This is a genomic window from Microbispora sp. NPDC004025 (assembly GCF_053604425.1).
This window is the reverse complement of the sequence record NZ_JBSGHN010000002.1, coordinates 574950-687496: the sequence shown is the minus strand read 5'-3', so window position 1 is coordinate 687496 and position 112547 is coordinate 574950. Positions and strand designations below refer to the sequence as shown.

The window sequence follows — 112547 nt, the reverse complement described above, 5'->3', positions numbered from 1 at the left end:
ACCTCTACATCAAGATGCCCGACCCTGCGCACGACTACCTGCCGGACGTCAACCGTCTCATCTCCTCGATCCGTGTGCTGTGACCCCGCGTCATCCGGCGAGTGGGGTCATCTCCCGGGCCTGGTGGTCTGCGGGGGAGCTCCACCCCGCGTGCAGGGCGCGGGCCCTGCGGATCAGCACGTTGGGGTCGTACTCATCTGTGTAGGCGCTCGCGCCGCGCGACAAGCACGAAGACGAAGAACAGCTCGGTGGAGATCAGCGGGATCCACGGCATCACCTGAGCGGGCCGGGCATGCCGCGGATGGGGAGCTTCGTGCGGTTCACGAACTCCTGGAACATCATCCCGTGATGACCCTCTTCGATCATCTCGTGGTAGACGTACCGGAACTCGGGGGAGCCGTTCGGCAGCCGGTAGGCGTAGTTGAGCAGCCCGCGCTTGAGCAGGTTCTCGAACTGCAACCCGATCTTCATGGCGGTGGCGACCCGCCAGAGCCCGATGCGCGCCCTGACCTCCGGCGGCTGCGCGAGGTACCAGGGGTGGCCGCCCAGCCTGTCGGCCGGCGGCAGTTCCCACCGCGGGTCGGTCCGGTCCACGTGGAACTCCGGGTCGTCCCAGGGGATGTCGACGTACGGCTCCCAGTGCTTGTCGACCGAGGCCTTCGACAGGCGTTCGACGACGGCCTCGTACGCGCTCCGGTCGGCGACGCTCGTGTCCTCGCTGGTCGCGGTGATCTTCGGCGCGGCGGACATGCGGCTCTCCCTTCCGGCGGTCGCAATTGTACGGCTCATCCAATAGCTGACGAAGGGGCCCGCGCGTCGCGACTCGGCGAATTTCCCGGCCGGCAAGATTCCCTCGCGGTACAGTTCGGCGAGGTCACCGGTGTGTGGCCTTCTTGAACGGCCCTCCCTCGCCTACTGTCGAAGCGAGGACGGCGAACTGGGAGCCCGCGTGCCTGAGACCTGCGACGTCGTGATCATCGGTGGTGGCGTGATCGGCTGCGCCATCGCGCATCGGCTGGCCGCGCGGGGCACGAGCGTGGTGCTCGTGGACGCCGGGCAGCGTCTCGGCCTCGGCGCTTCCGACGGCGCGATGGGCGGCATCCTGACCCAGACGGAACCCTCCTGCCTCGGCCCGCTCAGCGACGTGATCAAACACAGCCGCGACATGTATCCGGAGTGGCTGGAGGAGATCCACGCGGCCTCCGGCGTCGAGGTCCCGGTGCTGGACGGCGGCGACATCCAGGTCGCGCTGGACGAGGCCGAGATGGAGCGCCTGGAGACCAAGGTGCTGCCGCAGTGGAAGAACTCGCCGTTCGCCGTCGAGCGGCTGACGGCGGCCGACGCCAGGCGCCTCGAACCGCTGCTGAGCGAGCGCGTCGTCGGCGGCTTCCTGCTGCCGGAGGAGCTCGCGCTCGACCCGCGGGTGCTCATGTCCGCACTGTCGGGAGCCGTGCTGTCGGGCCGTACGCCGATCCGGGTGCTGAACGCGGTCTACGCCACCGATCTGCGGACCGGGCCCGCCGGCGTCGAGGTGGACCTGCACGACGGCCGCCGGGTGTCGGCGGCGACGGCGGTGGTCGCGGCCGGCCATCTGAGCGGGGTCTTCCTGCCCCGTCATCGCGCGCACCTGTTTCCCATCAAGGGCGTGGCGTTCGACGTCCGCCCGCCCGGGGCGGTCACCTACCCGCTGCGCCACCACGTCTTCGCGGAGATCAGGCAGGACGGCCGGGAGTACTTCCCCTATCTCGTCCCGCGGTACGACGGCAGGGTGGCGGTGGGCGTCACCTACGAGGAGAACGTGGGGGACGTGACGGTGACCGCCGCGGCGATCGAGGAGATCCGGCGGGGCGTCGCCGAGCTCATGCCCACGGCGGCCACCTGGCCGATCGGCCGGCGGTGGGCCGGACTGCGGCCGGGCAGCGCCGACCACATGCCCCTCCTCGGCCACGTGGACGACCACGGCCGCGTCGTGGCGGCCACCGGCCACAGCGGCCTCGGCGTCACGCTCGCCCCCATCACGGCCGAGCTGGTGGCGGCCCTGGTCACGGGGACCGCCGGTGCGAAGGAGCGGGAACTGCTCGCCGTCTGCCGTCCCGACCGACCCTTCCCTCCGGCGCCGCCGGTGCCCGGCACCGTTCTCTGAAGCGCCCGGCCCGTTTCCTCGGTCAGGCCGCGGGTGTCGCCGCGTCCCACAGTTCGCCGAACCGCTCGACCCGCTCCCGCACCCTCTCCTGGTCCCGTACGAGGATCGTGCTGTGGATCACCGGGGCGATGCCGTCGCCGACCTGAGGGGCGGGGTTGGACTCGTAGTAGACGACCCCGTCGAACAGGATGAAGTCCGACAGCGAGCCGCGCAGCAGGGGCGGCGCGTCGGCGAGGAGGAGCGTGCGCACCTCGATCCCGACCGTGGTCTGCCACTTCCAGACCCGGCGGAACGCCTCGGAGTCGAGCCGCTCGGAACGATCCACCACGAACAGCCGGCGCACCCGCACCCCGCGCTGGACGAGGTCGCGCTGGAGCCGGACGTAGCGCTGCCCGAGGTCGGTGTGCCAAAAACCGCTCCCGAACTCGGTGTCGCGGGCGTCCACGCTGGTCAGGCTGATCGCGTCGAGGCTGATCCGCGTGTTGCGCGCGAGCGCGAGCAGCCAGTCGCGGTCTTCGCCCTCGTACAACGCGTACCTGCCGTCGGACAGCTCGCCCAGGAACTTGGCCATGCGGGTGACCTCGTGGTGGACCAGGCTCTTGACGAGATCGGGCATGTCGTCGCGGATCTTGGCGGCGTTCTGCACCAGCTCGGCCACGCCCCTGGTCTGCAGCGCGGACATCTCCACGACGCCGAACAGCTTGCTCGCCTCGTTGATCTTGGAGAAGCTGTCGGCCACCAGATCGTGGGTCTTCGTGTGCTGCCTGCGCTGCTCCTGCAGCACGGTCTCGAGCTGGTCGTCCACGTCCGTCAGGAACTGCACGACGAAGACGACGCCGCTGATGAACGTCGCGAGCAGCAGGCTCCACAGGTCCTCGTTCGGCCCGTGGATGAGCGCGTTGCTCACGAGGTAGCTCACGCCGCCCACGAGCACCGTCACGAGGACCTTGCGTACGATCCTCGGGACCAGCGCGCGCGACGGCTCGGATACTTCTCCGGTCACGGTCACCTCCGTCCGGTTTCGGCGGACGCACTGAGCAGGGCCAGGGTGTTCATCGCGACCTGGTCGCGGACCCGGTCGACCAGGGAGCGCCACTGCCGGGTGAACCCCGGCCGCCGCTCCAGGCTGTCCCAGAACGGCGTCAGCCACTCCTCGACCCGGGCGGCGGGCATCCACAGGTGCAGCAGGTGGTCGATGGCGGGCGCCAGGCGGGCCACCGCCTGGGCCTCCGGCGTCGTCCCGATCCGCGCCCGCTCGACGATGACCAGCAGCGACGTCAGCAGCCAGTCGTGCGTCGCCAGGTCCTCGCACAGGTCGACCACGGCGGGGGTGAACGGGCCGGGGTGCGTCAGGCGCAGGGTCCGCTCATGCTCGGTGTGCAGGGTGAACCGGATCGACGGCTCGCCGGTCTCGGCCACCCACCGCAGGCTCGTACGCGGGATCTTGAAGGGGGCCCGCCGGTCCAGCAGCGGGGAGGCCTGGACGAGGTCGAGGAAGCGCCCGCTGACGGCTCCCAGGTCGAGGCAGCCGGGTGCGGGGTCGCCGGTGAACCCTTCGGCGAGGTCGGCCGCCTTCGCCTTCCCCAGGACCTCCACGACGCCGGGCCGGGCCAGGTAGTGCGACCAGGCCAGCCTGCGGTCGGTCTCCGAGCGCACCACCCTGACGTACGACGAGCCCTGGGCGACCCGGCCCCCGGTCACCGCGCAGCGGGACACGACCGTGCCCACCCCCCTGACCCGGGAACGGGAGGCGGCGGGCAGCGGGCAGTCCACCCCGGTCAGCCGCTCGGGCGACAGGGCGTGGACGATGGGACGGCGGGAGACCCGCACGGTCTCCCCGGCCGTGATCCCGAGCACCTGGCGGCACGTCGACTCGGAGATCTCCCCGGAGTTCTGCAGCAGCCCGGTGTGGACTTCCCCCATCACCAGCATCGGGCCCCTCAGACGAAGACGTAGGAGATGCGGTCGACGAGCTCCTCTTCGAGCCGGACTCCCTCGCCCTCGCTCCGGCCGGCGACCTGCCGCAGGACCTCGTCGTCCACCGCGACCTGGCTCAGGATCGTCCGTACGGCCAGCTCGACGGGCAGGAACCGGGGGGACAGGACGGACAGCGTGGTGTACGCGCTGAACGGCGCGGCCTGGGGATCGAGCCGGACGACCGCGGGCAGTTCGTCCCAGTCCCGGGGCCAGCCGCCGTCCAGGGGCACCGGGGGAAGCGGCACCCGGCCGTCGCTGCGCAGCAGCCCCAGCCGCAGGAGCTGCCAGACGGCGGCGAGAAAGGGGCACGACCAGGTGCGCCGCGGCCCCTTCTCGTCCCACAGCTCGACGTCCACGAAGATCGAGTGGCCGCGCTTGGCGTTCTGCGCGGGCGGTTCCCACGGCCGGGCCTTCCCCATCGCCTGCACCGGCGCGGTGCGGGGCGAGCGGGAGCCGTTGCACAGCCAGCCCGTCTCCTTCACCGGCGGGCGCGACCCGTCGGTGTCCGGCGGCGGGTCGTCGACGAGCCGGTCCTCCACCAGCCGGGCCAGCTCGACACCCTCTGATTGCGCGCAGGCGGACTCGCGGGCCAGATAGTCGATGGTCAGGTCGTGCTCGGCCGCCGCCTCGAGGATCATCGGCACCAGCTCGGCGGGAGTGCTGAAGCGACTGAAGTAGTCGTCCACGAGGAAGCAGGTGCTCACCCGGGCCCGGCCCCCGGGCACCCGCTCACGCCATAAGGAGCGGACCGTGGCGAGCCACGGCGCGACCCTGCGGAACTGCTCGCGCAGCCGGTCCGGGCCCGCCTCGAAGTCCTCCATGTAGAGGTGCCCGAGCTCGACGGACACGTGGGACAGGGGGACGGAGGCGATCCTGCGCTCGGCCGCCACCTCGCCGAACGTCGCGTGCACCGGCGTCACAAGCCCTCCCACGCGTTGTCGTCGACGATCTTCTTGGCGAGCTCGTCGAACGCGGCGGCGGTCTCCGCGTTCGCGATCTTGCTGGCGAGCACGTCCTCGTCGGTGATGAGCTGCTCGCGCCACTGGAGGACCGGGTCCAGCGGGATCTTGCCGAGCATGGCCGTACGGCCGACGCTGTGGCGGCCGGCCAGCTCGCGCAGCTCGCTGTCGCACGCGCTCAGCCAGGCCCGCTGCTCGTCGCGCAGTCCGACGAGCTCCGACGCGTCCGGCTCGAGCACGGCCGTGCGCACGAAGCGGATGCGGTCGCGCAGGTCGTCGGCGTCGTGGCCGAACCTGGTGCCGACGTCGAGCAGCCCGTCCGCGCCGGTGACGAGCCCGGCGGCCGCGATGATGTGCTGACGCGTCCAGCGGTGGAAGACCAGCCAGCGGAACGGGACGGCCGGCATCCGCACGGTCGCCGCCAGGACCAGCTCGGCGGTGAAGGACCGGCCGGCGCTGACGTCGATCATGCACAGGTCGAACTCCTCCTCCAGCCGCCCGAACAGCTGGACGCAGCGGCCGACGATCTCGTCGGTGAGGGCCGACAGCTCGCCGCCGCCCTCGCTGCCCGGAAGCAGCACGAGCCGTCCCGCGCCGGGCGGGCGCGTGCGCAGCCCCTCGCGGTCGGACTCGGCCCACACGTCCACCCGCCGCGGCTGCGGGCACTCGCCGCGCAGGTATTCGTGCAGGCCGTTGCGCCGGGTGCCGCGGGCCACCCCGCTCACGCTGAAGATGGCTCCGGCCGTAGGCGAGCCGAAGTCGAAGTCCAGGTAGCAGACGTCGTTGCCCTGCAGGGCGTGCCGGTACACGATGTTGGTGCCGGTGACCGAGCGCCCGGTCCCGCCCTTGTCCGAGATCGCGAAAACGAGCAATTCAGATCGCCTCCGACGCGCTGTCGCGGGCGGCGGCGAGCCGTTCGAGGTCGAGGAGCGCGCTGTTGATCAGGGCCTGCGCGGTCGCGGGGCGGTCGCTGACGATCGCCCTGGCCCGCTGCAGCGAGGCCTGGATCGTGCGGAGCTTCGGCTGGATCGTCTGCCCGGCCACCAGCGGCCGGGTGACCAGCTCCTGGTCCAGCAGGTGCTCGGCCTCCCCGAGCATCTGGTAGGCCAGCTCGACGAGCTGAGGGCTGCGCAGCGGCGGCTCTCCGCTGGACGTCGCGGCGGAGACGAGGAACTCGACGACGCGCTCGCTGAAGTACCACGACGGCTCCTCGTCGCGCGCCTCGATGTCGGCGAAGACGTTGCCGGGCTGGTCCCACAGGCCGGCGGCCGGGCCTTCGACGTGGCGGCGCAGCATGATGTGCCGCCAGATCTGGTCGGCGAGGGCGACCAGCCGCTCGCGCATCCGGGTGTTCTGGGCGATGGAGGCGGCCCAGATGGTGCGTTTGAGCAGCGTGATGGCGAAGTCGGAGACGACCCAGACCAGGTGGGGGCCGAGCGCGTCGCTGCCGTGAAGGTTGATCGGGACGCCGGGGGAGTGCATGAGCACGGGCGGGTCGCCCGGCACGGCCCTGCGGATGATCCTGGCCCGGATGGCCAGCTCCTCCAGCACGGCGGCGACCCGGCCGAGGTCCACGTCGGCCGCCCGGTTGTTGACCAGGCTCTGCACCACCATGGCGGTGACGCCGAGGCTGTAGTAGTCCGACTCCTTCTCGTCCACCGTCCGCCAGGGGATGTCCTCCAGCGGCCAGGTGCCCCGTCCGAACGTCGCGATCGTGCGCCAGTAGGACTGGGTGAGGTCCCAGCGGCGCTGGATGGCCTGGGCGAGGGTGATCTGGTCGTCGTCGAGCAGGCTCAGGACGCGGGTGCGGGAGGTGAACAGGTCGGCGATGCCGACGAGGGCGTTGACGGTGAAGTAGAGGAACGGCGTGTCGGCGGCCACGCCCTTGGGCTGGGGCCCGATGTCGAGCGGGGTGACGATGTCGGGGGCGTCCTTCACGATGCCCCACGTCCAGCCGCACTCGAACAGCAGGTTCTCGTTGTCCAGGTCGACCTGGCTGCCCGAGCCGATCGTCAGGTCGCGCAGACCGGCCCGTACGGGCCGCAGCTCGCGCCGCAGGTCGTCGAGCACCCGGCGGGTGGGCGCACCGGTCTGGTTGACGGTGCGCAGCAGCGCGGCGCCCGCCGTGGAGCCGGGGTCGAACGCGTTGACCGTGAAGCTGCGCAGCAGGCCCGCCATCGCGGCCGACAGCCGTTTGCTGGCCAGGTCCTCCAGCTCGCGGATCTCGCGGCGGATGGGCTCGCGCCGCACGCTCTGCCGGAAGACCTTCAGGAAGCCGAGTGTGCCGAGCATGAGCGTGACCGACATCGAGAAGGAGTCGACCACGTCGAGCTGGAGCTGCTCGGGGGTGACCTTCGCCTCGTCGTCGTCCACCGGACGGAAGTAGCTGCCGCCGGAGAACAGCGGACGGCCGTCGTCCGCCGTGTACGTGCGCAGGTACTGCCCGATGATCTTGAGTAGCAGCTTGGGGATCTCGACCGCGTCGCCGAGGACGGACAGCGCGGCCAGTACGTCGTCGGCCGTCTCGTCCGGCGTGTCCAGGCGGAAGCCGGGCAGCTCGGAGGCCGGATACATGAAGCACAGGAGCTGCTCGGCGTCGGAGATCGAGTTCGACCCGTCCCGCCCTCCCCACGCCCAGGCGCCGTCCCGGTAGGAGGCGCGTGCGGCCGCCTCCCACAGCTCCAGAAGCTGCTGTCGCGGCTGGAGTTTCATTCGTGGCCCTCTCTGCGCTGCGCCGTCCTTGCCGCGCCCTTTCCGCACCGCCCTGGACGCGGAAATGGACGCACGTGTGGCTGGGCGGGACCGAGGCCGGGGTCCCCCAGACCCTCCCTAGGGGTTTCCTTTTCCGACTCAGGTGGAGACGGAACCACCACAACCCTTATACCATTGGATTCCTGCTCCGTCGCCTGGACCATCCGTGGTATTTCGTACGCCGCCTGGTTGTTGTGATTGGAGAGATACCCCAGAGAAAAACAGACATATATGTCCCAAGTCTGAGAGATATTTGAAATGTCCCAAACCGTGGCTCCAAGGGATATAACGGACTGTCGTCCCGCGCGGCCGCGGCCTGCGGCCGGAGCGGAGTGCGAAGGCGGGACGGTCCTGGTCACGGGGACGGGCATCGACGCGGCGCTGCTGGAGCCGCTCGCCCGGCAGGGACTCACGGTACGGCGGCCCGCGTCGCCGCTGACCGAGGACCAGCTGGCGCGCGAGCTGGTGGGGGCGGTCGCCTACCTGCACGGCGGCGAGGAGCGGGCGACGGCGCCGGCGCTGCGCGAGGCGCGCGAGACGCTGAGGGTCGTGGCCTTCCTCGGGGTGGGCTACGAGAACTTCGTCGACGTCGCGGCGGCCGACCGGCTGGGCATCGCCGTCACGAACACGCCGGGGGCGGCGACGGACGCGGTCGCGACGTTCACGGTCGCGCAGATCGTCAACGCCAATCTGGGCATTCCCCGGCACCTGGGCGACCGGGTCCCCGGCTGGCACGGCTCCGAAGAACTCCCGCACGAGCTCGCCGCCCGCAGCGTCGGCATCATCGGGATGGGCGCGAACGGCCGGCGGATCGCGGAGATCCTGCGCCGGGGCTTCGGCGTCCGCGTGTCCTACTTCAGCCGCACCCGCAGGCCCGACGCCGAGCGCGACCTCGGCATCTCCTACCTGCCCCTGCTCGACCTGGCCGCCGCCAGCGACATCCTCGTGGTCATGGTGCCGGAGACCGGCGAGACCAGGTCGATGGTCGACTCGACGGTGATCGGCCGGATGCCGGAGGGCGCGATCCTCGTCAACACCGCCCGCCCGGCCATCGTCAGCCCCGGCGCCCTGTACGCCGGCCTGGAGAAGGGCCGTGTCGGGATGGCGGTCTTCGACGGCTTCTATGACCCGGAATGCGAAGAAGCCATCGAATTGCGGCGAGATTTCCCCAACCGCCTTCTGATCACCGGGCACATCGCCTCCCACACCGCCGAGGCGATGCACCGGATGGTGCGCCAGGCGGTGAAGTCCATCGCGAATGTGCTGACGTACGGATCGGACGAACACGAGGTGGGATCGCGTCCCCGGCCGCGTTTCCGATGACCCGAGGAAAAATCCGGCACGCGGAACGGTAGGGCGGCGCGCGAAAAGGGGAAACCGTCTGGGAAACCCAAGACAAACCCCTCCGCTCTTCCGGGAAGTGATACGTGGACGGCCATGACCCGATCCCCCCGGCGGGGACGATCACGACGCCCACGGGGGCGCGCGCCCTGGTCGAGGCGCTGCGGCTGCACGGCGTCGACACGATTTTCGGCATTCCGGGCACCCACAACCTCGCGATCTACGAGGAGCTCGACCGGGCGGGCGTGCGGTGCGTGACGCCGCGGCACGAGCAGGGCGCGGGATACGCCGCCGACGGGTACGCGAGGGTGACCGGCAGGCCGGGCGTCGTCGTCACCACCACCGGCCCCGGCGTGGTCAACGCGGCCACGGCCCTCGGCCAGGCGTACTCCGACTCCTCACCGATCCTGCTCGTCTCCCCGGGCGTCCCGACCGGCCATCCTCGCGACGGCCGCGGCTACCTGCACGAGAGCAGGGACCAGTCGCGGGCGATCGACGCGCTGTGCGCCTGGAGCCACCGCGTGACGACCGTGCGGGAGATCCCCGCCGCCGTCGCCCGCGCCTTCGGGCGCTTCGCCGAGGGCCGCCCCCGCCCGGTCCACGTCGAGATTCCCTTCGACCTGCTCGACCTGGAGGGGCAGGTCAAGATCGTCCCGCCGTACCTGATCACGCGCCGCGAGCCCGATCCGGGGGCCCTCGACGCGGCCGCGGGGCTGCTGCGGGCGGCACGCCACCCCGGTCTCGTGCTCGGCGGCGGAGCGCAGTGCCCGGGCCGGCGGAGCCCGGCCGGCGAGGCGCCGCCGGTGGGGAGTCTGGCGATGCGCCTGGCGGAACGGCTCGGCGCGCGGGTCGTGACCACGGTCAACGGCAAGGGCGCGGTGCCGGAGAGCCACCCGCTGGTGCTCGGCGCCACGCTGCACCTGGCGGCCGTCCGCCGATGGCTCGCCGCGTGCGACGTCGTGCTGGCCGTCGGCACCGAGCTGGGCCCGGCCGACCTGTGGGACGACGCCTTCACCCTGTCCGGCCGCCTCGTGCGCGTCGACATCGACCCCGGGCAGATGCACGGCGACCACGTGGCCGACGTGGCGATCGTCGCGGACGCGGAGCTCGCCATGCGCGGGCTGGCCGAGCGGCTCGACCGGCAGGGCGTCGTGCCGCGGCCGCGCCGGGAGCGGGACCCCGGCACGGGCCACACGGCGGAGCTCGAGGAGCTCACCCGCAGGTGGTCCGGCCAGCTCGCGGCGCTGCGCCGGGCCCTGCCGCCGGAGACCGTCGTGGTGGGCGACAACTCGATGGTCGTCTACCACGGGGCGCTCGTCGGCATGCCGATGGACCCGCCCGGGCGGTTCCTGTTCCCCACCGGGTTCGGCACGCTGGGCTTCGCACTGCCGGCCGCCATCGGCGCCAAGCTCGGGCGGCCCGACCTCCCCGTGGTGGCGCTGGCCGGCGACGGCGCCTTCCAGTTCAGCCTGCAGGAGCTGGCCACGGCGGTGCAGCTGGAGCTGAGCCTGCCGGTCGTCGTGTCCGCCAACGGCGGCTTCGGGGAGATCCGCGAGGAGATGCGCGAGCGCGGCATGCGGCCGGTCGCCGTGGACCTGCACGCGCCCGACTTCCCCGCTCTCGCCGCCGCGTACGGCGCGCGGGGCCGCGCCGTCAAGACGCCGGGGGAGCTGGAGGAGGCGGTCGCCGAGGCCCTGCGCGTTCCGGTGCCCACCGTGATCGTCGTGCCCGAGGAGGAGTAGCCGGGGCGGTTCAGCGGGCGGGCGCGAGCGGGAGCCGCAGCACGAAACGGGCGCCCCGGTCGCTGTCCTCGATCGTGAGCGTCCCCCCGTGCGCCTGGGCGATCTGGCGGGCGATGGACAGGCCGAGCCCGGTGCCCCCGGCGTCCTTCGACTGGGCGGCGTCGAGCCGGGTGAAGCGCTGGAAGACGACCTCCCGCTTGTCGGGCGGGATCCCCGCGCCGTCGTCGAGCACCTCCAGCACGCCCTTGCCGTCCTCGCGGCGCACTGTCACGGTCAGCGTGGAGGCGGCGTGCCGCTCGCCGTTGTCGAGGAGGTTGTTGAGCAGGCGCGCCAGGGCCATCCGATTGCCGACGACGACGACGCCGGGCGTCAGGTGCCGCACCATCTCCACCTTGCGCGGCCTGCGGTCGAGCTCACGGGCGGTGAGGCCGCCGAGGTCGGCGGGCTCGCGCCGCGGTGAGGCGCCGGAGTCGAGCCGGGCGAGCTGGAGCAGGTCGGTCACGAGCGCCTGCAGGCGGTCGCAGCTGCCCAGCAGGGCGCGCCCGGTGGCGGGCCAGTCGGCGTCCTCGCTGTGCAGCAGCGCCTCCTCGATCTCCGTGCGCATCGCGGTCAGCGGGCTGCGCAGGTCGTGGGAGGCGTCGGAGGCGAAGCGCCGCTGCCGCTCGACGGCCGTCTCCGCCCGGTCCAGGGTCTGGTTGGCGGTCTCGGCGAGCCGGCGTATCTCGTCGTGGTGCTTGGGCACCGGCACGCGCTGGCTGAGGTCGGTGGCGGTGATCCTGGCCAGCTTGCTCGTGATCGCCTCGACCGGGCCGAGCGCCCTGCGCACGGTCTGGTAGGTGCCGAGCGCGGTCACCGCGACCAGCAGGAGCGAGCCGCCGAGGAGCGCCGCGAGCAGCGGGCCGCTGACATACCACGGCACGGGGTCGTCGGCCGCGTAGATCGTCCACAGGCCGCCGGTGTTGTGGAAGCGGAAGGCGACGACGTCCACGCACCGGCCCGGGAAGGCCGGGGAGTCGCAGAGCTGCTTGCTCGTCTCCGGGCTCGTCAGCTCCGGCCGGAACGCGGCTATGCGCGGGCGCCCCACGAGGCTGTCGCTGACGGAGACGATCCGGCCGCTGTGGTCGATCACCTGCACGCCGGCCAGGTCCTGGTCCAGGAGCACCGGAGGCAGCCGGTCGCGCTTGGCCTGGTAGGCGAGGCGTACGGCGGTGGTGGTGATCTCGTCGGTCTTGTACCGCTCGGCGGTGCCGTGCAGGACGAGGAGAACGAGCAGCACGGCGACGGCGCACAGGAGCGCCGTCACCGCGCTCCCCAGCACCGTCAAGCGGATCCGCACCGGGGATCCCCGCCACCCGCTCATCTGATTCCCCCCGGTAATCAGATGACCAACAAGGACTCGTGGCCCGCCGCCGGGCCTCCCCACCCGGCTCTTCTGGCACGTTACCTCTGCCGGTGATCGCCGCAGTCGCCGGGGACGTCGCTGTCCGGTCCCTACCCGTTCCGGCCTCGTACGCGCCCGGCTCACTCCGTCGCGGGGGAGCGGGGTCCGACGACGTAGCGACCGCCGGCGAAGCCCGTCACCGGACGGCCCTCCGCCATGAGCCCGCCCAGCACGTCGCGTACGGCGTGCCGCCACGCCTTGGCCGTCTCCGGAGCGGTGCGGCGCAGGGACTCCACGTCCGCGGGCACGGAGACGAGCACCACCGGGGCGCCGGTGTCCAGGGCCACCGGCCGCCCGTCCCGCTCGGCGAGCGCGGCGACCGCGCCGTCCGCCCCGGCGGGCCGGTACGGCAGGCCGTCGCACGCCCGCGCCACCCGCGGGTCGTCCAGCCGCCACACGGCGAGGACGCGGTCGGACTCGTCGCCGGCGTTGACCGCGTCGCCCATCGGCCCGTAGAAGTCGGGCAGGTACTCCTCCGGCAGCGCGGCGAGCTTGGCCAGGTTGAAGTGGGCGTTGCGGCGCACCAGGGGGTCGAAGGTCCAGGTGATCCGGCTCAGGCCGCGCTCCAGGGCCCAGGCCCGCTGGTGCAGCTTGAGGGCGAATCCGGCGCCGGGCCGCACGGCCCCGGTCATGTGCGAGTGCAGCGCCCGCCCCGCGGGCGCCGCGAGGAAGGCGACCCCGGCGCCGACGAGTTCCGCACCGTCGAACGCCCCGGCGACGTACCCGCCCGCGTGGGTCAGCGCCCGCATCAGCTCCGCCGTGGCCGGCGGGTTCCACGGTTCCGGGTGCCAGATGCCGTCGAACAGCCGGACCACCCGCGCGAACTCGGCGATCGTGCGCAACTCGGCGATCCGCAGGCCGCGCTGTGCGGCGGCCGCGGCCGCCTGGTCCCGGGCGACGGCGGGATCCCCCGGGTCCCCGGCGCCCACGCGGTCCTCCCGGTTCACGTGCTCTTCCGGGTTCACGCGGTCTCCTGGGGGGCCCGCCTGGTGTCCCGTGCCATGGGGGCGGCGTCGTCGACGGGGCCGATCGGCCCGCCCGACAGCACGTACGCCGCCAGCGCCGCGACCAGGCGGGCGCGTACCGGCATCTCGGCGACCACGACGTGCTCCCCGGCGGCGTGCGCGCCGCCGCCCACCGCGCCCAGGCCGTCGAGTGTCGGGCAGCCGACGCCGGCTGTGAAGTTGCCGTCCGAGCCGCCGCCGACGGCCGCCCCGCGCAACGGCGCCATGCCCAGCTCGCGCGCGAGCCGTACGGCGACGTCGAAGAGCCCGGCGGAGGCGGCGGCGTCGAGGGGCGGGCGGTTCGGCCCGCCGCGCAGTTCCAGCCGGACACCCGGAGTGCGCGGGGTCAGCGCCCGCATCAGCTCGTCCACCCGCCGCTGCGCCGCCCGGTCGGGCACGCGTACGTCTACGGCCACCCGGGCCCGTGCCGGGACCGTGTTGGTGCTCGTCCCGGCGGTCAGCATGGTGGGCGTCACCGACGTCGCCCCCGCCCTGGACGACGACTCGACCTGGGCCGCGATGTCCGCGATGGCGAGCACCTGGTGAGCCAGCTCGACGCCGGCGTTGGCCCCCAGCTCGGGTTCGAGACCGGCGTGCGCGGCCCGGCCGTGCACGGTCAGCTCATACCGCGAGATGCCCTTGCGGGCCGTCTTCAGCGCGCCGCCGTCCGCGCTCGCCTCCAGCACGAACGCGGCGGCGCACCGCGACGCGATCGACTCGATCACCGGGCGGGAGGTCGGCGAGCCGAGCTCCTCGTCCCCGACGACGAGCACGGTCAGGCCCTCGGGGGACGGCAGCGAGGCGACCGCGTGGAAGAGCTGCACGAGACCGGCCTTCATGTCGAACACGCCGGGCCCCCGCGCCACCCCGTCCCGCACCGACCAGGGGTGCTCGCGCAGCGTGCCGACGGGCCAGACGGTGTCGTGGTGGCCCAGCAGCAGGACCCGCGGCGCGCCGAACGACCAGCGCAGGTGGGTGACCCCGTCGATCACCAGGGTCTCCGGCTCGGCGCCGAGCAGCCTGCGGCCCAGCGCCCCCACGACGCGGGCGCTGCGCGCCACCGCCTCGTGGTTCGTGGAGTACGACTCGCAGAGCACCAGCTCCTCGAGGTCGGCCAGCATGGCCTCCGGGTCCACCGTTACTGCCGTTCCCGTGCCGTGCGGCCCAGCTCGGCGCGGAACAGGCGCATCACGTTGGCGCCCAGGATCTTCTGGATCTCCTCGTCGGCGAACCCCCGCTTGAGGAGCGCGTCGGTCACCAGCGGAAGGCCGCGCGGGCCCTCCAGCCCGGGGATGGCGGCGTTCGCGTCGATCCCGGAGTAGCTGAAGCCCTCGCAGCACGGCGGGGTGAGATCGGCGTACACCTCGCGCACGAAGTCGGGGCCGAGACCCACGTGGTCGATGCCGGCGACACCGGCGATGTGCTCGATGTGGTCCACGAGATGGTCGACCGTGGCCGAGCGGGCGTCCTCGGTGAGGAAGGCGGCGAGGAAGTTCACGCAGACGACGCCACCGCCCGCGGCGACGCCCCTGAGCTGCTCGTCGGTGAGGTTCCTGTGGTGGTCGCGCAGGGCGCGCGCGGAGGAGTGCGTCGCGATGACGGGCCGGGTCGCGATCTCCAGCACGTGCGCGACGCCCGCGGCGCCCAGGTGCGAGATGTCGAAGAGCATGCCGAGCCGCTCCATCTCGCGCAGCGCCTCGACGCCGTGACTGGTGAGCCTGGAACCGGTGCCGTCCTGGCCGCTGCCGTCGGCGAGAGCCGTACGGCCCCAGTGGGCGATCGAGGCGACGCGGACCCCGAGGCGGTGCAGGGCCGGGATCAGCTCGACGCTCTCGTCGATCCCCGGCATGCTCTCCAGGGCCAGCACCAGGGCGATCCTGCCGAGGGCGAGGGCCTCGTCGATCTGCTGCCCGTCGTGGCACAGCGCCACCGTGTCGGGGTTGCCCTCGGCCAGCACGTGGGCGCACTCGATCATCCGCAGGGTCTGGCGCAGCGCGCCCTCCGGGCGGAACTGGCTCTCCACGAACACGGGCAGCACCTGCACGTCGACCCCGCCCTCGACGAGCTGGGGAAGCCACCGCTCGCGGAAGAACGAGGCCCATGCCGCGGGCGGCCGGGCGGAGACGGCCATGAGCAGGTCGTTGTGGGTGTCGGCGACCACGGAGCTGACGTGCAGGCTCTGCTGATCAACGGGCACGCTGGGGATCCTTCCTGGCGGCGGGGCGTCAAATGGGACGTTACTCTTCCCGGAACGTTCCGCCAGCAGGCTGTAGTGTGCGCGGGTGGAATCGATCTCCTGTACCCTCGCCGAGGTGGTCGAACGCCTGGAGGCGTTGTACGACCCCTCGTGGGCCGAGTCCTGGGACGCGGTGGGCCTCGTCTGCGGCGACCCGGAGCAGGCCGTACGGAAGATCCTCTTCGCGGTCGACCCGGTCGCCGTGGTGGTGGACGAGGCCCTCGGCTGGGGGGCCGACCTCGTCGTCACCCACCACCCGCTCTTCCTGCGCGGCACCACGAGCGTCGCCGCCACGACCTTCAAGGGCCGGGTCGTGCACCGGCTCATCCGCGGCGGCGCCGCGCTCTACGCCGCGCACACCAACGCCGACGTCGCCGACCCCGGGGTCTCCGACGCGCTCGCGCGAGCCGTCGGCCTGACCGGGGACCTGCGGCCCCTGCAGCCCTCCGCCGCCGACCCGCGCCGCGGGCTCGGCCGCGTCGGCGACCTGCCCGCCCCGATGCCGCTGCGGGAGTTCGCCGCGCTGGCCGCCTCCGGGCTGCCTCGCACGGCGGGCCCGCCGCGGGTCGCGGGCGACCTCGACCGGCCGGTGTGTACGGTCGCCGTCTGCGGCGGCGCGGGCGACTCGCTGCTGGGGACGGCGCGGGCCGCGGGCGTGGACGTCTTCCTGACGGCCGACCTGCGGCACCACCCGGCCAGCGAGCACCTGGAGGCGGACGGGCCCGCGCTCGTCGACGCCTCCCACTGGGCCACGGAATGGCCGTGGCTCGCGGACGCCGCCCGGCGTCTGACGTCAGCGTTGGCGGCCAGGGGCATTACTGTTGAGGCGCGCGTCTCGGACGCCGTCACGGACGCCTGGACGGCGACGACCACCGACTTGGACCCCCGAGCATCTTGAGGGATTTGGGATGAAGGCCGCACCGGAAGCACAGAAGCGTCTGCTCGATCTCGCGGAGCTCGACACCAGTCTCGACCGGTTGCGGCACCGTCGCCGCAGCCTGCCCGAGCTCGCCGAGATCGACGAGCTGTCCAAGAGGCTGGCCCGGGTCTCGACGCAGATCATCGCCGCCGAGACCGAGGCCGGCGACCTCGCCCGGGACCAGGCCAAGGCCGAGTCCGACGTCGACGCCGTACGCGTGCGGGTGGACCGGGACACCAAGCGCCTCGACTCCGGGCAGGTCTCCTCCCCGAAGGACCTGGCGAGCCTCCAATCCGAGATCGTCTCGCTGCGGCGCAGGCAGTCGGACCTGGAGGAGGTCGTGCTGGAGATCATGGAACGCCGGGAGGCGGCCGACGCCGGGGTCGCCACGCTCAAGTCGGAGCGGGACGAGGTGACCGGTACGCTGCGCGCCGCCGAGGACCGCCGCGACGCGGCCTTCGCGGAGATCGACAAGGAGCTCGGCGAGCTGACCGGTGGCCGGTCCGCGATCACCGCCGACGTCCCGGCCGACGTGCTCGCGCTGTACGAGAAGATGCGCGAGCAGAGCGGCGTCGGCGCCGCCATGCTGCACGGCGGCCGGTGCCTCGGCTGCCGCACGAGCCTGTCGATCGCCGACCTCAACCGCATCCGGGCCGCCGCGCACGACGAGGTGGTCCGCTGCGAGGAGTGCCGCCGGATCCTGGTGCGTACGGCCGAGTCGGGGCTGTGACGGCGGCGATGGGCGCGACGGGGGGTTACGTCGTCGAGGCCGACGGCGGGTCGCGGGGCAACCCCGGCCCGGCCGGGTACGGCGCGGTGGTCAAGGACGACGCCGGGCGGGTGCTCGCCGAGGCCGCCGAGTCGATCGGCACCGCGACCAACAACGTGGCCGAATACCGCGGGCTCATCGCCGGGCTCCGGGCACTGCTCGCACTCGGCGCCGAGGGCGGGCGGGTCGAGGTGCGGATGGATTCCAAGCTGGTCATCGAGCAGATGGCCGGCCGCTGGAAGGTCAAGCACGAGGGCCTGCGGCCGCTCGCCCTGGAGGCGGCGGGCCTGGCCCGGCGCTTCCGCGTCACCTGGACGTGGATTCCGCGCGAGCGCAACAGCCACGCCGACCGGCTCGCCAACGAGGCGATGGACGCCGCCGCCCGGGGGGAGACGTGGCAGGCGAGCGAGATCACCTCCGCACCGGCGGCCGCCCCGGCCGTCGAGCCCGGCGCCGAGCCGCCCAACACCGACGCGCCCACGCTGTTCGACGAGGCCGGCGGCATTCCCGCGTCCGGCGCCTCCGCTCCCGGCGTCCCGGCTCCGGCCGTCGCCGATGGGCGTACGGGGACGTCCGGCGCGACGGGCGTGAGGACCGCCGACGGACGTGCGGCGGCGAGTGCGCCGACCGACGGCGGACGCGCGGCGGCGGACGCGGGGACCGCCCGCAGGGCTGGGGACGAGGCGGCCGGGACCGCCACCTCCCATGACCGGCGCGGGCACGGATGGATGCCCCGGGCCACGCGCGTCGCCACGTCCCTGCTCCTGCTCCGGCACGGGCAGACGCCGCTGTCGGTGGAGAAGCGGTTCTCCGGGCTCGGCGACCCGTCGCTCACCGCCACCGGACTCGCCCAGGCCGAGGCCGCGGCCCTGCGCCTGTCGCGCCAGCCGTACGAGGTCGAGGTGATCGTCACCTCCCCGCTCACCCGCGCCCGGCAGACGGCGGAGGCGGTGGCCGCCGGGACCGGTCTCACGGTGCTGGTCGACGACGATCTCCGGGAGACCGACTTCGGCGCGTGGGAGGGGCACACGTTCGCCGAGATCCAGCAGCGCTGGCCCCGGGAGCTGGAGGCCTGGCTGGCCGACCCGGACGTCGCCCCGCCCGGCGGGGAGAGCTTCGCGGCGACCGCGCGGCGGGTCGAGCAGGCCAGGGAGCGCATCGTGAAGGCCCACGAGGGCCGCAGCGTCGTCGTGGTCTCCCACGTGACCCCGATCAAGATGCTCGTCCGCTTCGCGCTGGGCGCGCCGCCCGAGTCCCTCTACCGGATGCATCTCGACCTGGCCTGCCTGTCGGTGATCGACTACTACGCCGACGGGCCCGCCGTCGTGCGCGCGCTGAACGACACCGCGCACCTCTCCTGACGTCTCCCTCATCGGGGAGACGTGACGGCCGTGGCGGGGCGGCGTGCTGCCGCGCGCCCGGCTCTTCAGCCATGCCGTCCCGCCGTGTCGTCCCGCCGTGTCGTCCAGCCGTGCCGTGACGACGCGCGCCCGGCTCTTCACCCGTGCCGTTCAGCTGTGCCGTGATGCCGTGCCTCAGCCGGCCTTCCTGCGCCGGCAGGCATCCATGACAGCCCGGCGATCTCCGCCGGAGGCATCGCGCACCCCGGCGTCAGGCCGGCATGTCCCCGTACCCCAACCCGGTCCGTGCGCCTGCCGGCCCGCTTGAACTCGTGATTTGAGGGTTTCTCCCCCTGTCTCTGGCGACTTCGGGAATAAGTCTCCACCTGTAGGTTCAACGATACCGTTGAAGGTATGGCAACCGACATCAAGGACACCGTCCACGCCGTCGACGCCGCCTCCGTCACGAGGCTGCTCCCTGTTCGGCCGCGGGTGCTCGCCCTGGGCGAGCCCACCCACGGCGACAACGAGCTGCTGGACCTGCGCAACGAGCTGTTCCGGCAGCTCGTCGAACAGGAGGGCTACCGGACGATCGCGCTCGAGAGCGACTGCCTGATGGGCCTGGTCGTGGACGACTACGTCACCTCGGGCACGGGCACCCTCGACGAGGTCATGGAGCGCGGCGTCAGCCACGGGTGGGGCGCGTTCTCGGCCAACCGCGAGCTCGTGCGCTGGATGCGCGCGTACAACGAGGGCCGGCCCGCGGCCGAGCGGCTCCGCTTCGCCGGTCTCGACGGCCCGCTGGAGATCAGCCACGCCGCGAGCCCCCGGCAGGCCCTCACCGCTCTCCACGGCTACCTCGCGGCCCGGGTGGACGCGGACCTGCTCCCCTGCGATGCCGAGACGCTCGACCGCCTGCTCGGCGCCGACGACCGCTGGGCCGATCCCGCCACGATGATGGATCCTTCCCGGTCCGTGGGACGGTCGGCCGAGGCCGGAGAGCTGCGGCTGCTCGCCGACGATCTCGTGGCGCTGCTCGACGCGGAGACGCCGCGCCTGCTCGCGACGTCCGCACCGGACGAGTGGGACCGGGCGCGCCTGTACGGGCGCGCCGCCACCGGCCTGCTGCGCTACCACTACTGGATGGCCGACAGTTCACCGGGCCGCATGCCGCGGCTGCTGGGCCTGCGCAGCTCGATGATCGCCGCGAACCTCCTCGCCGTCGCCGAGCGGGGCCCGGCGCTGGTGTACGCCCACAACAGCCATCTCCAGCGGGACAAAAGCACGATGCGGATGGGCGACGTGCCTTTCGAGTGGTGGAGCTCCGGCGCGATCGCGGACGCGCACCTGGGCGAGGGATACGCCTTCCTGGCCATGGCCCTCGGCACGATTCGGCACCAGGGGGTGGACACCCCGCCGGCGGACACGCTCGAAGGGCTCCTGTACGCACTCCCGGAGGAGCGCTACGCCGTAGACGTCCGCCGGCTGGCGGCCGCCCTCGGTGACGCGCCGCCCGCCCCCCGCGTGTCCCCCTGGTTCGGCTACGCCCCGCTGGACCCGGCCCACCTGCCCGGCTACGACGCCATGGTGTTCGTGAAGGACGTCAGCCGCGGCTAGAGCGCCCGCCCGTACGGGTGACGGGATCCGGCGCGGCACCGCGCGGGACGGCACCGGGCGGGACGGCACCGCGCGGGACGGCACGGCGCGGGACGACGCCGGGCAGCACGACGCGGAAGGCCGCTCCGGCGCCGGGCCGTGTCCGCAGCTCCACCCGGCCCCCGTGCGCGGCGACGATCGACCGGACGATGGCCAGCCCCAGCCCCGCGCCTCCGGCGCCGGTGCGGCTGCGTGAGCCGTCCACCCGGTAGAAGCGGTCGAACACCCCGGCGGCCTCCTCCGCGGGCATCCCCGGCCCCTCGTCGGCGATCACGAGGACCCCGTCTCCGCCGGCCGTGCCGACGCCGATCCGCACCGGCGTGCCCGGCGGAGTGTGGGCGACGGCGTTGCCCACGAGGTTGGAGACCACCTGACGCAGCCGCGCCTCGTCGCCGTGAACCGGCGCCGCGCCCGGCGGCCCGCCGTCCGGTCCGGTGAGCGTCACCTCCCGTCCGGGGTCCAGCGCGCGCAGGTCGTGGTGGGCGTCGGCGGCGAGCGTTCGCAGGTCCATGGGCGCGAGATCCATGGGCAGGGCGTCCTCGCCTTCGTCGAGGCGGGCGAGCAGGAGCAGGTCCTCCACGAGCCGGACCAGGCGGGCCGCCTCGCTCTCGATACGGTCGAGGGTGAGGTCGGCGTCGGGCAGCCCGCCCATCCGGTGCAGTTCCGCGAACCCCTTGATGCCGAAAAGCGGGGTGCGCAGCTCGTGGCTGACATCGGCGACGAAGCGGCGCATCCGGGCCTGCGCCCGCTCCCGCTCGGCGAAGGCCGTCTCCAGCTGGCCGAGCATGGCGTTCAGGGCGGCCGCCAGCCGGCCGACCTCGGTCCGGGGCGCGGCCAGCACGGGGACGCGCCGGGACAGGTCGCCCCCGGCGATGGCCGCGGCGGTCTCCTCGATCCGCCGCAGCGGCCGCAACCCCCGCCCCACGGCGAACCACCCGATGACGGCGAGCGACGTCACCAGCGCCGCCGCGGTCACCGCGCAGACCGTCGTCAGGCGGCCGACGGTGGACCGCATCCCGCCGAGCGACGCCGCCACGACGACGCTGCCGGATGCCGCCGCCGGCGTCGTCGCGGTGGCGGGCCGCAGGACGGCCACGACACGCCACTTGCCGCCTTCTGGGCCGGTCACGTCGAACGGCCGCCCGCCCAGCCGCTCGACTTCGCCACTGTCGAGCCGGGGGAGCTCCGGGCCCCGAGCCGGCAGCCCGTCCCGCGGGCGGTCCTGCAGCCAGGGACCGCCCTCCTGCTCGACGGCGCCGTCCGCGCGCAGGTAGGCGACGTACACCTGGTCGATCAGGTCCATCCCGGACAGGGCGCCCGGCAGCTGTGCGCTCTGCGGCGCGGACGGTACGGCGGACGGCACGGCGGTCAGCCGGGCGGGAATCCGCGACAGCACCGTCGCCATCGGCGCGAGTTGCCGGTCCACGCGTTCGATGAGGTGGGCCCGCAGGGTGGCGACCGCGACCACGCCGCTGACGGCGAGGCCGGCCGTGAGCAGGGCCATGGTGGTGAGCAGCAGCCGCCCACGCAGCGACAGGCTCCGCAAGCGCGGCGACAGGCTCCCCGAGCGCGGCGACGTGTTCCGCAAGCGCGGCGACGGGTTCCGCCATGGCGACAGGCCACGCGAGCGCGGCGACGGACGCCTCGTGCGGGCCGTCACGGGCGTGGCCCACGCAGCACGTACCCGATGCCGTGCATCGTGTGGATCAGCTTGGGCCCGGTCCTGTCGATCTTGCGGCGCACATAGCTCACGTACGTGTCCACGATGCTGGAGTCTCCGGCGAAGTCGTACCGCCAGACGTGCTCCAGGATCTGCGCCTTGGACACCACCCTCCCGGCGTTGAGCACCAGGTAGTGCAGCAGGCGGAACTCGGTCGGCGACAACCGCACGGGGATGCCCGCCCGGATCACCTGATGGCCCTCCGGATCGAGTTCGAGGTCGGCGACCCGCAGCGTGCGGTCCTCGGGGGCGGCTCCGGCCCGCCTGAGCACGGCCTCGATCCGCGCCAGCAGTTCCTCCAGGTCGAAGGGCTTGGTCACGTAGTCGTCGCCACCCAGCCGCAGTCCGTTGATCTTGTCCTGTGTGGTGTCGCGCGCGGTCAGGAACAGCACGGGCACCTGACCCGGACTTGCGCCGGACAGCGGGCGGGGGAGCGTCCGGAGACGGCGCATGACCTCGAAGCCGTCCATGTCGGGCAGCATGACGTCGAGGAGCACGAGGTCGGGCGGCGTGCCCCGCGCGGTCTCCAGGGCCTGCGACCCGGTCGCGGCCGAGGTCACCTTGTAGCCCGCGAAGCGGAGCGTGGCCGCCAGCAGTTCCCGCACCACGGGCTCGTCGTCGACCACCAGCAGGTGCCGCCCGTCCACCTCCGGCCTCCCTTCGCCGACCAGCGGAAGAATAGGTACGCGGTGCTAAGCCGGGCGTACAAAGCCTGTCGCCTCAGGCGTCCCGCCGGTGGAAGACGGCGGCGGCGGCGCAGAGCAGGCCGAGCACGGTGGCGGCGAGCACGCCGGCGCCCGCGAGCGGCGCGAGTCCTTCCGTGCCGGGATGGACCGCGAAGAGCCGCGCGCCCGCCGCGCTCGGCCACCAGGTGACGATCCACCTGGCCACCGCCTCCGGGAACAGGCCCGCCATGCCGGGAAGGATCAGCAGGAACGTCCCCAGCGAGACGGCCCCCGCCGACCTGCGCAGCAGGAACCCGAGCGCCATGCCGTACAGGCCGACCAGGCCCGTGAACAGGCCCGCGCCCAGCAGCGCCCAGGGCACTCCGGGATCACCGGGCCCCACGCTCGGCACACCCCGCGCCGCGAGCGCCGCCTGGCTGAGCGTCAACGACAGGAGCGCCAGCGGCGGCCCGACGAGGAACGTGGCCAGCGCGACGACGGCCCCCTTGCCGGCGAGGAGGAGCCCGCGCCTGGGCACGGCGGTGACGCTGACCGGCATCGTCCCCGCGGCGTACTCGGAGGTCACGGTCAGCGCGCCGGCCGCGCTGACGAGCACTCCCACCAGCACGAGAGCGCGGAAGGCCGTCTCCGTGGGGTCGAAGGCCGCCCGATCCGCGGCCGGTGCGGCGAGGTAGTCGCGTGCGGCGGCCATGCCGAACAGGTAGCCGTACGCCCCGGCCGCGACCATGGCCCCGGCCAGGCAGCCGAGCATGGCCCGGATGCTGCGGAACTTCACCCACTCCGCGCGCAGCACGCCGTACGCGGTCATGAGACGGCTCCGGCGGGACTCGCGGCGAACTCGACGCTGTCGCCGGTGAGCTCCAGGTAGGCCTCCTCCAGGGAGGCCCGCCACGGCGTGAGTTCGTGCAGGACGATTCCGTGCGCGGCGGCGAGCCCACCGACCTCGGCGCCGGACAGCCCGGTCACCGTCAGGCCGCCCCCGGCGGCGGGCCGTACGACGGCGCCGGCCTCCTGGAGCAGGGTGGCGAGCCGCGGCGCGTCGGGAGTGCGCACGAGCACCGCCTGCCGCGCGGCCGAGCGGACGAAGGCCTCCAGCCCGGTGTCGGCGATCAGTCGCCCGCGGCCGATGACCACGAGGTGGTCGGCCGTGAGGGCCATCTCGCTCATCAGGTGGCTGGACAGCAGGACGGTCCGGCCCTCGGCGGCCAGGCTCCGCGTCAGCGTGCGGATCCATCGGATGCCCTCGGGGTCCAGCCCGTTGACGGGTTCGTCGAGCAGCACCACCGGCGGGTCGCCGAGCAGCGCCACCGCGATGCCGAGCCGCTGCTTCATGCCCAGGGAGAACCCGCCGGGGCGGCGGCCCGCCACGTCGGCCAGGCCGACGAGCCCGAGCACCTCCTCGACCCGGCGCCGTCCGATGCCGTTGCCGTACGCCAGGGAGAGCAGGTGGTCGATCGCGGTCCTGCGCGGGTGCACGGCGTGCGCGTCGAGCAGTGCCCCCACCTCCCGCAGGGGTACGCGCAGGTCGGCATAGCGCCGCCCCCCGATCGTCGCGCTCCCGCTCGCCGGTCTGTCGAGCCCGAGGATCATCCGCATGGTGCTCGTCTTGCCCGCGCCGTTCGGTCCGAGGAAGCCGGTGACGACGCCCGGCCGTACGTCGAAGCTGAGGCCGTCCACGACGGCGACCTCGCCGTACATCTTGGTCAGCTGCCGCAACTCAATCATGGGACGCAGACTCGCCCACCGGTCTGCGTGGCCGCTGAGAGGTTCTGTGCGAGTTCTGTGAGCGGCCCGCCCGCGACCTGCGCCGGTGCCGCCTCACGTCTCCGTTTCGCGGGCGAACTCAGAGAGTCTTCACATGACCGCCGGCCGGGCCGGGGAATGAATCGGGAGCCGCTAGGCTTACCCTCACGGTGGACGAGCCGGCCGGGCGGCCGCGTCAGGACTTCGGTCCTGCCGAGGAAGGTCCGGGCTCCACAGGGCAGGGTGGTCGGTAACGCCGACCCGGGGCGACCCGCGGGACAGTGCCACAGAAAACAGACCGCCCCTTCGCGGGGGTAAGGGTGAAACGGTGGTGTAAGAGACCACCAGCGCCCACGGTGACGTGGGCGGCTCGGTAAACCCCACCCGGAGCAAGGTCAAGAAGGGACGTTCTCCGGAACGTCCCGCGCGCGACGTTCGAGGGCTGCCCGCCCGAGCCGCGCGGGTGGACCGCTTGAGGCCGCCGGCAACGGCGGTCCTAGATGGATGGCCGCCGGTCAGCCCTCGTGGCTGGCCACAGAACCCGGCCTACAGGCCGACTCGTCCACCTTCCGCCCCTCTGAGCTGGGCCGACTTCCGGATCACTCCTGCTCGGGGCACATCGGGGGCACAGCGAGCGCGGAACGGAACGCCGAATCTAGCGCCGTACGAGCCCGCTCGGAGGCTTCCGGCACGAGATGCCCGTAGAGATCGACCGTCGTGGTGATCGACTCGTGGCCGAGCCATCGGGACACCTCGAAGATCGGAACGCCCTCGGCCAGGGCCGTGCTCGCGAAGGTGTGCCGCAGGTCGTGAAAGGTCGTGTCCGGCAGCAGACCAGCAGCCTTGATCGCTGGCTTCCAGATGCGAGCGTTGAAGTAGTCCCGCCGCATAGGTTGTCGCGCGAGGTCGAGAAGAGGAGATCGGCGGGGGAGTGGTCGGCGATGTGCTTCTCCAGCGCTTCGGCGAGGAACACCGGCATGGGCACCTCGCGCACCGACGCCAAGGCAGGGCTTGACCCTCCGTCCCCGACCCGCTGCCGCTTCGCGGTGGGACGATGGCACACGAGAGATCAGGACGAGGTCTGCCTGCGTGCACTGCAGGAACAGCGTGTCGAAGAGCAGGAAGTGCAGGAGAAGCATCTGCGATGCATGATGAGCAGCACCAGATTCCGGCCGGGGTCAGCGGGGACAGATCTGGGTGCAGTCATCCGGCCGTTGTCGCTCTGACCTCGGCCTTCTTATCGATCGTCGCGTTGTTTATGACGGGACTGAGCTACCTTTTCGATGTGTACGACTACGATCAGGTCGATCAGGACGCTGTCGCCGCTCTTCAGCTCTTGTGCGTGATCGGATTACTCTCAGCCGTCGGTCCTCTGCTGATCCTGCGAAGGCACAAGGTAGCCGTAGTAGGCTACTCGATCCTTATTCTGTTGGCTGGCTACAGGCTCTTCGTGCTTTCCTCCATTTCGTCGGTCTAAAGACGATCGCTCTCGCGCGTACGAGACCGAGATAACACCGCTGATCACCCAAGCTCACAAATCAGATCTACGACGAGTGCGCGCCGCGCGGTGAGCCAGCAGCCTAGCAAGGCTCACTGCGTGACCAAGTGCGTGACAACGCCGACGAACGGCCTTGGACACTGGCGGACAACGGTGGACAGCCACCGCAGCTAGAGAGCGCATCTGACGAGTTCGGGCGCCTGCCATCGTTACCTGATAAGGAAGCGGTCAGGAGCCAAGAGCTCGCGTGATACGAGCCATCGTTTCAGGTGACATGTCGGCTGCAAGCGCAGCGAACTCAGCTTTCTCGGGACCGGAAAGAGGAAACCCCTCCTCAGAGAGCCAGTCAGCCGCTGTCTCCAACGCCAACCCATATTCACCGGCCGCAAGGAACTCCTGCGCGTCCCCCAGGCTTTGCGCTGTCAGCCGGTCCTTCAACCCTTCCAGCAGGGACCGCAGACGATTCTCGAACGCGCGAAGATCGGCATAGTCATCATGACTACGATATAGGCCCGGCACGCCAGCCAATCTACCGCAGGCCGGCCAAGGCACTTTGGGGGCACATGGCACCGGAAAGCGCTGGCAAGCGATGACAACGAACGGAAGCGTTTTCGCAGGTCGCTGCTAGTTCAGAGCCAGTCGGTGCAGGTAGCGAGGATGCAGAATCAGAACCCGGCCTACAGGCCGACTCGTCCACCTATCACGCCTCTGAGCTGGGGTGCCTCTCCGATCACTCCTCCTCGGGGCACACCGAGCGCGGGGGCATACCCTCGCCCGGCCATGGTGGCGGCCTTCACTCCTCGTGGTCGTCGTCATCCCGGAGCAGGAGCGCATCCGTAGAGGGTTGCGGTTGTCGATCACGGCGTTCCGTGATCGCCATGGCGACGGCGGCGAGCATCCAGCCGGCTCCCGATACAGCCAGCGTGACAGGGATGCCGATGTCTCGGTGAACCTCGAGGGACGCGAGCATGCCCAAAAGGAGAGTGAATGTGCCAAGGGTCAAGAAGATTTGGCGGGCGCTCATTCGAGTGATGTTAGGGCAAGTGGGATCAGCTGGTGAAGGGGCGCTTTCGCCCTTGCCGGCTTGCCGGTACCGGAGAGAGCGATATAGCAGCCGGAACAGCAGCGTCACCAAAAGCAACGCGAAACAATGAGAACTGCAGCACTGAAAGGCCTGCTGAACGCGCGAGCGGAGCCACCACGCAGGTCAGCCGGCAGGACCGATCAGATCTACGCCGTGTGATCGCGTCACGTCCGGCAAGATGAGCCACGTGCCCTTCGATCCCAACTCTGACGCGGTCAAGACTCGAGACCGAGAAGCCGTCGAGCGAATTCTCGGCCGTCCCCTGAGCCAATCATGGCCGGCCGGTGCGTTGCCCCCTGGAAGCCGGGTCATGGTCCTACGCGACTCGGTCAGGGGCGGGCCGTGGCAGGAGGAGTTCCTGGGAACAATCGACGACATGGGCGCGCCCGAGCCGGTTCAGCATGCGCACGCTCACCCAGGTGAATTGGAATACTGGGTCATGTTCGATGAGCCGCAGGCAGATAGCGATGGGTGTGGCCCTTATCGCAAAGCCCGGATCTGGGGCCGCTATCTGAGACTTGAGCCACCCGCCGATCGTCTGTAGCGGTCCGGGGCACTGCGGGGCCACGTTACTGCGAAACGCCGCAAGCGAGACAACGGACGCAGGCGTTCTCTCAGGTAGCTTGATCCCGGTCGACTTGACCTCACCGCCGTACAGCGGCACGCGCGCCCCGGGTGCTCCCAGTGCGGCAGCGCCGGTCGTCTGGACTTCGGCAAGCCATGCGACTTGCTGAGAGGCGTTTTGCCGTCAGCGGGAACGGCCGGTGCGAGCATCGCGAGGGGTAGAAGCGATCACACAGCCGGGGGAAGGCATGTTCCGAAAACTGATCCTGATAGTGGGCGTGGCCGTAGCCGCGTCGCCGACCGCCATGGCCTGGGCGGACGAGGGGCCGGGAGTTCTCTCGGCGCGGGCGGTCATCGCCGTCACGCCGGCCGGGCAGGAGTCCGATGCGTGTAGTCCCGGATCGCCGTGTGCGGCGGTCGACTGCGGCCCGGGCCGCGTCTGTGTGCCCTCGCCCAAGCAGTGCTTCACCACGCCGTGCCCGCAGTACGACTGCGTGCCCGCGTCCTCGGCGCCCCGCTCCGATCGCCGGCCTCCCTACCCCGGCTCACATCCTGACCGGTGGCGGCCCGGGCATCCGGAGCAGCGACCGGCCTCCCCGCGCCACCGGCAGACGGCGGACCGCTCGCCCGGCACTCCTGGTGACCCGGCACGCTACGTCGGCCGGGTGAGCGACGTCCAGCCGTGAACGGGGACCGGGAACGCGTACGGGGCGAGAAACGCCCGGCTGAAAATGCTTCGCGCGGCGAGGGCAGGAGCGCCTAGCGTTGATCCTCTCTGCGGGCGCGGAGGGCGTGCCCTGCCGTTCAGATCGGAGGTGCGAAGCGGCATGACCTGTCACCCCGTCGCGCTCTGCTTCGACGCGCACGACCCGCTCGGTCTCGCGGGCTTCTGGGCCGGTGTCCTGGGCTGGGAGACGGCCGAGGACGACATCGCGCTCCTGCCGAACGACGACACCGGGTTCCGGATCCGATTCCTGCCGACAGCGGAGCCGAAGTCGGGCCAGAACCGCGCCCATTTCGACCTGACGAGCACGTCCCTCGAAGACCAGCAGCGGACGGTGGCGAGGGCGCTCGAACTCGGCGGCCGGCACATCGACGTCGGGCAGAGCCCGGAGGACGATCACGTCGTGCTCGCGGACCCCGAAGGCAACGAGTTCTGCGTCATCGGGCCGGACAACAAGTTCCTCGCCGACTGCGGATTCATCGGGGCGGTCTCCTGCGACGGTTCGCAGGAGGTCGGGTATTTCTGGAGCGAGGCGCTGGGCTGGCCGCTGGTCTGGGACCAGGACCAGGAGACCGCGATCCGCTCGCCGCACGGCGGTCCGAAGATCACCTGGGGTGGTCCGCCGCTGATGCCGAAGCCCGGGAAGAACCGGCTGCATTTCGACATCGCTCCACCCGCCGGCGGTGATCAGCAAGCGGAGGTCGACCGCCTCGTCTCCCTGGGCGCGAAGCGCGTCGACATCGGTCAGGGCGAGGCCGGCTGGGTGGTCATGGCCGACCCCGACGGTAACGAGTTCTGCGTTCTGCCCCCGCGATAGCGCGAACAGCCCGGCTGTCCGGCATCGGCACGAGAAGCCCACGACCGGATGTCTGTGGTCGGCGGTCAGGAGTGTCCGGAGCCGGCGTCGAGGCGTGACAGGGCGCTGTCGAGCAGCATGTCCAGAGCGGCGGGGTAGGCGCTGTCGTTCATGTCGGCGATCAGCAGAGGTGCGACCGCCGCGATGTTGGGGTGGGTGGCCGCGGGCAGGCGGGCGTAGGTCGCCTGCCAGATCTCCTCGTCCGCCCTGCGTGCCTGTTCCGGCAGTGCGAGGGAGGCCGCGTCCAGCGCGGCGAAGGCCAGCGTCATGTCGATGAAGGTGTGGTAGACGCGGACCGCCTCACGGTCGGGGAACCCGGCGCCCCGCAGTAGCCCGAGGATCGCCTCGTCGGCCGCGATCTCGTGGGACTTGCCGCTGATCCGGCTGGCGGTCAGCACCGCGGCCTGGGGATGTTCGAGGTAGGCGGCGTGGATGAGCAGGCCCAGTTCGCGTAGGTCGGCGCGCCAGTCGCCGGTGCCGCGCCAGCCGGCCATGGCACGCCCGATGAGCATGTCGCCGATGGCCAGGGTGAGGTCGTCGATTCCGGCGAAGTAGCGGTAGAGCGTGCTGGGGTCGGCGCCCAGGGCGATGCCGAGCCGCCGTACGGTCAATCCGGCGGAGCCGTGTTCGCGCAGCATGCGCAGGGCGGTCCGCACGATCAGGTCCTCCGAGAGGACCACCCCGTTCTTCGTGGGGCGGCGCCGTCTGCGCGCCGGTTCCGGGACCACGGGCTTGGGCACGCCTTCCTCCTCTCCGCCTCACGGCTTATGCCAACACCATTGACGTTATCAGTGACGGTGCCGTTGGATCGGGCATGCCAAGGCGTTTTGTCCTGGAAAGGGAGAGTTTTGTCATGCGTGTTCTGCTCGTCGGCGCCGGTGGGGTGGGTACGGCGATCACCCGGATCGCGGCCCGCCGGTCCTTCTTCGACCACATGGTCGTAACCGACTACGACCTGTCCCGTGCGGAGGCGGCGGTCGCCGCACTCGGGGAGGAGGGCGCGCGCTTCAGCGCCCGACGGGTGGACGCGAGCGACGAGGCCGCGGTGGCGGCGCTGCTGGCCGAGCACCGCTGCGACGTCCTGCTCAACGCCACCGACCCGCGGTTCGTGATGCCGCTGTTCCGGGCCGCGCTGTCGGCCGGAGCGCACTACCTGGACATGGCGATGTCCCTGTCGCGGCCCGATCCGGAGCGCCCGCACGAGGTGTGCGGGGTCAAACTGGGGGACGCCCAGTTCGAGATGGCCGCCGAGTGGGAGAAGGCGGGCAGGCTCGCACTGGTCGGCATGGGTGTGGAGCCGGGGCTGTCGGACGTCTTCGCCCGGTACGCCGCCGACGAGCTCTTCGACCACATCGAGGAGATCGGCATCCGCGACGGCGCCAACCTCACGGTCGACGGGTACGACTTCGCGCCGTCCTTCAGCATCTGGACCACGATCGAGGAGTGTCTCAACCCCCCGGTCGTGTACGAGGCGGGCCGGGGCTGGTTCACCACACCTCCCTTCAGCGAGCCGGAGGTGTTCGACTTCCCCGAGGGCATCGGCCGGGTCGAGTGCGTCAACGTGGAGCACGAGGAGGTCCTGCTCGTGCCGCGCTGGGTCGACGCCGAGCGGGTGACCTTCAAGTACGGGCTGGGCGCGGAGTTCATCGACACGCTGCGGACCCTGCACCTGCTGGGTCTTGACCGCACCGAACCGGTCCAGGTCGTCGCCGAGGGTGGCACCACCGTCAAGGTCTCCCCGCGTGACGTGGTCGCGGCGTGCCTGCCCGACCCGGCGACCCTCGGGGATCGCATGCGCGGCAAGACGTGCGCGGGCACTTGGGTCAAGGGCACCGGGAACGGCGGTCCGCGCGAGGTCTACCTGTATCACGTGGTCGACAACGAGTGGTCCATGCGCGAGTACGGCTCGCAGGCGGTGGTATGGCAGACCGCCGTCAACCCGGTCGTGGCCCTCGAACTGATGGCCACCGGCGTCTGGTCCGGCGCCGGCGTCCTGGGGCCGGAGGCCCTGCCGCCCCGGCCCTTCCTCGACCTGCTCACCGAGTACGGCTCTGCCTGGGGCATGCGCGAGCAGTGACCGTTCGGGCAGCGGGGCCGCGGTGGAGGCTCGGCCCGTCCACCGGCTTCACCTCGCCGGCGAGAGCCCACGGCCCTCGTACGACGAGCGTCCGGCGTGCGATTTTAAATTCTGCTGGGAATCGTCGCGGGTGGGGCAGGGAACTTCGCAGACGTGACATCCCTCCACCACCTACGTGACTGCCTCGGCGATCTCGATGAGCTGGAGCGCAGCGTGAAGCACGGCATCGACAGCATGTGCGGCAAGCTGTATCGGGCCATCGACTGGCAGCGGCGATTCGAGGCCGACGTGTCACACGAGCTGCGCACGCCGATCGCGGGGCTGCGGGCACAGCTGGAGGAGGCCCGGCTGCATCCCGCCGACATCGATGTGGACGACCTGCTCGAACGGGCGCTCAACGATGTGGAGCGGCTGCAGGCGCTGGTCGACGATCTGTACCTGCTGGCCCGGCTCCAGGCGGCCGCGCAGCCGGCTGAGCCGGCCCTGCTGGACCTCGGACAGCTCGTGCAGAGCGAGCTGGCCCAGCGTACCGACAGGCTCGACGTCAAGGTGCGGGCCGACCCCGGGGTCATGGTCCGCGGCCTGGAAGCCCGGCTGCGGCGGATGCTCTCCGAACTGCTCGACAACGCGCAGAGACACGCCAAGACCCGCGTGCTCGTCCAGGTCCAGCGTGTGGCCGGCACCGCGGAGCTCGTCGTCGCCGACGACGGAGACGGGATCGGGGAGGAGGACCGTGAGCGGATCTTCGACCGCTTCACCCGTCTCGACGCCGCCCGCTCCCGCGATCGCGGCGGAACCGGCCTCGGCCTGGCGATCGTGCGGAACATCGCGTACGGCCACGGGGGCCAGGTGCACGTCGAGCGGTCGCCGGCCGGCGGCGCGGCCTTCGTCGTCCGGCTGCCCCTGGCCTGACCGGCGGTTCTCGCCGAGCATCCGCACCCCGGAGGGAAGAAGACGTGGCCCGTACCCGGTGAGCACGAGCCGTCCGGCTCTGGGGCCTCAGCCCGGCGGAGCGTCCACCGAGCCGTCGGCATAGGTGATCCTCGGCCTCGGGGGCGGCGGCGCGCCGGTGAGTGCCGCGCAGGTGACCATACCGCCCCCGGGCGCCGCCAGGTCCTCGGTGGCCACGCAGGCCAGCCGGGACGTGGTGGGGGTCTCCGCGGAGGTGTCGACCGGCTTCGACACGCGCTCGGCGTCCATGGTCACGGTGCAGGTGCGCGATCTCGGCCCCTCGTCGCAGCCATACCAGTAAGGGGTCTTCATCGGCCGATAGTAGGGATTGTTCTCGGCCCGCAGCGGGTCGGGGTCCGGGCCCTGAATCGTTGCGGTGAGCCGGATCCGCTGCCCCTCGGCCAGCTTGAACCGGCACCGCTGTTTGTCCGTGGAGATCTCTTTGGTCTTCGCGGCGCAGCTCACCGGAGCGCCGGACACCTTCACACCCCACCCGGTGAGCATCAGGACGAAGAAGTCGTACTGCTTCTTCTCCTCGCTCGGTTCGGGGGCCGGAGTGTCACCCGGGACCGTCACGTGGCTGGCACCGTCGGGGCCGGGGACGGTCAGCTTGTGCAGCACCGCGGTGAGGTCCTCGGCCGACGTGGCGAACCGGGGTTCGGGCGCCCCCGCGGTGGCGGCGAGTTGCCGCAGGCCGTCCTGTCGGCCCTTCGGCACCTTGTAGCCGACGAACCGGAACTCCAGGGTCAGCCCGGCGGCGGCGATCCTGTCCCGGATGGTTTTCCGCAGCGCGGCCTGGTCCTGGGCGCAGGCGTCCTCGCCGTGGCCGGTCACCACGACGATCCGGTTGACCTTCTTGCCGCGGAAGGGATACAGCCCGGAGAAGTCGCCGATCGCCGCGAGGACGCCGTCCCCCAGAGTCGCCGCGCCGGACGGGGTGAGGGCGCGCGCCGCGGCGGCGATCCGCTCGCCCTGGCCCCGGCCGGCGGGCACGACCTCGGCGGTGGTGCCGGTGGCGCCGCAGGTGCCGCCGAACCGGCGCACCGAGAGCGCGTCGCCGTCTCCGGAGTTGCGGGCCGCGGAGCCCACGGCGGCGGCGATCGCGCCGAACCGGCCGGCCGGGCCCGCTGAGGCGTCCACCAGGAACGTTGTGCGGTAGTCGGGAACCAGCGCGATCCAGACGTAGGCGCCCGCGCCCGCGACCACAAGGGCGACGGCGAGCAGCGACGCCACCACGCGCCGGCCCCTCCTGCGCGGCCCGGTCACCGCGGGGCCTTCGGCAGGGTGAGCCGGAGCGCGGCGAGTGCCCTGTTCATGGCGTCCACCTCGTCGTTGTAGCGGTCGGCGATGGCGTTGTAGCGCGTGGCCGCGGCGGTCCTCGACCGGGCCGCGTCGAGCAGGTCCCTGGCGGCGGGGACGAGCTCCTTCTGCAGGTCACGCAGGCCGATGGCCCTGCGGTGGATATCCCGGGTGGCCGGGGTTCTCGCCCGGTCGGCGAGCACCTTGAGTTGCGCGTCGGCGTCGGCGTCGCCCGTCCCGGCCCGGTCGAGCTCGCGCTCGGCCACGTCGAGCCGGCCTGCGCCGATCGCCTTCACCGCGGCGTCGACCCGTTTCGCGGTGGGGTCGAGGACGCGGATCACCTCGTAGGCGTTCGCCCGCACCGGTTCGGTGTTGGTGAGCCAGTCCAGTGCCGCCCGCAGTTGCTCCGGGGTCTCGGTGAAGACGGGCTCCGGCGCGCCGGCGGCCGAGGCGATCCGGCTGAGCCGGCCCCGCTGGTCCTCCGGCACCTGATGCCCGACCAGCCGGAACTGGATCTTCAGGCCGGCCGAGGCGATGCGCTGCCGGATCTCGTCCTCGGCGTACTCGGCGTCGCAGGCGTCCGCGCCGTGACGTGTGACGACGATGACCCGGTTGACCCGGGTGGCGCGCAGCGGCCAGAACCCGGAGAAGTCGCCGGCCGCCTCGACGATGCCCTTCACCATCGTCGGCCTGCCGCCCGGGGACACCCGGCCCGCCGCGTCGGTGATCTGGCTCCCGTTGCCGGTGCCGAAGTCCACCAGCCGGGTGGTGTTGCCGTCCCGGCCGCACTCGCCGCCGAAGCCGCGCAGGCCCAGCGCGTCGTCGTCTGCGGAGTTGCCCACGGCGGCCCGCAGCGCCCCGGCGATGTCGGTGGCGTCCGCGCTGGTGTCGATGAGGAACTGGGTCTTGTACGCGGGGGACAGAGCGGGGATCAGCCAGTTCACCGTCGCCCAGCCCCCGCCGCCGATGAGAGCGGCCGCGGCGACGGCGAGGACCAGGGGCTTGAAGTCGACGGCCAGATGGATGATCAGGTCGCGGCCGGCCTGGAGGATCCAGCCCAGACCGAAGACACGCGCCTCCTGCCGCACCTCGTCAGGGCCGGTGTCGGTCTCCTGGCTCACTCCCGGCCGATCCGGATGTCGCGGCCCGCCTGGTTGACACGGCCGAACCCGGTGACCGTGGCGTTCTGGGTGACGGTGATCCGCCGTCCGTCCGGGGGCAGCAGCGGGGTGAGCTCGTCGTCGACGATCCGGCGCAGCTCCCGGGCGGCCTCGGGGTCGGCGGCCGCCAGCCGGTGCAGGCGTTGCCGCCACTCCACCACCAGGGCCTGTTCGGCCTGCTCGTCGCCCGCTTCCCGGGCGGCCAGCAGTTCCGTACGGGCCTCCGCGAGATCGGCCTCGACCGCCGGCGCCTGCTCCGGACGGGCGCGCCGCCACAGCGCGACGACGGCCCTGCGGCCGTCCTGCCATCCCTCGGTCGCCAGCACACTTACCAATGCGGTGGCGGCGGCCAGCGCAAGCGCATCCATTGCACTCCCCGGACGAGTCTGATCGACGGGCCTTTCGAACCCCGGCTCATGAGTCAGGATCGGCCGGGGTGGCGGCGAGGTCGAAGACGGCCTGCCTATGGGGCATAGGCGACGGCTATGCCCGCAGGTCGCCCAGTTCGCAGGAGGCGGGCACCACACCCGGGGCGGAGCGGGCCAGCCCGCGGACGGTCCGGGCCGCGAGCGAGCAGAACGCCTCGGCGAGTCCGCCCCGGTCCTCGCGCCGGCGGGCCGCGACGACCATCGCCGGCGGCAGGCCGGTGAGCTCGATCATCCGCAGGCCGGTCGGCAGCGCGGTGTCCCTGAAGTTGTACGGGCCCGGGCACACCACCCGGTTCAGGCGCACGCTGAGCAGCAGTTCCTCGGGGGTGGCGCCGGGCGCGCCGCGGTGCCGGGGCGGCTCGTCGTTGCGCTGCTCGTCCATCGTCCACCAGCGCACCATCCGGGTCGGGACGTCGGCGTGCACCAGGGCGAAGGACTGGCCGAGCACGTCCGTGAAGTGGACGGCGTCCACGTCCCACAGATCGTGCCCAGTGGACACGGCGAGCCCCCGCGGTTCGGTGAGCACCGGCTCCCAGGCGAGGTGTTCCGGGTCCACCGGCATGAACATCAGCGCCACGTCGATCTCGCTGTCGATCAGCGGCCGGTCGAAGTCGACCAGGCTGAGCTGCCGGGGGCTCACCTCCACCTCCGGATAGGCGTCGGCGAACGCGGTGAGCACGGTGAGGTGGATCCCACGCGGCATGGGCAGCGCCACGCCCACCCGCAGCGTGCCCTCCCGCAGGCCGCCCACGTATCGGGCGGTGGAGGCCGCCTCGTCCACGGCGTGCAGCACGCCGCGGATCCGCTCGTAGAAGACGGCCCCGGCCGGGGTGAGCCGGGTCCCGGACGGGCCCCGGACCAGCAGTGGGGTGCCCACGTGACGTTCCAGGTCCCGGATCTGCTGGCTGAGCGTCGGCTGCGACACGTGCAGGCGGACCGCGGCCCGGGTGAAGCCGCCGTATTCGGCGACTGCCACGAAATACCGGAAATGGCGAAGTTCCATGTGTCCGTCCCCGTGGCCGAGTCGGGAGGCACCCGACGTGGACGCTCATCCGGATGTCGTGGCGACGTGCCCTGACGTTACAGACAGTCGCCGGCCGATCGTGGAACGGAGTCGGGCGACGATCCGGCCGCGGTGTCGGCCGCGGTGCCGGCCGAAGTGCCTGCCGAGGTGCCGTACGGCCTGCGCGGTCAGGAGAAGCGCTCGACGGTCACGGGGACGGGGCCCGCGTGACGCATGACCGTCGTCAACCGCCGCAACAGCGGCCCGAGGGCCTCGCCGGACGCGGTTCCCAGATGGGCGGTGAGGTCGACGGAGCAGGCGGCGCCGGGCCCGATCCGGCGTACGTCCCAGGTGAAGACGTCCGAGGCGGTGCGCAGCGCACCCGTGCCGACGACCCGGGTCCGCGGGTCGCCGGCCTCCGCCGCGAGCGTCACCACCTCCGCGAGGCGGGGAAGGCTGGGCTCGCCGGCGAACAGCAGGCGGTAGACCCGGGTGTCGTGGAACCCCTCCGGCGCCTGCGGCGGACTGAGGCGCAGGGGAGGCGAGTCCGGCAGAGGCAGGCGGTCGTGGAACATCGCCCGCAGCCACGCCTCGCCGGGCAGCTCGCCCCCGCCGAGAGCGTGGTACGCCGCCTCGGCCTCGGTGCGGCTCACCGCCCGCGCGCGGGCGCGCAGGCCGGGATCCTCGCGCATCGCGCGCCCGAAGGCCGCCGAACTCCACCACACGCCGTCGGCCGCGGTCCACCCGGCGGTGTCCAGGCCGATGGTCCTGAAGTCGCCGGCCAGGGCGAACTCCTCGACGACGACTCCCTCCGCGTCCGTCCCGGCCGTGATCAGGTAGTAGTCGAGAACCGCCTCAGGTGCGGCGGCGGCGAGAGCCGATCGCCCACGCTCGTCCATGTCGCTGTTCATGGCCGCAGGCTACTGACCTTGCCGCCCGGCGGCACGGGCGTCCCGCCCCCACAGACACCGGGCGAGCCCGCGTCGCGAACGGGCCCGCCCGGCGCCCACGAGGGCGGGACGGGATCAGTGCGGCATGGTGCCCATGCCGGGACCGGGGGTCATCCCGCCCATGTCGTGGCCGGGAACGTCGCCGTTCTCGTCGGCCACCATGAACACCCCGGCCATCCCCATGTCGGAGTGGCTCTGGACATGGCAGTGGTACATCCACGCCCCCGGGCCGACGCGCTCCCCGGCGATCACCTGGAAGCCGAACGACTCGGCCGGGCCGGTGGTCTTGGTGTCGATGATCCGGCTCACGTCCTGAGGGCCTTCCAGCAGGCCGGTGCGGTTGTCGGCCCACCGGTGCCCGTGGATGTGGAAGGTGTGGAAGGCGCTCCCGTGGGTGATCACGATGAACTCCACCCGCTCGCCGATCTTGGCGAGGAAGTGCGGCCCTTCCCCCTTGCGGTTGTTGATCAGCACGTCGTTGAAGACGACGGTGAACGTCTTGTCCGGCAGCACGTCGCCCTTCCGCCGGACCACCAGCGGCCCGTAGAGGCCCTTCTTGATGCCTCCCGTGCCGTGGTCGGAGCCCACCACGTGGTCGTGGTAGTGCCAGTAGCCCGCGCTGCCGGGCTCGATGGTCCCGCCGGGGCGGCGGCCCTGCGCGTGGGTGCGCCAGACGTAGATGCGCCGGCCTCCCGGCTCCACCACGCTGTCGTTCATACGCGTGCCGTCGCTGGTCACCTCGTAGTCCACGCCGTGGACGTGGAGGCTCACGGTCACGTCGGCGTTGTTGACCAGTTCGACCTCGAGGGTCTCGCCCTCGACCATCTCGATGAGCGGTCCGGGGATCGTCGCCTTGCCCGGCTCCAGGCCGTAGCCCATCTCGCCGTTCGGCAGGTTCTCCGCGTAGAGGGTGATGCGGCGCGGGTTTCCGGCGCCGGTGGGTGCGGTCGCGGTCCTGTCCACCGGCGCCGCGCTCGCCTGGCCGGACATGACCAGCGGGGCGAACGCGGCAGCGGTCGCGGCCGTGGTGAAGGCGCGCCGGGAGAACAGGCTCCGCCTCGTGCCCCTGCCTACCTCGGTCATGGTTCCCCTATCGGTGATGACGTCCCGTTCGCGCCGAGGTGGCTGCGCCTCCGTGGGCGCGGCGACGAGCCGGCCGGGACGACGTGGCGTCTGCCGGGCGGAGACGCGGGGCGCTCAGTCCGGTGTGAAGGCAGCGGATCGGGACAGATGATGCTTTCTATGGCATCGCTGACACTTTCGATGGAATTAGGCGATAGTGGTGCCATCTGTGTCAAGAAGTCACTTAGCAACTGATAACACTTCGTCACATAGAGGGATGAAGTGCTACGGGACTGCTAAGGTCGCGGACGGTTCCCCGTGTGCTCCACCCGCTCGCCTCGCCGAGGCCATGAAGGTCCAGCCTGTGCCGCCGCCTGGTCGATCGGTCCTGTCAGTCGGTCCGGAAGGGGTCGTGCTCGGCCAGGAGTTTGTCGAGCCGGGCCTGGTCCACCCGGCTGACGACGGTCGACTCCTCCTGCCGGTCCCGTACGCATTTGGCCAGCGTGAACGTGGAGGTCACCACGTACATCAGCCCGAGGGCGAGGAAGGAGCGCACCCAGGACGTGACCGGAAGGTAGAGGATGCCGGCCGCCAGGCCCGCGAGGGAGATCGCGAATGAGATGACGGCCTGGGCATAGAAGGCCGTCGTTGTTGAGGGTCTCACCGGTTTCGTCATGGATGTCATGATCCGTGCGTACGCCTGCCGGGACATGAGCGTCCCTACTCAGTTACCGGTGAGTACGAATCCCCGGCTCAGTGGTCCGGATGCAGGGCGTTGCCGATGTACATGGCCGCCAGCATGGTGAACAGCAGCGCCTGCAGGAACTGGATGAATATCTCCAGGGCGGTCATCACGACGGCCATGGCCACGCTGAGCAGACCCACCGGGACCCCGGGCACCGTGGGGTGCTCGACGAGGAACCAGAATCCCACCGCGCTGAAGAACGCCAGCAGCAGGTGCCCCGCGAACATGTTCGCGAACAGCCGTATGGCGTGCGTGAACGGCGAGGTGACGAACGTGTAGAGCAGTTCGAGCGGCGCGTACAGGACCAGCGCGACCGGCTTCGGCAGGCCGGGCGGGAACATCAGGCTCTTGAGATATCCGCCCACCCCGTGGTGCCGGAAGCCGAGGTAGAGCTTGATCACGTACACGACCAGGGCGAACACCACCGGAAACGCGATGTGGGAGTTCACCGGGAACTGCACTCCCGGGATCACGCCCAACAGGTTCCACAGCAGGATCACCGAGAAGAGGCTGAGCAGGAACGGCATCCAGCGCTCGGCGTCCGCACCGAGGAAAGGCCGGGCCACCTGGTCGCGCACGAACAGGTAGCCGTACTCGCCGAAGTGCTGCAGGCCGCGGGGGACGAGCGACGGCCGCGCGAAGGCGCCCCAGGCGAGCGCGCACAGCAGAACCACGCCGACCACGGCCAGCACCACGGGCTTGGTCAGCCAGTACGGCGCGCCGGGCCAGAGCGGCGGAAAGTCGAACAGCTCGACGCCGGGAGCCGTGAAGTCGTCCATGGCGAGGATTGCGGGCATGGGGAGTCCCCTCGACGGGCGGCCGAAAACTGAGTACGACGTACTCACTTTTGTGGTGCGAGCCTACCCACCCGGTACGGTGTACGCAATAGCGCGACGACCTGGGGCGATGAAACATGACGGGCCACGAGAACCTGTGGATGCGACCCGAGCGCCCGGCGCGGGGGCCGCGGCCGAGCTTCAGCCGTGCCGCTCTCGCGGAGGCCGCGATCAGGATCGCCGACGCCGAGGGACTGGAGGCCATCTCCATGCGGCGGCTGGCCGCCGATCTCGGGGCGGGCACGATGTCCCTGTACCGCTACGTGACGGGCAAGGACGAGGTGCTCGACCTCATGCTCGACACCGTGGTGCGGGAGTACCTGCCGGAGGATCAGGATCCGCCGGACGACTGGGCCGAGGGGCTGCGCCTGCTCGCCTGGCAGGCCCGGCGCACCATGCTCCGCCACCCGTGGCTCGCGCCGCTGGCGGCCGGGCGTCCGCAGGTCGGCCCGAACAGCGCGCGCCTCACGGAGACCGCCCTCGGCATGCTCGACGGCCTCGGCCTGAGCGTCGACGAGATGCTGACCCTCGTGGGCGCGGTCTTCGCGTACGTGAACGGCTACATACAGAGCGAACTGGCCGAAGGCGAGGCGCTCCGGCGGTCGGGGCTCACGCTGGCGCAGCGGCTGGCGCAGCACCTGTCCTACATCCAGTCGCTCATCGCGACGGGGAACTACCCCATGCTGGAACGGATGACGAAGGAGGGCGGGCGGCGGTACACCGGCGCCGACGACCGCTTCGCCTACGGCCTGGACCGGCTGCTCGACGGAATCGCCGCGGGTCTGCCGCCGCGCGGCGACGCGGAAGGGCCCGCGTCACCGCGCTGACGGCACGCACCGGTGCAAACCGGGGTGGCACGGGGTGGGGTGGGGTCAGTTCGGGCTGATCTCGTGGAGGCGGCAGACCTGCCGCCAGACGCGCGCGTCGAGCGTGCCCGCCCTGTCCTGGAAGTCGGCGACGGGGACGCGGACCGGCCCGGTGAGGTCGAGGAAGCTGTTGTGGTCGGCGTCGGGATCCCAGGTACGGGTGGGTATCTCCACGTGGTCGTCGCGGTCGCTGCGGTCCTGGCTCGTGATCTTCAGGACCTCGGCGCCGCCCCGGTGGGTCCTGAGCACCACGCACGGGCGCACCTTGTGGCCCGGCCCGTCCTCGTAGGGCACGTCGGCCCACCAGATCTCACCGGGACGCGGTCCGGCCTGCGTGGCCGCACCCTCGCGTCCGCCCGCGTCGCCGCCCGTCGCCCGGCGGCCGCCGCCGGTCCCGGAGGCGTGGCCGGCGGAGCCGCGCCTCGTGCCGGGGCCGCTCCCGGACCCGGTGCCCGGCCGCGTGGTCCCGGCCGTGCCCTGTCCCGCGGGCCGTGTCTGCCCGCCGCCGCGGCCCCCAGAGCGGCGGTCCACGGTGCGGCGGTCCCCAGAGCGGCGGTCCACGGTGCGGCGGCCCCCCGAGGGGCGCGGCGTGGACCGCCGGGGCGGGATGCCCGGCAGGCGGCCGGCCACGCCGAGCGCCCCCAACACGACCAGTACGGCCACAGCCGATACCACCCAGATCATGACCGACAGCCTACGGCCCCGCGCGGTCGCGCTCCGCCGCGCGGGGAAGGCCGGTGGCGGTCAGGAGCGGGCGTCCCACGCGGCGAGGATGCGCGCCTCCTTCTCCGGGTCGATGCCGTGGCTCAGCCGGACGCCGCCGAAGCTGCGCCGCTCCTCGGGGATGTCCTTCAGCCACTCCCAGGTGTCGCGCACGGTCTCCCGTACCGGTCTGCAGGTGAGGCCCGCGGCGACGGCCTTCGCGGAGGAGTGGGTCCACACGCCCTCGCTCTCCCCGGCGGCCGACCACAGGGGAAGCTCGGTCCACTGCTGCACGCCCTGGTCGAGCAGGAACTCGTCGCCGGCCCAGACGAACTCCGCGTCGGAGCCCGTGACCTCGGCGCAGTCGTTCAGCCAGCCGCCGAAGGTGGCGTTCCCCCGCACCCCGCCGGTCATGTAGCGGCCGGTCGTCCCCCTCGCCACCTGGTCGAGGGTGAAGGCCGCGATGTCGCGGGCGTCGATGAGCTGCATCGGCCGGTCCGGGTCGCCGGGGGCGAGCACCCGTCCACCCCGGGAGATCCGGGTGAGCCACCAGGGCAGCCGGCCCACGTTCTCGTGTGGCCCGAGGATCAGGCCGGGCTGGATGACCAGTGCGCCGCCGTCGAAGTGCTGCTCGACCGCCCGCTCGCAGCCGGCCTTCAGCACGCCGTAGTCGCCGAACTCGGCGTCCGCGTCCGGCGGGCAGTCGAACAGGGGGAAGGTCTCGTCGACCCCCTGCTTCTCGGGCCAGTCCCGATAGGCGGAGATGCTGGAGATGAACGTGTAGTGCGAGGCGTGCCCCGACAGCGTGCGGACCGACTCCAGGACGACGCGGGGGACGAATCCGCACACGTCGACGACCGCGTCCCACTGCCTGCCGTCCGCGAGCCACTGCAGGTCGCCGGTGACCTCACGGTCGCCGCGGACCGCCTCCACGCCCGGCAGGTCGGTCCCGCTCCTGCCGCGGTTGAAGGTCGTGACCTCGTGCCCGCGCCGCAGCGCCTCCTCCACGATGGCGCGTCCGAGGAAGACCGAACCGCCGATGACCAGAATTTTCATACGGACATCCTTGGCCCGCCCGCGCCGGGCGTCTGCCCCCTTTCACGGTCGGCGGACATGATCCGCTCACAGCGGAAGGCGGCCCGCCGGACGGTCCCGGCGAGCCGCCGTACGGCCGTTCCCCGGCCGAGACCGAGACCCGTGACCGTGACCGGGCCGGGCTCAGCCGGTGCGCAGCTCGGGAACCGGCGTGAAGCGCTCCTGCTCCAGCACGTGCACCCGCGCCGCGCCGATGTCGAAGTACAGGCCCGTGAGCTCCAGCATGCCCGCCCGTACGAGGGTGTCCACGAACGGGTGGGTCCGCAGGTTGTCGAGTTGCTGGATCACGTTGACCCGGCAGAGCCGGTCGAGTGGGCCGGCGTCGTCCTCGGTCCGTTCCTCGGCCACGAACCGGGCCAGGCTCTGCCGCCCGTGCCGCAGCCAGCTGCGCAGCGCGGGCAGATCGGGCACCTCGCCGAGCAGGGCGGCCATCGCGCCGCAGCCGGAGTGCCCGCAGACCGTGATCATGCGCACCTCGAGCACCTTCACGGCGTACTCGATCGTGGCCGCGACCGAGTCGTCCGCGGGAACGGCGCCCGCGCGCGGCACGAGATTGCCGATGTTGCGCAGCGTGAACAGGTCGCCGGGGCCGCTCGCGGTGATGATGTTCGGCACGATGCGGGAGTCCGCGCAGGTGATGAACAGATGTGACGGCGACTGCTTACGGGCCATGCGGTGGAGCAGCGGGCGGACCATCGGCGCGGTCCGGCGCTGGAACTCCCGCGCCCCCTCCAGCAGGTCGGGCACGCCCTGCGGTCCGGGGATCGCGGTGACACCGTCGTGGTCGCCACCGCCCGCGCCGTTGGCGCCGGTCACCTCGCAGGAGGCGGCGTCCCCGGAGTAGGAGCCCATCGGGCGGGAGCGGCGCCGGTAGGCCCAGGGCAGCCACCAGCGGTCGTGCCGGGGCGGGATCCTGGCCGGGTACAGGCGGGCACCGCTGATCGCGGCGGAGTACCACTCGCCGTGCGGCTCGTCCACGTCGATGACGCCGCCGGCGCGTTCGTGCTCCAGCCGCCAGGCGTGCAGGGCCTCGAAGGCGGCGTTGTCCATGAAGTCCAGGTGCAGGTCCAGCTCGACCGCGGACCCCGCGGGGATGCCGCGCAGCGCCTCGGTCAGCCGGGGCACGCCGAGGAACGTCAGCGACCCGGTGACGACGACCCGCCATCGCCGCTCGCCCGCCTGCCGTACGTCGACCGAGACCCAGGCCAGGCGGCGCAGGGCCAGCAGGGCGGCCAGCCCGAGGCCGATCGCCACGCCCTCGGCGAGGCCGATCAGCACGACCCCGGCCATCGTCACGAAGTAGATCGGGATCTCGCGGTGGCTGCGCAGGTTGCGGACGTGCCCGAGGTTGACCATCTGCACCCCGATGAACAGCAGCAGCGCCGCGAGCGCCTCCAGCGGGATCAACGCGATCATCCAGGCGAAGACCGCGGTGAACAGCAGCACCCACACCCCGTGGAGCACGGTGGACCAGCGGCTGCGCGCGCCCGCCCGCGCGTTGGTCGTCGTGCGGACGACGACGCCCGCCACCGGGAGGCCGCCGAGGGCGCCGGACACGATGTTGGCCGCTCCCTGCGCGGTCAGCTCGCGGTCGAGGTCGGCGCGCGGACCGTCGTGCAGGCGGTTGGAGGCCACGCAGGTCAGCAGCGACTCCACCCCGGCGAGGAGGGCGACGAGCAGGACGGCTCCGGCGATCGCGTGCCAGTCGCCCTGCGGCATCAGCGGCGCCTCGACCGAGGAGAACCCGCCCTTCAGGTCCACCTTCGTCAGGTCCCAGCCCGTGAGCGCGGCCGTCAGCGCGGCGACCATCAGCGCGGCCAGCGGGGCGGGTACGGCGCGCAGCCGGGGGAGGCGCCCCCACACGAGCAGGACCCCGATCGTCAGCACGCCGATCACGACTGCGTGCGTGTGGTTGTCGAGGATCTGGGCGGGGAGCTCCACGACGTTCTCCAGCGCGGAGCGCTGCGGCGAGCCGCCGAGCACGATGTGCAGCTGGGACAGCGCGATCACCACGCCGACCCCGGCGAGCATGCCGTGGACGACGGCGGGGGAGACCCCGAGGGCCGCCCGCGCCACCTTCAGCCAGCCGAGCCCCAGCTGGAGGACGCCGGCCATGACGGTGATGGCGCAGGTGGCGCGCCAGCCGTAGGTGTGCACGAGCTCGGCGACGACCAGGGAGAGCCCGGCGGCCGGGCCGCTCACCTGGACGACGGACCCGCCGAGAGCGCCGGCCACCACGCCGCCGACCACGGCGGCGACGAGCCCCGCCGCCACCGGAGCGCCCGACGCGACCGCGATGCCGAGCGACAGCGGCACCGCCACCAGGAAGACCACCAGCGAAGCGGGCACGTCATGCCGGAGCACGGACTTCCAGTTACGGCATGAAGCGATGTCGTCACTGATTGTCATGGGCTGACGATATGTCAGCCATGCAGACCGTCACCAGGCAGTGAACGGGAAAATCACCGGTAGTAGTCGGGATAGTCGCTCTCCGGGTTGCGGTGGTTGCCCCGCCGCCCGCTCGCCGAGGTGGGGGTGTCGCCGTACAGCTCGTCGTAGGAGGGCCAGCTTCCGCCGGTGTTCTGCTCGGGCCACGACGGCTGCTGCGCGTCGCCGTATCCCTGCTGCGGCTGCTGCCGGTCGTAACCGTACTGACTCTGCCCCGACGGGGCGTCGTAGCCCGCCGACTCGTACGGCGAGGCGGTCCCCGGCGCGGAGCCCGTCACCGAGTCGGAGGCGTCGATCGTCGCCCAGCCCGCGCTCACCTCGTACGACGGGGTGGAGGGGGCGGCCGGCGGCGGCGTCGAGCCGGCCGCGTAGCCGCCCTCGGCGGGGTAGCCGGAGGCGTAGCCCTCGTAACCGGGCGCCTGGTAAGTCTCCGCGTTGGGCCAGGAGGACGCGCCGCGCGGCGGCTCGGGGTCGTCGAGCACGTCGCGGGCGGCCGCCCAGGAGGGGTCCGTCGTGGGAGCGGAGGCGGCGGAGACCGGCGGGTAGCTGCCCGCGACCGGCCAGCCGGGGTCGGTGGCGCCGCCCCTGTCGGCGCCGGCGCCCGTCGCGCTGGGCGGGTACGACGGGGTGTCGGCCGCGTGGAACGGGCCCGTCGCGACGCCGGACTGGTCGTAGGTGTCGGAACGCGGTGTCTCGTAGCCCGCCCACGCGTCGAAGGAGCCGCCGGTCGAGCGGGGCGCGGGGTCGGCGAGCGCGTCGCCCGGCGAGGCGGTGGACGCCGCGGCGTCGAACGCGCCGCTCGTGCGGGCCGCGTCGTACGAGCCCGCGACGAAGGACCCGCCGGCCGGGATGGCGGAGGACGGCGCCGTGTCGTAGCGGCCGTCGGGGGAGACGGCGGGGGAGCCCGTGCCGCCCTGGGCCGTGAACGGCCCGGTGCCCGCGGGCGCGTCGTACGCGGGGGCCCCGAAGGGTCCGGTGCTCGCCGAGATCCCCAGCGGGTCGGCGGGCGGCGTCCCGTACGAGCCGGCGCTCGCGGACGAGGGGAACGGGCCCGTGGCGCGCGGGCTGTCGTAGGAGCCCCCGGCCTCGGCGGCGGCAGCGGCGGCGGCGCGACGGGCGGCGCGCGACGACCGGCCGGACCTGCCCGACCTGCCGGACGCGCCCGGCGTGGACGGCGTGGACGGCGCGGCCTGCTGGGGCCCGGCGGCGGCCGCGAAGGGGTCACTCGCCGCGGGGGAGTCGAACGGGCCGGTCGAACGGTTCGCGTCGAAGGGACCGGTCGCGGGGGAGCCGGCCGCGGCGGCGGCGGCGTCGAGCAGGTCGGGCGTCGGCGCGGAGAACGTGACGGTCTTCTGGTCGGCGAGGGCCGAGGCGGGAACGGGGGCGGCGGGCGTCACGGGCTCGGAGCCGCCGGCGCGGGAGGAGCGAGACGAGCGGGAGGAGCGGGAGGGCAGGGGGGCCTGCACGGTCGCGGCGTCGGGGTCGGCCACCTGGGCCGGGGCGCCGGTCACGTCCGCGGTCTCGTCCACCGGACGGGGGGTCGCCATCTTCGCGGCGATCGTCCCCCCGAAGCCGCCGTCGTCGGCGCGTACGCGGGACCAGTAGTCGTCGTCGTAGTCGTCGGCCTCGCCCCACTCGTCCACGCCGCGCTTGCCGCGGGCGGCGGCGGGCTGTTTGCCGCCGCGCTGCGCGGGCCGCGCGGCCTGCCGACCGCCGGGGCGGGGGGCCGGGCGCGGCGCGGGCCGCTGCTTCTCCGGCTCCTCGAAGGCGTCGAACCCCTTGGGGAAGCTCTCGAAGAACGTCTCCTCGGCGGGCCGCCGGGGCTTGGGGCCCTTGTTCTCGGCCATCGCCTTGATGCGCTCGGCGGAGAGAGCGCTCTCCCTGCGGTTCATCGACCGCATGCCCAGCGCCACGACCAGCAGCACAAGAAGCACGACGGCGACAAGACCCACAATGACCGCAGTCATAGCACCACCCTCAAGGCCATGGCCTTTCTGCGGCGCCGGTGAGATCGCGCGGCCATCGACGCGATCTGCCCCCTTTGATCACCTGCGCTCAGCAATTGGATCCGATTCTGCTCGACCACAATGACCGTTGTCACACCCTAGGCGAAGATTGGTGTAGCACGACTACCTCCGGTGCTCAGCATGTCACTCGATCGTGTTCGCCGTGAGGCGCCCACGGGCGATGGTGTGACTCGCGATGCCCTCCAGGGTCCGCGCGAGGTCGGCCCCCTGCTGCAGGTCGAGCTTCGCGTTCAACGCGTAGACAGTGAAACGGTAGCTGCCGTCGGCCCGGCATGGGGGCGCATAGCCCACCTTCCCGCTCGTGGTCCTGCCCTGCCGGGCACCCCGGGGGACGTCGTTCATGCCCAGCTCCGTCGTCGCGGGGTCGATGTCGTACACCACCCAGTGCACCTCCGGGCCGCTGAGAGGACTGCTGTCGTCGACCACGAGGGCCACCGACTTGGCGCCCGACGTGCCCGACCAGCGGAGAGGCGGGTTGCCCTGCCCCCCCTTGCAGGAGTAGTCGTCCGGCAGGGGAGCGCCGTCGCGGAACTGCGGGCTCGACACGCTGATGACGTCGAGGTTCCTCGGCGATCCCCCGCCGAGGATTCCGCAGCCCGACGCGGCCAGCGTGAACGCCGTCACCGTGACGGCGGCTCGCACGACCGCTGATTTTCTCGGCGACCCCATGCCCGATGATGCTACGCGGATTGGACAGGTGCCCCGACCGGATCGCGGTGATCCGTACCGGTGATCGGACCCGTGCGGGCCGTTGACCTCGGTGTCTTCAGAATCCCTCGGTGTCCATGGAATCGATCCGCGCGCGCCGAGGACCGTTGTGCGGGGGTGTGAGGCCTCGCGCGCCCTTTTCCGCCACAATCGAGGCATGCGGGGGGACACGCCGGGAGCGGGCATGAGCTTCGCCGTCCTGGGCCCTCTCGACGTACGGATGGCCGTCCGGACACCGGCTGGGGGGCGCGCAGCGGCCGGCGGAGGCGCTGGTCCTGGCGGGCGGCGACGGCGACCCGACGCGGCTGGCGCTGGCCCACGCGGTGCACGAGGGCGGCCGTCAGCCGCTGACACATCGCTGACGGCTTGCCTAGGGTGGGAGGCGTGACAGGTCCGCTCCGCGATCCGGCACACCCGGTGTCGCGCCGCGCCATCGTGTTGTGGCTGGTGGAGGCACTGATCGGCTTCGTCCTGCTCGTCGGCGGGACGGCCGGGGCGGCCGCCTGGCTGAGCGGGGCGCGGTGGCCCCCGGACGTGCTGTCCGAGCACGCCTGGCTGCTCCCGGTCGCCGTCGGCGTGGTCATGGCGCCCTTCGTCGTCCTGGAACCCCTGCTGCGGTACGCCGTGCACCGCTGGGAGCTGTCCGGCGACGTCGTCTACGCCCGGGCGGGGTGGCTGAGCAGGCAGTGGGTGTTCGTCCCGGTGAGCAGGATCCAGACGGTCGACCGCGCGCAGGGCTGGCTCGAACGCCTGCTGGGGCTGGCGACCGTGGAGATCCGCACGGCCTCCTACGCCGGCTCGTCCACGATCTCCGGGCTCGACGACGACGTCGCGGCACGCCTCGCGGAGGATCTCGCCCGGCGGGCCGAGGAGCTCAGGGACGACGCCACGTGACCGGCTCGCCGTCTGCCGCCGTCCCACCATCCGTCCCGCCCGGCGGCCCCGGCGCGCCGGAGCCGGGAGGACAGTCGTACGCCGCCGCGCGGCTGAGCCCGCGGGTGCTGCTGATCGACCCGATCCGCATGCTGCCCTCGCTGGTCCTGCCGCTGGCGGGCGTGCTGCTCGCCGGGGGCTTCTCGCCCGCGTCGTTCGGCTGGGCGGCGGCCGGGCTGGCCGGTTCGGTGATCTACGCGGTGCTCCGCTGGGCGACGTTCACCTACCGGGTCGTGGGCGGCAGGCTGGAGCTGACCCGGGCGCTGGTCGGCCGTTCTGTGCGCACGATTCCGCTGGAACGGATCAGGGGCGTCGACGTCAGCGCCTCACCGCTCCACCGCGTGCTCGGCCTGGCCGTGCTCAGACTGGACACCGGTGCCGGAGGCGGCGAGCAGGAGGGCGTGCTGGACGCGCTCACGGCCGAGCGCGCCGAGGCGCTGCGCGCAGTGCTGCTCGCCCGCGGGCCCCTCCCGGCCGCCCCCGGACCGGCGCACGAGGGGACACAGGTCGAGCGCGGCCCCGGCCCGGCGGCGCGGGTCGCCCGGGGCGCCGCCGTCGCGGCCGCGGGAGCCGTTCCCGCCGCCGGAACCGTTTCCGCCGCGGGGGAGGGCGGCGGGGCCGTCGACCCGCCGCGGGTGCTCGCCCGGGTGCCGCGCGCCTGGCTGATGTACGGCCCGCTGTCCGGCGCCTATCTCCTCACGCCGTTCGCGCTGGTCGCCGGGACCTTCGGCCTCGCCTGGCAGTGGCGGCGCGAGCTGGGCCTCGGCGAACGCGCGGCCGTGCGCGCGCTCGAATGGGCGCTCGACCGGCCCGGGCTGCTGATCGCCGTCGCCCTGGTGCTCGTGGCGGCCATGCCCGTAGCGGGCGGAGTGACGTACGCGCTGTTCAACTGGGACTTCACGCTGCGCTCCCGTGAGGGGCATCTGGTCGCCGAGCGCGGCCTGTTCACCCGCAGGTCCGTGTCGCTGGAGCGGCGCAGGATCAGGGGGTACGAACTGGCCGACGGCCTGATCGAGCGGCGTGCCGGGGTCGTACGGCTGTGGGCCCTGGTCACCGGACTGGGGGACGCCCGGAGCAGGGGGCAACTGCTGCCCGTGACGCCCCGGCCGTTCGCCGCCGGGGTGGCCGCGGAGGCGGTGGGGCCGATCCGGGCGCCGCTGCGCCGTCATCCGCCCGCCGCCCGCCGCCGCAGGCTCGTGCGCGCGATCGTGCCGTGGCTCCTGGCCGCCGTGGCCGCCCTGCTCGCGGGCTGGAACCTCGCCGCGATCGTCGCGTCCGTGCTCGCCGTCGCGGGGGTGCCTCTGGCCTTCGACCGCTACCGCTCGCTCGGGCACGCCTACGACGGCGCCCGTCTGTCGGTCAGGTCGGGCTCCCTGCGCCGCGGTCAGGTCGTCGTGGAACGCCGCGCGGTGGTCGGGTGGACGGTGCGGCAGACGCTTCCGCAACGCATGGCGGGTCTGCTGACCGTGGTCGCCGGGGTCGGCGCGGGCAGCGGTGGCTACGCGGTGGTCGACGCGGGGGAGGAGCAGGGCGTCGCCTTCGCCGCCGAGGTCACCCCCGAGTGGCTCGCGCCGTTCCTCGCCCCCCGGCCCCCGGCCGGCTAGGACGCGTGGGCCCGGCGGGTGTGGTCGGCGCGCGTCCAGGCCGGGGCGGGCACGGGACGGAAAAGGAACGCCTGGTCGGGGCGCCCGGTGCAGGGCATCTGGGCGATCTCGGCGCCGGGGGCCACATCGGCCTCGCCGTACAGCGCGCCGAGGCACAGCCCGCTGTGCAGGGGCCGCACGGTGAACCCCGGCCCCGAGGGCGTCAGCAGGAAGCGCTGGTGCGCCGCCCCGGAGCAGTTCGCGGGAGCGAGCAGCGTCTCCGGGCCGGTCATCGCACCGTCGACCATGAGGCAGCCGACGCCCTCTTTGGGATGGTGCCATTGGATCTCGTAGGCGCCGTCGCCGGCCGCCCGCAGATAGGTGTCGGGGACGAGGTCCCGGCAGGGCCGCTGCGCGGCCAGCGGCCGGTCGGTCCGCTTGTTGCGCTCGCGTCCCTCCCCGACGCACAGGTCGCGTCCGGCGACGTGCGAGGGGATCATCCGGTACCACCCGTCACGCGGCGTACCGCCGCTGCCGGGGGTCGCGGCGGAGGACGGCGTACGGTCGCTCCCGGCCGCCGCGGCGCCGGGGAAGGCCGAGGACGATGTGCGGTCGCTCCCGGCCGTCGCGGCGGTGGGTGCGGGCGAGGGCTTCGCCCCGCCGCCGGTCAGGGACGCGCGCAGCTCCGGCAGGACCGCGCCTGTGGCGAGGAGCAGGACCACGATGCCCGCGCCCGCCAGAGTGAACCGCCGTAACGCCCGGGTTTCCGGCCGTACGGCGTCCCGGCGTGGTTCTTCCGTATCGTCCTGCGCGGCGGGGTCGTCGGGTACGGCAGGGGCCGCTGGATCGGCCTGCCCCGGCCGCTCGGGCCCACTGCCTGCGGCGCGATCGTCCTGGTGGGGGCGCTCGGGCCCACCGGCTGCGGCGCGGTCGGCGTGACCGGACCGGTCCGCCGGTCCGGCCTGTTCCGGCCGGACGGGTGGGCGGTCGGGGCCGTTGGTCTCAGGGCCGGCGGTAGGGCCGGTGGTCTCAGGGCCGTTGGTCTCAGGGCCGGTGGTCTCGTCCTGCGGGTCGGCCGGAAGCGTCATGCCCGCGGCGAGTCGCTTCCTGTGCGCCACCCAGCGCGCCGTCTCGGCCTCGCCGAGCCCGCAGGCGCGGACGAAGGCGGCCACGAACTCCTCCCTGGGGAGGGTCGTGCGTCCCAGGGCGCCTGCGATCGTGCTGGTGGGAAGCACGTCCCCCGCCGCCTTCGCGGCGGCCGTGAGCTGCCGGTAGGTCAGGCCGGACCACTGGCGGAGACGGCCCAGCGCGGCGACGAACTCGGCCGGGTTGGTCAGGCTCTCGGGTTGGGGAGGCACGCTGAAGGGCCCTGACACGACGATCCTCCCAAGCCCCGCTTTGCCGTCGATCCGGGCGAAACACTAACAAAGATCGGTGACGCGAGGCAGCCCCCCGGGTCAGCGGATTTCGCCGCCCGGAGGGCCTGGAGGTGACGGCCTGCTGCTATCCCTGGTCGCGCTTGGTCACGTAGACGTAATCGCCCAGGTTGAACCCCGCGTCGAGGCCGCGGTCGGCGTCCCAGCGGTAGTGGACGCCGAGCCAGAGCCGGCTGAGGGCGTCTTCCTCGGCGGCCTGCTCGAAGCTCGCGAAGGTCCTGGTCTTCGGGTTGGCGTTCGGATCGTCGGTGGACGCGGTGAAGGTCAGGTTGTGCCCGAACCACCTCTGCATGACGCCCGCCCAGGCCCCGGCGAACGTGGCATGCCCGGAGATGTACGCGGGGAAGGGCGGCGAGAAGTGCTGCCCGGCGGCGTTCACCGACAGCGGCTGCCAGGAGGGGTCGGGCGTGATGGCGGGGTTGAGGTTCGTGTCCGCCAGTTTGATCGCGCTCTCCGGCCGCCACAGGTCGACCGGCGAGTCGAACTTCGCTCCCCAGGCGACGATCGACGCGTCGGCCAGCGCCATGGAGACGAGGTTGAACAACTCCGCCGTCTCGTTCTGCTTCAGCCCCTTCTGCTTGGCCACCGTCTGGGTGATGGAGAACAGGTGCCCCACCGGCCGGTAGGTGCCCTTGCCGTCGTTCGCCCAGAAGAACGCCGCCTGCGTCTGGTCGGCGGACCGCGAGGTGGGTGTCCCCGCCCCGCCGTACGCCTTCACCTCGTTGACCTGCTGCGCGTACTGCGAACTGCGGACGAGCTGGTCGTAGGAGGTGAAGCCGCCGGGCGGCGACGGCCGGAACTGGGTGGGGGACGTCATGGCGAACGGCTTGAGCCTCCCCCAGTTGGGCGTCACGGCCGGTCCGGAGCCCGTCTGCCGCCACGCGCCGGGGACCGTGCCCTCCGTGTAGGAGAGGTCGAACGCCGGCCCGTCTCCCGACCGTTCGGCGATCATCAGATCGCCGATCCTCTCGCCGTCGGCGCGTCCGCCCTGGATGTAGCGGGACGGGACCGACGAGGGGATCTGCGCGAGCGCGTACGCGAGGTTCGCGTCGAAGTCGAGGTACGGATAGAGGTGTTCGAGCACGCGGTGTGCCGCCGCGTCCATGGTGGCCTCTATCGAGTCGTTCGGGTTCTGCTGGGTGATCTTCGGCAGGTACGTGACGGGCGCGGCCGGCCAGTTCGCGTCATGGAGTGCGATGTGCAGCATGGCGCCGGCCCGCGCGAGCCGGGTCGGGTCCCCGTCGTGGCTGTACTGAGGGTCGACGCCGTCCCGGGGAAGCGTGCGGATGGTGTCGATGAAGACGCTGTTCCAGTAGAGGACGTGGTCGAAGGCGGACGCCTGCGGCGGTGGCCCCGTGACCGCCGCGTGCGATGCCCGGGGGAGCGCGACCAGCGTGCCTGCGGTCACCAGAGCGGCCGCCGCGAGCACACGGACGCGCTCCCATAGTGATCGTCGATGCAAGGAGAACCTCCGTGGGGAGAGAGGGGAACACCACGGAAGATCGTCGAGGGACGAGACGCGGGACAAGGCTCATGATCGTCCGGAACTGTTCCGGACAGTCCGACCTGGGGCCGGCCGCGCGAAATGCCGGGAAACGGGCCGGGACGCCCTCGTGCGCAGGCTGGGATCCGTGCGGGCGTGCGCAGGGGTGCGCAGCCTGGGACCCGTGCGGGCGTGCGCAGGGGTGCGCAGCCTGGGACCCGTGCGGGCGTGCGCAGCCTGGGACCCGTGCGGGCGTGCGCAGGGGTGCGCAGCCTGGGAATCGTGCGGCATGCGCGGCCGGGCATCCGCGCGGACGTGCGAAAGGCCGGCGAGGAGTTCGCGAACTCCCCGCCGGCCTTTCCTCACCGGTTGCCACGGCCGATGCCGTCACAGGCTCCGCTCAGCGGGCCTCGAAGGCCCGGCGTCCCGCGGGGTCAGTCCTGCTTGCGGGCACCGAACATGATCTCGTCCCAGGTCGGCACCGAGGCCCGGCGTCCGCGCGACTTGCGGGGACGCGGGGGAGCCGGCTTCGGCACGGGCGGAGCGGGCGTCTCGGGCTTGGCGTCCTTCGGGGCGTCCTTCTGCGTCTCCTTCGCGCCGTCCTTGGGCCCGTCGCCCGCGCGCTTCCCGGAGTCACCCGTACGGGCAGCCGGGGCGGGAGCCGGAGACTGCCGCGCGGGTGGTGCCTCCGTGGGCGGCTGCGCCGGAGCCTGAGCGGCCGCCGGCTGGGCCTCCGCCGCCGGAGCGGCAGGGGCGGGAGTGGAAGGGGCCGCCGCGGGCTCCGCGGGCACGCTCGCCGCGGTGTCTGCCGCCGGCGGGGCAACGGGCTCCGCTGTGGACTCCGCGGGCACGTTCGTCGCGGTGTCTGCCGACGGCCGGACGGCGGGCTCCGCTACGGGCTCCGCGGGTGGAGCGGGTGCGGGGACGGCGGCGGCGACCGCGGCCGCCGGTGTCGCCGCGTCCGTGGCGCCGCCTCCGGCGGTGTCCGCGGTCGTGGCCGTGCCGGTGTCCGCGCCTGTGACGCTTCCTGTGCCGTTCTCCGTGCCCGCGTCGGGCGCGGCCGGGTGCTCCGCCTCGGCAGCCGCACGGGGGGCGTCGGTCGCGCCGGGCACGTCCGCGCCGAGGGGGGCGGCCGGGACCGCCGCGTCGGCTGCGCCGGCACCGCCTTCGGCTGCCACGACATCCGCGTCCCCGGAATCGGTCGCCCCGGAGTCCGTCGTCGCGGTGCCGGTCGCAACGGGGTCCAGTGCCGCCGCAGTGCCGACCGTCGTGGTGCCGACGGTCGTGGTGCCCGCGGTTGTGGTGCCCGTGGTGGTGGTGCCCGTGGTCGTCGCGGCGCCGGTGGGCGCCGAGGAGTTCTCGGCGGACGACGCGTCCGTTGGCGTGGCGAGGCGCGCGGCCTCCTGCGTGTCCGCCGGTGTGCCCGCGACAACGGATGGGGTCGTGGTTGCGCCGGCGTCCGGGGCCGCGTTCGCGGCGGGCTCCTGCGGGTGGGACCCCGGTCCGGCGGTGGTGGTCTCGTCGACGGCCGCCGCCGTGTTCGCGGCGGGCTCCTGCCGGCCCGACGCCGGTACGGCGACGGTGGCCTCAGCAGTGGCCTCAGCAGCGGCGGGTCGTGGCGTGCCGGGCTGGACGGGGGCGGCATCGGCCGGACCGGTCGCGGCGGAGGGCAGGCTCGGCACCCCGGCGTCCGCGGCGGGCACGGGCGTGGCATCGGCGACGGGCTGGGCCGCGGCCTGCCGTCCCACCGCGTCCTGACCGTCCTCGCGGCCCGCGCCGTCCCCGGCGGCCTCACGGCTCGGAACGGGCTGGGCGTCCGCGGCCTGCGGAACGGCCCGTGCGGGCTCGGCGGCCGGCTCCCCGGCGGTCGCCGCTGTGGTCTCCACCGTGATCTCCGCCGTGCGCTCCACCCTGGCGTCGGTGACCGGCGCGGGGTCGGGGGCGGCGGCGATGAGCGACTGCGGCAGCCGGAAGGGCACCGGAGTCAGTTCGGGCCGGTACGCCGCGGGCTCGTCCGCGTACGGCTCCGGCCGTCCGGACTCGGATCGCCCGGGCTCCGCACGCAGCGGCGGGCTCAGCCGCGGCGGCGGCACGGGCTCGGCCAGCGCGGCCGGCTCGGAGCGCACGGGCTCGGGACGTACGGCAGGCACGCCGAGACCGCGCTCGTCGCGGGCCGGATAGGCGGCCTCGTGGGGCAGCGGCGGCACCGGGGCGAGCTTGGACGCGAGGCGGGGCACGAAGGGCCGCACGGTGGCGTCGTCCCGCTCCGGCTCGACGTACTCGGTCGCCGACAGGCGCATGGCCTCGTCGTCGTTGGGGGTGATGTGGCGGCGGCGCGGGTCGAAGAGCCACTCGGCGTGCCGGGTGTGACCGTTCCAGACGAAGCCGAGCCGCACCCGCCACAGGTTGTCGTCGCGCTTGGCGGAGTCCCAGTCGATCTCGTCGGCGGGCACGCCGCGCCGGGTCAGCCGCTCGGCGACCAGCTCGCCGAGCGTGGGCCCGGGCGTCGTCTCGCCGGGCATCCGGACCGGGACCCGCTGGGCCTGCTGGGCCATGTACTCGCGCTCCTGGAGAACCGGCCCCTCGAACCAGCGGACTCTCTCCACCGGAATGCCGGCGGTGGCCGCGATCTCCTCAGCCGTCTCGCCGGCACGGATGCGCGCCTGGATCTCCTTGGGACGCAACGGGCTCTCCACTTCGATCTCGTACTGGCCGAGACGGGAGAAGTTGCCGCGGACGGCAGCGCGGAGCCGGTCGTCGACGGGCAGCGTGAAGCGCGTGCCCCGCCCGGCCGTCGCCAGGACGAGGTACGTTCCGTCCTCACTTACCGCGACGAGACGGAGCTCCTGCATGCGAGTCCCTTCGTCGTCGTGCTCTGTCTTCCCCCGGACCCTTGAGTCTCTCGCGTGAGCCGGTTGCCTTCCAGCACCGTACCCGGCATGTCCGAACATCGCCTCGCCAGGGGGCGAGGCAGATGTTGTGACCCCGGTCACATTTTTCGCGTTCACCTTTCCACAACCTGTCGGTCATGTGGGAGTGGCAGTCCACGGACGGCGGTCGCGCCGCCGGTCCGGCCCATCAGGCGAGAGCGAGGGTCGTGTCTCCTCAGGTGGTGCGCGCCCACCGCCCGTCCGTACGGCGCGGGCGTGGCGAACGGCCCCGTGACCGTGCCGTACGCCGTGCGGCCGGACCTGCGGGAGGGTCTCATTCCTGCTTGCTCCCTCGGGTTCGAGTGGCGCGCCGGGCTCTGGTGTGCCCGTGCTCCGCAATGTGCCTGCCCGAGGGCCGGCGCGGGCAACGCGACACGCGGAAGACGCCGGACCGTGGAGAGGGACTTTACGCGGCCATGGGGTCAGGCTTCCCGCGACGCGCCGAGCACGCGGTCGAGGTAATCGTTGGCGAACAGCCCGTCCGGGTCCATCTCGCGGCGCAGCGCGAGGAAGTCGCCGAACCTCGGATACACGGTACGCAGGTAGTCCGCGTCCCGGGTGTGCAGCTTGCCCCAGTGGGGCCGGCCCCCCAGCCTGACCATGATCTCCTCCACGCCCTCGAAGTACGCGGGATTGGGGGCGTGGCGGTAGACGTGGCAGGCGACGTACGCCGAGGGCCTGCCGTACGCGGTGGACAGCCAGGCGTCCGAGGGCGGCGTGACCCGCACCTCGACGGGGAAGGTGATCGGCCAGCCCGACCGCTCCACGAGGTCCCGCGTCTCGCGCAGGGCCTGGGCGAGGTGGTGGCGCGGAACGGCGTACTCCATCTCCAGGAAGCGGACCTCGCGCACCGAGGTGAAGACCCGGTAGGACGCGTCGACGGACTCCGACGCGCCGAGCATGCGCGCGGAGACCCCGTTGATCGTGGGCACCGCGCCGGGGAAGCGGGCCCCGAGGGCGCAGGCCGCGCCGAACAGCGTGTTCTCCAGGAAGACGTTGTCGAGCCACCGCTTGAACGCCGCGGGCGGCCGGGCCGGTCCGGCGTCGCGGTTGTTGCGCTTGACCAGGCAGGTGTCGGTGTGGGGGAGCCAGAAGAAGTCGAGGTGGTCGTCGGTCTCCGTCAGGTCGCCGAGCGTCTCGAGGATCCGGCTGAACGCCATCGGCTCGCGGCGGGCCCGCAGCAGGAACGCGGGCTCGACCCGGAAGGTGACCGCGGTCAGGACGCCCAGCGCGCCGAGGCCCACCCGGGCGGCGTCGAACAGGTCGCCCTCGCGCACGGTCGTCACGGAGCCGTCGGCGAGGACCATCTCCAGCTCGACGACCTGGTCGGCGAGGCCGCCGACGTGCCTGCCGGTGCCGTGGGTCCCGGTCTGGATCGCTCCGGCGGCGGTCTGGGCCGTGATGTCGCCCATGTTGGCCAGCGCCAGGCCGCGCCGGTGGAGCTCCTCGTTGAGCGCGTGGAGCGGGGTGCCCGCGGCGACCTTGACCCATCCGTCGCCCGCGTCGAGGACTCCGGTCAGCGCGCCGGGCCGCAGCAGGATGCCGTCGGTGAGCGCGACCCCGGTGAACGAGTGCCCCGTGCCGGTCATGCGGACCCGCCGCCCGGTCCTGGCGGCGTCCCGTACGGCGTCGGCGACCTCGCCCGCCGACGCGGGGGTGCGGATCTCCGCGGGGGTGACCGACTGGTTGCGCGCCCAGTTGACGAAGGCGTCCATGATCCTCCTCGCCCCGGCGCCTGCCCCGGGGTGAACATGAACACTACTCATGATCGGGCCGGCTGCCTATGGGCGCGGCCCGCCGCTCACCCGGTGTACTGACGCCTGCGGACCAGCGCGGAGCCGCCGAGGCCCGCCACCACCGCGAGCAGCGCGCAGGCGTAGGAGAAACCGTACGCGTTGGACGCGCCGAACAGGTCGGTCAGCCGCCCGCCCGCCCACGCGCCGGCGGCCACCCCGAGCCCGAGGGCCGTGGAGATCCACGCCATGCCCTCGGTGAGCTGCTCGGCCGGGACCATCCGCTCGACGAGGGAGAACCCCGTGATGAGCGTGGGGGAGATCGACAGGCCGGCGAGGAAGAGCGCGGGAGCCATCGCCCGGATGTCGTCCATCAGCAGCACGGGCGTGAGCCCGGCCGCGAACAGCGACAGGCCGCGGACGAACCGGCTGCGCAGGCTGATCTTCCACTGGCGGGAGCCGAACCACAGGCCGGAGACCATGCTGCCGGCCGCGATCGAGGCGAGCAGGAATCCGGATGCCGCCTTGCTGCCGTGCTCGTCGGCGAAGGCGACCGTGATGATGTCGATCGAGCCGAACACCGCCCCCATGGCGAGGAAGACGGCCGACAGCATCGCGACCCCGGGGATCGCGATCGGGGACCGGCCCGTGCTCCGGTGGCGTACGGCCGGCGGTTCCGTGCCGCGGAAGCAGGCGAAGGCGAGGGTGCCCGCCAGGGCCAAGGCGATGGTGGCGATCAGCCCGGCGTACGCGTTGACGCCCGTGGTGAGCGCGGTCACGAAGGCCGGCCCGCCGACGAAGATCACCTCGTCGGCCACCGACTCGAACGAGAACGCGGTGTGCAGCCGGCCGGAGTCCTTGAGTACGTGCGACCAGCGGGCCCGGACCATCGAGCCCAGCGACAGGCCGGTCGCCCCGGACGCCACGCCCGTCGCGTACAGCGTCCACTGCGGCGCCCCGGCGTGCGCGCACAGCATCAGAGCGGTGATCGAGACGGCGTGCAGGAGGATGAACGGGACGAGGACCTTCGCCTGGCCGAACCGGTCCACCAGCCGCCCCGACAGGGGCGCGGCGACGGCGAACGCGAGCGACACGGCCGCCGCGACCGCCCCGGCGGTCGCGTACGACCCGGTGACGGCGGAGATCAGCAGGATGACGCCGATGCCGAGCATCGACATGGGCGCGCGCCCGATGAACCCGGAGATGACGAAGCCCTTGACTCCGGGCGTGCCGAACAGCCCCCGATACGGCCCGACCATGGTGTGTTTCCCTTCCGCACGGTGGTGCGTGTGCGTCCGGGCCGGCCGTTCGACAGCGGCGGCGGTCCCGGGGCGACCCCGGGACACGCGGACGGCGTTTGTCTCCGGTTTGGTTATCGCCTACCCGCATATCATGAGGCAAGTGATTTTTCCGCGTCGGGGGTGCAGGGGCTGAGGTGAGGACACCCACTCATGCCGCCTCCGCGCGGCTCCGCCCGATCGTGACCGGCCTCGCCGTCGTGATCCTGAGCGTCATCACCGCAGGCACCGCCTTCCTGGTCACCTGGCCGGACAGGGGCGCGCTGGCGGCGGGCGGCGGCCGTCCGGGGCAGGACGCGGCACGGGCGGAGACCGATGGAGCGCGGGCGGGCGACCCGCCTCCGGCCGCGCGGGCGACGGCGGGAAGCCTCGTGCCCGACCGCACGCTGCCGTCGAGCGCGCCCGTCGTCGGCGGGCCCGGCGTGCAGGTCACGCCGCCGCACCTGCTGGCGATCGCCCCGAAGCGGGTGCCGGAGCGGACCCTGCTGAAGATCGCCAAGCTGCGGCACGTGCAGAAGGTGACGGTCACCGACGGCGGCGCGGTCCACGTGTCGGGCACGGCCCTGCGGCTGCTCGCGGTCGACCCGGCCAAGTTCCGGTCGTGGACGCCCAAGCGTGTGGCCGACCACCCGGAGGTGTGGAGCGCGCTCGCCCGTGGCGAGATGGTCGCCGACGTGGCCACGATCAAGCGTCTCGGCATGGTCCTCGGCGCGGAGTACCAGATCGACCGCGGCCCCACGCTGCGCGTCGCGGCCTCGGCCTCGCTCGGGCTGCCCGGGGTGGACGGCCTGGTCAGCCAGGACCTGGGACACAGGCTCGGCTTCCCCGGCGGCGTCGTGGTGCTGGTCCACGGCGACCCGGGCAAGGTGAGCGACACGGCGGTCAGACGCCTGCTCGGCAAGGGCGCGCAGGTCGTCAGGGTCGGGCAGGCCGCGGCCCGGCCGCATGCCACGTCAACACCGGGACAGGCCCTGGTGGGGCGGCCCGGGAGCTACCTGGACCTCTACCAGCGGGCCGCCACCGTCTGCCCCGGCCTCTCGTGGACCCTCCTCGCCGCCATCGGGCAGGTCGAGAGCAGCCACGGCCGCAACAACGGCCCTTCGTCGGCGGGGGCGCTCGGGCCGATGCAGTTCATGCCCGCCACCTGGAAGGCCTACGGCGTGGACGGCGACGGCGACGGCGAGGCGGACATCTGGAGCCCGTACGACGCGGTGCCGTCGGCCGCCAAATACCTGTGCGCCAACGGAGCCGGCGCCGGTGGTGACAAGCTCAGGAAGGCTGTCTGGTTCTACAACCACTCCTGGGACTACGTGAACAAGGTCCTGTCCCTCGCGGACGCCTACGCCCGCGCGTACGCCTCCTGATCCCGGGCACCTGACAAAGCACTGCTAGACCGGCGGGCGGGCGGGCCGCACGGGCGCGGGGCAGCAGGTCGCCGGGCACGGAGCGGGCTCGGGCTCGGCGAGCAGTTCGGCCACCATCGACACGAACCGCGGGTGGGTGCCCGCGGTCGAGGCCCTGGTGAGGGCCATGCCGAGCTTCTCGGCCGTGGCCGCCGCCTCGACGTCGAGGTCGTAGACGACCTCCATGTGGTCGGAGACGAACCCGATGGGCACCAGGACGGCCGACCGCACGCCCTCGGCGTGCAGCGCCTCCAGGTGGTCGCAGACGTCGGGCTCCAGCCAGGGCACCTGCGGCGGGCCGCTGCGGCTCTGCCAGACCAGGTCCCAGGCCCGCCCCTCACCGATTTGGGCGGTCACCAGCTCGGCGGCCCGCCTGAGCTGGGCCTCGTAAGCGCCGCCCGCCGGCCCCGCGGTACGGGCCATGGAGACGGGGATGCTGTGCGCGGTGAACACGAGCCGGGCCTGATCGCGGTCGCTCTCGGGCAGCCGGCCGAGGGCCTCGCGGGTGTGGTCGGCCATCGCCGCGACGAACCCGGGGTGCTCGTAGTAGTGACGGAGCTTGACGATCTCGGGGGCGCCGGGGACGGCGGCGCGGGCACGGGCGATGTCATCCAGGTACTGCCGGCAGGACGAGTAGGAGCTGTAGGCCGCGGTGACGAAGGCCGCCGCCCTGCGGACGCCGTCCTCCTTCATCCGCCGGACGGTCTCCTCCAGGAACGGGTGCCAGTTGCGGTTGCCCCAGTAGACCGGCAGGTCCACGTCGAGCGCGGCGATCAGGTCACGGCACTGCTGGTTGATCGGGCTGACCCCGCCGAACCCCTGGTAGTGCGCCTCGACCTCAAGCAGCCGCTCGCGCGGCACGCCCCGGCCGCGCACGACGTTCTCCAGGAACGGCATGACGTCCTCGGGCTTCTCCGGCCCGCCGAAGGAGACGACGAGCAGGGCGTCGTACCCGTTGGTGCTCCCCATGCGCCACACCTTACGCGGGCGGTACGACAGTCCGGCCCGCGCCTTCGGGGTTGGGCGGGCGGCGCGTCTGCGAGTAGGTTCGAGCGGTGAGCCAATTTCCGGACATCCGTGAATACATGGCCCTGCCGCGCGTGAATTCCCTGCGGCTGTCGCCCGACGGGACCCGGCTCGTGTCCGTGGTCCAGTCGCTCAACCCCGACGGCAAGTCGTACGGCACCGCGCTGTGGGAGCTCCCCCAGGACCCCGGAGGCGAGCCCCGCCGGCTGACCAGGTCGGCGAAGGGGGAGGCGGGGGCCGAGTTCGCCCCCGACGGGACCCTGTTCTTCGTCTCCCGCAGGCCCGACGAGACGGCCAAGGAGACCGGCGGCGACAGCGCCGCCCTGTGGGTGCTGCCCGAGCGCGGCGAGCCGGTGCGCGTCGCCACCCGCCCCGGCGGGGTCTCCGGCGTGCGGGCGGCCGGCGGCACGGTCGTCTACACCTCCGCGGTGCTGCCCGGCGACGCCGGCACCGAGGAGGAGCGCCGCAAGGCCCGCGAGGAGGCCGGCGTCAGCGCCATCCTGCACGAGGGCTACCCGGTGCGTTACTGGGACCACGACCTCGGCCCCGCGCAGACCCGGATCTTCGCCGGCCGCGCCGCGCGCGAGGACCTGAAGGACGTGCGCGACCTCACGCCCGAGCCCGGCGGCGCGCTGGACGAGCACATGTCGTTCGACGTCACCCCGGACGGGCGGACCGTGGTCACGACCTGGCGGGTGCCGCTCCCGAACGGCGACATCCGCTGGGACCTGGTCGCGATCGACGTCGCGGACGAGTCCCGGCGCACGCTCGCGACGTCCGGCGGGCACGATTTCGGCGGCCCGGTCGTGGTGTCTCCCGACGGGCGGCTGGTCGCCTGCGTGCGGGAGGGGCGCGGCACCGAGGAGGTGCCGGTCGCGCTCGACCTGTGGGTGGTCGACCTGGACACGGGCGAGGGACGCGTGGTCGCCGCGGAGATCTTCCCCGCGGCGGTCGCGTGGGCGCCCTCCTCCCGGGAGCTCTTCTTCGCCGCCGACCACCAGGGCCGCCGGCCGGTCTTCCGCGTCCCCCTCGACGGCGCCGTCACCAGGGTGACCCCGGACGACGGTGCGTACGCCGAGCTGTGCCCGGCCCCCGACGGCTCGGTCTACGCCCTGCGCGGCGCGGTCGACTCGCCGCCGCGGCCGGTGCGGATCGCCGCCGACGGCGCGGTGACGACGCTGTCCTCGCCCACGCCGCCGCTCGACCTGCCCGGCACGCTGACCGAGGTGACCGCGACGGGCGAGGACGGGACCGAGATCCGCGGCTGGCTGGTCGTCCCCGCGGAGGCGACCGCCGAGGACCCGGCGCCGTTCCTGCTGTGGATCCACGGCGGTCCGTTGGGAAGCTGGAACGACTGGAGCTGGCGGTGGAACCCCTGGCTCATGGCCCGGCACGGCTATGCCGTGCTGCTGCCCGACCCCTGCCTGTCCACCGGGTACGGCCAGGACATGATCCAGCGGGGCTGGGGCGACTGGGGACCGGTCACCCACGCCGACCTCATGGCGATCACGGACGAGTGTCTCAAGCGGCCGGAGATCGACGAGCAGCGGACGGCGGCGATGGGCGGCTCCTTCGGCGGCTACATGGCCAACTGGGTCGCCGGGCACACCGACCGGTTCCGGGCCATCGTGACGCACGCCTCGCTGTGGAACCTGGACCAGTTCGCGGGCACGACCGACAGCGCGAACTACTGGCAGCGGGAGTTGGGCGTCCTCGGGTCCGCCCGGTACGCCCGGCTGTCGCCCCACCGGTCGCTCGGGGATATCAGGACGCCGATGCTGGTGATCCACGGCGACAAGGACTACCGCGTGCCGATCGGCGAGGGCCTGCGGCTGTGGTGGGACCTCCAGCGCTCGGGGGTCGAGTCGAAGTTCCTCTACTTCCCGGACGAGAACCACTGGGTGCTCAAGCCCGGCAACGCGATCGCCTGGTACGAGACCGTCCTGGCCTTCCTGTCCCAGCACGTCCTGGACGAGGAGTGGAGCCGGCCGCCGTCCCTGAGCTGACCGTTGAGTGGCGGTACATCCTGGTTTGGGAGGATGTCATCCGCGCGGCCGACGCCCGAGCCGGGCGCCGGCCGCGCTTCGTTCTTGAGCACGTACGAGGAGGGGGCAGGCCAGGATGGACGAGCGGGAGTACCGGCATGACCGCGCACGGGTGGAGGAGCTGCTGGAGCTGGCGGCCGGCATAGCGGAGGAGGCCGGCCAGATGCTCCTCGCCAAGCGGCCCGCGCGGCCCGAGGTGCTCGCAACCAAGTCGAGCCCCACCGACGTCGTCACCGCCCTCGACCGGGCCGCGGAGGAACTGATCCGCGGCAGGATCGCCGAGGCCAGGCCGCACGACGCGATCCTCGGCGAGGAGGGCGGCGACACCCCCGGCGAGGGCGCGGTCCGGTGGGTCGTCGACCCCATCGACGGCACGGTCAACTTCCTGTACGGCCTGCCGGACTGGGCGGTGAGCATCGGCGTCGAGGTGGACGGCGAGATCGTCGCGGGCGCGGTGCACAACGTGCCGCGCGGCGAGCTGTTCACCGCGTCGAAGGGCGGGGGCGCCTGGCTGAAGGGGGAGCGGCTGCGCTGCAACACCGGCGTCCCGCTGCCCAAAGCCCTCGTCGCCACCGGGTTCGGCTACGAGGCCGGGCGTCGCCGGGTGCAGGCCGAGGTGCTGGCACAGGTCGTGCCCCAGGTCAGGGACATCCGGCGCGGCGGCTCGTGCGCCGTCGATCTCTGCTCCGTCGCGACGGGCCGCGTCGACGCCTACTACGAGCGCGGCACCAACTACTGGGACCACGCGGCGGCGGGCCTGATCGCCGTGGAGGCCGGGGCCCGGCTCGGCGGCCTGAACGGCAGGCCGGTCAGCCCCGACATGGCGCTGTGCGCGGCACCGGGGCTCTTCGAGGAACTGCACGACCTGCTCGTCCCCCTCGACCCCGAGCGCGACTGAGGGCCCGCGGCTCCGGCAGCGTCCGCGGCGCCGGCCGGATCGATCCGGCCGGCGCCGCGGTCCGTTCCAGCGGGCGGGGCTCCGCAGAGCGGAGCGAACCTCGCGTTCCCTCCGCGACCGGCCGGCCAGGCCACTGTCCGCCGGACCCGTCGCCGCCCCATCGCGTCCGGAGGCGTCGTGGTCGCCAACGCGCTGCTGAGTGCTTGTCGGCCGCGCTGCTCTGTGCTTGTCGGCCGCGCTGCTCTGTGCTTGTCGGCCGCGCTGCTCTGTGCTTGTCGGCCGCGCTGCTCTGTGCCGGTCAGTCGCTCTGCTGCCTGCCGCCGACGCCGAGCTCGCGTGCCACGTCCTCGACGTTGTCGAACGTCCGGTCCGGCAGGGACCGCAGGGCGGACAGCACCCCGTCCGGCGCCGACTCGGACGCGGCGCGGGCCAGCAGGTCCTCCCGGCCGGCCGGGAAGACGTGCGTCCCGCTGATCCACCGCGCGAGGTCGCTGCGGATGTCCACCGCCTGCTTCGTCATGCCCTCCGGCGAGCCCGGCTCGTGCTGCTGTTCCATACGCTCCACCTTCCGTCAACAGGGACCGGAGGCCCTACCCGTGTCCCTGACGGCAAACCTGAGGCCGCCGCGAGCGCCGGCTGGAGCGATTGCCCAGGTCCCGGCGGCATGCCCGGCCGTCTCGCGGGTACGCGGCGCAGGACGACGGCAGAAGGAGCAGGACATGACCGTTCCCGAAGAGAACGCCCCCAAGACCGATCAGAACGACCCGGCCCTGTCGCGGCAGGCCGCGCCCGCCCAGCAGGACGACTCGCGCGGATCACAGGACACCGAGATGGCGGCCAAGCTCAAGGAGGCCATGTCCGAGGCCGACGTGGACCGTGACGACTTCGCGTGACGCCGGCGGCGCCACACTCCGCGCCGGTTCAGGGCCGCGAGCCGGGGGTCGCCGCGCGCCTGATCAGGAGCCGCCGGGGATTCCCGCAGAGTTCACGAGGGGGCCGGGCAGGATTCGCGCAGGATTCGCGGTGAATTCGCGCACAGTGCCTCGGGCACAACGCCCAAAGTGCCCCGGGCAGCGCGGAGTCCGGCGGGCACAACGCGCACAGGTTCGACGGCACGACCGCACAGCGCCGGGTACAACGCGCGCGGAGTCCGGCGGGCACAACGTGCGTAGAGCGCCGGGCGTAACGCGTCTGGCGTCCGCCGGTACCGGCGCCCGGAGTTCGCCCGGGCACACAGGCGAGGGGGCCCGCCATCGGCGGGCCCCCTCGTCAGTGTTCCTGGCGGTCAGCGCGGGATGGAGATGCCGTGATCCTCGGCGAGGCGGTGCAGGTCCTCGATCTCGGCGGTGAGTGTGTCGGCGAGGAAGTCGTCCCCGCTCGTGGTGGCCTCTTCAAGACCCTTGTAGGCCTGGTCGAGCCTGGTTTCGATCGTGGTCGTGAACTCGCCCATCTCACCTTCTTTCTCAGGGGGCGAAACGCGTCACCGGGGGCTCCGGCGCGGCTCCTGCGGAGAGGCGCGCCCATCCCCGGCACACGACAATGGAGGGTGTCACGGGCCTTACCCATGTCCGGACCAACCGCAAACCTGTGAATTTCTGTGCTCTACGTCACGTAGAGCGCTGGAACCGCTTACCGGCGGCTTACGTCGAATGTGACCACAATGAGGGCGTCGTACCAGCTAGGAGGACTTGATGCGCGTGCTTGTGGTGGAGGACGAGCGGGTGCTCGCGGACGCGATCGCCACCGGCCTCCGCCGGGAGGCGATGGCCGTGGACGTCGCCTACGACGGCGCCGCCGCTCTGGAGAAGACCGGCTACATCGACTACGACGTGATCGTGCTCGACCGTGACCTGCCCAAGGTGCACGGTGACGAGGTGGCCCGTCGCCTGGTCGCCCAGCGGTCGGCTTCGCGGATCATCATGCTGACGGCCGCGGGCGACGTGGACGACAAGGTCGAGGGGCTGGAGATCGGCGCCGACGACTACCTGGCCAAGCCCTTCGTGTTCATGGAGCTCGTGGCCCGGGTGCGCGCGCTCGGCCGCAGGTCCGCGCCGCCGCTGCCGCCCGTTCTCGAACGCGCCGGCATCCGGCTCGACCCCGGCAGGCGTCAGGTGACCAGGGACGGGGTGGAGATCCACCTCACCAAGAAGGAGTTCGCGGTGCTGGAGGAGCTGATGCGGGCCGAGGGCGCCGTCGTCAGCCAGGAGGACCTGCTCGACAAGGCGTGGGACGAGAACATCGACCCGTTCACCAACGTGGTCAGAGTGACGATGATGACGCTGCGCAAGAAGCTGGGCGACCCGCCGGTCATCGAGACCGTGCCGGGCGTCGGGTACCGGCTGTGACGACCCACGCCGCCGTCTCCGCATGTTCATCGGGGGAGGGGGCCCTGTGACCGAACCGCGTGACGCCTCCGACAAGGGGACGCCGCAGATCGTGCCGCCGCCCGGCGACGCGGGCTCCGCCGCGACCCTGCCGGATTCCGCGACCGTGCCGGGTTCCGCGACCCCGCCGGGATCGCCGGCTGCGGCCGGAGCGCAGGCGGCGGGTCCGACCCGCAGGATGTCGAGCCCGATGGGCACCGGCCCCTATCGCAGCCAGGTGCCGCCGCCGCCCAGCGGCCCGCCCGCCTGGGACGGGCCGCCGCCCCTGGTCGCCCACCCGGTGCAGCGGGGCAACCTGCTCGACGAGATCAGGTCGCTGCAGAACCGCGTCAGCATCCGGTGGCGCCTGACCCTCACGTACGCCGCCCTGGTCTTCGTCGCGGGCGCGCTGCTCGTGATGGTCATGTACGTGCTGGTCGGCCAGGCGATCGACGTCGGCTGGCAGAACGTGCCGAAGATCTACATTCCGAGCGGGATCGTGCCGCAGGAGTGGGTCGACCAGGTCAACAGGCAGTTCGGCCAGTCGCAGGCGGCGGTGACCGCGGCGGCGCGCAGCGAACTGCTGAAGCGGGCGCTGCTGGCGCTGCTGGGCGTGGGGATCTTCGCCCTCATGCTCGGCTACGTCGTGGCCGACCGGGCCCTGCGGCCGGTCATGAAGATGACGGCGACCGCGCGGAAGCTGTCGGAGACCTCGCTCGCCCACGAGCGCATCGCCCTCCAGGGCCCCGACGACGAGCTGAAGGAGCTGGCCGACACCTTCGACGCCATGCTCACCCGGCTCAACACCGCCTTCGACGCCCAGCGGCGGTTCGTGGACAACGCCTCGCACGAGCTGCGCACGCCGCTGGCGATCAACCGCACGGTGCTGGAGGTGGCGCTGTCCGATCCCGAGGCCTCCGACGACCTGAAGGTGCTCGGGCGCACACTCCTGGGCACCACCGCCCGCAACGAGCGGCTCATCGAGGGCCTGCTCCTGCTCGCCCGCAGCGAGCGCGAGCTGTCGGTGCGCAAGCCCGTGGACGTCCAGGAGGTCGCCAGGACCGCGGTGGAGCAACTGGCCCCCTTCGCCGGGGAAGAGGGCGTCACGGTGGAGCACGACCTCCACCCGGCGGCCACGACCGGCGACCCCGTTCTCATAGAACGCTGCGTCTCCAACCTGGTTGAGAACGGCATCAAGCACAATCTTGGGGAATCCGGAAAAGTATGGGTCCGGACGGGAATTGTGGACGGGGGTGCGGTTGTTCAGGTCGCGAACACGGGACCGCACGTTCCCGCGTACGAGGTGGAGAGCCTGTTCGAGCCGTTCCGACGGCTGAATGCCGACCGGGTCCAGTCCGCCAAGGGCGCGGGTCTCGGCCTGTCCATCGTCCGCGCGATCGTCCGCGCGCACGGCGGTACGGTCGCCGCCGTTCCCCGAGACGGGGGCGGTCTCGTGGTGACGGTACGACTCTCCGGAACCGGGGGCTCTCCGGGGACGCCGCAGTCGGCGCGCTGATGGAGCGAGCGCGCCGTACATGTGGTTGGATGTGCCGTCGAACGCGGTAGGGATACCGCCGATACTGTGGTTTTCGCCATATTTGGCTAACCGCAGCCTCCGGCGGGATGCCCCTCGCGTGTCGGAAGGTTCAGTGTTCGTTCAAGCGGGTACCGATTGCACAATTTACCGGCCCCCGCGGGCACAACACCGGCCTTCCGAGCGTTATCCACGCGCGACACAGGCGCAGGCAGATAGATGAGGGGGATGGAGTAGCAGATGGCTACCGACTACGACAGCCCGCGTAAGACCGACGACGACCTCAACGAGGACAGCCTCCAGGAACTCCAGGCGCGCAGGAGCGACAAGTCGTCGGGCAGCATCGACATCGACGAGACCGATCTGGCCGAGTCGTTGGAGCTGCCGGGGGCGGATCTGTCGAACGAGGAGCTCTCGCTGCGGGTGATTCCTCGGCAGGCCGATGAATTCACCTGTTCGCGGTGCTTCCTGGTGCACCACCGCAGCCAGCTGGCCTCGGAGAAGAACGGCCAGCAGGTCTGCCGCGAGTGCGCCGCCTAGGAGACCCTTGGGAGGGTCCGTGACTTCAGCAGCGGATGATTCAAACAACGAGGTCGCCGACCTGGTCGGCAAGCTCGTCGCCTCTGAGGAGACGGACGGGGCCGAGCGGCGCCGGCTGCTCGGCCGCCTCAGCGGGGCCCTGGCACGGTCCGCGGGGAAGGCACGTCAACGGGGAGTCGGCCGGGGCCGATGGCTTGCCGACGTCTTCATGAACATCGCTCCGCGGTTACCGGTCAGGGACCTCGAGACCCTGCGGGAACACCACTACGGGCTCACCGGTGAGCAGCTCGCCGACGACCTCGTCCGCACCGCCGCCAAAGCGACGACGGCGGTCGGCGCGGTCGGCGGGGCGCTCGCCGCGGCCGAGTTCGCCGCGCCGCCGCTCCTGCTGTCCGCGCCCGCCCAGATCGTGGCCGAGACGCTGGTCGTCGCGGCCATCGAGGTGAAGCTCCTCGCCGAACTGCACGAGGTGTACGGCGTGCGGGTCCCCGGCAACGGCACCCAGAGGGCGGCCGCGTTCGCGCTGGCATGGTCGAAGCAGCGGGGCGTCAACCCCCTCGCCCCCGGCTCGGCCACGCTCGCGCTCGGGACCGCCGCCAAGACCGCGCTGCGCAACCGCCTGATGCGCACGCTCGGCCGGCATCTCACCACACTCGGCCCCTTCCTCACCGGCGCCGTGGCCGGCGGTGCGCTGAACAGGGCCGCCACCAAGAAGCTCGCCGGCGCCGTGCGCGCGGACCTGCGCCGCCAGCGCGCGCTGCCGCAATCCGATGCCCCCGCACTGCCTCCGAGCTGACGCCCCCGCCTCCAGATAGGCCCCGCGTCCGGCTGATCCCCCTGCCGATCCGGTTCCGTCCCCCGGGAAAACGGGCATCAGCCCAGGTGCCCGTCCCTATCGGCACTCTCGGACCGTCCTGATCTTTCAGGTAGGGAAGTGTCACCGAGTGGTCTAAACCACTTGCCGACCCCGTGTGAGCTGCGTGAGATCATTCTCACAACAACCGGTGGGAATTGTGCACGTTCTTACGGGTATGGGGGTCACTGGTGACTTTCCGTATGGTGGTCACAGGCGACCACCTGGAGGAGATGCATGCGTGGCACCAGCTCATTTCTGATCGTAGCGAACCGGCTACCGGTCGATCGCGTGGGCGAGAACGAGTGGCGACGCAGCCCGGGAGGGCTCGTCACCGCCATCGCGCCCGTCATGCAACGCCGTGACGGTGCCTGGCTCGGCTGGACCGGGGCGGCCGGGGAGGAGCTGAAGCCCTTCGACCACGACGGCATGCACCTCATCCCCATCCCGCTGTCCCAGCTCGAGGTCGAGCTGTACTACGAGGGCTTCTCCAACGCCACCCTGTGGCCGCTCTACCACGACGTGGTCGCCACGCCCGTCTACTCGCGCGTGCTCTGGGACGCCTACCGCGCGGTCAACGACAGGTTCGCCCGCGCGGCCGCGGACGCCGCCGCGCCGGGCGCGGTCGTGTGGGTGCAGGACTACCAGCTCCAGCTCGTGCCCGCGATGCTGCGCAAGCTGCGGCCCGACCTGAAGATCGGCTTCTTCCTGCACATCCCGTTCCCGCCGGGTGAGCTGTTCTACCAGCTGCCCTGGCGCAACGAGATCCTCGAGGGCCTGCTCGGGGCCGATCTCGTGGGCTTCCAGCGGCCGGGCGGCGCGGCCAACTTCCTGCGCCTGTGCCGCCGCCTGCTCGGGGTGCAGTACCTCCGCAACGAGATCCAGCTCGAAGACCGGACGGTGCGCGCGGAGTCGTTCCCGATCTCGGTCGACTACGGCGAGCTGGACCAGCTCGTCCGCGAGCCCCGCATCCAGCAGCGGGCCAAGGAGATCCGCGCCGAGCTGGGCGATCCGGAGCACGTGCTGCTCGGCGTCGACCGGCTCGACTACACCAAGGGGATCGGCCAGCGGCTCAAGGCGTTCGGCGAGCTGCTCGACGACGGCGCGATCAAGCCGGACGAGGCGGTCTTCGTCCAGGTCGCCACGCCCACGCGGGAGCGCGTCGCCGAGTACATCCGGCTGCGCAACGACATCGAGCTGAGAGTGGGCCGCATCAACGGCGAGCACGGCGTGCTCGGCCGGATGCCGATCTCCTACCTGCACCAGTCGTACGCCAAGGAGGAGCTGGCGGCCCTCTACCTGGCGGCCGACGTCATGGTCGTCACGCCGCTGCGCGACGGCATGAACCTCGTCGCCAAGGAGTACGTCGCCTGCCGCCACGACCTGCGCGGAGCGCTCGTGCTGAGCGAGTTCGCCGGTGCGGCCGACGAGATGCGCCAGGCCTACATGGTCAACCCGTACGACATCGACGGCATGAAGCGGACGATGCTGGCGGCGATGCGGGCGACCCCGCACGAGCTGGCGCGCAGGATGCGCTCGCTCAGGCGCAGGGTCGCCACCTACAACGTGGACAGATGGGCGAGCGACTTCCTCGCCGCCCTGGAGTCCGGGGAGCGGGCCGCTTCTACTGAGTGAGGTCCCGGGCGGCGTCCTTCCAGTTACGCCACTTCTTCGCCGCCGACCGGGTGACGACGATCCTGGTGATCTCCATGCCCAGGCCCATCACCACGGCGTACGCGATCGCCTCGCCGAGCCCGATGTCGGGGGAGTCGGCGCTGGCCGGCGGCTTCTTGCCGGTGGCCTTCTCCCACGCGAACGACAGCACCTTGCGTGAGCAGAAGCCCACCGCCAGGCCGAGCAGGCCGCCGACGATACGCCACTGCATATCGGGTTTGTCCATCGCGCCGAGTTCGCGCTTGGCCTCCCGAACCGTGTCCGCCATGATTCCTCCTCGATAACGACCTTAGTGTCTCCGCACGGGGTGGCGGTCCACGCCATACCATGTGGTGGCATGACCGAACAGCGACTCCCCGCAGCCATGCCCGAGAAACCCGCACTCGACGGCTTGGAAGCGGTATGGGTAGAGCGCTGGGAGGCCGAGGGCACCTACCGGTTCGACCGGTCCCGGGGGCGGGACGAGGTCTACTCCATCGACACCCCGCCGCCCACCGTGTCCGGGTCCCTCCATGTGGGGCACGTCTTCTCCTACACGCACACGGACACGATCGCCCGATACCAGCGGATGCGGGGGCGCGAGGTCTTCTACCCGATGGGGTGGGACGATAACGGCCTGCCCACCGAGCGCCGCGTGCAGAACCACTTCGGCGTGCGCTGCGATCCCTCCATGCCGTACGACCCGGGCTTCACCCCGCCGGAGAAGCCGGACGCCAAGCGGCAGGTGCCGATCTCGCGCCGGAACTTCATCGAGCTGTGCGAGCGGCTGACCGCCGAGGACGAGAAGGCCTTCGAGGAGCTGTGGCGCCGTCTCGGCCTGTCGGTGGACTGGTCGATGACGTACGCGACCATCGACGCGGGCGCCCGGGCGGCGTCCCAGCGCGCGTTCCTGCGCAATCTCGCCCGCGGCGAGGCGTACGTCGCCGAGGCCCCGACCCTGTGGGACGTGACGTTCCGCACGGCCGTGGCCCAGGCCGAGCTGGAGGACCGGGAGTGGCCCGGCGCCTTCCACCGGATCGGCTTCGAGCGGCCCGGCGAGGGCATGGTGTGGATCGAGACCACCCGCCCCGAGCTGATCCCGGCCTGCGTGGCGCTGGTCGCCCATCCCGACGACGAGCGGTACCGGCCGTTGTTCGGCACCACCGTCCGCACCCCGGTGTTCGGGGTCGAGGTGCCGGTCGTGGCCCATCACCTCGCCGAGCCCGACAAGGGCTCGGGCATCGCGATGATCTGCACGTTCGGCGACGTCACCGACGTCACCTGGTGGCGCGAGCTGGACCTGCCGACCCGGCCGGTGATCGGCTGGGACGGCCGCCTGCTCCCCGAGCCGCCGCAGGGCGTGCCCGCCGAGCCGTACGCCGAGCTGGCCGGCAAGACGGTGCACAGCGCGCGCGAGCGCATCGTGGAGATGCTGCGCGAGTCCGGCCACCTGGACGGCGAGCCGCGCAAGATCCAGCGGCCGGTGAAGTTCTACGAGAAGGGCGACCGCCCGCTCGAGATCGTCACCACCCGGCAGTGGTACATCCGCAACGGCGGCAGGGACGCGCGGCTGCGCGCCGAGCTGCTGGAGCGCGGCCGGGAGCTGGAGTGGCATCCGCCGCACATGCGGGTCAGGTACGACAACTGGGTCGAGGGCCTGGCGGGCGACTGGCTCATCTCCCGCCAGCGGTTCTTCGGCGTGCCGATCCCGGTCTGGTACCCGCTCAACGCCGAGGGCGAGCCGATCCACGAGGCGCCGATCGTCCCGCCCGAGTCGGCGCTGCCGGTCGACCCGTCCAGCGACGTGCCGCCCGGGTACACCGAGGACCAGCGGGGCAAGCCGTTCGGCTTCGTCGCCGATCCCGACGTCATGGACACGTGGGCGACCTCCTCGCTGAGCCCGCAGATCGCCGCCGGGTGGGAGCGCGACGACGACCTGTTCCGCCGCGTCTTCCCGATGGACCTGCGGCCCCAGGCCCACGAGATCATCCGTACCTGGCTGTTCTCGACGGTCGTGCGCTCGCACCTGGAGCACGGCGGGCTGCCCTGGCGGCACGCGGGGATCTCGGGATGGATCCTCGACCCCGACCGCAAGAAGATGTCGAAGTCCAAGGGCAACGTCGTCACGCCCATGGGCCTGCTGGAGGAGTACGGCTCCGACGCGGTCCGCTACTGGGCGGCGAACGGGCGTCCGGGCACCGACACGGCGTTCGACACCGGGCAGATCAAGATCGGTCGCCGGCTGGCCATCAAGATCCTGAACGCGTCGAAGTTCGTGCTCGGCTTCCGCTCCGAGGGCGGCGGCGAGGTCACCGAGCCGGTCGACCTGTCCATGCTGGCCGCGCTGGATGCGGTCGTCGCCGAGGCCACCGAGGCGTTCGAGGCGTACGACTACACCCGGGCGCTGGAGCGGACCGAGCGGTTCTTCTGGTCGTTCTGCGACGACTACGTGGAGCTGGTCAAGGCCCGCGCGTACGCCGGGGACGCCTCGGCCGTCGCCGCCCTGCGGCGGGCACTCGGCGTGCTGCTGCGGCTGTTCGCGCCGTTCCTGCCGTTCGTGACCGAGGAGGTCTGGTCGTGGTGGCGGGAGGGCTCGGTGCACCGCGCCGCCTGGCCGTCCGCCGGCGAGCTGCCCGAGGCGCGGCTCGGCGACCCCGCGGTGCTCGACGCCGTGGCGGAGGTGCTCCGCCGTGTACGGCGGGCGAAGTCCGAGGCGCGGCTGTCGATGCGGGCCGAGGTCTCCCGGCTGACCGTGTCGGGGGACCAGGCGGAGCTGGTCCGGCTGGCCCAGGACGACCTGTGCGCGGCCGGCAACGTCGAGGAGTTCGTCCTCGAACCCGGTGACGCCCCCCTCGACGCGGTCGCCGAGCTGACCGCCTGAGCGACGGCGCCGCCGGCCGCGGGGAGACCCGCGGCCGGCGGCCGGCGGCGGATCGCGCCGAATCGATCCCCAATCACGGGTAAAACGGCCGCGCACCGTGCCCGCCGACATGCCAGGCTGGATCCGTGATCCCGTCTAACCGCAGTACCCATGAGAGGGTTCCGCCGACCCTGGCCGCGATGGCCGCGTGGAGTTGGCGGCTGCTGCTGCTCGGCGCGATGGTCTACTTCCTGTGGCAGATCATCGGCAGGATCAGCTTCGTCGTCATGCCGGTGGTCGTGGCTTTGCTGCTCGCGGCCCTGCTGTATCCGCTGACGCGGCGGCTGCGCTCCGCCGGGCTCCGGCCGATCTACGCGACGTGGATCACGATGCTGCTGGGCCTCGCGTTGATAGTCGGCATCGGATTCCTGATCGGCGTGCGGGCCAACGAGGAGTTCCCCCGGCTGGTCCTGCAGATCCAGGTCACCGTGCGCAACGTGCAGGACTGGCTGCTGCACGGTCCCCTCCATCTGAAGGAGGCGCAGATCGCCGACTTCGTGGACCAGCTCAGCAGCCAGATCACCCAGTACCGCAGCCAGATCACCAGCACGGTGTTGAGCGGCGCCACCGCGGTCGTCGAGGTGCTCACCTCGATCGTGCTGATCCTCTTCGTGACCTTCTTCCTGCTGAAGGACGGCGAACGGATCTGGGGCTGGTTCCTGCGCGCCTTCGGCACCACCGCACCGCGGGTGGACCGGGCGGGCCGGGCGGCCTGGGCGACGATCTCGCACTACGTGCACGGCACGGTCGCGGTCGCGGCCATCCACGGGGTCGTGATCGGAGTGGTGCTCGCCGGGATGCGGGTGCCGCTGTGGGCGCCTCTCGCGGTGCTCGTCTTCCTGGCGAGCTTCGTGCCGGTCGTCGGCATCCTGCTGGCCGGCGGCATCGCGACGCTGGTGACCTTCGGCTCCCAGGGCTGGGTCTACGCGTTGATCTTCGTGGGCATCCTCGTGGTCGAGCAGCAGTTGGAAAACCACGTGCTCCAGCCGCTCATCGTCGGCCGGGCCCTGGAGTTCCACCCCTTGGCGATCATCCTCGTCCTCGCGGTGGGCGGCGTGCTCGGCGGGATCGCGGGCGCCGTGGTGGCCGTGCCGCTCACGGCGGTCATCTACCGCGCGCTGCCCGAGCTGCGCCGAGGTCAGCCCGCGATCGAGCCGCCGGCGGACAGCGGCTCGCACGGCGGCGAGGAGACCGGCCCCCCGGACGCGGAGCCCGGCGCGGCCGAGCCCGCACCCGCGCCCGCATCCGAGCCCGCACCCGGGCATGACTCCCCCGGGCAGGGCGGGCAGGAACCGGAAACGGCACGCCCGTCCTCCGGAGCGGGAGAGGCGGTGTCTCCCCAGCGCAACGGGTAGGGTCTTGCCTCATGAGCGATGTCGAGATCCTGATCCACCGGCTCGACCCCGGTCTTCCGCTCCCGTCGTACGCTCACCCCGGCGACGCCGGAGCCGACCTGTACGCGGCGGAGGACGTGGAGCTGCTGCCCGGTGAGCGGGCGGTCGTGCGGACGGGTGTCGCCATCGCGCTGCCGGACGGCTACGCCGCCTTCGTCCACCCGCGTTCGGGCCTGGCGGCCCGGCACGGCGTCACGCTGGTCAACGCGCCGGGCACGATCGACGCCGGCTACCGGGGCGAGATCAGGGTGACGATGATCAACACCGACGCCAAGGACGCGGTACGGCTCCGGCGCGGCGACCGCATCGCCCAGCTCGTCGTCCAGCGGGTGGAACGGGCGGCGTTCTATGAGGTCGACCGGTTGCCCGGCTCCGTACGGGGCACGAACGGGTTCGGCTCGACGGGGAGCTGACACCGCGGGGCCCGGGAAACGGGCCACGATGCGAGGAGAGTGAGACAAGTGTTGCGACGCCGGCGACGCGTGGAGGAGGAGACCGCACCAGCCGTCGGGCGGGAGGAGAGTCGCGCCCCGGCTCGGACGGCGGGCCCCTGGGACTCCGGCGACGACTACCCGGAGACCGAACGGGTGGACCTGGGGGGCCTGCGCCTGCCCGTCGGTCCCGGGTTCGAGATCCAGCTCAGCATGGCGGGCGACCAGGTCGACGGTGTGATCGTCCTGGTCAAGGAGAGCGCCCTGCAGGTGAACGCCTTCGCCGCGCCCAAGCGCAGCGGGATCTGGAGCGAGGTGCGGGCCGAGCTGGCCCGCGAGGTGGTGGCCGCGGGCGGAGCCGCCGAGGAGCGGGAAGGACCGTTCGGCCCGGAGATCGCGGCCGAGGTGCCCGCACAGGGCCAGGCGCAGGGACGGCAGCCGGTGCGCTACGTCGGCGTCGACGGGCCGCGCTGGTTCCTGCGGGCCGTGATCAGCGGCAGGGCGGCGGTCGACCCGGAGGCGGCGCGGATCCTGGAGGACGTCGTGCGCGACATCGTCGTCGTACGCGGCGACGAGCCGATGCCGCCCAGGGAGGCGATCCAGCTCCGCCTGCCGGCCGAGGCGCGGCAGGCCATGGAGGAGCAGGAGGGCCGCCGGGAGGAGTTCCGGCCCTTCGAACGCGGTCCCGAGATCAGCGAGATCCGCTGACCTCCGCCGGGGGGCGGCGCGCCGATTGACCGAATCGGGGAGCAAGCCCTGCCCTGACCGTCCTTCTGGCCCGTATGCGGCTCACGTATGCTGCGGTGGATGACGACGGGCCTAGGCTGGAAGCCGGGACGACGAATTCCCCGCAGGGGGAGGAAGCTGGGTGAGTGACCGATGGGCACGCCGGAGCCTGCCAGACGAGGCGGACTGCGGGGCTTCTTCCGACGGCTGACCACCAGCCAGGCCGAACTGGAGGCCGCCGAGCTTCAGGAGGACCTGGAGCAGCAGGGGGCCACACCCATCGCCCGGTGCGGTGAGCGTCAGCGGACCTGCGTCGCGGGCACGCTGCGCACCGTCACCCTCCGCCCGCGCGGCGGCGCGCCCGCCCTCGAGGCGGAGCTGTACGACGGGTCGGACGTGATCGACCTGGTCTGGCTCGGCCGCCGGAAGATCGCCGGCATCGAGCCGGGCCGGGTGGTGCGGGCCGAAGGACTGGTCAGCGTCCAGGACGGCCGCAAGGTCATGTTCAACCCCCGTTACGAGCTTCGCCCGGCCGGTGGCCCTTGATCTCTCAGGAGACCGTATGAGCACAGCGGACATGACGGCCCCCGCGGCGCACGCCACCGTTGAGGCGGCCGTTCGTGCCCAGATGAGCAAGGCGCTGGGCGGCAGGCGCGGGATCGTCGAGGCGGCCGTGCCCACGATCGCCTTCACCGGCACGTGGGTGGGCACCAGCCAGCTGAAGACCTCGCTGATCGTCGGTATCGCCTCGGCGGTGGTGCTCCTGCTGGTGCGGCTCGCGCAGCGCACGACGCCCCAGTTCGTGCTCAACAGCCTCATCGGCATCGGCATCGGCGCGTTCTTCGCGACCCGCACCGGCGACGCCAAGGACGTGTTCCTGCCGGGGATCCTCTACAACGGGGCCTACGCCGCCGGCATGCTGCTGTCGATCGTGGTCCGCTGGCCGGTCGTGGGGTTCCTGATCGGCTCGGTGACCGGCGACCCGACGGCCTGGCACAACGACTCCGCGCTGGTCCGGCTGTGCTCACGGCTGACGTGGCTGCTCATGCTGCCCTGCCTGCTGCGGGTGGTGATCCAGCTCCCGCTCTACTGGGCGGACCAGGTGACCGCCCTCGGCGTGGCCAAGATCGCCCTGGGCTGGCCGCTGCAGGTCGCCGCTCTGGCCGCGATGGTGTGGGTGCTCGCCCGGGGCCGCACCCCGATCGAGCCCGGTCTCCAGACGCCCACCCAGACACCCACCCAGCCGCCCGCGCAGCCGTCCGTCTGACGGAACGCGAAGGCCCCGGGCATGTGTCCCGGGGCCGAGTCGGTGGCGATCAGGGACGTCCGTGGGCCGACAGCAGTTCGGTGAGCTCGTGCTCGACCTCCTGGTTGGCCACGAACAGCAGTTCGTCGCCGGCCTCCAGCGGGTCGTCGGCCGAGGGGACCAGCACCCGGCCCTCGCGCAGGATCGCCACGAGAGCGGCGTCCACCGGCCACGGCACCGAGCCCGCCCGCTGGCCCACCACCGGCGCGTCCTCGGCCAGCGTGAGCTCCACCAGGTTGGCCTGACCCTGCCGGAAGGTCATCAGGCGCACTAGGTCGCCGACGCTGACCGCCTCCTCGACCAGGGCCGACAGCAGACGCGGGGTGGAGACGGCGACGTCCACGCCCCACGACTCGTTGAACAGCCACTCGTTCTTGGGGTGGTTGACCCGGGCGACCACCCGCGGCACGCCGTACTCGGTCTTGGCGAGCAGCGAGACCACGAGGTTGACCTTGTCGTCGCCGGAGGCGGCGATCACGACCTGGCAGCTGTTCAGCCCCGCCTCGTCCAGCGAGGAGATCTCGCAGGCGTCGGCCAGCAGCCATTCGGCCCGCGGCACGCTGTCGATCTTGATGGCGTGGGGGTCGATGTCGATGAGCAGGACCTGGTGGCCGTTCTCCAGGAGCTCCGCCGCGATGGAGCGGCCGACGGCTCCGGCGCCGGCGATGGTGACGCGCATCAGTGCTCCTCGTCGGACGGCGGGGCGGACAGCATCTTGTTGATGCGGTCCATGTCGTTCTCGGCGGCGACCAGGTGGAGGATGTCCCCTTCCTGGACGACGGTCGCGTCCTTCGGCACGACCGCCTCGCCCATGCGGTTGAGGAAGGCCACGCGCGCGCCCGTGACGTTCTCGATCTCCCTGGCCCGGGTGCCGATCCAGCCCTGGTGGAAGGCCACCTCGGCGAGGACGACCGTCCCGGTCGGGTCCCGCCAGAGGGGTTCCGCGCCCTCGGGCAGCACCCGGCGCAGGATCTGGTCGGCGGTCCAGCGGACCGTCGCCACGGTGGGGATGCCGAGCCGCTGGTAGACCTCGGCCCGGCGGGGGTCGTAGATGCGGGCGACCACGTTGTCCACGCCGAACATCTCCCGCGCGACCCGGGCGGAGATGATGTTGGAGTTGTCCCCGCTGCTGACGGCGACGAAGGAGGCGGCCGAGGCGATGCCGGCCTCCTCGAGGACGTCGCGGTCGAAACCGATGCCGGTCACCCTGCGGCCCCGGAAGCCTGCCCGCAGCCGGCGGAAGGCCTGCGGGTCACGGTCGATGACGGCGACCGAGTGCCCGTTGTCCTCAAGGATGTGCGCCAGGGTCGAGCCGACCCGTCCGCATCCCATGATCACAATATGCATGCTCCCCCGCCGTGGGTTGTGGCGGTCTCCTATTGCAGACAGTATGTCGCCCTCATGGCGCACCGCATGACCCGGGCATGGCACGGGGGGACTAGGCTCAACAGACGTGTCCAAGGTGCCAGATCTTGTCAAGCGGCTCCTCGTGGGGCGGGCTCTGCGAAGCACCGCGCTCCACCACCAGCTGCTGCCCAAGCGTGTGGCGCTGCCGGTCTTCGCCAGTGACGCGCTGTCCTCCGTGGCGTACGCGCCGCAGGAGATCCTGATCATCCTGTCGATCGCGGGGGTCGGGCTCTACAGCATCAGCCCCTGGGTCGCGGCGGGGGTCGTCCTCGTCATGCTCGTCGTGGTGGCGTCCTACCGGCAGAACGTGCACGCCTATCCCAGCGGCGGCGGCGACTACGAGGTGGCCACGACGAACCTGGGACCGACGGCGGGGCTGACCGTCGCGAGCGCCCTGCTCGTCGACTACGTGCTGACCGTGGCGGTGTCGGTCGCCAACGGCGCCGACTACGTGGGCGCGACGATTCCCTTCGTCGCCGAGCATCGCCCCCTGGTAGCGATAGCCATCGTCGTACTCCTGACCATCATGAACCTGCGCGGCATCCGGGAATCGGGTGTCGCTTTCGCTGTTCCGACCTACGCCTTCATGGCCGCGGTCATCGGCATGATCCTGTGGGGGCTGTTCCGCCTGGTCGTGCTGGGCCAGGAGCTGCGCGCCCCGACGGCGGACTACAAGCTCGTCGCCGAGCAGGCGGATCTGGCCGGGTTCGCGCTGGCGTTCCTGGTGCTGCGCGCCTTCTCCTCCGGCTGCGCGGCGCTGACCGGGGTCGAGGCGATCAGCAACGGCGTGCCGGCCTTCCGCAAGCCCAAGAGCAGGAACGCCGCGACGACGCTGCTGATGATGGGCCTCATCGCGGTCACGATGTTCAGCGGGATCATCTTCCTCGGCCTGAAGTCCGGGGTGACGGTGGCCGACCCCGCCACCGCGGCCAGGGACATCATCATCGACGGCCACCCGGCCGGGCCCGACTACTACCAGCAGCCGATCATCGCGCAGGTCGCGTCGGCCGTCTTCGGCCACGGCTCGGTCCTGTTCGTCGTGATCGCCGCGGTGACCGCCCTCATCCTGTTCCTGGCGGCCAACACCGCGTTCAACGGCTTCCCGGTGCTCGGGTCGATCCTCGCGCAGGACCGCTACCTGCCGCGTCAGCTCCACACCCGGGGCGACCGCCTCGCCTTCAGCAACGGCATCGTCATCCTCGCGGCCGGGGCCTGCCTGCTGATCTGGGCGTTCGACGCGGACGTGAGCAAGCTGCTCAACCTCTACATCGTCGGGGTGTTCGTCTCGTTCACCCTCAGCCAGATCGGCATGGTCCGGCACTGGACCCGTCACCTGAGGACCGAGAGCGACGCGAGGGCGCGCTTCCACATGATGCGCTCGCGGCTGATCAACGGCTTCGGCGCGATCATGACCGGGCTGGTGCTGGTCGTCGTGCTCGCCACCAAGTTCACGCACGGCGCGTACATCGTCTGCATCGCGATGCCGGTGCTCTTCCTGATGATGAAGGGCATCAGGCGGCACTACGACCGGGTCGCCGCGGAGCTCGCCGCGCCGGAGGAGAGCGAGATCGACGAGTCGATGCTGCCGGCCCGCAACCACGCGGTCGTGCTCGTCTCGAAGATCCACAAGCCCACGCTGCGCGCGCTCGCGTACGCCAGGGCGACCCGCCCGTCGAGCCTGGAGGCCGTGACCGTCATGGTGGACGCCGACGAGGCGAACAGGCTCAGGGAGGAGTGGGACCGGCGCGGCATCGACGTGCCGCTGAAGATCCTCGACTCGCCGTACCGGGAGATCACCGGCCCCGTGCTCGAGTACGTGAAGTCGCTGCGGCGGCGCTCGCCGCGCGACGTCGTGACCGTCTACATCCCGGAGTACGTGGTCGGCCGCTGGTGGGAGCACCTCCTGCACAACCAGAGCGCGCTGCGGCTCAAGGGCCGGCTGCTGTTCAAGCCTGGGGTCATGGTCACGAGCGTGCCGTTCCAGCTCGCCTCCTCCGACCGTCTCAAGGGCCGCAGGGAGCCGGCCGCGCCCGGCGCGTCCCGCCGCTCCTACCAGCCGCCGTCGAAGGACACGCAGGTCAAGACGTGACAACCCGTCCGCCTGCGACCGGTGCGGTGTGCCGCACCCCTCAAGACCGATGATCGACACGAGAGAGGCCGACCGGATGAACAAGGGACGGCTCGAGCTGACGGTGGACGCCGTCGCCAACGGCGGCTGGTGCGTGGCCAGGCACGAGGGCCGGGTGGTGTTCGTCCGGCACGCCCTGCCCGGCGAGCGGGTGGTGGCCGAGGTGACCGAGGAGACCGCGCGGTTCCTGCGGGCCGACGCCGTCGAGATCCTGGAACCCTCGCCCGACCGGGTCACGCCGCCCTGTCCGTTCGCCGGCCCCGGCCGGTGCGGCGGCTGCGACTGGCAGCACGCGTCGCTGGAGGCGCAGCGCCGGCTCAAGGCCGACGTGGTCGCCGAGCAGTTCCGGCGGCTCGCGGGCCTGGACCTCAAGGTCGTGGTCGAGGAGGTGCCGGGGTCGGAGGACGGCCTCGGGTGGCGCACCCGCGTCCGGTTCGCCGTGGACCGGGACGGCACGGCCGGGCTGCGCAAGCACCGGTCGCACGAGATCGAGCACGTCACCGAGTGCCTCATCGCGCATCCCGCCGTCGAGGGCGTCGGCGCGGAACGCCTCGCGTGGCCGGGTGCCGCCTCGGTCGAGGTGGTGGCGGCCTCGGGCGGAGAGCGCGCCGTGATCGTCGAACCCGAGCCGCGCCGCAGGGCGGTCGTCCCCGACGTGGACGCCGCGGTCCTGCTCGACGAGGGCAGGCGGGGCACGCGCGCGCTGCGCGGCCGGGCCTCGCTGACCGAGCGGGTGGGCGAACGGGACTTCCGGGTCACCGCCAGCGGGTTCTGGCAGGTCCACCCGGGCGCGGCGGCCACGTTGCTCGACGCGGTGCTCGACTTCGGCCGGCCCGAGCCGGGGGAGTGGGCGCTCGACCTGTACTGCGGCGCCGGCCTGTTCGCCGCCGCGCTGGCCGAGGCGGTCGGCCCGGAGGGGGCCGTGCTCGGCATCGAGTCCGAGCCGCAGGCGGCGCAGGACGCCCGGTTCAACCTGCGCGACCTGCCGCAGGCGCGAATCGAGCGGGGCAGGGTCGAGGAGGCGCTCGACCGGCTGCGGATCGACCGGGCCGACCTCGTGGTGGCCGACCCGCCCCGCGCGGGGCTCGGCCGCCCGGTGGTCGAGCGCGTCGCGGCCCTGGAGGCCTCGCGGGTGGTGTACGTCTCGTGCGACCCGGCGACGCTGGCCAGGGACGTCGCCTGGTTCGGTCAGCACGGCTACCGGCTGGAGGACCTGCGGGCCTTCGACCAGTATCCGATGACCCACCACGTGGAGTGCGTGGCCCTGCTCGTCAGGGACTGATCCCGGCGCCGCCTGGGCGGGACATGCCGCGACGGGCTCCGGAGCCGATCGCGGCCTGCGTCGCGAACCGATGCGCCCGGGCGGCCGCTCACGCGCGGACCGCACGGCCGGCAACAGCGATCACCAGGGGTGGACGCCGCGGTCGCCGGGCACGGCCTCGGGCCGGGCGACACCGGCGTCGTGGGGCGACGGCCGGGCCAGGATCCGTACGACGTCGTCGGCCGGTCTGGCGCCGCGCAGCGACAGCCAGGCCAGGCCGTTGCGGGCCCGGAAGGCCGCCAGCCGCACCGCGTCGCCCGGCCCCAGGTCACCGGAGCCGGCGAGGACGGGCACCAGTCCCATGCGCCGCCACGCCGCGTCGGGCGGGACGCCCAACGCCGCCGCGATCTGCGGGCGCGCCGCGCGGGCCGCCACGGCCAGGCCGTGGAGCGCGGTGGGGCCGGGGTCCATCGGCACGAGCAGGCCGACCGACTCGATCTCCACTCCCGCCTCCCGGGTGATCCGCAACGCCTCCCGGTCGGCCGGCCTCAGACCGTCCCGCGAGGCGGGAAGCGTGAAGGTCACCCGCAGCGAGCCGGCCTCGCCGGTCGATCTCTGCCTGGTCCGCGCCTCGTGCTGCAGGCGGGCGAGTACGGCGGCGCGGCGGCGGGCGGCCGCCTCCCCATCCGGGTCCGTCGTGCCGGTCCACTCCGCCTCCCCGGGCGAATTCGCCGGTTCCGCGGGCTCGAAGTCGACGCCGGGAGGGGCCAGCGCGGCGACCACCCGCCGGTAGGCCGCGAGCAGCCGCGCCGGGTCCTCGCACGTGACCGACAGCTCCTGCCCGTACGGCCCGCCGAACGCCGGCCACACCTCGCCGCCCTCGGCGCGCAGCCGTCCGATCCGCGCGGCCACGGGCTCCCCGCCGCGCGGCCGCACCCCTGCCCAGTGCGGAGCGCACCCGCCGGGACCGGCGACGACGTGGCCGATGGTGAAGGACCGCACGCCCGCCTCCAGCAGTTCCGGGTGCGGCCTGCCGGCGGCGTCGAGGAAGCCCCGGTAACGGGCCGCGGGCCCGCCGGCGGGGGGAGCGGCGGGCGGTGCGGGCGACGCCGTGACCGTCTGGCGCGCGGCGACCAGCGTCTCGGGCGTGGCGGAGGCCGGGGTCCGCGCATCGGTGGGCGGCCCGGTCCCGGCCGCGAGACCGGACGCGACGTTCCACCCGCCGGGCGGGGCCGGGGGCAGGGCCCACAGCGCCGCGCCGGTGCCCGCGACGAGCGCGGCCGACGCCAGGAGGACGAGGGATCGCGAGGGGCGGCCCGCTTCGCGGGAATGACGTGCGGAGTCCACGCTCACCACCCTGAGTTGCGATACGACCACGGAGCGCACAGGCGGCTCGCACTCTAGCAAGCCGCGGGCCCGGGGGAGGGGATAATGGACGGATGAAATTGAGGATCTTCACCGAACCCCAGCAAGGGGCGAGTTACGACGATCAGCTCAAGGTGGCGCAGGCCGCCGAGCGGCTCGGATTCGACGCGTTTTTCCGGTCTGACCACTATTTGCGGATGGGTGACGGCGATCCCGCCCCCGGCCCCACCGACGCGTGGATCACTCTGGCGGGCCTGGCGAGGGAGACCTCGGCCATCCGGCTCGGGACGCTGGTGAGCGCCGCGACGTTCCGGTTGCCCGGCCCGCTGGCGATCAGCGTCGCCCAGGTGGACCAGATGAGCGGCGGTCGTGTGGAGCTGGGCCTCGGCACCGGCTGGTTCGAGGAGGAGCACACGGCGTACGGGATTCCGTTCCCCTCCCTCGGGGAGCGGTTCGAGCGCCTGGAGGAGCAGCTCGAGATCGTGACCGGGCTGTGGGCGGCGGCCAAGCCGTTCTCGTTCGAGGGCGCGCACTACCGGCTGGCCGACTCCCCGGCGCTGCCCAAGCCGGCGCAGCGGCCCCGGCCGCCCGTCATCATCGGCGGCGGGGGCGCCAAGCGCACGCCGCGGCTCGTCGCGCGGTTCGCCGACGAGTACAACGTGCCGTTCCACCTGCCCGAGGACACCGCCGCGGCCTTCGACCGGGTCAGGCGGGCGTGCGACGACGCGGGGCGGGAGACCGTCCTGCTGTCGGCGGCGCAGGTCGTCTGCGCCGGGCGGGACGAGGCGGAGGTCGCCCGGCGGGCCGCCAACATCGGCCGCGAGGTAGACGAGCTGCGCGTCAACGGGCTGGCGGGCACGCCGCAGGAGATCGTGGACAAAATCGGCCGGTTCGCCGAGATGGGCGCCGAGCGGCTCTACCTCCAGGTCCTCGACATGCACGACCTGGAGCACCTGGAGCTGATCGCCGCCGAGGTGCTGCCGCACGTGTCGGCGGCGTGACCCACCGCCCGGCTCGCGACGCCACCCCGGATGGCGTCGCGAGCCGGGCCGGCATGGGCGTGCGCGGCCAAGCCGCCTGGCCGCTCGCCCGGCGTGCGGGCAGGTGCCGCCGGCGCCCGAAGCAGGCCGGTGAAGCGGGGCCGCAGGTCCGGGCCGGAGCGGTCCCGATCCCCGCACCGTTCGCCGCTGTATTTCGCTCGCTTCAGGAAAGGGGCATCCGGCACACTTTGCCGGGTGATCCTCACGATCTCGACGACTCTGCGGCCCGCCACGGACCTCGGCTTCCTCCTGCACAAGCACCCCGACCGGGTGCAGGAGTTCGAGCGGTCGTTCGGCACCGCCAGGGTGTTCTACCCGGAGGCGGGCGAGGACCGGTGCACCGCGGCGCTGCTGCTGGAGGTCGACCCCGTGCGGCTGGCCCGCTCGCGGGGCTCATCCTCGCCCGACTTCTCCCTCGGCCAGTACGTCAACGACCGGCCGTACGCCGCGTCCTCGCTGCTGGCGTCGGCGCTCGCGGACGTGTTCCGTACGGCGCGGACCGGGCGGTGCGCCTCCCGGCAGGACCTCGCGGACGGGCCGATCCCCCTGGAGATCGCCCTGCCCGCGCTGCCGTGCCGGGGAGGGGCCGATCTCGCGCACCGGCTGTTCGGGCCGCTGGGCTGGGAGGTCGACGCCGCGCCCGTGCCGCTCGATCCCGGCTTTCCCGAATGGGGCGAGTCCCGGTACGTACGGCTCGCGCTGCGCGGGAACGTGCGCCTGGCCGACGCGCTCAACCACCTGTACGTCCTGCTCCCCGTGCTGGACGACGCCAAGCACTACTGGCTGGCGGGCGACGAGGTCGACAAGCTCGTCCGCGCGGGGGAGGGATGGCTGGCCGGCCATCCGGACAAGGGGCTGATCACCCGCCGCTACCTCGGCCGGAGGTGGGCGCTCACCCGCACCGCGTTCGCCCGTCTCGCCGAGCTCGGCGACGACGTGGAGGAGAGCCTGGACCCGCCGGTGGAGGAGGAGCACGCCGCCGAGGGCGACACCGCGGAGGAGCACGTCCCGGTGGGCGGCGCCGAGGAGGAGCGCGCCGCCGTGGGCGACTCCGCGCCGCAGCTCGCCGTGGTGGACGGCGCCGTGCGAAAGAGCGTGCGGGAGACCGTGCGGGAGCCGGGCGCCCAGGCTCCCGGCGATGCCGTCCCACGTCCGGACGGCGGACCGACCGCGGGCGACGGACCGGATCCGGGCGACGGGGCCGGTGCCGCGCGGGTGCCGCTCAACACGCTGCGCCGCGAGGCCGTCGTGGCGGCGCTGGAGGAGCTCGGCGCCCGCACCGTCCTCGACCTCGGCTGCGGCTCGGGGCAGCTGCTGTCGGCGCTGCTGGACAGGCCGGCCTTCGCGAAGGTGGCCGGCATGGACGTGTCGGCCCGCGCGCTCGCGCTGGCCAAGCGGCGCCTGCGCGCCGAGCGGATGCCGGACGCCAAGCGGGCCAGGCTGGAGCTGTTCCAGGGCTCGCTGACGTACACCGACGCGCGCCTGGCCGGGTACGACGCCGCGGTGCTGATGGAGGTCGTCGAGCACGTGGACCCGCCGCGGCTGCCCGCGCTCGAGCGCGTGGTCTTCGGCACGGCGCGGCCCGCACACGTGATCGTGACCACGCCCAATGTGGAGCACAACGTCAGGTACGAGCTCCTCACGGGGGCGCGGCGCCACCCCGATCACCGGTTCGAGTGGAGCCGGGCGGAGTTCGCCCGGTGGGTGGCGGGCGTCTGCGAGACGTACGGCTACGCGGCCGATCTGCGGCCGGTCGGCGAGGACGACCCGGAGGTGGGCCCGCCCACCCAGATGGCGGTCCTCAGCAGAAGGGAGGGACGGCCGTGACCGAGATCAGTGTGCCCGAGCTGTCGCTGGTGGTGCTCGTCGGCATCTCCGGGAGCGGCAAGTCGACGTTCGCGGCCCGGCACTTCGCGCCCACCCAGGTCGTCTCGTCCGACTTCTGCCGTGGCCTGGTCGCCGACGACGAGAACGACCAGACGGCCACGCCCGAGGCGTTCGACCTGCTCCACCACATCGTGGGCATCCGTCTGCGCCGGGGCCTGCTGACGGTGGTGGACGCGACCAACGTGCAGTGGGAGGCCCGCAAGAAGCTCATCGAGCTGGCCAGGTCGCACGACGTGCTCGCCGACGCGATCGTGCTCGACGTGCCGGAGGAGGTGGCGCGCGCCCGCAACGCGGCCCGCCCCGACCGTGCTTTCGGTGCCCACGTGATCAGCCGGCAGCGCAAGGAGCTGCGCCGGTCGCTCGGCAAGATCGCCAAGGACGGCTTCCGCCGGGTCCACGTGCTGCGCGGCGACGAGATCGACGACGTGACCATCACGTACGAGAAGGCGTGGACCGACAGGACCCACCTCACCGGGCCGTTCGACATCATCGGCGACGTGCACGGCTGCCGGGCCGAGCTGGAGTCCCTGCTGGTGAAGCTCGGGTGGGAGGTCGGGCCGGACGGCGCCGCCCACCCGGAGGGGCGTACGGCGGTCTTCGTCGGCGACCTGGTCGACCGCGGTCCGGACACGCCGGGCGTGCTGCGGCTGGTCATGGGCATGGTCGAGGCCGGGACCGCGCTGTGCGTGTCCGGCAACCACGAGCAGAAGCTGGTCCGGGCGCTCGACGGCCGCAAGGTGCGCGTGGCCCACGGCCTGGAGCGGTCGCTGGAGCAGCTCGCGGCCGAGCCGGCGGAGTTCCGCGCGGCCGCCAGGACGTTCATGGACGGGCTGATCAGCCACTACCGCCTCGACGGCGGCCGGCTGGTGGTCGCGCACGCCGGGCTGAAGGAGGCCTACCACGGGCGCGCCTCCGGGCGGGTGCGGGCGTTCGCCCTGTACGGCGACACGACCGGGGAGACCGACGAGTACGGCCTGCCGGTGCGCTACCCCTGGGCGAACGACTACCGGGGGCGTGCCATGGTCGTCTACGGCCACACCCCGGTGCCCGAGCCGGAGTGGGTCAACAACACGATCTGCCTCGACACCGGCGCGGTCTTCGGCGGGCGGCTGACCGCCCTGCGCTACCCCGAGCGGGAGCTCGTCTCGGTCCCGGCGGAGAAGGTCTGGTACGAGCCCACGCGGCCCCTCGCCGCGCCGGCCCCCGCCCGCGATCCCGGCGTGCTGGACATCGGCGACGTGGACGGCACCCGCTTCGTCGAGTCGCGGTTCGGCGGCCGGATCAGGATCGCGGAGGAGAACTCCCGCGCGGCGCTGGAGATCATGAGCCGGTTCGCCGTGGACCCCCGCTGGCTGGTCTACCTGCCGCCGACCATGGCCCCGCCGGAGACCTCGGCGTTGGAGGGTTTCCTGGAGCACCCGGCCGAGGCGTTCGAGGAGTTCGCCCGGGCCGGGGTGACCCGGGTGGTGTGCGAGGAGAAGCACATGGGCTCGCGGGCCGTCGCCGTGCTGGCGCGGACCCCGGAGGCCGCGGCGCGCCGCTTCGGCATCGCCGACGGCACGGCGGGCAGCGTCTACACCCGCACCGGGCGGCCCTTCTTCGACGAGCGCATGCCGGAACTGGTCGACCGGCTGCGCGCGGCCGCGGCGCCGCTGTGGGAGGCGCTGGAGACCGACTGGGTGGTGCTCGACTGCGAGCTGCTGCCGTGGTCGGCCAAGGCGGAGGGGCTGATCCGCGACCAGTACGCCTCGGTGGGGGCGGCCGCCCGGGTGGCCCTGCCCGAGGCGGTCGCGGCGCTGGAGATGGCGGCGGGACGTGGCCTGGATGTAGGCCCTCTGCTCGACCGCACCCGCCGCCGTGCCCACAACGCTGCCCTTTTCCGCGACGCCTATGCCCGTTACTGCTGGCCGGTCTCGGGCCTCGACGGCGTACGGCTCGCGCCGTTCCAGATCCTCGCGTGCGAGGGCAGGGCGACGGCGGTGGAGGAGCCGCACGAGTGGCACCTGAAGACGCTCGCTCTGTTGGACTCGCCGCTCGTCACGCCGACCCGCCACGTCTTCGTCTCCCTCGACTCGCCGCAGGAGCGGGAGGCGGCGGTCGCGTGGTGGACGGCGCTGACCGAGGCCGGGGGCGAGGGCATGGTGGTGAAACCGGCCGCCCACCCGGAGGGGCGGGTGCAGCCGGGCGTCAAGGTGCGCGGCAGGGAGTATCTGCGCATCATCTACGGCGCCGACTACACCGAGTCGCTCGACGTGCTGCGGCACAGGTTCACCGGAAGGAAGCGCTCGCTCGCGCTGCGGGAGCACGCGCTCGGCCTCGAAGCGCTGGCGCGGCTGGCGGAGGGCGAGCCGCTCTGGCGGATCCACGAGGCGGTCTTCGCCGTCCTCGCGCTGGAGTCCGAGCCGGTCGACCCGCGTCTGTGACCGGACGCGCGTCCGTGTCCGGACGCCCGTGTCTGTGACCTGAGGGTCCGTGTCTGTGACCTGAGGGTCCGTGTCTCTGACCGGACGGCCCCGGCACGGCCGCCCGCCGGTGAGGCGGGAGCCGTGCCCGGGGGCCCGGGGTCGTACCTCGAGACGCGGCTCAGCGGGACTCGGCCGCCGCGGGCGCGTCCGCTCCGGGGGCGGCCGGCCCGGTAGCCGGCTCCGGCAGGTCCACACTGTCGCGCAGCCGCACCTGCGGGAGGAACAGCACGGCGAGGATGCCGACGACCGCGATGCAGGCCGAGATGAGGAAGATGTGGCCGGTGGCGTCGCCGTAGGCGGCGCGCACGATGCCGCGGATCGGCTCGGGGAGCGCCCCCATGTTGAGGCTGCCGCCGCCCGCGCTCTGCGACGCCGGCACCCGGATGCCCGCCTTGGCCAGGCCCGTGGTGATGTTCGCGGTGACCTGGTTGGCCAGCACCGCGCCCAGCACCGAGACACCGATGGTGCCGCCCAGCGAGCGGAAGAAGGTGATCGCGCCGCTGGCGGCGCCCAGCTCGCGCAGCGGGACGGTGTTCTGCACGGCCAGCACGAGGTTCTGCATGGACATGCCGACGCCTGCGCCGACCACGAGCATCCCTGCTCCGACGAGGACCAGCGAGGTGTCGTGGTCCATGGTGGACAGGACGAGGAACCCGAGCGTGAGCACGATCGAGCCGACGAGGATGTACGGCTTGACCCGGCCGCTGCGGGACACCATCCGCCCCGAGATCGTGGACGACACCAGCACGCCGAACATCATCGGGATCGTGAGCAGGCCCGACTCGGTGGGGGTGTAGCCGCGGCCGATCTGGAAGTACTGGCCGAGGAAGACCGCGCCGCCGAACATGGCCATGCCCACGGCCAGGCTGGCGAGGATCGCGAGGGCCGGCGTGCGCCGCCGGATGACGTGCAGCGGGACGACCGGCTCGCGGACCACGGACTCCACCCAGACGGCGATGCCGAGCAGCACCACCGACGCGCCGACCATGACGAAGGTCTGCCAGGAGATCCAGTCGAAGGAGTTGCGGACGAAGGTGACCCAGATGAGCAGGATGCTCACGCCGGCGGCGATGAGGATCGCGCCGGGGTAGTCCACCGAGGTGCCCGGACGGCGGACCGAGGCGATGTCGAGCGTGCGGTGCAGGATGATCAGCGCGATCGCGGTGAACGGGATCGGCAGGAAGAAGCACCACCGCCAGCCCAGCCAGGACGTGTCGGTGATCAGGCCGCCCAGCAGCGGCCCGCCGACCGTGGCCACGGCCATGACCGCGCCGAGGTAGCCGTTGTACTTGCCCCGGTCCTTCGGGCTGATCATGGCGGCGATGACCACCTGCACCAGGATCTGCAGCGCGCCCATGCCCAGGCCCTGCACCGCGCGGAAGGCGATCAGCATCGGCGTGTTCTGCGCGAAGCCGCAGGCGAGCGAGGCGACGAGGAAGATGCCGATCGCGATCTCGAGCAGCAGCTTCTTGCTGAACAGGTCGGCCAGCTTGCCCCAGATGGGGGTCGAGGCGGTCGTGGTGAGCAGGGCCGCGGTGACCACCCAGGTGTACTGAGACTGGGTGCCGTTCAGCGCGCCGATGATCTGCGGCAGCGCCACCGACACGATCGTGCTGCTGATCATCGCGAGGAACAGGACGAGGAGCAGGCCGCTCAGCGCTTCGAGTACCTGCCGGTGGCTCTTGGCCCCCGTCTCCGGCAGCGTGGGTGCGCTCACGCGCAGCCTCCAATGCGAGTTCGAAGGGGATTACCCGTCAACAATACATGCTCAGCAGGCAACTTTGCTCGGTGGGCAATGTTTCAGCGGCTAAGCTGAACGCACCATGGAACCGACGGCGGGGTTGCGCGAGCGTAAGAAGGCCGAGACGCGGCAGGCCATCCACAAGGCCACGCTGCGGCTCGCCGTGGAGCGTGGGCTCGACCACGTCACCGTCGACGACATCGTGGAGGCCGCCAACATCTCCCGCCGGACCTTCTCCAACTACTTCGGCAGCAAGGAGGACGCCCTCCTGTACGGCGAGGAGGAGCGGGTCCGATCCCTGGTCCGCGCGGTCCGCGAACGGCCGGCGGGGGAGTCGGGCTGGCAGGCGCTGCGCGGAGCCGCACGCGACATGCTGGAGGACATGGGCGAGCTCGACCGCGAGTGGGCGGTGCGCACCGCGCTCACCAAGCGCCACCCGTCCCTGCTCGCCCGGCAGCTCGCCAACCACGCCGCGCTGGAACGGGATTTGGTCCAGGCGATCGGCGAACGCGACCGGGCCGGGGATCCCGCCGCCGAGCTGAGGTCGCGGATCATGGCCGCCGCCTTCCTGGTCGCGCTGCGCATCGCCACCCACGTCTGGACCGAGGAGCAGGAGGCCCGCCCGCTCGCGCAGATCGTCGAGCAGGCTCTCGACCGGATGGCGCAGCCCTTCCGCTGAGCCCGGCGCCCGCCGGGGGGCCGGTTCAGCCCGTGAAGCGGGCCAGGAGCAGCCCGAGCCTGAGCTCGTGGTGCTCGCGCGGGAGCCGGCCGCCGCGCATGAGGGTCACCAGCCCGTGCAGGGCGGCCCAGAAGGTCTCGGTCAGCGCGCCCAGGTCGTCGCCGCCCGCGTGGGGGCGGACGGCCTCGGCCAGCTCGCCGAAGGCGGCCTGCAGGGCGGCCGGGGCCTCGGGGGTGGCGAACGGCAGCGGGACGGCCAGGCTGAAGATCACGTCGTAGAGGGCCGGGTGCCGGTCGGCGAAGGCCACGTAGGCCGCGCTGAGGTCGGCGATGGCGCGGCGGGTGTCCGGCGCCGCGGTCCTGGCCGCGCGCAGCTCCCGGGCCAGGTCGGCGCAGCTCTCCACGGCTACGGCCGCCATGATCGCGTCCTTGCCCTTGAAGTGGCTGTAGAGCACCGGCTGGCTGTACTCGACCCGCTCGGCCAGCCGCCGGGTCGTGACCGCCTCCCAGCCCTCGGCCTCGGCCAGCTCCCGGGCGGCCGTGATTATCAGCTTTTCCCGCTCGGCGCGCTCGCGCTCTCTGCGTGACTGGATCGACATGCTTCGAACTCTAGCAGCGCTAGCGTTTATGGCAATGCTCTGCTAGCTTCGTTCTCGTTCCTAGCGCTGCTAGATCTCGGAGAGAGACATGCTCACCCCCATCGCGTACGGTCTCGCCGTCGTCCTCAACCTGATGATCCTGTTCATCGGAGTCCGCTTCCTGCTCGTGCCGCGGGCCGCGGCCGCCGGCTACGGCGTCGCGGCGAAGAAGGACGGCGACGCCGCCTACCTGACGATCAAGGGCCTGCGTGACGGGACCTACGGTCTGCTGGGCCTGGCCCTGCTCGTCTTCGCCGGCGCCCGCGCCGAGGCCTGGTACATGCTGGTCGTCGCCCTGGTGCCGCTGGGCGACACCCTGATCGTGCTGCGCAACGGCGGCACCCGGGCGGTCGCGTTCGGCATCCACTTCGCGACCGCGGTGATCGTCCTGATCAGCGCCGCCCTGCTCTTCGCCGTCTGATCCCCGCCCGCCGCCACTCTCCACGAAAGGACCCGGCATGTCGCTGGTCGTCCCCGACTTCGCCGAATCCGTGATCGTGCGCTCCGCCGACGCCGAGGTCATCGGCCGGGCCCCCACCACCATGCGGCTGCTGGCCGACAGCAGCGCCACGGGCGGCGCCCTGTCCGCCCAGCGCGTCACGCTCACCGACGGCGCGGACGGCGCCGCGCCCCATCACCACGCCGGCTCCGCCGAGCTGTTCTATCTGCTCGACGGCTGCGCCCAGCTTCTGAGCGGGGACGAGGTCGTCACCGCGGAACGCGGCGACCTCGTCGTCGTCCCGCCCGGCCTCGCCCACGCGTTCGCCGCCGCCCCCGGCCACAGCGCCGACATCCTCATCGTCGTCACTCCCGGCGTGGAGCGATTCGAGTACTTCCGTCAGCTGGAGCGCATCGCCTACGGCAAGCAACCCCCGGAGTCGCTCCTGGAGGTTCAGGAGCTCTACGACAACCATCTGCGCACCAGCGCCGTCTGGAACGACGCCAGGCGCGGGCGGGCCGTCTAGCATCGCGGCATGACGCCCACCAAGGCCGACCTCGAGGCGGCCAGGAACGCGACGATCGAGGACGTGCTCGGTCCCGGGCTCGACGTGCTGTTCTGCGGGATCAACCCCAGCCTCTACTCGGCGGCCACCGGTCATCACTTCGCGCGGCCGGGCAACCGGTTCTGGCCCGCGCTGCACCTGTCCGGGCTCGTGCCGCGCAGGCTCGCGCCGGCCGAGCAGCACCTGCTCCCGACGTACGGCCTCGGCATCACCAACGTCGTGGCCCGGGCGACCGCCCGGGCCGACGAACTGGCCCCGGAGGAGTTCCGCGAGGGCGGCGCGCGGCTGGCGCGGCTGGTGGCGGAGGTCCACCCCCGCGTCCTGGCGGTCGCGGGGGTGTCGGCCTACCGTGTCGCCTTCGCCCGCCCCGCCGCCCGGATCGGCCCGCAGGAGGAGACGATCGGCGAGACGGCGCTGTGGGTGCTGCCCAACCCCAGCGGGCTGAACGCCCACTGGACGCTGGAGGCGATCGCGGCCGAGATGGGCCGTCTCCGTACGGCGCACCTGTGATCGCGGCCGCCGGCCGGAGCGGGGGCCGTCACGAGTGGCCGGGGCGGGACAGGATGCGCCCGGCGCCCGGCGGCGGCAGGTGCGCGATCTCGCGGTCGTGGAAGGCCACCATGTCCTCGGCGCGGGCGTACAGCTCGGCGACGGCCCGGGTGCAGCCCTCGACGAGCCGGGTGTCGGTGATCCGCCGTCCGCCCACGTGGGCGCCGATCTCGTCGTAGAGGACCTCGTACATCAGGCCGTGGTTCACGATCAGCAGCTCGGGCAGCGGCACGCGGCTCTCCAGCGGCCGTACGGACCGGGCGTGCAGCGCCCGCGCCCGCTCGCCCGCCCGGGTGCGCGCAGCGAGCAGGACGATCTCCCACTGCAGGTACGGCGTCGGCGGCATCTCGACGATCCGCAGCCGGCGCAGCTCCGCCCGGGGCGGCAGGTCGTCGGCGAAGCGCATCTCGTCCATCAGTGCCAGCGACCGGTCCCAGTCTCCGCTCGTCATCGCGACCCAGCTCGGGGTGTCGGGCTCGTGGAAGTGCTGGGCGCGCTCCAGCTTCCACACCACGCCCTCGGTCCCGCGCAGGTGATCGTAGAGCTCGGTCCGGTACTCCGCGGCGGGAAGCACCTCTCCCGCGGCCTGTCTGACGTGCTCGAACGCTTCTCCGGGCATGGGGCCTCCCTCGGCCGAAGCCGAATCGCTGGTAGGGGCACGCCCCGGCTCCGGCCCGGATCTGGATACGTGGCGCGCGTGGGTCTTCCGCGGACGTCCTGGTGGGTGTCAGTTACCCGTCGAGTTGCTGCACACGGCCGTCTCCACCGCGTCCAGCAGCCTGATCCTGATCTGCCTCGTCCCCGCAGTCTCGGTCTCCCGCACCACCTCGGGTTCTGGCTCGGCCGGCTTCAATTCACCCTCCGTTCGTCGGCGTGGCCGCAAACACTCCCCCGAGGGCGACATGACGATCGTTGGCCGCTCCCGATCCCGGGTCAAGGCCCAATTCCGGCCGAAGGGGGCGCGCCGGGCGGCGGCACGCCCCGCCGCTCACCGGTATCCCACGCCGTGTCTGTGGTGACGGCGCCGGATCAGCCCCACCACGGTCGCCACCAGCCAGGCGACCAGCAGCAGCCTGCCGATCACGAACAGTGGCCAGGCCCCGGTGAGCAGCCCGACGACCAGGATCGCCACGGCGGCGAGCGCGATCGGCGCGGGGCCGCCCCTCGTGCGCATCATGGCGCCGCCCGGCCCGGCCGGCCCCCAGGCCGGGCCGTGGCGGTGACGCCTCGCCCAGGGCGGCCCCGCGTGCGGGCCCCAGGCACCGGCCCACGTGGGGGCCCCCGTCCACGGCCCGCCGTACGGCCCGGACCGGGTGCCCGGCAGCCCGGGGAAGGCCGGGCCCCACGGGCCCCCGGCCCGCCCACCGCCGTCATGGGCGCCCTCCGGCCGCGAGTCGACCGGCCAGGCGCCGGGGAGGTCGGCGGTCACCCGCCGAAGGTCCTCGGCCGTGCGGGCCGAGAGCGTCGCGTCGAGGCGCTCGTCGAGTTCCTCGCGGGTGATGCGGCCCTGCGCGAACGCGTCGTGCAGGAGCCGCGTCACCTCGTCGCGCTCCCTGTCCCCGATGCGAAGGCCGCCGATCCGCGGCCCGCCGTACGCCGGACCGCCAGGCGGGGCGTGGCCCGCGGATGCGTTGCCGCCACGGGAGGTGTCCGCGCCGCCTCCGGCGGCGGGCCGGTAGGGGGAGCCCTCGGGGGAGACCATCGTCACTCCTCCGCCGGATCGCCGTCGGCGAGGATCTGGTAGAGCCGCCGCCTGGTCTCGGCCAGGACCTGCTTCGCCTGCCCGACCTGCCCCGCGGAGCCCGAGTGGGCGATCTGGAACAGCGCGGAGGCCGCCTGCCTGGACAGGTCGAACAGCTCGTGGACGTCGTCCCCGATGTCCGGCGTCATCTCCTCCCACGGCGCCCGGACCTCCTCCCCGTGCTCCTCCACGTAGGTGCGCCCGGCCTCGGTGAGCTGGAACGTCTTGCGCCCCTCGGTCTCCTCCGCGCGCACCAGGCCCTCGTCGGTGAGCTGCTGCAGCGCGGGGTAGACGGCGCCGGGACTCGGCTTCCACCCGCCCTGGCTGCGCTCGGCGATCTCCTGGATGATCTGGTAGCCGTTGCGCGGCTGCTCGGCGAGCAGGGCGAGGATCGCGGCCCGTACGTCACCGCGCTTGGCCTTCCTCGGCCGGCCGAAGCCCCGGGGGCCGAACGGGAAGTTGCCGCCCGCCCACGGCCCGAACGGGCCGCCGGGCCCGAAACCGCCCCATGGGCCGCGCCCCCGCATGCCGCCCCTGTGCCGGTGCTCGTGAGGGCCCCCGCCCTGTTCCTGATGCCACATCGCCGCCCCCTTGACGAACCTCTCGCGCATGGCGCGCCGCATCTCCTGCCTGAACTGCTGTCTCAAGTCCGGGCGGGCCCAGGGCGCGCCCATCGCGTGTGCCGAACTCATCGCAGTGCCCCCTTCTGGTCGCGATCTGTTCTCGATGGCTCAACGATATATCGCGACCGTTCCGACGACAATATCGAGGTAAGAGTGACGTAGCTCACGCGGAAGTTTTTCGAGTGCGGGGAACAGCCTCCGAGACCGTAGCGTTATCTCACACGAAGACGGGATCGTTCTGCTCTGAGAGGGCTGGGGGGTGCTCTTGGAGCGGGACGATCCCGTCTTTGTCGTTCCGGTGACCGCGTGTTCCGGTGGCCGCGCCGGACGGACGTGAGCGACACCAGCCCGGCTGGTGGGCGCTTCGCGGAATATGTCGGTGCTATGCCGTACAGTCTCAAAGCGTGATCTTGTCATGATGGGGCACTCGCACGCCCTCAGCGGGGCGGCGGTGTGGCTGGCGGTCGCGCCGGCCCTGATGGCGCTGCCGGACGCGGTGGGGCACCCGGAGCTGGCGACACTGACGGGGCCGATCCTGACCCCGCCCGAGCTCGTCGCGGGCGCCGTGGTCTGCGCCGGTGCGGCCATGCTGCCCGATCTCGACCACCCCAGCGCCACGATCGCCCAGACGTTCGGACCGGTGACCTGGCTGCTCAGCAAGGGCGTGAACTTCGTCAGCGGCGGGCATCGGCACGCCACCCACTCGCTGCTGTTCAGTGTCCTGGCCGGCGTGGGCGCGCACCTGCTCGGGGAGCGCTACGCGATCGGCCGCGACATCCTGGTCGTGCTGATGATCGGCCTGGCGATCCGTGCCGTGGGCATCGGCGTGCCCGGCAGGACGCTCACCTCCGCCATCGTGAACATGGGGCTCACGGCGGCGCTGTTCTTCACGTTCATGACACTCGGGGTCACCTATGCCTGGCTGGGCCTGGCGATCGGGGTCGGCTGCCTGGTGCACGTGATCGGCGACTGCCTGACCGAGCGCGGCTGTCCCGTCTTATGGCCGATCAAGGGGCGCTGGCTCCTGCCGTGGGACATCGGCATCAAGACCGGCAAGGCGTTCGAGAAGCAGTTCCTCGGCCCTGCCCTGTCGGTCGTGGTGATCGCGCTGTTCTGCCTGCGGCTGATGCCGGCCTGAGCGATCGTCTTAGCGAACCCGGAAAGATCCGGCTATTTGCCGGTGTCGGCAGCCTGGCGATCTTCCTACCCGAGAGTAACTTGATGTCGAGATATCTTGAGGGATATCTTGACGTCGAGACATCCGCCGAGCCGCACAGGTTAGGGCAACCTAATTGTCGGGAGTGTCCCGTGCGTGCGGGAGGATGCACACGAAACCTGTGACTAGCCCGGAACCCTGGGGAGGCGAACTTCGTGTCCGCGAACAGCTTCGGCAGCCGTGACACGCTGCGCGTCGGTGACGCGTCATACGAGATCTACCGGCTGGACGCCGTCGAGGGGTCGGCGCGCCTCCCGTACAGCCTGAAGATCCTGCTGGAGAACCTGCTCCGCACCGAGGACGGCGCGAACATCACCGCCGACCACATCCGCGCCATCGCGAGCTGGGACCCGAACGCCCAGCCGAGCGTGGAGATCCAGTTCACGCCCGCCCGCGTGATCATGCAGGACTTCACCGGTGTGCCCTGCGTGGTCGACCTCGCCACGATGCGCGAGGCCGTACGCGACCTGGGCGGCGACCCGGCGAAGATCAACCCGCTCGCGCCGGCCGAGATGGTCATCGACCACTCGGTCATCGTGGACTTCTTCGGTCACCCCGACTCCTTCCAGCGCAACGTCGAGCGGGAGTACGAGCGCAACCGCGAGCGCTACCAGTTCCTGCGCTGGGGCCAGACGGCGTTCGACGAGTTCAAGGTCGTCCCGCCCGGCACCGGCATCGTCCACCAGGTCAACATCGAGCACCTGGCCCGCGTGGTCATGACCCGCGACGGCAAGGCGTACCCGGACACCTGCGTGGGCACCGACTCCCACACCACGATGGAGAACGGCATCGGCGTCCTCGGCTGGGGCGTCGGCGGCATCGAGGCCGAGGCCGCGATGCTCGGCCAGCCGATCTCGATGCTGATCCCCCGGGTGGTCGGCTTCAAGCTGACCGGCAAGCTGCCGGCCGGCGCGACCGCGACCGACCTCGTGCTCACGATCACCGAGATGCTGCGCAAGCACGGCGTGGTCGGCAAGTTCGTGGAGTTCTACGGCGAGGGCGTCTCCAGCGTGCCGCTGGCCAACCGCGCCACGATCGGCAACATGAGCCCCGAGTTCGGCTCCACCTGCGCCATCTTCCCGATCGACGGCCAGACCATCGACTACCTCAAGCTCACCGGCCGCTCGCCGGAGCAGGTCGCGCTGGTCGAGGCGTACGCCAAGGAGCAGGGCCTGTGGCTCGACCCCTCGGCGCCCGAGCCCGTCTTCAGCGAGTACATCGAGCTCGACCTGTCGACCGTCGTCCCGTCGATCGCCGGGCCCAAGCGCCCGCAGGACCGCATCCCGCTGGCCGACGCCAAGTCGGCGTGGCGCGCGGCGGTGCGCACCTACGTCACCGACGACGGCATCGAGGGCCCGGCCGACGAGGCGTCCGCCGAGTCCTTCCCGGCCTCGGACTCTCCGGCGATCGCCCACAGCGGGGCGGGCGACGTTCCGCACGAGGTGCGGCGCAACGGCGAGCGTCCGCACCGGCCCACGCCGGTGACGCTGTCGGACGGCACGTCCTTCGAGATCGACCACGGCGTCGTCACGATCGCCGCGATCACCTCCTGCACGAACACCTCGAACCCGTACGTCATGCTCGGCGCGGCCCTGCTGGCGAAGAACGCGGTGGACAAGGGCCTGTCGCGCAAGCCGTGGGTGAAGACCTCGCTCGCCCCGGGCAGCCAGGTGGTCACCGGCTACTTCGAGCGGTCCGGTCTCCAGCCGTACCTCGACAAGCTGGGATTCAACCTCGTCGGCTACGGCTGCACCACCTGCATCGGCAACTCCGGCCCGCTGGAGCCGGAGATCTCCGCCGCCATCCAGGAGAGCGACCTCGCGGTCACCGCCGTGCTGTCGGGCAACCGCAACTTCGAGGGCCGGATCAACCCCGACGTCAAGATGAACTACCTGGCCTCGCCGCCGCTCGTGGTGGCCTACGCGCTGGCCGGGACCATGGACGTCGACCTCAACAACGAGCCGCTCGGCGTCGGCGCCGACGGGCAGCCGGTCTTCCTCAAGGACATCTGGCCGTCGCCCGAGGAGGTCGCGGCGGTGGTGTCGGAGTCGATCAGCCAGGACATGTTCAAGCGTGACTACGCGGACGTGTTCAAGGGCGACGAGCACTGGCGGTCGCTGCCGATCCCGACCGGCGACACCTTCGAGTGGGACCCGGAGTCGACGTACGTCCGCAAGGCGCCGTACTTCGACGGCATGCCCGCCAAGCCGGAGCCGGTGACGGACATCAGGGGCGCCCGCGTCCTGGCCAAGCTGGGCGACTCGGTCACGACCGACCACATCTCGCCCGCGGGTTCGATCAAGGCCGACACCCCGGCCGGTCGCTACCTGCGCGAGCACGGCGTCGAGGTCAGGGACTTCAACTCCTACGGCTCCCGCCGCGGCAACCACGAGGTGATGATCCGCGGCACGTTCGCCAACATCCGGCTGCGCAACCTGCTGCTCGACGGCGTGGAGGGCGGCTACACCCGCGACTTCACCAAGGGCGGGGAGCAGGCGTTCATCTACGACGCGTCGCAGAACTACCAGGCCGCCGGCATCCCGCTGGTGGTCCTGGCCGGCAAGGAGTACGGCTCCGGGTCGTCGCGCGACTGGGCGGCCAAGGGCACCGCGCTGCTCGGCGTGCGCGCCGTCATCGCCGAGTCGTACGAGCGCATCCACCGGTCGAACCTGATCGGCATGGGCGTGCTACCGCTGCAGTTCCCCGAGGGCGAGAGCGCCGACTCGCTGGGCCTGACCGGCGAGGAGACCTTCGACATCGCCGGTGTCGAGGAGCTCAACAGCGGCTCGACCCCCGCCACGGTCACCGTCCGCGCCGGGGACGTCGAGTTCCAGGCCGTCGTGCGCCTCGACACGCCCGGTGAGGCGGACTACTACCGCCACGGCGGCATCATGCAGTACGTCCTGCGCTCCCTGCTCGCCAAGAGCTGAACCGCATCCGCATCGGGCATGACGCTGTCCTGGACGGGATTTCAATCCCGTCCAGGACCGCTGGCCGTCCTACAACATGTCGGCGATCCAGTCGCCGATCTCCGACAGCACGTCGGGCGGAACGGCCCCGATTCTTGCGCCGAACCTTTCGGGTGACAGCGCGCGCACCTGTTCGACCATCGCCCAGCTCGTCTTCGGCAGCCCCGTCTCCTCGGGCGCTATCTCGACGTGCGTGTCCCAGCCGCGGAACCGCGTCGTCAGCGGAACGGCGAGCACGGGGTCCCGTACGAGCCTGTTGAAACTGTCGTTGCTGACGACGACGGCGGGCCGGCCGTACCCCTGCTCGCGGCCGATCGGCTCGCCGAGGTCGGCCCACCAGATGTCGCCTTGCCTAACCCTCATTCCTCTCCTTGGGCTCGCCGGGGAGATCCTCGGGTGGATCGATCAGGCCTTCCCACTCGGGGGCGACGCGGTTCGACGGGGAGCCGAGCCACAGGTCGCGCTCCGCGACGTACTCCGCCCAGCTTTCCGGGTCCTCCCTGCGGGTCCGCTCCATCTGCGCCGCGACGCGCTGCCAGCGGAGCTTCCTCCTGTGCTCCCTCACGGCGTCCTCGACCAATGCGGTCATGCTCTTGCCTTCCTGCTCCGAGAGTCGCGCTATCAGGTCTCTGGTCTCGACGCTGACCCGGATCGTCGTGTGGCGTTGCTCGCTGCCCATACCGCGAGGCTACGACCCTGTCTACAAAAAGCGCTATGGCGATGTCGCCACGTGGGAGTCTACGAAGGCTCCGATTACTCTCGCAACATATTTCAATTACTGACGGTGATTGTCCGAGTTCCTGAGCCCGGATAACCGGTTGCCCGGGCGCCGGGGGGCGCCGCTAGGGTCCGCGCATGGATCACGACGTGGTGCTGCTGCTCGTCGGGGGAGCGGCCGTCTTCATCGGGGCGGTCGTGCAGGGCGGGGTTGGGTTCGGGCTGGGCCTGGTGGCCGCACCGCTGATCGCACTGCTCGATCCCTCGGTGATGCCGGGGGCGGTCCAGGTCGTCAACCTCGCGATGCCGGTGTTCACGCTGGCCCGGGAGTGGCGCAGGACCGAGTGGCGGGGAGCGGGGTTCGCCCTGCTGGGCCGGCTGCCGGGCAGCGCGGTCGGCGCACTCGTGGTCGTCTACGTGAGCACGGCGGCGCTCGGCGTGCTGGTCGGGGTGATGGTGCTGGTCGCGGTGGCGCTGACGGCCCGCGCGGTCTCCGTGCCGCGCAACGGCGCGACGCTGACCGTCGCGGGCTTCCTCTCGGGGATCACCGGCACGGCCACCGGCATCGGCGGCCCGCCGATCGCCCTGGTCTACCAGAGCGCCCGCGGCCCGCAGATCCGCGCGACGCTGGCGACGTACTTCTGCCTGAGCGCCGCCCAGTCGCTCGTCATCCTCGCCGCCCTCGGCAGGCTCCCGGGGCGCGCACTGGCGGCGGGGGCGGCGCTGGTGCCCTTCGTCCTGCTCGGCTTCGCGGTGTCGGGACCGCTGCGCCGCCATCTCGACGGCGGACGGGTCCGCGCGGCCGTCCTGACGGTGGCGGCCGTCTCCGCCTGCGCGCTGCTGGGGCAGAGCCTCGCCCACTGAGCGCGGCTGTCCGGGATTCGAGGACTGGACAGTCCCTCCCCAAGATCGGCAGGCTTGTGTCCTCACACGTAGGGGGACCCATGATCAGCAGCGTCCTGGGGGTGCTCGTCTCGCTCGCCGTTTCGGCGACCGTGATGTTCCTCGTCATCTACTGGGCCGTGCGGCTCGCGGTGCGGCACGAGCGGATCGGGGCGCAGCACGCACAGGTCATCCAGCAGCCCGCGTACGGTCCGCCGCAGCCGCCGTACGGTCCGCCTCCCGGTTACGGCACAGCGCAGCCGGGACCGCCCGCGCAGCCCGTCCACCAGCCCGCGCAGTCCTTCCAGCCGCCGCCGCAGCCTTACGGGCCGCCGGGTCACGGCGGATAGCCGTGCGGCGGCGGGCCGCGGAACCGGGTCAGGCGGACGACTCGCGTGGCGCGTTCCTGGGCGCGTTCGCCGGAGTGGTCACCGCCGGAACACCGCCGCCCGCAGGTCGACCACCCGGTCGCACCGGCCGGCCACCTCCGGGTCGTGCGTGGCCACGACCAGTGCGGCGGGCGACGCGATGGGCGACCTCCACGTTCTCCGCGGCCGTCGGCAGCGACAGCAGGCCGTAGGACTGGAAGACCAGCGCGGTCTCCCGGCGCAGGTCCGGGCGCTCGGCGAGCGGCACTCCGCCGACCAGCACGCGACCGACGGCGGGCTTCGGCAGGCCGCCGAGTGTGGTCAGCAGGGTAGTCTTCCCCGAGCCCGAGGGACCGGTGAGGGCGACACGTTCGCCCGGCGCGACGTCCGGCGACAGGGGCGCACGATCTTACGGCCGTCGGCGCGGCAGCTCGGCGAAGGGCAGGACAGAACGGGCTCGGGCATCACCGGCCTCCGCATCGCCGCCACGCCGCCGTACGCGGGGCGTCGCTGCCGACAGTAGGAGCCCCGGGCTCGCCAACGTGTCACGATCGCCCGTCGCCTGCCGGGAAGTAACGACGCCCGATGTTGATCGTGCGTTTCTTCATTGTTACCGCGGACAACAAACGTTACCGTCCTGTGTCTTTCACCACCTGGGCTTTGGGCTTACGTTGTCTCAAACAACATTCCCTGGAGCGGTGAACGCCGGGACCCGGCTCCTGCCGTACCGGGTGGCCAGAGTGTCTTGACCGACAGCACTCGCCCAGACGGCGGGACGAGGCACTGGCTCGGCCGCACCCCCTCATAGACCCCCAGCCAAAGAAAGGACCCACGCATCATGCGCAAGGGGATCCTCAGCATCGGCGCCGCCGCCGCGGCGCTCACCCTCGGTCTCACCGCCTGCGGGGGCGAGAGCGGTGACACCTCGGCGGAGACCAGCAGCGCCCCCTCGGCCGCCGCCGGCGACGCCAAGCCCGGCAAGATCGGCGTCATCCTGCCGGACAGCAAGTCCTCCGCCCGGTGGGAGACCGCCGACCGCAAGTACCTCGAGGAGGCCTTCAAGACGGCGGGCGTCCAGTACGACATCCAGAACGCCCAGGGCGACAAGACCGCGTTCCAGACGATCGCCGACCAGATGATCACCAACGGCGCGACCGTCCTGATGATCGTCAACCTGGACAGCGGCACCGGCAAGGCCGTGCTGGACAAGGCCAAGTCGCAGGGCGTGGCGACGATCGACTACGACCGCCTCACGCTCGGCGGCAGCGCCTCCTACTACGTGTCCTTCGACAACACGGCGGTCGGCAAGCTGCAGGGCGAGGGCCTGGTCAAGTGCCTGACCGACAAGAAGGCCGACAAGCCCATCGTCGCCGAGCTGAACGGCTCGCCGACCGACAACAACGCCACGTTGTTCAAGCAGGGCTACGACGGCGTGCTGCAGCCGAAGTACGACTCCGGCGAGTACAAGAAGGGTCCGGACCAGTCGGTTCCCGACTGGGACAACACCCAGGCCGGCACGATCTTCGAGCAGATGCTGACCCAGGAGCCGAAGATCGCCGGTGTGCTCGCCGCCAACGACGGCCTCGGCAACGCCGCCATCTCCGTGCTGAAGAAGCAGAAGCTGAACGGCAAGGTCCCGGTCACCGGCCAGGACGCCACCGTGCAGGGCCTGCAGAACATCCTCGCCGGCGACCAGTGCATGACGGTCTACAAGGCCATCAAGAAGGAGGCCGACGCGGCCGCGCAGCTCGCGGTCTCGCTGGCCAAGGGCGAGCAGCCGCAGGCGAGCGGCACGGTCAAGGACACCGAGGGCAACCGTGACGTCCCCTCCGTGCTCCTGGAGCCCCAGGCCATCTTCTTCGACAACGTCAAGGACGTCGTGGCCGACGGCTTCGTGAGCAAGGACGAGCTGTGCACCGGCGAGTTCGCCGACAAGTGCACCGAGGCCGGCATCAGCTAAGCCCATCCATCCACCGGGTGCGTACGGCGACGCGGACCCCCCTTAGCGGGTGACGTGCTGAGCCGCGACGAGCACCGTGCGGGGCGTCCTGTCCCGGGATACGACACAGTCCCGGAAAGGGCACAGGGCGCCCCGCACCGCCCGGAGCGACGAGTGGCGGCCCGGAGAACGGCGCCGTACCGGCCCCATCGATCTACGGAGTAGCCCATCGTGTCCCAGGGACCGATCCTGGAACTGCGCGGCATCAACAAGAGCTTCGGCCCCGTGCAGGTCCTTCACGACGTCGCCTTCTCGGCCTATCCGGGTGAGGTGACAGCACTGGTCGGCGACAACGGCGCCGGCAAGTCGACGCTGGTCAAATGCATCGGCGGCATCCACCCGATCGACTCGGGCGAGTACTTCTTCGAGGGCGAGCGGGTCCAGGTGCACGGGCCCAGGGACGCGGCGGCGCTGGGCGTCGAGATCGTCTACCAGGACCTCGCCCTCTGCGACAACCTCGACATCGTGCAGAACATGTTCCTCGGCCGCGAGCGCCGCAGCGGGCTGGTCCTGGACGAGGACACGATGGAGGAGATGGCGGCCAAGACCCTGGCCGGCCTGTCGGTCCGCACCGTCAAGTCGCTGCGCCAGCACGTCTCCAGCCTGTCCGGCGGTCAGCGGCAGACCGTGGCGATCGCCAAGGCCGTGCTGTGGAACAGCAAGGTCGTCATTCTCGACGAGCCGACCGCCGCCCTCGGCGTGGCGCAGACCGCCCAGGTGCTCGAGCTGGTCCGCCGTCTGGCCGACAAGGGCCTCGCGGTGGTGCTCATCTCGCACAACATGAACGACGTCTTCGCCGTGTCCGACCGGATCGCGGCGCTGTACCTGGGACGGATGGCGGCTCAGGTCAAGGCCTCCGAGGTGACCCACTCGCAGGTCGTGGAACTCATCACTTCCGGGCGGAGCGGGGAGCTCGGGCTCAGGAACGGCAACGGAGCGGCATCATGACAACCGAAACGCTCCCCAAGCAGGAGAACGCCGACTCCTCGATCGGCGTGCACGTCAAGGGCTACATCGAGCGGGTCAAGGGCGGTGAGCTGGGGGCGCTGCCCGCGGTCTTCGGCCTGGTCATCCTCTGCGTGGTCTTCTCGGTCCTGCGCCCGGCCTTCCTGTCGGCGGTCAACTTCGCCAACCTGTTCACCCAGGGCGCGGCGGTCGCCGTCATCGCCATGGGCCTGATCTTCGTGCTCCTCCTCGGCGAGATCGACCTGTCCGCCGGCTTCGCGAGCGGCGTCTGCGCGGCGGTGCTCGCCGTGCTGCTGACCCTGCAGGGCTGGCCCTGGTATCTCGCGGTCCTGGCCGCGATGGTCACCGGCGCCGTCATCGGCATGGTCCTCGGCTCTCTGGTGGCCAAGCTCGGCATCCCGTCCTTCGTGGTCACGCTGGCGGCGTTCCTGGCCTTCCAGGGCGTCGTGCTGCTGCTGGTCAAGGACGGCACCAACATCTCGATCCGCGACGAGACGATCCTCGCGATCGCGAACAAGAACGTCCCCCCGATCGCCGGCTGGATCGCGCTGGTGGTGGGCGTCGCCGCGTACGCCGCCCTGCAGTTCGTGCAGGCGCGCCGCCGCGTGTCCCGCGGCCTGGTCGCCACCCCGATGGCGGTCATCGGCGCCCGGATCCTGACGCTCGCCGTGGTCGCCGGGTTCGCGGTGTACGTGCTCAACCTGGAGCGCAGCCGCAACGCGGCGATCGTGTCGCTCAAGGGCGTGCCGATCGTCGTCCCGCTGATCGTGATCCTGCTGATCGTCTGGACCTTCGTGCTGCGGCGCACGTCGTACGGCCGGCACATCTACGCGGTCGGCGGCAACGCCGAGGCCGCCCGCCGGGCCGGCATCAACGTGGACCGCATCCGCATCTCCGCGTTCGTCATCTGCTCCTTCATGGCCTCGATCGGCGGCATCATCGCGGCGTCGCGGGCCAACTCGGTCGACCCCAACACCGGCGGCAGCAACGTGCTGCTGTTCGCGGTGGGCGCGGCCGTCATCGGCGGCACCAGCCTCTTCGGCGGCAAGGGCCGGGCGCTCGACGCGGTGCTCGGCGGCGCGGTGGTCGCGGTCATCGAGAACGGCATGGGCCTCATGGGCTACAGCGCCGGCGTCAAGTTCGTCGTGACCGGATCGGTGCTCCTGCTCGCCGCGGGTGTGGACGCGCTGTCGAGGAAGCGTGCGGCGGCGACCGGCAGAAGATGACCTGATCGGGACCGCTAAGGTGATCTCCGCCCCCTGAGCTCTCTCACGTGAGCTCTCTCACGGCCCCCTGACCGCCCCCCCACGGAATCCGCGAGGCTGCCCCGATGATGCGCGCCGGTCCCTCACAAGAGGAGATCCGCAAGCACAATCTCGGGACGCTCCTGCGGCACGTCCACCTGGGCGGGCCGACGTCGCGGGCCGAGCTGACCGCGCTGATGGGGCTGAACCGCAGCACCATCATGGCGCTCACGGCGGACCTCACGGCGGCCGGTCTCGTCAGGGAGGAACTTCCCAAGGACACCGGCCGGGCGGGACGGCCGTCGCTGGTCGTCCGCCCGGAGACGGCCCGCGTCTACGTGCTGGCCTTCGAGGTGGGGGTGGACCGGCTGGCCGCCGCCCGCATCGGCCTCGGCGGCGTGATCCTCGACCGCCGCGAGACCGCACGGGCGCGCCAGCCGTTCGACATGGCGCAGGTCGTGGGGACGCTGGCCGGCTTCGCCCGGCAGATGCGGCGCAGGACGCGTGAGGACACGATCTGCGTCGGCGCGGCGGCGGCGGTCTCCGGCGTGGTCCGGGCCTCCGACGGCGTGGTGAGGATCGGGCCCAACATCGGGGCGTTCGAGGTGCCGCTGGGGGAGGAGCTCACGAAGCGGCTCGCGCTCGGGCTGCCGGTGGCGGTGGGCAACGAGGCCAACCTCGGCGCGCTCGCCGAGCACACCCGCGGCATCGGCGCCGGCTGCCGCGACCTGATCTACCTGCACGCGGACGTGGGCATCGGCGGCGGGATCATCGTGAACGGGCAGCTCCTCGGAGGGTACGGCGGGTACGGCGGCGAGGTGGGCCACATGGTGGTCAACCCGGACGGACGGCCCTGCGCCTGCGGCTCGCGCGGCTGCCTGGAGGCCGAGGTGGGGGAGCCCGCCCTCATGGAGCACGCCGGCCGGTACGGCGAGATCATCGGGCGGGACGGGGTCCGTGCCGTCGTCGACGCCGCCGACCGCGGCGACGTGAGGGCCCAGGAGGCCCTCGCCCGCGTGGGGAACTGGCTCGGGCTCGGCGTGGCCAGCCTGGTGAACATCTTCAATCCCGAGATGGTCGTCTTCGGCGGCATCCTGCGGGAGATCTACCTGGGCTCGGCCGCCCAGGTGCGCAGCCGGATCGCGACCGGCACCCTGCGCGCGACGCGGGAGCAGGTGCGGCTGCGCACCTCGGCCCTGGGCGACGACGCGACCCTGATGGGGGCCGCCGAGCTGGCCTTCGCCCAGGTGCTCGCCGACCCCCTCGAAGCGCTGTCCCGGGTCGCTCCCTAGGCCGTCTTCGACGCGGGGGCGGAGAAGGTGTTGCACACCTTCGGGCCGTTGCCGTACCAGCCGCGCTTGAGCCAGTAGCGGATGTTGGCCGCCTTGCCGTGCCACTTGTCGCCGATGATCCACTTGAGCTGGTCGTCCCAGTCGACCTGGTCACGGCCGAGCGAACGCCAGACGCTGCCGATGAAGGCGCCGGAGAAGCACTCGGCCTGCAGCTCGATGCGGCGGTTGAGGTCGCCGATGCGCTTCTTGCTCAGCCGGGGGTACTGGCGGGCGAACTCGAGCAGGATGCCGGCCCGGTCCTGCGCGTAGTGGCCGTACTCGTGGGCGATGACCGTGAAGAGGCTGAACTCGTTGGGGTCGGCCAGCTGTCCCTTGGACAGCAGGATCCACATCGTCCCGTTCCTCGGGCAGTACAGGCCCGCCGCGTAGCCCGCCGGGTACTTGCCGCAGCCCGTCGCCACGCTCTTGGTGATGTAACGCACCTTGGGCGGGGAGAACTTCAGCCCGGCCTGCCGGAATTCCTCGGTCCAGGTCCGGTTGAGGCAGTCGAGCAGGTTGTCCAGGTAGACCCGGTAGGTGTCGATGTCGCCGGGCCTGCGGCTCAGCTCGGTGCACGCGAAAAACTCGAACTCGCCGGTGGTGTAGAGCGGGTTCCTCGTCAGCGCCCCCGGACCCGTCGGCACGGGCCGGGCCGACGCCGTGGCCGACGCCGTGGCCGGTACCGAGGATGTGGCCGGTGCCGCCGTCGCGCCGGCCGCGCCCGCCGTACCGGTGAGGGACAGGACTCCGGCCACCGCGGTCGCCGCGACGGCCGCCGGGCGGAGGCTTATGCGAATCATGAGTGGGCATCCCAAGCGGACAGAGGGATAGTCAGGAATGTGGCGAGGAGCCCGAAGGCGCATTAATGCGGACTTTCCCCACGTGGATCATGAGGGTAGGGCAGGAGGCAGCGGCGGGTAAAGCGGAATCGATGTCAACACGGAAAAGGTCTTGTGGAGGTTCGGTGCCACCCCTGATACCTCCAGGCCTGCCTGGAACTAGACTCGATCCGTTCGATGGCGAGCGGAAGGATGCGCGGTGGGGATTCTGGAGACGATCAAGGACCCGCTCGACGTGAAGCGCCTTGAGGTGGGGGAGCTACCCGCGCTGGCGGCGGAGATCCGCGATCTGCTGGTCTCCACGGTCGCGAGGACCGCCGGACATCTCGGTCCCAACCTCGGCGTCGTCGAGCTGACCATCGCCCTCCACAGGGTCTTCGACTCGCCGCGCGACCCGATCCTGTTCGACACCGGCCACCAGTCGTACGTGCACAAGCTGCTGACCGGGCGGGCCGGGCAGTTCGGCACGCTGCGGCAGGAGGGCGGCCTGTCGGGGTATCCCAGCCGGGCCGAGTCGGAGCACGACTTCATCGAGAACTCGCACGCCTCCACCGTCCTGTCGTACGCCGACGGGCTGGCCAAGGCGCTCGTACTGCGCGGTGAGACGGACCGCACGGTGGTCGGGGTGATCGGCGACGGCGCGCTCACCGGCGGCATGGCCTGGGAGGCGCTGAACAACATCGCCGGGCGCAAGGACCTGCCGCTGATCATCGTGGTCAACGACAACGGCCGCTCCTACTCGCCGACGATCGGCGGTCTGGCCTCCCATCTGTCGTCCCTGCGGATGACCCAGGGCTACGAGCACGTGCTCGAACTGGTGAAGAACAACCTCGGCCGGGTGCCGGTGGTCGGGGCGCCGCTCTACGACACGCTGCACGGCATGAAGAAGGGCCTGAAGGACATCCTGACCCCGCAGGCGATGTTCGAGGACCTCGGGCTGAAGTACGTCGGCCCGATCGACGGGCACGACGAGGGGGCCGTCGAGGCCGCCCTGCGCCGCGCCCGGGCCTTCCGCGGCCCCGTCATCGTCCACGTGCTCACCCGCAAGGGCAACGGCTACGCGCACGCGGAGAACCACGACGAGGACTGCTTCCACTCGCCGCAGCCCTTCGACATCGAGACCGGCGAGGAGCGTCCCAAGCCGCACAGCTGGACCAACGTGTTCAGCGACGAGATGGTCAAGATCGGCGCCGAGCGGAAGGATGTCGTCGCGATCACGGCGGCGATGCTCCACCCCACCGGCCTGGCGGCGTTCGCCGACGCCTACCCGGACCGGATCTACGACGTGGGCATCGCCGAGCAGCACGCCCTGACCAGTGCGGCGGGGCTCGCGATGGGCGGTCTCCACCCGGTCGTGGCGGTCTACGCGACCTTCCTCAACCGTGCCTTCGACCAGCTCCTGATGGACGTGGCACTGCACCGGCAGCCGGTCACCGTCGTGCTCGACCGGGCCGGGGTCACCGGCGACGACGGGCCGAGCCACAACGGCATGTGGGACCTGTCGATCCTGCAGGTGATCCCCGGACTGTCGGTCGCCGCCCCCCGCGACGGCGCGCGGCTGCGCGAGCTGCTGGCCGAGGCCGTCCGCGTCGACGACGGCCCGTCGGTGGTCCGTTTCCCCAAGGGCGCCCTGCCGCAGGACGTGGAGGCCGTCGGCAAGCTCGGCGAGATGGACGTCCTGCGCGCCGGCGACGCCGACGTGCTGCTGGTCGCGGTCGGCCCGATGGCCGAGATCTGCCTGGAGGCCGCGAACCTCCTCGACGCGCAGGGCATCTCGGCCACCGTGGTGGACCCGCGCTGGGTGAAGCCGCTCGACCGGGCCCTGGTGCTGGCCGCGGCGGCGCACAAGCTGGTCGTCGTGGTGGAGGACAACGGCCGGGTCGGCGGCGTGGGCGACGCCGTGGCGCGCCTGTTGCGCGACGCCGACGTGGACGTGCCGGTGCGCACCTACGGCATCCCGCAGCGCTTCCTCGACCACGCCAAGCGGGCGAAGATCCTCTCCGAGATCGGCCTGACCGGGCAGGACCTCGCCCGTCAGATCACCGAGGCCGTGGCGCGCCGGTCGCCGGTGATGGAGAGCCACCCGGCGCGGCTGGTGCAGCCGACCGATTGACAACCAGGAGTAATACCGGTGTGACCGGGAAGTCTGCAGGTCGTCGACATGATGAGGAGCCTGCGGATGAGCGTGTTCCGGACGAAGCCGGTAGAACAGTCGATTGAGGATGCCGAAGGCGGCGAGCATCGGCTCAGGCGCAGCCTGAGCGCTCTCGATCTGACCGTCTTCGGCGTCGGTGTCATCGTGGGCACCGGGATCTTCGTGCTCACCGGCGTGGCGGCGCGCAACACGGCCGGCCCGGCCGTCGCGATCTCCTTCGTGGTCGCCGGGGTGGTGTGCGCGCTCGCGGCCCTGTGTTACGCCGAGTTCGCCGCCACGGTGCCGGTGGCCGGCTCGGCCTACACCTACGCGTACGCCACGATCGGCGAGTTCCCCGCCTGGATCATCGGCTGGGACCTGATGCTGGAGCTCGCCCTGGGCGCGGCGGTGGTCGCCTCGGGCTGGTCGGGCTACTTCGCGTCGCTGCTGAAGAACTTCGGCGTCTACCTGCCGCCGTCGATCGCCGGCGACGAGGCCGTCTTCAACATCCCGGCGGCGCTGATCGTTATCCTGCTGACCGGGGTGCTGGTGGCCGGGATCAAGATGTCGGCCCGGTTCAATGGCGCCATGGTGGCGGTCAAGATGGCCGTCGTGCTGCTCGTGATCATCGCCGGGCTGTTCTTCGTCAAGGGAGCCAACTACCGGCCGTTCATCCCGCCGGCCCAGGCGATGCCCGCGACCGAGGGCATGAAGGCGCCGCTCATCCAGGTGCTGTTCGGCGTGCAGCCGGTCGCGTACGGCGTCTTCGGCGTCTTCACGGCCGCCGCCCTGGTCTTCTTCGCCTACATCGGGTTCGACGTCGTGGCGACCGCGGCGGAGGAGACCCGCCGCCCCCAGCGCGACCTGCCGATCGGCATCATCGCCTCTCTCGTCGTCTGCACGATCCTCTACGTGGCGGTCTCGCTCGTGGTCGTCGGCATGCAGCACTACTCCGAGCTCAGCGCGTCGGCCCCGCTCGCCGACGCGTTCCGGGCGGTGGGCCAGCCCTGGATGGCGACGGTGATCAGCATCGGGGCCATCGCCGGGCTCACCACGGTCGTGATGATCCTCATGCTCGGCCAGAGCCGGGTGCTGTTCGCGATGTGCCGCGACAATCTGCTGCCCCGCTCCCTCGCCCGGGTCCACCCGGCGTTCCGCACGCCGTACCGGATCACGATCATCATCGGCGCGGTCACCGCGCTGCTCGCGGCGCTGATCCCGCTGAGCGCCATCGCGGAACTGGTGAACATCGGCACGCTGTTCGCGTTCGTGATCGTCGCGGTGGCGGTGGTGATCCTCCGCAGGACCCGCCCCGACCTGCCCCGCTCCTTCCGTACGCCGTTGGTGCCGCTGGTGC

101 protein-coding genes, 1 other RNA gene and 1 pseudogene (2 of these 103 cut by a window edge) are annotated in these 112547 nt (G+C 72.1%); 50 read left to right on the top strand and 53 right to left on the bottom strand.

Features of this window, described 5'->3' with window-relative positions:
• A protein-coding gene (locus ACWEQG_RS07485) for a hypothetical protein (protein ID WP_452282617.1) crosses the window boundary here: on the top strand, positions 1–83 show its 3' portion. It extends 916 nt beyond the left edge of the window; the window shows 83 of its 999 coding nt (coding positions 917–999); its start codon lies off the left edge, out of view; it ends in the stop codon at positions 81–83.
• Positions 84–273: 190 nt separating this feature from the next.
• Here ACWEQG_RS07485 and ACWEQG_RS07480 read toward each other — a convergent pair whose 3' ends face one another.
• Positions 274–750 carry an AurF N-oxygenase family protein gene (locus ACWEQG_RS07480; protein ID WP_452282615.1) on the bottom strand — a complete coding sequence of 159 codons (477 nt, stop codon included), beginning with the start codon at positions 748–750 and terminating at the stop codon, positions 274–276.
• A 199-nt stretch (positions 751–949) separates the two neighbouring features.
• Between ACWEQG_RS07480 and ACWEQG_RS07475 the strand changes: the two genes are divergently transcribed.
• The gene (locus ACWEQG_RS07475) at positions 950–2143 is read left to right on the top strand and encodes an NAD(P)/FAD-dependent oxidoreductase (RefSeq protein WP_452282613.1); all 1194 of its coding nucleotides are present in this window, start codon (positions 950–952) and stop codon (positions 2141–2143) included.
• A 22-nt stretch (positions 2144–2165) separates the two neighbouring features.
• Here ACWEQG_RS07475 and ACWEQG_RS07470 read toward each other — a convergent pair whose 3' ends face one another.
• From ACWEQG_RS07470 to ACWEQG_RS07450, 5 genes are read right to left on the bottom strand one after another with little or no spacing between them, the layout of a single operon-like run.
• Entirely contained in the window at positions 2166–3146 is a 981-nt protein-coding gene (locus ACWEQG_RS07470; protein WP_452282611.1) for a hypothetical protein, read from the bottom strand.
• Between the two features lie 2 nt (positions 3147–3148).
• Positions 3149–4075 carry an SCO2521 family protein gene (locus ACWEQG_RS07465; RefSeq protein WP_452282609.1) on the bottom strand — a complete coding sequence of 309 codons (927 nt, stop codon included), beginning with the start codon at positions 4073–4075 and terminating at the stop codon, positions 3149–3151.
• An 8-nt stretch (positions 4076–4083) separates the two neighbouring features.
• The gene (locus ACWEQG_RS07460; protein ID WP_452282607.1) at positions 4084–5040 is read right to left on the bottom strand and encodes an SCO2522 family protein; all 957 of its coding nucleotides are present in this window, start codon (positions 5038–5040) and stop codon (positions 4084–4086) included.
• Entirely contained in the window at positions 5037–5951 is a 915-nt protein-coding gene (locus tag ACWEQG_RS07455; RefSeq protein ID WP_363473153.1) for an SCO2523 family variant P-loop protein, read from the bottom strand. Before ACWEQG_RS07455 ends, ACWEQG_RS07460 begins: the two co-directional genes overlap by 4 nt.
• 1 nt (position 5952) lies before the next feature.
• Positions 5953–7791, bottom strand: coding sequence for an SCO2524 family protein (locus tag ACWEQG_RS07450; protein WP_452282605.1), 1839 nt, complete (start codon positions 7789–7791; stop codon positions 5953–5955).
• Between the two features lie 309 nt (positions 7792–8100).
• Between ACWEQG_RS07450 and ACWEQG_RS07445 the strand changes: the two genes are divergently transcribed.
• Positions 8101–9153: a 2-hydroxyacid dehydrogenase gene (locus ACWEQG_RS07445; RefSeq protein WP_452282604.1), complete on the top strand. Its 1053-nt coding sequence runs from the start codon at positions 8101–8103 to the stop codon at positions 9151–9153.
• 104 nt (positions 9154–9257) lie between these two features.
• The gene (locus tag ACWEQG_RS07440) at positions 9258–10913 is read left to right on the top strand and encodes a thiamine pyrophosphate-binding protein (protein WP_452282603.1); all 1656 of its coding nucleotides are present in this window, start codon (positions 9258–9260) and stop codon (positions 10911–10913) included.
• Between the two features lie 10 nt (positions 10914–10923).
• Here the strand turns inward: ACWEQG_RS07440 and ACWEQG_RS07435 are convergent, their stop codons facing one another.
• From ACWEQG_RS07435 to ACWEQG_RS07420, 4 genes are all read right to left on the bottom strand, one after another.
• On the bottom strand, positions 10924–12249 hold the full coding sequence (locus ACWEQG_RS07435; protein ID WP_452282601.1) for a HAMP domain-containing sensor histidine kinase: 1326 nt from the start codon (positions 12247–12249) through the stop codon (positions 10924–10926).
• Between the two features lie 185 nt (positions 12250–12434).
• Positions 12435–13319 carry a GNAT family N-acetyltransferase gene (locus ACWEQG_RS07430; protein ID WP_452282599.1) on the bottom strand — a complete coding sequence of 295 codons (885 nt, stop codon included), beginning with the start codon at positions 13317–13319 and terminating at the stop codon, positions 12435–12437.
• The gene (locus ACWEQG_RS07425; protein ID WP_452282597.1) at positions 13316–14479 is read right to left on the bottom strand and encodes a M20/M25/M40 family metallo-hydrolase; all 1164 of its coding nucleotides are present in this window, start codon (positions 14477–14479) and stop codon (positions 13316–13318) included. Before ACWEQG_RS07425 ends, ACWEQG_RS07430 begins: the two co-directional genes overlap by 4 nt.
• A 17-nt stretch (positions 14480–14496) precedes the next feature.
• Positions 14497–15555 (bottom strand): dipeptidase, encoded by a 1059-nt coding sequence (locus ACWEQG_RS07420; RefSeq protein ID WP_452282595.1) that lies wholly within the window; start codon positions 15553–15555, stop codon positions 14497–14499.
• Between the two features lie 85 nt (positions 15556–15640).
• On the opposite strand from ACWEQG_RS07420, the gene ACWEQG_RS07415 reads away from it, so the two are divergent.
• The 4 genes from ACWEQG_RS07415 to ACWEQG_RS07400 all read left to right on the top strand — a co-directional run bounded on the left by ACWEQG_RS07415 (position 15641) and on the right by ACWEQG_RS07400 (position 20239).
• The gene (locus ACWEQG_RS07415) at positions 15641–16492 is read left to right on the top strand and encodes a Nif3-like dinuclear metal center hexameric protein (protein WP_452282593.1); all 852 of its coding nucleotides are present in this window, start codon (positions 15641–15643) and stop codon (positions 16490–16492) included.
• A gap of 10 nt (positions 16493–16502) precedes the next feature.
• Positions 16503–17243, top strand: coding sequence for a zinc ribbon domain-containing protein (locus tag ACWEQG_RS07410; protein ID WP_452282592.1), 741 nt, complete (start codon positions 16503–16505; stop codon positions 17241–17243).
• An 8-nt stretch (positions 17244–17251) separates the two neighbouring features.
• The gene (locus ACWEQG_RS07405) at positions 17252–18643 is read left to right on the top strand and encodes a bifunctional RNase H/acid phosphatase (RefSeq protein ID WP_452282886.1); all 1392 of its coding nucleotides are present in this window, start codon (positions 17252–17254) and stop codon (positions 18641–18643) included.
• 393 nt (positions 18644–19036) lie between these two features.
• Positions 19037–20239: an erythromycin esterase family protein gene (locus ACWEQG_RS07400; protein ID WP_452282590.1), complete on the top strand. Its 1203-nt coding sequence runs from the start codon at positions 19037–19039 to the stop codon at positions 20237–20239.
• Here the strand turns inward: ACWEQG_RS07400 and ACWEQG_RS07395 are convergent.
• The 4 genes from ACWEQG_RS07395 to ACWEQG_RS07380 all read right to left on the bottom strand — a co-directional run bounded on the left by ACWEQG_RS07395 (position 20226) and on the right by ACWEQG_RS07380 (position 24409).
• Entirely contained in the window at positions 20226–21824 is a 1599-nt protein-coding gene (locus ACWEQG_RS07395) for a sensor histidine kinase (protein WP_452282588.1), read from the bottom strand. The two genes, ACWEQG_RS07400 and ACWEQG_RS07395, sit on opposite strands and share 14 nt — an antisense overlap.
• 110 nt (positions 21825–21934) lie before the next feature.
• A complete protein-coding gene (locus ACWEQG_RS07390) occupies positions 21935–22645 on the bottom strand; it encodes a response regulator transcription factor (RefSeq protein WP_452282586.1) in 711 nt (236 codons plus the stop codon).
• 73 nt (positions 22646–22718) lie between these two features.
• Positions 22719–23492 carry a hypothetical protein gene (locus tag ACWEQG_RS07385; RefSeq protein ID WP_452282584.1) on the bottom strand — a complete coding sequence of 258 codons (774 nt, stop codon included), beginning with the start codon at positions 23490–23492 and terminating at the stop codon, positions 22719–22721.
• Positions 23489–24409, bottom strand: a complete 921-nt coding sequence (locus ACWEQG_RS07380) for an ATP-binding cassette domain-containing protein (protein WP_452282582.1) — start codon at positions 24407–24409, stop codon at positions 23489–23491. Before ACWEQG_RS07380 ends, ACWEQG_RS07385 begins: the two co-directional genes overlap by 4 nt.
• Positions 24410–24602: 193 nt before the next feature.
• Here ACWEQG_RS07380 and rnpB point away from each other — a divergent pair.
• Positions 24603–24992, top strand: an RNA gene (rnpB, locus tag ACWEQG_RS07375) — RNase P RNA component class A.
• Between the two features lie 34 nt (positions 24993–25026).
• On the opposite strand, the gene ACWEQG_RS07370 is transcribed toward rnpB, so the two are convergent.
• Positions 25027–25317, bottom strand: a complete 291-nt coding sequence (locus ACWEQG_RS07370) for a tyrosine-type recombinase/integrase (protein WP_452282579.1) — start codon at positions 25315–25317, stop codon at positions 25027–25029.
• A 254-nt stretch (positions 25318–25571) separates the two neighbouring features.
• Between ACWEQG_RS07370 and ACWEQG_RS07365 the strand changes: the two genes are divergently transcribed.
• Entirely contained in the window at positions 25572–25904 is a 333-nt protein-coding gene (locus ACWEQG_RS07365) for a hypothetical protein (RefSeq protein WP_452282577.1), read from the top strand.
• 249 nt (positions 25905–26153) lie between these two features.
• On the opposite strand, the gene ACWEQG_RS07360 is transcribed toward ACWEQG_RS07365, so the two are convergent.
• Both ACWEQG_RS07360 and ACWEQG_RS07355 read right to left on the bottom strand, forming a co-directional pair.
• Positions 26154–26444 (bottom strand): MafI family immunity protein, encoded by a 291-nt coding sequence (locus ACWEQG_RS07360; RefSeq protein WP_452282575.1) that lies wholly within the window; start codon positions 26442–26444, stop codon positions 26154–26156.
• Between the two features lie 274 nt (positions 26445–26718).
• Positions 26719–26949 (bottom strand): hypothetical protein, encoded by a 231-nt coding sequence (locus ACWEQG_RS07355; RefSeq protein ID WP_452282573.1) that lies wholly within the window; start codon positions 26947–26949, stop codon positions 26719–26721.
• A gap of 1451 nt (positions 26950–28400) precedes the next feature.
• Between ACWEQG_RS07355 and ACWEQG_RS07350 the strand changes: the two genes are divergently transcribed.
• Positions 28401–29114 (top strand): VOC family protein, encoded by a 714-nt coding sequence (locus ACWEQG_RS07350; protein ID WP_452282571.1) that lies wholly within the window; start codon positions 28401–28403, stop codon positions 29112–29114.
• 65 nt (positions 29115–29179) lie between these two features.
• Here ACWEQG_RS07350 and ACWEQG_RS07345 read toward each other — a convergent pair whose 3' ends face one another.
• Positions 29180–29893 carry a TetR/AcrR family transcriptional regulator gene (locus ACWEQG_RS07345; RefSeq protein ID WP_452282569.1) on the bottom strand — a complete coding sequence of 238 codons (714 nt, stop codon included), beginning with the start codon at positions 29891–29893 and terminating at the stop codon, positions 29180–29182.
• Between the two features lie 113 nt (positions 29894–30006).
• Here ACWEQG_RS07345 and ACWEQG_RS07340 point away from each other — a divergent pair, with 113 nt between their 5' ends.
• Together ACWEQG_RS07340 and ACWEQG_RS07335 are read left to right on the top strand one after the other, a co-directional pair.
• A complete protein-coding gene (locus ACWEQG_RS07340) occupies positions 30007–31230 on the top strand; it encodes a saccharopine dehydrogenase family protein (protein ID WP_452282567.1) in 1224 nt (407 codons plus the stop codon).
• A gap of 153 nt (positions 31231–31383) precedes the next feature.
• A complete protein-coding gene (locus ACWEQG_RS07335) occupies positions 31384–32142 on the top strand; it encodes a sensor histidine kinase (RefSeq protein ID WP_452282565.1) in 759 nt (252 codons plus the stop codon).
• Between the two features lie 87 nt (positions 32143–32229).
• Here the strand turns inward: ACWEQG_RS07335 and ACWEQG_RS07330 are convergent, their stop codons facing one another.
• The 8 genes from ACWEQG_RS07330 to atpB all read right to left on the bottom strand — a co-directional run bounded on the left by ACWEQG_RS07330 (position 32230) and on the right by atpB (position 39625).
• The gene (locus ACWEQG_RS07330; protein ID WP_452282563.1) at positions 32230–33417 is read right to left on the bottom strand and encodes a hypothetical protein; all 1188 of its coding nucleotides are present in this window, start codon (positions 33415–33417) and stop codon (positions 32230–32232) included.
• Between the two features lie 26 nt (positions 33418–33443).
• A complete protein-coding gene (locus ACWEQG_RS07325; RefSeq protein ID WP_452282561.1) occupies positions 33444–34601 on the bottom strand; it encodes a hypothetical protein in 1158 nt (385 codons plus the stop codon).
• Positions 34598–35008, bottom strand: coding sequence for a hypothetical protein (locus ACWEQG_RS07320; RefSeq protein ID WP_452282559.1), 411 nt, complete (start codon positions 35006–35008; stop codon positions 34598–34600). Before ACWEQG_RS07320 ends, ACWEQG_RS07325 begins: the two co-directional genes overlap by 4 nt.
• Positions 35009–35123: 115 nt before the next feature.
• On the bottom strand, positions 35124–36071 hold the full coding sequence (locus tag ACWEQG_RS07315; protein WP_452282557.1) for a LysR family transcriptional regulator: 948 nt from the start codon (positions 36069–36071) through the stop codon (positions 35124–35126).
• 188 nt (positions 36072–36259) lie between these two features.
• Positions 36260–36982: a hypothetical protein gene (locus ACWEQG_RS07310; protein ID WP_452282555.1), complete on the bottom strand. Its 723-nt coding sequence runs from the start codon at positions 36980–36982 to the stop codon at positions 36260–36262.
• 114 nt (positions 36983–37096) lie between these two features.
• A complete protein-coding gene (locus ACWEQG_RS07305; RefSeq protein WP_452282553.1) occupies positions 37097–38104 on the bottom strand; it encodes a multicopper oxidase domain-containing protein in 1008 nt (335 codons plus the stop codon).
• A 370-nt stretch (positions 38105–38474) separates the two neighbouring features.
• Positions 38475–38759, bottom strand: coding sequence for a YiaA/YiaB family inner membrane protein (locus ACWEQG_RS07300; protein ID WP_452282551.1), 285 nt, complete (start codon positions 38757–38759; stop codon positions 38475–38477).
• Between the two features lie 77 nt (positions 38760–38836).
• Positions 38837–39625: a F0F1 ATP synthase subunit A gene (gene atpB / locus ACWEQG_RS07295; RefSeq protein ID WP_452282549.1), complete on the bottom strand. Its 789-nt coding sequence runs from the start codon at positions 39623–39625 to the stop codon at positions 38837–38839.
• A gap of 116 nt (positions 39626–39741) precedes the next feature.
• Between atpB and ACWEQG_RS07290 the strand changes: the two genes are divergently transcribed.
• On the top strand, positions 39742–40491 hold the full coding sequence (locus tag ACWEQG_RS07290) for a TetR/AcrR family transcriptional regulator (RefSeq protein ID WP_452282547.1): 750 nt from the start codon (positions 39742–39744) through the stop codon (positions 40489–40491).
• Between the two features lie 45 nt (positions 40492–40536).
• On the opposite strand, the gene ACWEQG_RS07285 is transcribed toward ACWEQG_RS07290, so the two are convergent.
• The 5 genes from ACWEQG_RS07285 to ACWEQG_RS07265 form a co-directional block, all read right to left on the bottom strand.
• Entirely contained in the window at positions 40537–41214 is a 678-nt protein-coding gene (locus ACWEQG_RS07285) for a type II toxin-antitoxin system PemK/MazF family toxin (RefSeq protein WP_452282545.1), read from the bottom strand.
• A gap of 60 nt (positions 41215–41274) precedes the next feature.
• Complete coding sequence (locus tag ACWEQG_RS07280; protein WP_452282543.1) at positions 41275–42288, bottom strand: NAD-dependent epimerase/dehydratase family protein; 1014 nt, start codon at positions 42286–42288, stop codon at positions 41275–41277.
• A 162-nt stretch (positions 42289–42450) separates the two neighbouring features.
• Entirely contained in the window at positions 42451–44736 is a 2286-nt protein-coding gene (locus tag ACWEQG_RS07275; RefSeq protein WP_452282541.1) for a SulP family inorganic anion transporter, read from the bottom strand.
• A 53-nt stretch (positions 44737–44789) separates the two neighbouring features.
• Entirely contained in the window at positions 44790–46742 is a 1953-nt protein-coding gene (locus ACWEQG_RS07270; RefSeq protein WP_452282539.1) for a hypothetical protein, read from the bottom strand.
• Positions 46743–46925: 183 nt separating this feature from the next.
• On the bottom strand, positions 46926–47471 hold the full coding sequence (locus ACWEQG_RS07265) for a YbhB/YbcL family Raf kinase inhibitor-like protein (RefSeq protein ID WP_452282537.1): 546 nt from the start codon (positions 47469–47471) through the stop codon (positions 46926–46928).
• 423 nt (positions 47472–47894) lie between these two features.
• Here ACWEQG_RS07265 and ACWEQG_RS07260 point away from each other — a divergent pair, with 423 nt between their 5' ends.
• A complete protein-coding gene (locus ACWEQG_RS07260) occupies positions 47895–48404 on the top strand; it encodes a PH domain-containing protein (protein WP_311922121.1) in 510 nt (169 codons plus the stop codon).
• Entirely contained in the window at positions 48401–50047 is a 1647-nt protein-coding gene (locus ACWEQG_RS07255; protein ID WP_452282535.1) for a PH domain-containing protein, read from the top strand. Before ACWEQG_RS07260 ends, ACWEQG_RS07255 begins: the two co-directional genes overlap by 4 nt.
• On the opposite strand, the gene ACWEQG_RS07250 is transcribed toward ACWEQG_RS07255, so the two are convergent.
• The 5 genes and pseudogenes from ACWEQG_RS07250 to ACWEQG_RS07230 all read right to left on the bottom strand — a co-directional run bounded on the left by ACWEQG_RS07250 (position 50044) and on the right by ACWEQG_RS07230 (position 58867).
• Positions 50044–51402 carry a helix-turn-helix domain-containing protein gene (locus tag ACWEQG_RS07250; protein ID WP_452282533.1) on the bottom strand — a complete coding sequence of 453 codons (1359 nt, stop codon included), beginning with the start codon at positions 51400–51402 and terminating at the stop codon, positions 50044–50046. The genes ACWEQG_RS07255 and ACWEQG_RS07250 overlap by 4 nt on opposite strands.
• Positions 51403–51529: 127 nt before the next feature.
• Entirely contained in the window at positions 51530–52924 is a 1395-nt protein-coding gene (locus ACWEQG_RS07245) for a hypothetical protein (RefSeq protein ID WP_452282531.1), read from the bottom strand.
• A 1847-nt stretch (positions 52925–54771) separates the two neighbouring features.
• Positions 54772–55797, bottom strand: a pseudogene (sepH, locus tag ACWEQG_RS07240) (septation protein SepH); the annotation flags it as partial.
• Between the two features lie 500 nt (positions 55798–56297).
• Positions 56298–57590, bottom strand: a complete 1293-nt coding sequence (locus ACWEQG_RS07235; RefSeq protein WP_452282529.1) for a D-arabinono-1,4-lactone oxidase — start codon at positions 57588–57590, stop codon at positions 56298–56300.
• Positions 57591–57676: 86 nt separating this feature from the next.
• The gene (locus ACWEQG_RS07230; RefSeq protein WP_452282527.1) at positions 57677–58867 is read right to left on the bottom strand and encodes an MFS transporter; all 1191 of its coding nucleotides are present in this window, start codon (positions 58865–58867) and stop codon (positions 57677–57679) included.
• Between the two features lie 176 nt (positions 58868–59043).
• Here ACWEQG_RS07230 and ACWEQG_RS07225 point away from each other — a divergent pair, with 176 nt between their 5' ends.
• The gene (locus ACWEQG_RS07225) at positions 59044–60270 is read left to right on the top strand and encodes a lytic transglycosylase domain-containing protein (RefSeq protein ID WP_452282526.1); all 1227 of its coding nucleotides are present in this window, start codon (positions 59044–59046) and stop codon (positions 60268–60270) included.
• A gap of 24 nt (positions 60271–60294) precedes the next feature.
• On the opposite strand, the gene ACWEQG_RS07220 is transcribed toward ACWEQG_RS07225, so the two are convergent.
• Positions 60295–61278, bottom strand: coding sequence for a ferrochelatase (locus tag ACWEQG_RS07220; RefSeq protein WP_452282524.1), 984 nt, complete (start codon positions 61276–61278; stop codon positions 60295–60297).
• 116 nt (positions 61279–61394) lie between these two features.
• Here ACWEQG_RS07220 and ACWEQG_RS07215 point away from each other — a divergent pair, with 116 nt between their 5' ends.
• Positions 61395–63341 (top strand): prolyl oligopeptidase family serine peptidase, encoded by a 1947-nt coding sequence (locus tag ACWEQG_RS07215; protein WP_452282884.1) that lies wholly within the window; start codon positions 61395–61397, stop codon positions 63339–63341.
• A gap of 115 nt (positions 63342–63456) precedes the next feature.
• On the top strand, positions 63457–64278 hold the full coding sequence (locus ACWEQG_RS07210) for an inositol monophosphatase family protein (RefSeq protein WP_452282522.1): 822 nt from the start codon (positions 63457–63459) through the stop codon (positions 64276–64278).
• A gap of 298 nt (positions 64279–64576) precedes the next feature.
• Here ACWEQG_RS07210 and ACWEQG_RS07205 read toward each other — a convergent pair whose 3' ends face one another.
• Positions 64577–64834: a DUF2795 domain-containing protein gene (locus tag ACWEQG_RS07205; protein ID WP_452282520.1), complete on the bottom strand. Its 258-nt coding sequence runs from the start codon at positions 64832–64834 to the stop codon at positions 64577–64579.
• A gap of 163 nt (positions 64835–64997) precedes the next feature.
• Here ACWEQG_RS07205 and ACWEQG_RS07200 point away from each other — a divergent pair, with 163 nt between their 5' ends.
• Positions 64998–65171: a hypothetical protein gene (locus ACWEQG_RS07200; RefSeq protein WP_452282518.1), complete on the top strand. Its 174-nt coding sequence runs from the start codon at positions 64998–65000 to the stop codon at positions 65169–65171.
• Positions 65172–65563: 392 nt separating this feature from the next.
• Here the strand turns inward: ACWEQG_RS07200 and ACWEQG_RS07195 are convergent, their stop codons facing one another.
• Positions 65564–65728, bottom strand: coding sequence for a hypothetical protein (locus tag ACWEQG_RS07195; RefSeq protein ID WP_169949406.1), 165 nt, complete (start codon positions 65726–65728; stop codon positions 65564–65566).
• A gap of 241 nt (positions 65729–65969) precedes the next feature.
• On the opposite strand from ACWEQG_RS07195, the gene ACWEQG_RS07190 reads away from it, so the two are divergent.
• From ACWEQG_RS07190 to ACWEQG_RS07170, 5 genes are all read left to right on the top strand, one after another.
• A complete protein-coding gene (locus ACWEQG_RS07190; protein WP_363474245.1) occupies positions 65970–66623 on the top strand; it encodes a response regulator transcription factor in 654 nt (217 codons plus the stop codon).
• Positions 66624–66840: 217 nt separating this feature from the next.
• Positions 66841–68157: a sensor histidine kinase gene (locus ACWEQG_RS07185; protein ID WP_452282882.1), complete on the top strand. Its 1317-nt coding sequence runs from the start codon at positions 66841–66843 to the stop codon at positions 68155–68157.
• A 258-nt stretch (positions 68158–68415) separates the two neighbouring features.
• A complete protein-coding gene (locus ACWEQG_RS07180) occupies positions 68416–68715 on the top strand; it encodes a DUF4193 domain-containing protein (RefSeq protein ID WP_030505490.1) in 300 nt (99 codons plus the stop codon).
• 19 nt (positions 68716–68734) lie between these two features.
• Positions 68735–69511 (top strand): hypothetical protein, encoded by a 777-nt coding sequence (locus ACWEQG_RS07175; protein ID WP_452282516.1) that lies wholly within the window; start codon positions 68735–68737, stop codon positions 69509–69511.
• Positions 69512–69805: 294 nt separating this feature from the next.
• On the top strand, positions 69806–71203 hold the full coding sequence (locus tag ACWEQG_RS07170) for an alpha,alpha-trehalose-phosphate synthase (UDP-forming) (RefSeq protein WP_346224286.1): 1398 nt from the start codon (positions 69806–69808) through the stop codon (positions 71201–71203).
• On the opposite strand, the gene ACWEQG_RS07165 is transcribed toward ACWEQG_RS07170, so the two are convergent.
• Entirely contained in the window at positions 71193–71510 is a 318-nt protein-coding gene (locus tag ACWEQG_RS07165) for a DUF4235 domain-containing protein (protein WP_363471170.1), read from the bottom strand. The genes ACWEQG_RS07170 and ACWEQG_RS07165 overlap by 11 nt on opposite strands.
• Positions 71511–71579: 69 nt before the next feature.
• Between ACWEQG_RS07165 and valS the strand changes: the two genes are divergently transcribed.
• From valS to ACWEQG_RS07135, 6 genes are all read left to right on the top strand, one after another.
• Complete coding sequence (gene valS / locus ACWEQG_RS07160; RefSeq protein ID WP_452282514.1) at positions 71580–74102, top strand: valine--tRNA ligase; 2523 nt, start codon at positions 71580–71582, stop codon at positions 74100–74102.
• A 179-nt stretch (positions 74103–74281) separates the two neighbouring features.
• Positions 74282–75496: an AI-2E family transporter gene (locus tag ACWEQG_RS07155; RefSeq protein ID WP_452282512.1), complete on the top strand. Its 1215-nt coding sequence runs from the start codon at positions 74282–74284 to the stop codon at positions 75494–75496.
• A gap of 11 nt (positions 75497–75507) precedes the next feature.
• Complete coding sequence (gene dut, locus ACWEQG_RS07150) at positions 75508–75948, top strand: dUTP diphosphatase (RefSeq protein ID WP_182906672.1); 441 nt, start codon at positions 75508–75510, stop codon at positions 75946–75948.
• A gap of 48 nt (positions 75949–75996) precedes the next feature.
• Positions 75997–76674 (top strand): DUF3710 domain-containing protein, encoded by a 678-nt coding sequence (locus ACWEQG_RS07145; RefSeq protein ID WP_452282510.1) that lies wholly within the window; start codon positions 75997–75999, stop codon positions 76672–76674.
• Between the two features lie 171 nt (positions 76675–76845).
• Positions 76846–77238, top strand: coding sequence for an OB-fold nucleic acid binding domain-containing protein (locus ACWEQG_RS07140; protein WP_030505482.1), 393 nt, complete (start codon positions 76846–76848; stop codon positions 77236–77238).
• 16 nt (positions 77239–77254) lie between these two features.
• Positions 77255–77959, top strand: coding sequence for a DUF3159 domain-containing protein (locus ACWEQG_RS07135; RefSeq protein ID WP_452282508.1), 705 nt, complete (start codon positions 77255–77257; stop codon positions 77957–77959).
• A gap of 49 nt (positions 77960–78008) precedes the next feature.
• Here ACWEQG_RS07135 and ACWEQG_RS07130 read toward each other — a convergent pair whose 3' ends face one another.
• Both ACWEQG_RS07130 and ACWEQG_RS07125 read right to left on the bottom strand, forming a co-directional pair.
• Positions 78009–78677 carry a potassium channel family protein gene (locus ACWEQG_RS07130; RefSeq protein WP_452282507.1) on the bottom strand — a complete coding sequence of 223 codons (669 nt, stop codon included), beginning with the start codon at positions 78675–78677 and terminating at the stop codon, positions 78009–78011.
• The gene (locus tag ACWEQG_RS07125; RefSeq protein ID WP_363471184.1) at positions 78677–79345 is read right to left on the bottom strand and encodes a potassium channel family protein; all 669 of its coding nucleotides are present in this window, start codon (positions 79343–79345) and stop codon (positions 78677–78679) included. The genes ACWEQG_RS07130 and ACWEQG_RS07125 overlap by 1 nt, the downstream gene beginning before the upstream one ends.
• 106 nt (positions 79346–79451) lie before the next feature.
• On the opposite strand from ACWEQG_RS07125, the gene ACWEQG_RS07120 reads away from it, so the two are divergent.
• Positions 79452–81494 carry an APC family permease gene (locus ACWEQG_RS07120; RefSeq protein ID WP_452282505.1) on the top strand — a complete coding sequence of 681 codons (2043 nt, stop codon included), beginning with the start codon at positions 79452–79454 and terminating at the stop codon, positions 81492–81494.
• 49 nt (positions 81495–81543) lie between these two features.
• The gene (locus ACWEQG_RS07115; RefSeq protein WP_452282503.1) at positions 81544–82815 is read left to right on the top strand and encodes a class I SAM-dependent RNA methyltransferase; all 1272 of its coding nucleotides are present in this window, start codon (positions 81544–81546) and stop codon (positions 82813–82815) included.
• Positions 82816–82935: 120 nt separating this feature from the next.
• Here the strand turns inward: ACWEQG_RS07115 and ACWEQG_RS07110 are convergent, their stop codons facing one another.
• Positions 82936–84141 carry a hypothetical protein gene (locus ACWEQG_RS07110; RefSeq protein WP_452282501.1) on the bottom strand — a complete coding sequence of 402 codons (1206 nt, stop codon included), beginning with the start codon at positions 84139–84141 and terminating at the stop codon, positions 82936–82938.
• Between the two features lie 92 nt (positions 84142–84233).
• Between ACWEQG_RS07110 and ACWEQG_RS07105 the strand changes: the two genes are divergently transcribed.
• From ACWEQG_RS07105 to ACWEQG_RS07095, 3 genes are all read left to right on the top strand, one after another.
• Positions 84234–85160, top strand: a complete 927-nt coding sequence (locus ACWEQG_RS07105; protein ID WP_452282499.1) for an LLM class F420-dependent oxidoreductase — start codon at positions 84234–84236, stop codon at positions 85158–85160.
• A 234-nt stretch (positions 85161–85394) separates the two neighbouring features.
• Positions 85395–87026 carry a 3' terminal RNA ribose 2'-O-methyltransferase Hen1 gene (locus tag ACWEQG_RS07100; protein WP_452282497.1) on the top strand — a complete coding sequence of 544 codons (1632 nt, stop codon included), beginning with the start codon at positions 85395–85397 and terminating at the stop codon, positions 87024–87026.
• Positions 87023–89509: a polynucleotide kinase-phosphatase gene (locus ACWEQG_RS07095; protein WP_452282495.1), complete on the top strand. Its 2487-nt coding sequence runs from the start codon at positions 87023–87025 to the stop codon at positions 89507–89509. The genes ACWEQG_RS07100 and ACWEQG_RS07095 overlap by 4 nt, the downstream gene beginning before the upstream one ends.
• Positions 89510–89669: 160 nt before the next feature.
• Here the strand turns inward: ACWEQG_RS07095 and ACWEQG_RS07090 are convergent, their stop codons facing one another.
• Positions 89670–91175 carry an MDR family MFS transporter gene (locus ACWEQG_RS07090; protein WP_452282880.1) on the bottom strand — a complete coding sequence of 502 codons (1506 nt, stop codon included), beginning with the start codon at positions 91173–91175 and terminating at the stop codon, positions 89670–89672.
• Between the two features lie 199 nt (positions 91176–91374).
• On the opposite strand from ACWEQG_RS07090, the gene ACWEQG_RS07085 reads away from it, so the two are divergent.
• Entirely contained in the window at positions 91375–91971 is a 597-nt protein-coding gene (locus ACWEQG_RS07085) for a TetR/AcrR family transcriptional regulator (RefSeq protein ID WP_452282493.1), read from the top strand.
• A 25-nt stretch (positions 91972–91996) separates the two neighbouring features.
• On the opposite strand, the gene ACWEQG_RS07080 is transcribed toward ACWEQG_RS07085, so the two are convergent.
• A complete protein-coding gene (locus ACWEQG_RS07080; protein WP_452282491.1) occupies positions 91997–92569 on the bottom strand; it encodes a TetR/AcrR family transcriptional regulator in 573 nt (190 codons plus the stop codon).
• An 88-nt stretch (positions 92570–92657) separates the two neighbouring features.
• Between ACWEQG_RS07080 and ACWEQG_RS07075 the strand changes: the two genes are divergently transcribed.
• From ACWEQG_RS07075 to mug, 3 genes are read left to right on the top strand one after another with little or no spacing between them, the layout of a single operon-like run.
• Positions 92658–93029 carry a DUF4267 domain-containing protein gene (locus ACWEQG_RS07075; protein ID WP_452282489.1) on the top strand — a complete coding sequence of 124 codons (372 nt, stop codon included), beginning with the start codon at positions 92658–92660 and terminating at the stop codon, positions 93027–93029.
• 37 nt (positions 93030–93066) lie between these two features.
• On the top strand, positions 93067–93573 hold the full coding sequence (locus ACWEQG_RS07070; protein ID WP_452282487.1) for a cupin domain-containing protein: 507 nt from the start codon (positions 93067–93069) through the stop codon (positions 93571–93573).
• Between the two features lie 9 nt (positions 93574–93582).
• The gene (gene mug / locus ACWEQG_RS07065; protein ID WP_452282485.1) at positions 93583–94122 is read left to right on the top strand and encodes a G/U mismatch-specific DNA glycosylase; all 540 of its coding nucleotides are present in this window, start codon (positions 93583–93585) and stop codon (positions 94120–94122) included.
• A gap of 28 nt (positions 94123–94150) precedes the next feature.
• Here mug and ACWEQG_RS07060 read toward each other — a convergent pair whose 3' ends face one another.
• From ACWEQG_RS07060 to ACWEQG_RS07045, 4 genes are all read right to left on the bottom strand, one after another.
• Positions 94151–94780 carry a DUF6879 family protein gene (locus ACWEQG_RS07060; protein WP_452282483.1) on the bottom strand — a complete coding sequence of 210 codons (630 nt, stop codon included), beginning with the start codon at positions 94778–94780 and terminating at the stop codon, positions 94151–94153.
• A gap of 108 nt (positions 94781–94888) precedes the next feature.
• Positions 94889–95014 carry a hypothetical protein gene (locus ACWEQG_RS07055; RefSeq protein WP_259401020.1) on the bottom strand — a complete coding sequence of 42 codons (126 nt, stop codon included), beginning with the start codon at positions 95012–95014 and terminating at the stop codon, positions 94889–94891.
• 135 nt (positions 95015–95149) lie between these two features.
• On the bottom strand, positions 95150–95863 hold the full coding sequence (locus ACWEQG_RS07050) for a DUF1707 SHOCT-like domain-containing protein (RefSeq protein ID WP_452282481.1): 714 nt from the start codon (positions 95861–95863) through the stop codon (positions 95150–95152).
• 2 nt (positions 95864–95865) lie between these two features.
• Positions 95866–96594, bottom strand: a complete 729-nt coding sequence (locus ACWEQG_RS07045) for a PadR family transcriptional regulator (RefSeq protein WP_452282479.1) — start codon at positions 96592–96594, stop codon at positions 95866–95868.
• A 346-nt stretch (positions 96595–96940) separates the two neighbouring features.
• On the opposite strand from ACWEQG_RS07045, the gene ACWEQG_RS07040 reads away from it, so the two are divergent.
• Positions 96941–97663: a metal-dependent hydrolase gene (locus tag ACWEQG_RS07040; RefSeq protein ID WP_452282477.1), complete on the top strand. Its 723-nt coding sequence runs from the start codon at positions 96941–96943 to the stop codon at positions 97661–97663.
• A gap of 233 nt (positions 97664–97896) precedes the next feature.
• Positions 97897–100671 (top strand): aconitate hydratase, encoded by a 2775-nt coding sequence (locus ACWEQG_RS07035; RefSeq protein ID WP_452282475.1) that lies wholly within the window; start codon positions 97897–97899, stop codon positions 100669–100671.
• A gap of 69 nt (positions 100672–100740) precedes the next feature.
• Here the strand turns inward: ACWEQG_RS07035 and ACWEQG_RS07030 are convergent, their stop codons facing one another.
• Positions 100741–101073, bottom strand: coding sequence for a type II toxin-antitoxin system PemK/MazF family toxin (locus ACWEQG_RS07030; RefSeq protein WP_452282473.1), 333 nt, complete (start codon positions 101071–101073; stop codon positions 100741–100743).
• Complete coding sequence (locus ACWEQG_RS07025; protein ID WP_452282471.1) at positions 101063–101389, bottom strand: ribbon-helix-helix protein, CopG family; 327 nt, start codon at positions 101387–101389, stop codon at positions 101063–101065. Before ACWEQG_RS07025 ends, ACWEQG_RS07030 begins: the two co-directional genes overlap by 11 nt.
• 176 nt (positions 101390–101565) lie before the next feature.
• Here ACWEQG_RS07025 and ACWEQG_RS07020 point away from each other — a divergent pair, with 176 nt between their 5' ends.
• Together ACWEQG_RS07020 and ACWEQG_RS07015 are read left to right on the top strand one after the other, a co-directional pair.
• Positions 101566–102291 carry a sulfite exporter TauE/SafE family protein gene (locus ACWEQG_RS07020; RefSeq protein WP_452282470.1) on the top strand — a complete coding sequence of 242 codons (726 nt, stop codon included), beginning with the start codon at positions 101566–101568 and terminating at the stop codon, positions 102289–102291.
• Positions 102292–102371: 80 nt separating this feature from the next.
• Positions 102372–102659, top strand: coding sequence for a hypothetical protein (locus ACWEQG_RS07015; protein ID WP_452282468.1), 288 nt, complete (start codon positions 102372–102374; stop codon positions 102657–102659).
• A gap of 28 nt (positions 102660–102687) precedes the next feature.
• Here the strand turns inward: ACWEQG_RS07015 and ACWEQG_RS07010 are convergent, their stop codons facing one another.
• Complete coding sequence (locus ACWEQG_RS07010; RefSeq protein ID WP_452282878.1) at positions 102688–103074, bottom strand: ATP-binding cassette domain-containing protein; 387 nt, start codon at positions 103072–103074, stop codon at positions 102688–102690.
• A gap of 441 nt (positions 103075–103515) precedes the next feature.
• Between ACWEQG_RS07010 and ACWEQG_RS07005 the strand changes: the two genes are divergently transcribed.
• The 4 genes from ACWEQG_RS07005 to ACWEQG_RS06990 all read left to right on the top strand — a co-directional run bounded on the left by ACWEQG_RS07005 (position 103516) and on the right by ACWEQG_RS06990 (position 108178).
• Complete coding sequence (locus ACWEQG_RS07005; protein WP_346224256.1) at positions 103516–104637, top strand: sugar ABC transporter substrate-binding protein; 1122 nt, start codon at positions 103516–103518, stop codon at positions 104635–104637.
• Positions 104638–104847: 210 nt separating this feature from the next.
• Positions 104848–105624: an ATP-binding cassette domain-containing protein gene (locus tag ACWEQG_RS07000; RefSeq protein ID WP_169980220.1), complete on the top strand. Its 777-nt coding sequence runs from the start codon at positions 104848–104850 to the stop codon at positions 105622–105624.
• A complete protein-coding gene (locus ACWEQG_RS06995; protein WP_363462898.1) occupies positions 105621–106868 on the top strand; it encodes a sugar ABC transporter permease in 1248 nt (415 codons plus the stop codon). The genes ACWEQG_RS07000 and ACWEQG_RS06995 overlap by 4 nt, the downstream gene beginning before the upstream one ends.
• Positions 106869–106972: 104 nt before the next feature.
• On the top strand, positions 106973–108178 hold the full coding sequence (locus ACWEQG_RS06990) for an ROK family transcriptional regulator (protein ID WP_452282466.1): 1206 nt from the start codon (positions 106973–106975) through the stop codon (positions 108176–108178).
• On the opposite strand, the gene ACWEQG_RS06985 is transcribed toward ACWEQG_RS06990, so the two are convergent.
• Entirely contained in the window at positions 108175–109017 is an 843-nt protein-coding gene (locus ACWEQG_RS06985; RefSeq protein ID WP_452282464.1) for a neutral zinc metallopeptidase, read from the bottom strand. The two genes, ACWEQG_RS06990 and ACWEQG_RS06985, sit on opposite strands and share 4 nt — an antisense overlap.
• A gap of 238 nt (positions 109018–109255) precedes the next feature.
• Between ACWEQG_RS06985 and dxs the strand changes: the two genes are divergently transcribed.
• Together dxs and ACWEQG_RS06975 are read left to right on the top strand one after the other, a co-directional pair.
• Complete coding sequence (gene dxs / locus ACWEQG_RS06980) at positions 109256–111169, top strand: 1-deoxy-D-xylulose-5-phosphate synthase (protein ID WP_452282462.1); 1914 nt, start codon at positions 109256–109258, stop codon at positions 111167–111169.
• A 66-nt stretch (positions 111170–111235) separates the two neighbouring features.
• Positions 111236–112547: the 5' portion of an amino acid permease gene (locus ACWEQG_RS06975; protein ID WP_452282460.1), read on the top strand. It continues 170 nt past the right edge of the window; only the first 1312 of its 1482 coding nucleotides appear in the window; it begins with the start codon at positions 111236–111238; its stop codon lies off the right edge, out of view.

What these genes read in the sequence shown, in the direction of transcription:
- ACWEQG_RS07070 (WP_452282487.1), top strand. Translation starts at nt 93,067, where the DNA reads ATGTCGCTGGTCGTCCCCGACTTCGCCGAATCCGTGATCGTGCGCTCC.
- ACWEQG_RS07130 (WP_452282507.1), bottom strand. Translation starts at nt 78,677, where the DNA reads ATGCGCGTCACCATCGCCGGCGCCGGAGCCGTCGGCCGCTCCATCGCG.
- ACWEQG_RS07045 (WP_452282479.1), bottom strand. Translation starts at nt 96,594, where the DNA reads ATGAGTTCGGCACACGCGATGGGCGCGCCCTGGGCCCGCCCGGACTTG.
- ACWEQG_RS07265 (WP_452282537.1), bottom strand. Translation starts at nt 47,471, where the DNA reads ATGGGGTCGCCGAGAAAATCAGCGGTCGTGCGAGCCGCCGTCACGGTG.
- ACWEQG_RS07180 (WP_030505490.1), top strand. Translation starts at nt 68,416, where the DNA reads ATGGCTACCGACTACGACAGCCCGCGTAAGACCGACGACGACCTCAAC.
- ACWEQG_RS07410 (WP_452282592.1), top strand. Translation starts at nt 16,503, where the DNA reads ATGAAGGCCGCACCGGAAGCACAGAAGCGTCTGCTCGATCTCGCGGAG.
- ACWEQG_RS07235 (WP_452282529.1), bottom strand. Translation starts at nt 57,590, where the DNA reads ATGGACGCCTTCGTCAACTGGGCGCGCAACCAGTCGGTCACCCCCGCG.
- ACWEQG_RS07125 (WP_363471184.1), bottom strand. Translation starts at nt 79,345, where the DNA reads ATGCATATTGTGATCATGGGATGCGGACGGGTCGGCTCGACCCTGGCG.
- ACWEQG_RS07350 (WP_452282571.1), top strand. Translation starts at nt 28,401, where the DNA reads ATGACCTGTCACCCCGTCGCGCTCTGCTTCGACGCGCACGACCCGCTC.
- ACWEQG_RS07025 (WP_452282471.1), bottom strand. Translation starts at nt 101,389, where the DNA reads ATGGGCAGCGAGCAACGCCACACGACGATCCGGGTCAGCGTCGAGACC.
- ACWEQG_RS07300 (WP_452282551.1), bottom strand. Translation starts at nt 38,759, where the DNA reads ATGACGAAACCGGTGAGACCCTCAACAACGACGGCCTTCTATGCCCAG.
- ACWEQG_RS07020 (WP_452282470.1), top strand. Translation starts at nt 101,566, where the DNA reads ATGGATCACGACGTGGTGCTGCTGCTCGTCGGGGGAGCGGCCGTCTTC.
- ACWEQG_RS07190 (WP_363474245.1), top strand. Translation starts at nt 65,970, where the DNA reads ATGCGCGTGCTTGTGGTGGAGGACGAGCGGGTGCTCGCGGACGCGATC.
- ACWEQG_RS07215 (WP_452282884.1), top strand. Translation starts at nt 61,395, where the DNA reads ATGGCCCTGCCGCGCGTGAATTCCCTGCGGCTGTCGCCCGACGGGACC.
- ACWEQG_RS07230 (WP_452282527.1), bottom strand. Translation starts at nt 58,867, where the DNA reads ATGGTCGGGCCGTATCGGGGGCTGTTCGGCACGCCCGGAGTCAAGGGC.
- ACWEQG_RS07200 (WP_452282518.1), top strand. Translation starts at nt 64,998, where the DNA reads ATGACCGTTCCCGAAGAGAACGCCCCCAAGACCGATCAGAACGACCCG.
- ACWEQG_RS07085 (WP_452282493.1), top strand. Translation starts at nt 91,375, where the DNA reads ATGGAACCGACGGCGGGGTTGCGCGAGCGTAAGAAGGCCGAGACGCGG.
- ACWEQG_RS07170 (WP_346224286.1), top strand. Translation starts at nt 69,806, where the DNA reads ATGCGTGGCACCAGCTCATTTCTGATCGTAGCGAACCGGCTACCGGTC.
- ACWEQG_RS07155 (WP_452282512.1), top strand. Translation starts at nt 74,282, where the DNA reads ATGGCCGCGTGGAGTTGGCGGCTGCTGCTGCTCGGCGCGATGGTCTAC.
- ACWEQG_RS07340 (WP_452282567.1), top strand. Translation starts at nt 30,007, where the DNA reads ATGCGTGTTCTGCTCGTCGGCGCCGGTGGGGTGGGTACGGCGATCACC.
- ACWEQG_RS07075 (WP_452282489.1), top strand. Translation starts at nt 92,658, where the DNA reads ATGCTCACCCCCATCGCGTACGGTCTCGCCGTCGTCCTCAACCTGATG.
- ACWEQG_RS07365 (WP_452282577.1), top strand. Translation starts at nt 25,572, where the DNA reads ATGCATGATGAGCAGCACCAGATTCCGGCCGGGGTCAGCGGGGACAGA.
- ACWEQG_RS06985 (WP_452282464.1), bottom strand. Translation starts at nt 109,017, where the DNA reads ATGATTCGCATAAGCCTCCGCCCGGCGGCCGTCGCGGCGACCGCGGTG.
- ACWEQG_RS07140 (WP_030505482.1), top strand. Translation starts at nt 76,846, where the DNA reads ATGGGCACGCCGGAGCCTGCCAGACGAGGCGGACTGCGGGGCTTCTTC.
- ACWEQG_RS07480 (WP_452282615.1), bottom strand. Translation starts at nt 750, where the DNA reads ATGTCCGCCGCGCCGAAGATCACCGCGACCAGCGAGGACACGAGCGTC.
- ACWEQG_RS07290 (WP_452282547.1), top strand. Translation starts at nt 39,742, where the DNA reads ATGACGGGCCACGAGAACCTGTGGATGCGACCCGAGCGCCCGGCGCGG.
- ACWEQG_RS07205 (WP_452282520.1), bottom strand. Translation starts at nt 64,834, where the DNA reads ATGGAACAGCAGCACGAGCCGGGCTCGCCGGAGGGCATGACGAAGCAG.
- ACWEQG_RS07030 (WP_452282473.1), bottom strand. Translation starts at nt 101,073, where the DNA reads ATGAGGGTTAGGCAAGGCGACATCTGGTGGGCCGACCTCGGCGAGCCG.
- ACWEQG_RS07380 (WP_452282582.1), bottom strand. Translation starts at nt 24,409, where the DNA reads ATGATTGAGTTGCGGCAGCTGACCAAGATGTACGGCGAGGTCGCCGTC.
- ACWEQG_RS07185 (WP_452282882.1), top strand. Translation starts at nt 66,841, where the DNA reads ATGTCGAGCCCGATGGGCACCGGCCCCTATCGCAGCCAGGTGCCGCCG.
- ACWEQG_RS07320 (WP_452282559.1), bottom strand. Translation starts at nt 35,008, where the DNA reads ATGGATGCGCTTGCGCTGGCCGCCGCCACCGCATTGGTAAGTGTGCTG.
- ACWEQG_RS07385 (WP_452282584.1), bottom strand. Translation starts at nt 23,492, where the DNA reads ATGACCGCGTACGGCGTGCTGCGCGCGGAGTGGGTGAAGTTCCGCAGC.
- ACWEQG_RS07050 (WP_452282481.1), bottom strand. Translation starts at nt 95,863, where the DNA reads ATGGTCTCCCCCGAGGGCTCCCCCTACCGGCCCGCCGCCGGAGGCGGC.
- ACWEQG_RS07405 (WP_452282886.1), top strand. Translation starts at nt 17,252, where the DNA reads ATGGGCGCGACGGGGGGTTACGTCGTCGAGGCCGACGGCGGGTCGCGG.
- atpB (WP_452282549.1), bottom strand. Translation starts at nt 39,625, where the DNA reads ATGCCCGCAATCCTCGCCATGGACGACTTCACGGCTCCCGGCGTCGAG.
- ACWEQG_RS07315 (WP_452282557.1), bottom strand. Translation starts at nt 36,071, where the DNA reads ATGGAACTTCGCCATTTCCGGTATTTCGTGGCAGTCGCCGAATACGGC.
- mug (WP_452282485.1), top strand. Translation starts at nt 93,583, where the DNA reads ATGACGCCCACCAAGGCCGACCTCGAGGCGGCCAGGAACGCGACGATC.
- ACWEQG_RS07465 (WP_452282609.1), bottom strand. Translation starts at nt 4,075, where the DNA reads ATGCTGGTGATGGGGGAAGTCCACACCGGGCTGCTGCAGAACTCCGGG.
- ACWEQG_RS07005 (WP_346224256.1), top strand. Translation starts at nt 103,516, where the DNA reads ATGCGCAAGGGGATCCTCAGCATCGGCGCCGCCGCCGCGGCGCTCACC.
- ACWEQG_RS06990 (WP_452282466.1), top strand. Translation starts at nt 106,973, where the DNA reads ATGATGCGCGCCGGTCCCTCACAAGAGGAGATCCGCAAGCACAATCTC.
- ACWEQG_RS07040 (WP_452282477.1), top strand. Translation starts at nt 96,941, where the DNA reads ATGATGGGGCACTCGCACGCCCTCAGCGGGGCGGCGGTGTGGCTGGCG.
- ACWEQG_RS07090 (WP_452282880.1), bottom strand. Translation starts at nt 91,175, where the DNA reads ATGATCAGCAGCACGATCGTGTCGGTGGCGCTGCCGCAGATCATCGGC.
- ACWEQG_RS07115 (WP_452282503.1), top strand. Translation starts at nt 81,544, where the DNA reads ATGATCGACACGAGAGAGGCCGACCGGATGAACAAGGGACGGCTCGAG.
- ACWEQG_RS07425 (WP_452282597.1), bottom strand. Translation starts at nt 14,479, where the DNA reads ATGCTGGCCGACCTCGAGGAGCTGGTGCTCTGCGAGTCGTACTCCACG.
- ACWEQG_RS07305 (WP_452282553.1), bottom strand. Translation starts at nt 38,104, where the DNA reads ATGACCGAGGTAGGCAGGGGCACGAGGCGGAGCCTGTTCTCCCGGCGC.
- ACWEQG_RS07060 (WP_452282483.1), bottom strand. Translation starts at nt 94,780, where the DNA reads ATGCCCGGAGAAGCGTTCGAGCACGTCAGACAGGCCGCGGGAGAGGTG.
- ACWEQG_RS07285 (WP_452282545.1), bottom strand. Translation starts at nt 41,214, where the DNA reads ATGATCTGGGTGGTATCGGCTGTGGCCGTACTGGTCGTGTTGGGGGCG.
- ACWEQG_RS07135 (WP_452282508.1), top strand. Translation starts at nt 77,255, where the DNA reads ATGAGCACAGCGGACATGACGGCCCCCGCGGCGCACGCCACCGTTGAG.
- ACWEQG_RS07310 (WP_452282555.1), bottom strand. Translation starts at nt 36,982, where the DNA reads ATGAACAGCGACATGGACGAGCGTGGGCGATCGGCTCTCGCCGCCGCC.
- ACWEQG_RS07210 (WP_452282522.1), top strand. Translation starts at nt 63,457, where the DNA reads ATGGACGAGCGGGAGTACCGGCATGACCGCGCACGGGTGGAGGAGCTG.
- valS (WP_452282514.1), top strand. Translation starts at nt 71,580, where the DNA reads ATGACCGAACAGCGACTCCCCGCAGCCATGCCCGAGAAACCCGCACTC.
- ACWEQG_RS07195 (WP_169949406.1), bottom strand. Translation starts at nt 65,728, where the DNA reads ATGGGCGAGTTCACGACCACGATCGAAACCAGGCTCGACCAGGCCTAC.
- ACWEQG_RS07105 (WP_452282499.1), top strand. Translation starts at nt 84,234, where the DNA reads ATGAAATTGAGGATCTTCACCGAACCCCAGCAAGGGGCGAGTTACGAC.
- ACWEQG_RS07220 (WP_452282524.1), bottom strand. Translation starts at nt 61,278, where the DNA reads ATGGGGAGCACCAACGGGTACGACGCCCTGCTCGTCGTCTCCTTCGGC.
- ACWEQG_RS07270 (WP_452282539.1), bottom strand. Translation starts at nt 46,742, where the DNA reads ATGACTGCGGTCATTGTGGGTCTTGTCGCCGTCGTGCTTCTTGTGCTG.
- ACWEQG_RS07370 (WP_452282579.1), bottom strand. Translation starts at nt 25,317, where the DNA reads ATGCGGCGGGACTACTTCAACGCTCGCATCTGGAAGCCAGCGATCAAG.
- ACWEQG_RS07015 (WP_452282468.1), top strand. Translation starts at nt 102,372, where the DNA reads ATGATCAGCAGCGTCCTGGGGGTGCTCGTCTCGCTCGCCGTTTCGGCG.
- ACWEQG_RS06995 (WP_363462898.1), top strand. Translation starts at nt 105,621, where the DNA reads ATGACAACCGAAACGCTCCCCAAGCAGGAGAACGCCGACTCCTCGATC.
- ACWEQG_RS07080 (WP_452282491.1), bottom strand. Translation starts at nt 92,569, where the DNA reads ATGTCGATCCAGTCACGCAGAGAGCGCGAGCGCGCCGAGCGGGAAAAG.
- dut (WP_182906672.1), top strand. Translation starts at nt 75,508, where the DNA reads ATGAGCGATGTCGAGATCCTGATCCACCGGCTCGACCCCGGTCTTCCG.
- ACWEQG_RS07450 (WP_452282605.1), bottom strand. Translation starts at nt 7,791, where the DNA reads ATGAAACTCCAGCCGCGACAGCAGCTTCTGGAGCTGTGGGAGGCGGCC.
- ACWEQG_RS07280 (WP_452282543.1), bottom strand. Translation starts at nt 42,288, where the DNA reads ATGAAAATTCTGGTCATCGGCGGTTCGGTCTTCCTCGGACGCGCCATC.
- ACWEQG_RS07355 (WP_452282573.1), bottom strand. Translation starts at nt 26,949, where the DNA reads ATGAGCGCCCGCCAAATCTTCTTGACCCTTGGCACATTCACTCTCCTT.
- ACWEQG_RS07275 (WP_452282541.1), bottom strand. Translation starts at nt 44,736, where the DNA reads ATGACAATCAGTGACGACATCGCTTCATGCCGTAACTGGAAGTCCGTG.
- ACWEQG_RS07165 (WP_363471170.1), bottom strand. Translation starts at nt 71,510, where the DNA reads ATGGCGGACACGGTTCGGGAGGCCAAGCGCGAACTCGGCGCGATGGAC.
- ACWEQG_RS07400 (WP_452282590.1), top strand. Translation starts at nt 19,037, where the DNA reads ATGGCAACCGACATCAAGGACACCGTCCACGCCGTCGACGCCGCCTCC.